Source organism: Rubellimicrobium sp. CFH 75288, assembly GCF_009904055.1.
Classification (GTDB): domain Bacteria; phylum Pseudomonadota; class Alphaproteobacteria; order Rhodobacterales; family Rhodobacteraceae; genus Rubellimicrobium.
Genome location: NZ_WYDP01000008.1, coordinates 55,633 through 168,025 on the forward strand (window position 1 = coordinate 55,633; position 112,393 = coordinate 168,025).

A 112,393-nucleotide genomic window follows, 5' to 3' on the forward strand; every position below is an offset into this window, starting at 1 on the left:
CGGCTCGGGCAAGGAGACGGCCGCGCGCTGGATCCATGCCCATTCCAACCGCGCCTCCGGCCCCTTCGTCGTCGTCAACTCCGCCTCGATCGAGCCCGAACGCTTCGAGGAGGTGCTGTTCGGCCGCGAAAGCGCCGGCCGCGGCATCGAGAAGGGCCTTCTGGAACAGGCCCATGGCGGCATCATCTATTTCGACGAGGTTGCCGACATGCCGCTCGGCACCCAGTCCAAGATCCTGCGCGTGCTGGTGGACCAGCAGTTCACGCGCGTCGGCGGGACCGAGAAGATCCACGTGGACATGCGCGTGATCTCCTCCACCAACCGCAACCTCAAGGAGGCGATCGCCGCCGGCACCTTCCGGCAGGAACTCTATCACCGCCTCAACGTCGTCCCCATCGCCGTGCCCTCGCTCGAGGACCGGCGCGAGGACATCCCGCTTCTGGCGGAACATTTCATCACGGTGCTCAACCGCATGCAGGGCCTGCCGCTGCGCCGCCTGGGCGAGGATGCCCGCGCCCTTCTCCAGACGATGTCCTGGCCCGGCAACGTCCGTCAGCTGCGCAACGTCATCGAGCGCGTCCTGATCCTGGGCGAGCCGGGCGGCGACATCGCGGCGCGCGAACTGCCCTCCATGGACGAGGTCCCGCACGAGGAGGGGCGCGTCGTGCTGTCCGGCGGGCTGGCCACGCTGCCGCTGCGCGAGGCCCGCGAACTCTTCGAGAAGGAATACCTGCTCACGCAGATCAACCGCTTCGGCGGCAACATCTCGCGCACGGCGGCCTTTGTGGGCATGGAGCGCTCGGCGCTCCACCGCAAGCTCAAGTCGCTGGGCGTCGTCACGGGCGTCAAGACGACGCCCCGCCTTGTCTATGCCGAGGGGGAATGATGGCGGCAGACAACGAACGGGCGCCCCGGCGCACCCTCGGCATCGCGAGGCCGCCCCAGGCGGCCCCGCAACCCCAACCGGCTGGCAAGCCCGCCACAGACGCTCCGGCGGCCGAAGCGGCAGGGCTGGAACTCCCTCCGCCGCGCCCGCATACTGACGCGGATGCGGACGGCCCCCCGCCCGCGCGCAAGAGCAAGAGTGGAACGGGAATGGCCGACAGCAGGCAGAACCTTCAGGACGCCTTCCTCAACCACGTCCGCAAGACCAAGGTGCCCGTGACGATCTTCCTGATCAACGGCGTCAAGCTGCAGGGCGTCATCACCTGGTTCGATTCCTTCTGCGTGCTGCTGCGCCGCGACGGTCAGAGCCAGCTCGTCTACAAGAGCGCGATCAGCACCATCATGCCTGCCCAGCCGGTCAATCTCTACGACGGGGACGACTGACACCTTGCCGTCCACAGCGGTCAAGAGGACGCCGGCCTGGCTTCTCCACCCCGACATCAAGGCCGACCGCGCCGCGCGGCCGGCCGAGCCCGCCCTGGAGGAGGCGGTCGCCCTGGCGGCCGCGCTCCCCGAACTCGATCTTCGGGGCGCCGAGATCGTCCGTCTGCCCAGGGTCCATCCCGGCATGCTCTTCGGTTCGGGCAAGATCGCCGAGCTGAAGGCCCGCTTTGCGGAAAGCGGAGTGGAGCTGGTGCTGGTGGACGGACCCGTCTCGCCGGTGCAGCAGCGCAACCTCGAGAAGGAATGGGGCGTCAAGCTTCTCGACCGCACGGGCCTCATCCTCGAGATCTTCGCCGACCGTGCCCGCACGCGCGAAGGGGTCCTTCAGGTGGAGATGGCCGCGCTGTCCTACCAGCGCACCCGCCTTGTGCGGTCCTGGACCCACCTGGAGCGCCAGCGCGGCGGCTTCGGCTTTGTCGGCGGGCCGGGCGAGACGCAGATCGAGGCCGACCGCCGCGCCATCGACGACCAGCTGGTCAGGCTGCGGCGACAGCTCGACCGGGTGGTTCAGACGCGGACGCTGCACCGCGCCGCGCGCGCCAAGGTGCCGTTTCCGGTCGTCGCCCTCGTCGGCTACACCAATGCCGGCAAGAGCACGCTGTTCAATCGCCTGACAGGCTCGGACGTGGTGGCCAGGGACATGCTGTTCGCCACGCTGGACCCCACGATGCGGCGCGTCCGCCTGCCGTCGGGGCTCGATGTCATCCTGTCCGATACGGTAGGCTTCATCTCGGACCTGCCGACCGAACTCGTGGCCGCCTTTCGCGCCACGCTCGAGGAGGTGCTGGACGCGGACCTGATCCTGCATGTCCGGGACATCGGCCATCCCCAGAGCGAGGCCCAGGCCCGCGACGTCGAGACGATCCTCCAGACGCTTGGCGTGGCGGAGACGACCCCGCTGATCGAGGTGTGGAACAAGATCGATCTCCTGCCGCCGGAGGATCGCCCCGCCGCGCCTGCCCGCCCGGACCGCGATCCGGCCGTGTTTCCCGTCTCGGCCCTCACCGGCGAGGGTCTCGAGGCGCTGCTGGCGGCGGTGACGCGGCTTCTGGACGAGCCGCGGACCGAGGACGAGCTGCTCCTGCCCCACGGGGACGGACGCCGCCGGGCATGGCTGCACGAGCACCGGCTGGTGCTGGCGGAGCGGACGGAGGAGGAGGGCACCCGTCTGCGCGTCTGCTGGACGGCGCGGCAGCGCGACCGCTTCGCCCTGCTCTGAGCCGGGGCGGCGCCGTCACCCCGCTTCGGCAGTCCGGGCGACGGGCAGCAGCCGCGTGATCCCCACGGCCGCCGCCCGCGCCAGTGCAGGATCAAGCGACATCGGGATGTACTCGCCCCGCCGCCACAACTCCCCCAGATCGTCGTAATGCGGCGACAGCGGATGCCCCGACTGGCCGGTGGCGATGATGAACACGGAGGAATCCGGATCGGCGAAGTCGTAGATCCCGCGATAGGCCGCGGCATGGACGTTCACGAACGGATTGGCGCCCGTCCCCCGCACCCGCCCCCGCATGAGCGTGTGATCGTCCCCGCTCGTGCTCTGGCGGATGTTGACGAACCAGGACAGCAGCCCGCTCGTGCCCAGGACCGGGTGCTCGTGCACGGCCTCGTGCGCATTGCCCCAGCGCAGGCTCTCGAGCTGCGTCCCCCAGCGTTCCCGGATCCACAGGATCGCGTCGTCCAGCGCGAGGCGCGCGATCTCCGCGCAGGTCTCGACCGCCGCCGACTGGCGGATGTCGCACCACGCCGAGGCGCCGCCCACATTGCGGAAGACCCGCTCGATGAACAGCGGCTCCACATGGGTGAAGGCATCCGCGAGGGGACCCAGATCGTCCCGGATCAGCCGATCCTGAAGCGCCCGCATCCAGGCCGCGTAGATGAGCGGCTCGGGCAGATGCTCGGACATCTGGCCGTTCCACTCGGCCAGAAGCGCGAGCGCGCGCTGCCGCAGCCGTTCGGGGCTGCCCTCGGGCGCCGCCTCGCCCGTGAACCACAGGTCGGCCCCCACCAGCGGCAGCAGCGTCCGAGCCGCGGGCGAGACGGTGTCGAGCTGCGCCTCGAGAAAGCTCTCGCGCGTGTGGATCTCGCGCGACTGCATCAGGAAGGCCCAGCGCTGGATGCGCTGGCTGTCGCCCCAGACAAAGGAGAGATGATCGGGAAAGGGCGCGTCGAGCGGCTTGTTGTTGGTGTTGCCGACGATCCCTCCGGGCGGGTTCATCCAGACAGGGTTGCTGTCGGTCGGCCGCACGCCCTGCCAGCGGTTCCGCTCGTCCCAGCCCAGCGTGGGCATCCGGCCCTGGCTGCGGTGCTCGGGATGGCGGACGGGGATGAGCCCCATCGTCGTCATCGCGATCCGGTTGCGATCGGCGACGACCAGGTTCTGGGACGGGGCCACGAACAGCCGCGACGCGGCCAGCGCCTGATCGACCGTCCGGGCGCGCATCAGCCGGATGGCCGCCGTCATCGTCGTGTCGCGGTCCGACAGCGCCGTCCAGGCCACCGCCATGACATGCCCCGGCGGACGGACGGTGCCCAGACCGAAATCGTCCGGCCCCAGCACCGGCCCGTTCGCCGTCCACTGAAGCTGGAGCGTCACCGCCGGCGCATCCTTGACCGCGATGATGCTGTCGCGCGTGCGGAAGGGGGCCCATCCGTCGGGGGTGCGGTATTCCTGCGCGTTGCGCGGGTTCACCTCCTCGGCATAGACGTCCAGATCGTCCAGGTAGCTCGAGGTGATCCCCCAGCCCAGATCGGCGCTCCGGCCCGACAGGATCGCGGGGATGCCGGGCACGCTGCCGCCGATGACGCCGCCCGTCGAAAGCTCCAGCCGCGCGAGGTAGAACAGACCGGGCGCGGTCAACCCCAGATGCGGGTCCGAGGCGAGCAGGGTCGAGCCGGTCGCCGTCCGCGACGGCCCCGCCGCCCAGGCATTGGAGGCCCCCGACAGCGCCAGTCCCCGATCGGGCGAGAGCGGATCGCGCGCCGCCCGGTCCCACTCCGCCAGCCGGGGCAGCGGCCCCGGCACCAGTTCGGCATAGCGGGGCAGGGCTGCCGTCCCTTCGCCCGGCGCGGCGGGCATCAGATCCTCCACCCGCTCGGGATCGAGCACCAGCGACAGCCGCGCGCGCAGGACCTCGGCCTCGGCCTGCCCGTTGAGCTGCAGCGCGAGCAGCTTGAGCAGCGCCAGGCTGTCCTCGGGCTGCCAGGGCGCGATCGCCTGCGGAAAGAGCCACATCTCCGGCGCACCCCGGCCTCGGGCCCCCTCGTTGACCTCCGCCAGCCAGGCGTTGACGCCGGCCGCATAGGCCGCCAGCGCCGCCTGCGTGTCCTCGTCCTGCGCCTCGAGCGACGCGCGCCCCAGCCCCGCCAGATCGAGCCGCCGCACCAGCTTGTCGATCGGGAGCGTGCGCTCGCCGAAGATCTCGCTCAGTCGGCCCTGCGCCGTTCGCCGCATCAGCAGCATCTGCCACAGCCGGTCCTGCGCGTGGACGTAGCCCAGGCCGAAGAACACGTCGGCATCGCTGCTGCCGAAGATGTGCGGCACGTTGGAATGGTCGCGGACGATCTCGACCGGCGCGGCGAGGCCCGCGACCTCCGCCGTGGCGTTGTAGTCGGGCAGCGACCGCGAGGCGAGCCACCAGACCCCGAGCAGGAGCACCAGGCCCGCGACGATCAGGGCCAGCGTGGCGCGCAACAGCCAGCGGAACAGGATGGCCAAGACGGACCTCGGACAGGGCAGGGTGGTGGTTGACGCCACCGGGGGGCGCGGCCATGGGTTTGGCAGGCTTGGGGCGAGGGAGCAAGCGCATGGCGGAACAGGACGCGGCGGCGGGCAGGGGGTTGCGACTGGCCTTTCTGGGACTCGGCGTGATGGGGGGACCCATGGCCGGTCATCTGGCAGCTGCCGGGCATGACGTGACCGTGTTCAACCGCACGGCGTCCAGGGCCGCGGACTGGGTGGCGCGTCACGGCCATCGCAGCGCGCCCACCCCGCGCGAGGCGGCCGCGGGAGCCGCCGTCGTCCTCGCCTGCGTGGGCAACGACGACGACCTGCGCTCCGTCTGCCTGGGCGAGACAGGGGCGTTCGCGGGCATGGCACCGGGCACGCTCTTTGTCGATCACACGACCGTCAGCGCGCGGGTGACGCGCGAACTCGCCGCCCTCGCCGCCGAACGCGGCATCGGCTATGTCGATGCGCCCGTCTCCGGCGGACAGGCCGGGGCCGAGAAGGGCCAGCTCTCGATCATGTGCGGCGGCTCGGAGGAGGATTTCGCCCGCGCCGCCCCGGTCCTTGCGGTCTATGCGCGCATCTGCCGCCGGCTGGGCGATGTGGGGGCCGGCCAGCTCGCCAAGATGGCCAACCAGATCGCCATTGCCGGCCTCGTCCAGGGCCTGTCGGAAGCGCTGGCCTTCGCCGAGAAGGTGGGGCTCGACGGCCGCGCGCTGGTGGAGGTGATCTCGCAGGGTGCGGCGGGGTCCTGGCAGATGGTCAACCGGCACGAGTCGATGCTCGACGGGCATTTCGAGCACGGATTCGCCGTGGACTGGATGCGCAAGGATCTGGGCATCTGCCTGGCCACCGCGCGCGAGGTCGGCGCGACGCTGCCCGTCACGGCGCTGGTGGACCAGTTCTATGCCGATGTGCAGGCGATGGGCGGCGGACGCTGGGACACGTCGAGCCTGATTCAGAGGCTCCGCCGCTAACGGTTTCTTAACCCTTCTGTGGCATGGTGCAGGGAGAGGGCGGCGAATCGGCCGCCCTCCACCGCCTACCGCTCCGGGATCAGCCCCCGGGGAGAGAACCGCAGCACCAGAAGGAGAAGCACCCCCATCGTCAGCAGACGCATATGCGCCTCGGCCCCCGCCAGGTGCCCGGCCAGCCACGACCCCTCCGGCAGCACGCCGATCAGATGGGCGAAGATCCAGCGGCCGAGCGGCTCGACCACCACCCACAGCCACCAGATCAGGAACCCGCCCAGGATCGCGCCCCAGTTGTTGCCCGATCCGCCGACGATCACCATGACCCAGATGAGAAAGGTATAGCGCAACGGCTGATACGACCCCGGCGTGAGCTGGCCGTCCAGCGTGACCATCATCGCGCCCGCAATGCCGATCACGGCCGAGCCCAGAACGAAGATCTGGAGGTGGCGGCGCGTCACGTCCTTGCCCATGGCCTCCGCGGCCACCTCGTTGTCACGGATCGCGCGCATCATCCGGCCCCAAGGGCTGTGCAGCGCGAGCTGCGCGAGAACCAGGACAACAAGAAGGACGGCCGCGAACAGCCCCATGTAGAGGATCTTGTTCCACAGCGTGGAGGCCGTCACCGGATCATAGCCCAGCTGGGCCGCCCGGGCCACGAAGTCCGGGTCGTTCTGAAGCTGGATCGCTTGCGGGACGGGGGAGGGGATGCCCACGACGTTCTTGACCCCGCGGGCCAGCCAGTCCTCGTTCTTCAGGACGGCCAGGATGATCTCCCCGATGCCCAGCGTGGCGATGGCGAGGTAGTCGGACCGCAGGCCGAGGGCGGTCTTGCCGATCACCCAGGCGGCCCCCGCCGCCAGCAGCCCTCCCGCCGGCCAGGCGAGGAGAACCGGCAGGCCGAGACCGCCCAGGTAGCCCGTGGAGGCCGGCGAGACCGCCTCCACCGCCGCGACGCCCGGATCGAAGACCCATCGCGTGACAAGGAGACCCGCGACGCCGAACACGATCATGCTCCAGGTCCGGGCGCGCCCGGGCGCCATCCGTTTCCAGATCTGCACGAGCCCCAGGATCGTGACGAACCCGAGGACGAGACCCGCCATGACCCGCAGGCCGCCCGCCTCCCACGCCTCGACGACGGGGGGCATGGCGACCAGAACGGTCGCCAGACCGCCCAAGGCCAGGAACCCGAGCACGCCGATGTTGAAGAGGCCCGCATAGCCCCACTGGAGGTTCACCCCCAGCGCCATGATGGCCGAGATGAGGCCCATGTTGACGATGGTGAGCGCATAGTTCGCTCCCATGATCCACCCCGTGACCACAAGGAGGACAGCCATGGCCAGATAGAGCAGCGGGATGCGCAGGTCGGCGCCGGCACGGGGCGCGGCTTGGCTGGTGGCGCGCGGAACGGAGGTCATACCGATTGCCCCTTGAAGAGGCCCGTGGGCCGGAACAGCAGGACGATGACGAGGATCGCGAAGGAGACCGCGAACTTGTACTCGGTGGACATCAGCTGCAGCAGCGATGTCGGCTCGAGCCCCTCGGGCAGCAGGTAGGCCACCACCTTGCGCCACGCATAGGTCACCATGACCTCCGAAAAGGCGATGATGAATCCCCCGGCGATGGCTCCCACCGGATTGCCGAGACCGCCGACGATCGCGGCCGCGAAGATCGGCAGGAGAAGCTGGAAGTAGGTGAAGGCCTTGAAGCTCTTGTCGAGGCCGTAAAGCACCCCCGCCGTGGTCGCCAGGGCCGCCACGATGATCCAGGTGATGGCCACCACCCGTTCGGGGCTGATGCCCGAGAGCAGGGCCAGATCCTCGTTGTCCGAGAAGGCGCGCATCGACTTGCCCGTGCGCGTGCGGTTGAGGAACCAGAACAGCAGCGCCACGGCGACCGCGGCCGTGACCAGGGTGATCACCTGCGTGGACCGCAGCGCCAGCCCCTCCGCCAGGCCTGTCGCCTCCCGGAAGCCGCGCGCGTCGATCACGAAACGGGCGCCGTCGGTGAACACGACGTCCTCGACGCCGATGATGAAGCGGACGATGCCGTTCATGACGAACATGACGCCCATCGACACGATCACCAGGATCACCGGAGCCGCCTTGCGCTCGCGGTAGAAGCGGTAGACGGACCGATCGGTGCCGAGTACGAGAAGGGCGGTTGCCGCGATGCCGACCGGCAGGGCGAGGAGGGCGGTGGGCAGCGGACCGAAGGTGACGCCCGCACCCTGCAGCGCGAAGGTGACAAGGATCGTGATCGCCGTGCCGAACGCCATCGTGTCGCCATGGGCGAAGTTCGAGAAGCGCAGGATGCCGTAGATCAGCGTCACCCCCAGCGCACCGAGGGCGAGCTGCGCCCCGTAAGCCGCGGCCGGGATGAAGACGAAGTTCAGAAAGACGACAAGGGCGTTGAGCGGCTCCAAGCGGTCAGCCTCCGATCGACGGGTTGGGCGGGGCAGGCGGCGTCATGGTGTTCAGCCTCCCAGGAAGCTCTTGCGGACCATCGGATCGGCCAGAAGCTCGCGCCCCGTCCCGGAATAGGCGTTGGCCCCCTGGACGAGGACATACCCCATGTCCGCGATCTCCAGCGCCTGCCGGGCATTCTGCTCCACCATCAGGATGGTGATCCCCTGCCGCGCCACCTCGATGATCCGGTCGAACAGCTCGTCCATGACAATGGGCGACACCCCGGCGGTCGGTTCGTCCAGCATCAGGACCTTGGGTTCGGTCATGAGGGCGCGCCCCACAGCGACCTGCTGGCGCTGTCCGCCGGACAGCTCTCCGGCGGGCTGGCGGCGCTTCTCCTTGAGGATGGGGAACAGAGTATAAACCTGCTCCATCGTTCGGGAAATGTCGTCGCGCCGCAGGAAGGCCCCCATCTCGAGATTTTCCTCGACGCTCAGCGAGGCGAAGATGTTGCGGGTCTGGGGCACGAAGGCCATGCCCCTGGCGACGCGCTCCTGCGGCTTGAGACGGGTGATGTCCTCGCCGTCGAGCGTCACGGTGCCCTGCCGCAACTCGAGCATGCCGAAGACCGCCTTCATCGCCGTGGACTTGCCGGCCCCGTTGGGCCCGACGATGACGGCGATCTGCCCCTTCTCGGCGGCGACGGTGCAGCCGTTCAGGATGTTGGCGCCCCGACCGTAGCCCCCGACCATCGCCTCCGCGGTCAGAAAGGCCCGGACCGCTCCGGGCGCCGGACGGGTCTCGCGGTTCTCCGCAGGCGTCAGGACAGGAGGGTTGCCGATCTTGGTGATCGAGATGTCCCGGTTGCCCCGGTCGTCGCGCAGGGGATCGTAAGCCTCTGTCATGCCGCGCCCTTGTTCCTGAGACCGCGCCCGAGATAGGCCTCGATCACCGCCTCGTTGCGCATGATCGACTCGGCCGGCCCTTCGGCAAGAACCTTGCCTTCGGCCATGACGATCACCGGGTCGCAGAGACGGCCGATGAAATCCATGTCGTGTTCGATGACGCAGAAGGTGTAGCCGCGCTCCCTGTTCAGGCGAACGATGGCGTCCCCGATCGTGTTGAGCAACGTCCGGTTCACCCCCGCCCCTACCTCGTCGAGGAAGACGATGCGCGCATCCACCATCATCGTCCGGCCCAGTTCGAGGAGCTTCTTCTGACCGCCGGACAGGTTGCCGGCCTTTTCGTCCGCCAGATGGCGGATCGTCAGGAACTCCAGCACCTCGTCCGCCTTGCGGGCCAGCCGGGCCTCCTCCTGGCGGATGCGGCCGCGGGCGAACCAGGCGTTCCAGATGGACTCGCCGGACTGGTTCGGGGGGACCATCATCAGGTTCTCGCGCACGGTCATGGAGGAAAATTCGTGCGCAATCTGAAAGGTGCGAAGCAAGCCCTTGTGAAACAACTCGTGCGGCGGCAGGCCGGTGATGTCCTCGCCCCCCATCGTGACGCGCCCCGATGTCGGGGGCAGACGCCCCGCTATCACGTTGAACAGGGTCGTCTTTCCGGCGCCGTTGGGGCCGATCAGCCCCGTGATCGTCCCGGGCCGGATGGAGAGGGAGGCGCCATCCACCGCCCGGAACCCTCCGAAATGCTTATGGAGATCGTGGACCTCGATCATCCCGGCCCCTTCATGCTGCGGGAGATGGCGCTCCGCCCTGCTCGGAAGCGCGACGGCCCGGGGCCTTACCCCGGGCCGCGCTTGGGCGTCAAGCTGCCGGTTCCGTCACCGGAAGCGAACCGTCACGATCTCGCCATCGCGGAATTCGACTTCGCGGTAGTTGCCTGCCGATTCGCCGGGCCCGATCAGTTCGACAGCGGTCGCACCCTCATAATCGATCTCCTCGCCCGCAGCGATCAGCTCGAGCGCGCGCGCCAGTTGCCCGGGAAAGATCTGCTCGCCCGGCGCATTCGCCAGATCCATGACGTGCTGCGTCCATTCGGCCGAGTTGGTCGAGCCCGCCTTCGCCATGGCGAGCATGATGAGAGCGGCGGCGTCGTAGCTCTCCGGCGCGAAGGCAGAGGTGCCGTCGAAGCCCTCGGCGGCGGCGATCTCCTGGAACATCTGCGCGCCTTCGCTGTCCGTGCCGGGCAGCTGGCCGAAGGACGTGGCCAGGCCGTCGCCCAGGTCGTCCACGATGTCCTGGCCGATCATCCCGTCGGGCAGCACGAACGTGTCGAAGGCGCCGGTGTCGAGCGCGTTGCGGATGATGCCGCGCCCTCCCTGGTCGGTATAGCCCGCGACGACCAGCACATCCGACCCCGTCGCCGCGAGCGCCGCAACCTCGGCCGAGTAGTCGGCCCGGCCATCCTCGTGCGCGGCCGACAGCGTGACCGTCCCGCCCATCTCGGTGAACGCCGCCTGGAAGCTGTCCGCCAGGCCCCGCCCGTAGTCGTTGTTGGTGAAGGTCACGGCCACCTCGGTGATGCCGCGGTCCATCAGGATCTCGCTCATCACGACGCCCTGGCGGGCATCCGACGGCGCCGTGCGGAAGAACAGGCCGTTATCCTCCACGGTGGAGAGGCCGGGCGACGTGGCCGAGGGCGAGATCATCCCGATCCCGTTGGGCACCGCCACATTGGTCAGGATGGCGTTGGTGACCCCCGAGCAGTCGGCGCCCATGATCCCGTTGACCCCCGCCGAGACGAGACCCTCCGCCGCAGCCGTGGCGGCGGCCGCGTCGATGCAGGTGCTGTCGGCCCGTTCGGATTCCACCTGCTGCCCCAGGATGCCGCCGGCGGCGTTCACTTCGGCGATGGCGATCTCCGCCGCCTGCGCCATGAAGGGCGTGATGGATTCGAGGGGACCCGTGAAGCCGAGGATGATGCCGATCTTCGGCGGCGCATCCTGCGCGGCGGCCATGCCGGCGAGCAGAGCGGTCGCTCCGGCGGCCAGAAGAAGTCTTCTCATTATTGTCTCCCTGAAAGGACGGAATCCGTGGGCGGCACGCTAGCCGCAGAGCGCTGCGCTTGTGAAGCCGCCTTGCACCGGCCCGACGACGATCAGATGGACAGACGGGGCCCGCCCCCCTGCGTGCCGCGTTCACGATAGGGGGTGGTGCCGTAATGGGCGCGATAACACTTGGAGAAGTGCGACGGCGAGGTAAACCCGCAGGCCAGCGCGACGTTGATCACGCTCATGTCGGTCTGCATCAGCAGGTTGCGTGCCTTCTGTAGCCTGAGTTCCATGTAGTAGCGCTTGGGCGAACGGTCGAGATAGCGCCGGAAGAGGCGCTCGAGCTGGCGAGTGGACAGCCCGGCGTCCTGCGCGAGGATCGAGGGCGAGATCGGCTCCTCGATGGTCTGCTCCATCATCTGGATGACGCGGCTGAGTTTGGGATGGCGCACACCGATCCGCGTCGGAATCGACAGGCGCTGCGTGTCCTGATCCGTCCGGATCGCCGAATAGATGAGCTGGTCGGCCACGGCGTTGGCCAGATCCTCGCCATGGTCGCTGGCGATGAGCTTGAGCATCAGGTCGATGGAAGCCGTGCCGCCGGCCGTCGTCATGCGGTTGCCGTCGATGACGAACACGGACTTGGTCAGCTTGACCTCCGTGAACTCCTCGGCAAAGGAATCCTGGTTTTCCCAGTGGATCGTGGCCTTTCTTCCGTCGAGGAGACCGGCCTTGGCCAACGTGTGCGCCGCCGTGCAGAGGCCGCCGATGCTGACTCCGCGGCGTGCCTCGCGCCGGAGCCAGTTCAGGATGCCCCGCGTTGTGGCGGCTTGGACGTCCATGCCGCCGCAGACCAGGACCGTATCCTCCCGCGACAGCTCCTCGAGGTCGCTGTCCAGCTTGAAGACCGTGCCGTTGGAGCAGGCGATCTCGCCGCCGCCCTCGCCCGCCAGGATCCAGGAATAAAGCGGGCGACCCGCCATCCGGTTGGCGATCCGCAGCGGCTCGACCGCACAGGCAAAGCTGAGCATGGTGAAGTCGCGAAGCAGAACAAAGACAAAGCGCCGCGTCCGGGGAGCGTTCCCGGACGGTTTTGCATCCTGCGGCCTGCTGGAGAACATGTTCATGGGGCACCTGCTGCGCGGGGAGATGCTCCGTCGCGCCGGCGCGCACTTTTTCAGGTTCGCGCTACGGCAGCAAGATGTCCTGCAAGCGGCACACGGTGTCGTCAGAGCGGCATGGCACCATCTGCCCCGAGCGGAAGAGGCTTGGAGCAGTCGTCGGCACCCGCTATAAGCCCGCGACGCGCAGCAGGTCCACGCGGCGCGGCCGAGGAGGATGCGACATGGCCGAGTGGCACAAGACAGACTGGCGGCGGAAGCCCAGGGTCCAGATGCCCGACTATCCAGACGCGGACCGTCTGAAGGCTGTCGAACAGCGCCTCGCCTCCTATCCGCCGCTGGTCTTTGCGGGGGAAGCCCGTCGTCTCAAGGGCTTGCTGGGCGAAGTTGCCAAGGGGAACGCGTTCCTGCTGCAGGGTGGGGATTGTGCGGAGAGCTTTGCCGAGTTTTCCGCCGACAATATCCGCGACACGTTCAAGGTCATCCTCCAGATGGCCATGGTCCTGACCTATGGTGCCAAGGTTCCCGTGGTGAAGGTCGGACGCATGGCCGGTCAGTTCGCGAAGCCGCGTTCGGCGGCGACCGAGCTGGTGGATGGTCGGGAGCTGCCGTCCTACAAGGGGGACATCATCAACGGCTTCGAAGCCGATGAAAAGGCGCGCATTCCTGATCCCGAGCGGATGCTGCAGGCCTATCTGCAATCGGCGGCGACGCTGAACCTGTTGCGCGCGTTCTCCACGGGGGGCTATGCGGACGTGCACAAGGTCCATGCCTGGACCCTGGGCTTCACGGCCGCTCCCGAGGCCGAGAAGTACCGCGAGATGGCCAACCGCATCTCCGATACGCTCGACTTCATGGAGGCCGCCGGCATCCGGTCCGAGGCCGCGCACACGCTCCAGACGGTGGAGTTCTTCACGTCGCATGAAGCCCTTCTGCTCGAATACGAGGAGGCGCTGACCCGCGTGGACTCGACAACGGGGCAATGGCTTGCCGGCTCGGGCCACATGATCTGGATCGGCGACCGGACCCGACAGCCGGACGGTGCCCATGTGGAATACTGCCGTGGCGTCCAGAACCCGATCGGTCTGAAATGCGGGCCCTCGCTCACGTCCGGCCATCTCAAGGCGCTGATCCAGAAGCTCAACCCGCGCAACGAGCCTGGCCGGCTCACCCTGATTGCGCGGTTCGGTGCGGGCAGCGTGGCCGAACACCTGCCGCGGCTCATCCGGGCCGTGCAGGAGGAGGGCGCGCAGGTCGCCTGGGTCTGCGACCCGATGCACGGCAACACGATCAAGTCGTCGTCGGGCTACAAGACCAGACCGTTCGACTCGGTTCTTCGCGAGGTACGGGAGTTCTTTGCCGTCCATAATGCCGAGGGCACGATCCCCGGCGGCGTGCATTTCGAGATGACTGGAAAGGATGTGACCGAATGCACGGGTGGGGTCCGGGCCGTCACAGACGAGGACCTGTCGGACCGTTATCATACCGCCTGCGACCCGCGCCTGAACGCATCCCAGGCACTGGAACTGGCCTTTCTCGTGGCCGAGGAACTCTCGGCGCGGCGGGCAGGAGTCAAGCAGGCCGAGGCCGTCTGAGGGGTCGATCAGCCGGGCGGGCGGACTGGATCCGGCAGGACCCGAAGGGAAGGGGCCTGCATCCGCCTCGGCAGGCCCGGCGGCCCGACCGGACCACGGAATGGCTCCAGGGCGACAGGCCGGGCGGTAGACAGGTTCAGGGGGGCGCACAGGTCTGCGTTCCCGTCCGGCAGCAGCGTGGCCACCAGGCGACCGGAACTGTCCTCGTGCCGTAGCGGCATCAGCGTGAGGACTGCGGATCCGGACGCCGGGGAGGTCCCCTTGGCGCCGGTGACGGGCAGCCGGATCAGGGCGGGGCAGGACTGCGCCAGCCGGATCCATCGGACCAGATCGGGTCGGCTGCCGCGGTCGAACAAGAGCATGAGGGACGTCCCGGCGGCCGGGTATCCCAGCGCGGAGTCGAAAGCGCTGCCGCGGAAGCGGATGCGCGGATCGCCGGCCGGGTCCGGGGCGAGCAACAGGGTCCACGGAAGGATTGCCCCCAATGTCGCCGGATCGATCCCGTACTGCCGGGGCAGGGCCCCCGATCCGAAGGAACGGCGCCAGAGGCGTGTCAGGACATCCCGGTCGCTTGGGGCAGCAGCGGAGCGGGGCGGAGAGGACATGGCAGCATTCCGGAAGGTTACCGGATCATGAATCTAGTGCAGGCGCACTCCGGCGGCGCACAAATCGCGCCCGTCGGTTAATGGCGGGCTCTGGACTCTCGCGCTCGGCCCCACGGAGGATGGAGCAGCGCAGGACAGGGGGATCTGCAATGATCCGTTCGATGACCGCCTTTGCGACGGCGTCAGGCTCACTCGAGGGGGTGAGATGGGACTGGGACCTGCGCAGCGTCAACGGCAAGTCGCTCGATCTTCGGCTTCGGCTGCCCGACGGGATCGAACCTATCGAGCCGAGCCTGAGGACGCTGGCTGCGCGGCATCTCGCCCGAGGTGCCGTATCGGGCACGCTGCGCCTCGAGACGGAGGGGCCGGCTGCGGCGCCGACCATCGACCCTGACGGGCTCCTGCGTGCGCTGGCAGCGGTGAAGCTGGTCCGCGAGCAGGCCGCGGCAGCGGGGGTGGACCTCGGCCTGCCCAGTCCGGTCGAGATCCTGGCCGTCCGCGGGGTGATGATGCAGTCGGGGACCACCGTTCCGACCGGGCTGGGCGAGGCGGTGACAGCGGGCTTCGAGGAGGCGCTGCTGCGGCTGCGCCGCATGCGCGAAGTCGAGGGGTCGGCCTTGCGGGCGATCCTCATACGCCATCTCGACACGATCGAGGCGCTGACCCGCCACGCCTCCGTCGAGGCGCAGATGCAGCGCGACGCCGCAGCCGTGGCGCTGCGCGAAGCCTTGGGGCGCATCTGCGCCAGTGTGCCGGAAGCCGATCCGGGCCGTCTCGAACAGGAGCTGGCGCTGATCGCCGTGCGCTCCGACACGGCGGAGGAAATTGATCGGCTGCAAGCCCATGTCGCGGCCGCCCGTGCGCTTCTGGACGAGCAAGCACCTGTCGGGCGTCGCCTCGACTTCCTGGCGCAGGAGTTTCACCGCGAGGCGAACACGCTCTGCAGCAAATCCAACTCGACGGGACTGATCCGCGTCGGCCTTGACCTGAAGTCGGTCATCGATCAGATGCGCGAGCAGATCCAGAACGTGGAGTAGGCCATGCGGCCCGCGAAGGCAGAGGCCCGGCGCGGCCTTCTCATCATCCTCTCCTCGCCATCCGGGGCCGGAAAGACGACGCTCGCGCGGCGTCTTCTGTCCAGCGACCCCGCCATCTCCTTTTCGGTCTCGGCCACCACGCGGCCGCCGCGCCCGGGCGAGGTGGACGGTCGCGAGTACCACTTCGTGTCGCCCGAACGCTTTCGGGAGATGGTGGCAGACGGATTGCTTCTCGAGCACGCCGAGGTTTTCGGGCACCTTTACGGCAGTCCGCGAGCGCCGGTGGAGGCGGCCATTGCCGAGGGTCGCGACATCCTGTTCGACGTGGACTGGCAGGGGGGCCAGCAGATCCGGCAGTCGCCTCTGGGACAGGACGCCGTCTCCATCTTCATCTTGCCGCCCTCGATGGCCGAACTGGATCGCCGTCTGCGCGCCCGCGGGCAGGACAGCGCCGAGGTGATTGCCGCCCGGATGGCGCGCGCCATGGCCGAGGCGAGTCATTGGGCCGAGTACGACTATGTGCTGGTCAACCGGGATCTCGACACCTCGATGGCCTCCATCAGGACCATCATCGCCGCTGAGCGGCTCCGGCGCAGGCGGCAACCCTGGCTTGCCGACTTCGTCAGAGACCTCGAACGGGAATTCGACGCGCGGGCCCTTTCATGATCTGGTCTCTCGACGGCGACGCTCCCCTCATCCACCCGACTGCCTGGATTGCGCCCTCCGCTCAGGTCATCGGTCGGGTTCGCCTCGGCGCGCGCGCTTCGGTGTGGTTCGGGGCGGTCCTGCGCGGCGACAACGAATGGATCGAGATCGGCGAGGAGACCAACGTGCAGGACAACGCCGTCCTGCACAGCGACTGGGGCTCTCCGCTCTCCATTGGGCCGCGCTGCACCATCGGCCATGGCGCCATTGTCCACGGCTGCACCTTGGGCGAAGGCGTGCTGGTCGGCATGGGGGCCACGCTTCTCAACGACGCGCAAGTCGGCGCGTGGAGCCTCATCGGCGCGGGATCGCTCGTGACCGAAGGTAAGGCATTCGAGGGCAGGGGCCTTGTCATGGGTTCGCCGGCGCGGCGCGTCCGCGATCTGGACGATGCCGCGTTGGAGCGGTTGCGCCTCTCGGCCGAACATTACGCGGCCAATGCAAGCCGTTTTGTCGGCGGACTCGAGCCCGGTCAATGAGACCGGAGCGGCAGAACAAGAACGTCGAAATCCAGGCCGGGCGCGACGGCCGCGACCTCCTCGCGGATGAGGCGCAGATCCGGGATGGAGGGCGCGACGGCGCGATAGATTCCCCTGAAGCGGAGCGCGGCCAATCGCTGGGCCACGTCGAGCGCGTCGAAGGTGGGTGCCACGAGCGGCGACAGGACAAGATCGGGATGGGGGTTGCCCGAGAGTTCGGCCTCCAGGCCATCAAGGCTGATGCAGCGGACGTCGAGCCGTTCCGGTAAGGACAGGCCGGACGGGGCCGGATCCGGCGCGTCGCTGATGATGAGGATGGTCACAACGGTGACGACGATCCTATCTGTGTGCCCCGAACCCTCAGCAATCCGTTCACTCATCCCGACAGGCTGCCACCACCGGGTGGCTTGGACCTGCAACAAGATCCCGGACAACCATAGCGGTCCAGGGTCGTGCCGCAACCACGTCATGCTACCTGAAGGCGAACGATGACTGACAGCCACACCCTGTCTGCCGATGCGCTGCGCCTCGTGACCGCTCTGCCGATCCCCGCGCTGCTGATCGATGCGACGGAACGCATCGAGGCGTCCAATGCGGCGGCCCATGCGCTGTTCGGTCATGACGGCACGGGGCGGCACTACATCACCGTCGTCCGTCAACCCGGAGCCCTGGACATCATCGAACGCGCGCTGCGGGAAGGGGAGGAGGGCGAAGGGCGCTTTCTGGGGCAGGAGGGTGGACGCGACACGACGTGGCGGACATGGGCGCGGCGGGTGAACCTGGGAAACGGCGCATATGTGCTGGTGGTGTTCGAGGATATCACCGATCTGGAGGAGGCAGGTCAGATCCGGCGGGACTTTGTCGCCAATGTCAGCCACGAACTCCGCACGCCGCTGACCGCCCTGATCGGCTTCGTGGAGACCCTGCGAGGGTCGGCCCGGGACGACCGAGCGGCCCAAGACCGGTTTCTCGGCATCATCGCGCGCGAGGCGACGCGCATGGCGCGCCTGGTGGACGATCTGTTGTCCCTGAGCCGCGTCGAGGCGGAGGAGCGCCGGCGGCCGACCGAGCGGGTGGATGTGACCGCCTTGACCGCCTCGGTTGTCGCAACGCTGGAACCCCTCGCCAGCCGAGAGGGGACAGCGATCCGGCTGGTGGCGCCGGAGGCGGCCGTTGTGGTGCCGGGCGATCCGAACCAGCTCCGTCAGCTCGTCACCAATCTGGTCGAGAACGCGATCAAGTATGGAGGGCGCGGCGGACCGATCACGGTCGAGATCGCCGGGAGCCAGGATCAGCCGATCCTGCGTCGCGCTGGGGTGCAGATTTGTGTCCGCGATCAGGGACCGGGCATCGCCGCCCACCACATCCCGCGTCTGACCGAGCGGTTCTATCGTGTGGACAGCCACCGCTCGCGCGAGATCGGCGGAACGGGGCTGGGCTTGGCGATCGTCAAGCATATCGTCAGCCGCCACCGCGGGCGCCTGAGGATCGAGAGCAAGGTCGGACAGGGGAGCCGCTTCACGGTCATCCTGCCCGCCGACTGAACGTAGACAAAAGTCGTATAAGATATATTATGTAAAGTACGGGTGACCGGAGACGAGAGGTGCCACCGCCTGGCTGCCGTGGCACCCCGGTCGATCGCCGCGAGGCGCGATCAGCCCTGCGCCGGTTCGCGCGGCGCGTTCATCTTGGCGACTTCCGAAGCAAAATCCTCGGTCTGCTTCTCGATCCCTTCACCCACGGCAAGCCGAACGAAGCCGGTGATCGTCACGCCGGCCGCCTCTGCCGCCTCGGCCACCGTCCGGTCGGGATCCACGACGAACGCCTGGCCGAGCAAGGTCGACTCGGCCACGAACTTCTTCATGCGCCCTTCGATCATCTTCTCGATCACCTGCGCAGGCTTGGGCTTGGCGGAGGCGCTGTTTTCCTCCTCGGCCTTCTGGACCTGCACGCTGCGCTCGCGTTCGAGCATCGCCTGATCAAGGCTGGCTTCGTCGAGCGCAGCCGGGTTCGCGGCGGCGACGTGCATGGCAATCTGGCGCCCGATCCCGTTGTCCTGCCCCCGCAGGGCCACCAGCACCCCGATCTTGCCCAATCCCTCGCCCGCCGCGTTGTGGACATAGGAGACGACCGTCTCGCCCTCCAGCCGCGCCATGCGCCGGATGGTCATGTTCTCTCCGATCTTCGCGATCGCATCCGTCACGGCCTGTTCCGCCGAGCGGCCACCCACGTCGGCCGCCTTGAGCGCCTCGAGATCCTCCGCATCCAGGGCCGCTCTGGCGACAGAGGACACAAGGCTCTGGAATTCGGCGTTCTTGGCGACGAAGTCGGTTTCGGAGTTCACCTCGACGACGACGCCGCGGCCGCCCTCGACAGCCACGCCCACGAGCCCTTCGGCCGCCGTGCGGCCGGACTTCTTGGCAGCCTTCGCAAAACCCTTGGTCCGCAGCCAGTCGATGGCCGCATCCATGTTCCCGTCGGTCTCGGTCAGGGCCTTCTTGACGTCCATCATGCCCGCGCCGGTCGCTTCGCGCAGCTCCTTGACCATGCCTGCGGTGATCGTGGCCATTGTGTCCTCCTGGAATGAAAAGCCGGGCGGGGTCTTGCACCCGCCCGGTAAACCTCGTGCGACAACGCCGCTCAGGCGTGGGCCGCCTGCTCTTCCAGCCGCATCTCGGCGGCTGCCTGCTCCTCGAGCGCCTGCTCCACCAGTTCGTCCATGGCGCCCATGTCCACACCGGCGGCGTTAAGCTGGGCGCTCATGCCATCGAGCGCGGCCCGCGCCACCAGATCGCAGTAGAGCGCGATGGCCCGGCTCGCATCGTCGTTGCCGGGGATGATGTAATCCACGCCCTTGGGCGAGCAGTTGGTGTCCACGACCGCGACGACCGGAATCCCCAACTTCTGAGCCTCCTGGATCGCCAGGTCCTCCTTGTTGACGTCGATGACGAACAGGAGGTCCGGGACGCCGCCCATGTCGCGGATCCCTCCGAGCGAAGCCTGAAGCTTGGCGCGTTCGCGCTCCATGCCGAGGCGTTCCTTCTTCGTCAGGCCTTCGAAGCCCCGTTCGGCGGCCTCGTCATAAGCCCGCAGGCGCCCGATAGACTGGGAGATCGTCTGCCAGTTGGTCAGCATCCCGCCCAGCCAGCGATGATTGATGTAGAACTGCGCGCTCCGCTCGGCCGCGTCGGCGATCGGCTTCTGCGCTTGCCGCTTGGTGCCGACCATCAGCACGCGACCGCCCTTGGCGACCGTATCCCGGATGACGCGGAGTGCCTGTTCCAGCATCGGAACGGTCTGCGTCAGGTCGATGATGTGGATGCCATTGCGCGCCCCGTAGATGTAGGGCGCCATGCGCGGGTTCCAGCGGGCCGTCTGGTGGCCGAAGTGCACGCCAGCTTCGAGGAGCTGACGCATGGTGAACTCGGGAAGAGCCATGCCCTGTTCCTTTCCGGTTTGAACCACAGCGGAGGATGAGGGATGACCCAACCGGTGGACATACGGGGGATGTCTCCCCCCGCCGCCCGCCTCCGCCTGCGAAGTGGGAGGGCCTTAGCGCCAGGAGCACGCAAAGGCAAGGGCCCGATCAACAAGCCCCCGATCGGCGTTGACCGGGACCTTCAACCCGGCCAAGAGGCGCCATGACCGCCGCCCCCGACATCATCTGCATCGGATCGGCCCTCTGGGACGTGATCGGCCGGACACCGTTGCAGTTGCCTCCCGGCTCGGACGTGCCCGGACGGATCGTCCGTATGCCTGGCGGGGTGGCGCTGAACATCGCGCTGGCACTCGCCCGGTTCGGCCTGCGGCCAGCGCTCCTCTCTGCGGTCGGCCTGGACAGCGACGGCGCCAGCCTCGTGGACCATGTCGAGCGCCGAGGCTGCATCACCGATTTCCTGTACCGGTCGGCGGACCTGCCCACGGACCGATATATGGCGATCGAGGGTGCAGACGGACTCCTGGCCGCGGTGGCGGACGCCCATTCCCTTGAGATGGCAGGCGAGCGCATCCTTCTGCCGCTTCAGGATGGCCGACTGGCCAGCGCAGAGCGGCCCTGGCCCGGTCCCGTCGCTCTTGATGGCAACCTGACCACGGACCTTCTGGATCACCTGGCCCACGGACCGCTTCTTCGCATGGCCGATCTCCGCGTCGCTCCGGCCAGTCCCGGCAAGGCGGATCGCCTGCTCGTGCTGCTCGGCCAACCCCGGGCCACCTTCTACGTCAACCGGGCCGAGGCCGAGCGCCTCTGCCAGCGGCCGTTCCGCAACGCCGCCGAAGCAGCGGAGGGTCTGCTGGCCCGGGGTGTTCGCCGCGCGCTCGTGACCGATGGCGGCGCCGGGGCCGCCGATGCCGATGCCGAGGGCTGTCTGCACAAACCGGCCCCCAGCGTCGCAATCGCCCGCGTCACGGGGGCGGGCGACACGTTCATGGCCGCCCACATCGCGGCCGAGTGCCAGGGTTGCCACCGCGAGGACGCCCTGTCCTTGGCCCTCGCTGCGGCCGCCCGCCACGTTTCCGGAGACACGGCATCATGATCCCTCTCGTCCTGTCCGATGAGGTCGCGGCGGCGCGGCAGGCGGCGCGGCCCATCGTTGCGCTCGAATCGACGATCATCACCCACGGCATGCCTTGGCCGCGCAACCTCGAGACTGCGCGGCAGGTCGAGTCGGTCATCCGTGCGGGAGGCGCGGTGCCCGCCACGATGGCGGTGATCGCGGGGCGGCTCCGCGTCGGCCTTCCGGACGCGGATCTCGAACACCTCGCCCGGGCCCAAGACGTCCGCAAGCTGTCGCGGGCCGATCTGGCGGTTTGTCTTGCCCAGGGAGGCACAGGAGCGACGACCGTCGCGGCAACGATGATCGCAGCCCGCCTCGCCGGGATCGAGGTCTTTGCAACGGGCGGCATCGGGGGCGTGCACCGCGGGGCCACGGAGACGTGGGACGTTTCTGCCGATCTGCACGAGCTGGCGCAGACGCCCGTCACCGTGGTCGCCGCAGGCGCCAAGGCGATCCTGGACCTTCCCAGGACCCTCGAAGTGCTCGAGACGCTCGGCGTGGCGGTGATCGCCGTGGGACAGGACGAATTTCCCGCCTTCTGGTCCCGGCGTTCCGGGCTGACGGCCCCGTTGCGCATCGACGACCCGGCCACCATCGCCGCCGCCCATCGGACGCGGGCCGCCCTCGGCATCCCCGGCGGCCAGCTCGTGGCGAACCCGATTCCGGCTGCCGACGAGATCCCGTCCGATGTCCTCGCCCCGATCATCGCCGAAGCGCAGGCCCGGGCCGAAGCGGCCGGCATCGCGGGCAAGCAGGTGACGCCCTTTCTCCTGTCGAGGATCTTCGAGAGCACCGCCGGGCGCAGCCTCGACGCGAATATTGCGCTGGTGGTGAACAACGCGCGTCTGGCGGCGCAGATCGCCTGTCACCTCGCCCCGGCGTGAGGGTCCGGCGGTTGCCGATGCGACCCTGCTTGCCCTAGGAATGCCGCGACCCAGCCGAGGCGTGCCGCCATGACCCCTCCGCCGCTGCACCGCCCGTCCCTTCCTGCCCGGATGCTGGCCGCCATCCGCAACAACTTCTTTGCGGGTGTGGTGGTGATCGCACCGATCGGCCTGACGGTGTGGCTGATCTGGACCGCCGTCGGTTGGGTGGACAGCGTGGTGATGCCGTTCGTCCCGCGCTACTGGCATCCCGATGCCACGATCAACCGGTGGCTCGGCAATGCGCCCGGCAGCCCCGAATGGATCGACGTCAACATCCGGGGCGTCGGTGTCGTCTTCTTCCTGCTGTTCACGGTCCTGATCGGATGGGTGGCCCGGGGGCTGGTCGGACGGTCGCTCCTGCGGACGAGCGAGCGCATGGTGGATCGGCTGCCGGTGGTGCGTTCGATCTACAACGCGGTCAAGCAGATCGCCGAGACGGTGTTCAACCAGGCTCAGGTCAAGTTCGACCGCGTCTGTCTTGTGGAGTTTCCGCGCAGCGGAGTCTGGTCGGTCGCCTTCATGATGGGGACCGCCAAGGGCGAGATCAGGGATCGCCTGTCGCGCATCGACGACTACGTGACCGTCTACCTGCCGACCACGCCCAATCCGACCAACGGCTTCCTGATGTATGTGCGGCGATCCGAGCTGATCCTGCTCGACATGTCCTTCGAGGATGCCGCCAAGGTCATCATCTCCGGCGGGCTGGTCAATCCCGACGAGGACCGCGAGAGGGCGGCCCCTGCACCTGCACCGGCTCCAGCACCGGCGCCGCAGACGGCCCCGCCACCTCCCCTGCTCGAACCACGGACCTGACGCGCTGCCGCGAGTCCCGGCTCTCTGCCGCGCCCCGACCGGGACCCTCGGCACCCGGGATGTCATCAAGGCCGAACGATCCGCCGACCTCGGCAAGCCGACATCCTCCCGATCGAGCAGCGTCCGAAGGCAGCCTACGCGGCGTCGTGCGCACCCTCACCCCTCAGACGGCATCGGAGCCGCAACAGGTTCGTCACAGCGCCGTCCATCCGCCATCGACGCTGATGGTCGTCCCCGTGATCTGCGCGGCTGCCTCGGAGCATAAGAATACGGCGACACCTCCGAGCTGTTCGACCGTCACGAACTGCCTCGAGGGCTGCCGCGCCAGCATGACCTCCCGGATCACGGTGTCCCGATCCATGTTGTGCTGGCGCATCTGGTCCGGGATCTGCGATTCCACCAGCGGGGTCAGGACATAACCGGGGCAGATAGCGTTGCAGGTGATGCCCTGCCCCGCCACCTCGAGCGCGACGGTCTTGGTCAGCCCGACGAGACCGTGCTTGGCCGCCACATAGGCCGCCTTGTAGGGCGACGCCGTCAGACCGTGAGCAGAGGCCACATTGATGATGCGCCCCCAGCCCGCTGCCTTCATGGCCGGCAGCGCGGCGGCGCAGGTATGGAAGGCGGAGGACAGGTTGATCGCCAGAATGGCGTTCCAGCGCTCGACGGGGAACTCCTCGATCGCCGCGACGTGCTGGACCCCGGCATTGTTCACGAGGATGTCGCATCCGCCGGCTCCTTCGATCAGGGCGCGCGCAGCCTGGCCATCGCTCATGTCGGCTGACCGATAGGTCACGTCCACACCGAACTCGTCGGCGAGGCCGCGGGCCAGTGCATGATCCTCATCCGTGTCCGTATGGGAGTTGAGCACGATGGCAGCGCCCGCCTCGGCGAGGGAACGGGCGATGCCAAGGCCGATCCCCGAGGTCGAACCGGTCACGATCGCTCGTCGCCCCTCCAGAACCCTCCGCGAGGTCATGGTCGCATCCTTCGTGATGTTGCACCGCAGCATGATAGACCGTCCTGCCGCGCCGTCCACCGGTCGGGACGGGAAGGTCCGAGGCGGTCGATCGGCAGGAAATCGCCCGCCCCGGGGGTCCCACAGCGGCTCAAGCGATTCTCACAAGACTTTGACCCTGTGGATAAAGACGCCCCCCCAGAGAGCGATTCGGCAATGGCATGGAGGACGCGCCGGTCTGCCGCAGCGGCCGAGGCTCAGGGGCCCCCGAGCCAAGTCCGCAGGAAAGTTCAGAAATCGCTTGAACTACGCTGCTGCAGAAGCGCGGCCAAGAAAAAACGCCCGGCCTGCGCCGGGCGTCGAGTTGTTGAGGCAGGTTTCATACAGGCAAGAAACCTATCGAGCAGTGAGTCCCTTATAGTGCGTTCCGCATCGTTCCGCCAGCCAAAAGTTTGATTTCGCGGCGCCAGAGGCGTAACCTTCGCGCAGGGCAGAACCTAGGCAGGGAGCCACCGGAGCCGCCATGACCACCCATCTCAAACGCACCCTCTGGCAGGGGGCGAGCGTTCTCGTCTTGACGCTCGGCGCGGCCGCCTGGGCCGAGCCCCGGCACGGCATCGCCATGTATGGCGAACCCGCCCTGCCCCCCGACTTCACGCACCTTCCCTACGTCAATCCGGATGCGCCGCGCGGGGGACGGGTCGTCTCGGCGGAGGTCGGAACCTTCGACAGCCTCAACCCCTACATCCTCAAGGGCACGGTCCCGTGGCAGCTCACGTTCCTTGTCACCGAGAGCATGATGGGCCGCACGCTCGACGAGCCGTTCACGCTCTACGGCCTTCTGGCGGAAAGCGTCGAGACGCCGCCCGATCGTTCATGGGTTGAATTTACTCTGCGGCCTGAGGCCCGGTTCTCCAACGGGGATCCCGTGACGATCGAGGACGTCATCTGGTCCTATGAGACGCTCGGGACCCAGGGACATCCCCGCTATCAGACCTTCTGGAGCAAGGTGGACTCCATCGAGGCGGTCGGGGACCGCACGGTCCGCATCACCTTCAACACGGAGGATCGGGAGCTCGCGATGCTGGCGGGCCTGCGGCCGATCCTCCAGAAGTCGCAGTGGGAAGGGGTGGACTTCGCCAACTCGGACGGTCTGTCCATCATCCCGGTCACCTCCGGGCCCTATGTGGTGGATCGCTTCGAGGCCGGCCGGTATGTCGTCCTGCGCCGCGATCCGGACTACTGGGGCGCCGACATCCCGTTCCGCCGCGGGACGATGAACCTCGACGAAGTGCGCTACGACTTCTTCGGCGACGAGACCGCGGCCTTCGAGGCGTTCAAGGTGGGCGAGACCAACATCGTCCGCGAAACCAACCCCGCTCGCTGGGAGACGGAGTACACCTTCCCCCGGGCCCAGAACGGCGAGATCGTCAAGTCCGAGATCCCCCACCAGCGCCCGTCGGGCATGACCGGTCTGGTGATGAATACCCGCAATCCGATCTTTGCCGACTGGCGGGTGCGCGACGCGATGATGCACGCCTTCAACTTCGAGTTCATCAACGAGGCCATGACCGGGGGGGACCAGCCCCGGATCACGTCCTTCTATTCGAACTCGCCGCTGGCCATGACCGAGGGACCGGCCGAGGGCCGCGTGCGCGAGCTGCTGCTGCAATGGGAGGACGACCTGCCGCCCGGTGCGCTCGAGGGCTACGCCCTGCCGGTGGGCGACGGCACCGAACGCAACCGCGCCAACATTCAGACCGCGCTGGCCCGGCTCGGCGAGGCGGGCTGGACCGTCGGACCGGACGGCGTGCTGCGCAACGAGGCAGGCGAGCCCTTCGCCTTCGAGATCCTGCTCGAGAACGGGTCCTCCGAGGTGGCGTCGATCACGGACATGTATGTGCAGGCGCTCCGCCGGCTGGGCATGCAGGTCACCGTCTCCTCCGTGGACAGCGCCCAGTACAAGGAGCGGACGGACGCCTACGACTTCGACATGACCTACTACCGCCGGGCGGTCTCGCTGTCGCCGGGCAACGAGCAGGTTCTCTACTGGGGCTCCGCCTCCGCCGACGAACCGGGCGGCCGCAACCTGATGGGCGTGCGCAGCGAGGCGATCGACGGGCTGATCGACGCCATGCTGACGGCCGAAAGCAACGACGACTTCGTGGCCGCGGTGCAGGCGATGGACCGGGTCCTGACGGCGGGCCGCTATGTCGTGCCGTTCTATCAGTGGAACGTCGCGCGCATCGCCCACGCCCGCGAGCTGCGCTATCCCGAGACGCTCCCGCTCATGGGCGACTGGCCGGGCTGGCAGCCGGACGTCTGGTGGTGGGAGGAGAACGCCGCCCAGTGAGGGTCGCGGCGCTGCCCGGCCTCCCCGAGCGCCGGGCAGCGCCTCTCAGCCGAGAGAGGTGACCCACAGGACGGTCGCGTCGTCCTGGCTCACGGACACGACGTTGTGCCCCATGGCGGCGTCATAGTACGCGCTGTCACCTCGCGCCATGTCCACAGGCTCGTAGAACTCGGTGTAGAGCCGCACCCGTCCGGTCAGGACGTACAGGAATTCCTCGCCCTCGTGCCGGACCCAGCCCTCGAACTCCTCGAGGCTCCGAGCCCGCACGCGGGCCCGGTAGGGCAGCATGCGCTTGCGGCTGAGGCTCTCGGCCAGCAGTTCGTGCTCGTAGGTGGCAGTCAGGTGGCGAGTCCCCTCCCCCGAACGCAGCAGGGCAAGCCGCCCGTTCACCTGCGGCGCCGGAGCCGGGGTGAAGAGCTGCGGGACGGAGATGCCGAGGCCCACGGCCAGCTTCTTGAGGGCGTCGTAGGTGGGAGACATCTGACCGTTCTCGATCTTCGAGAGGGTCGAGCGCGCCAGACCCGCCTGCCGCGCCGCCTGCTCGAGGGTCCAGTCTCGCGCGCGCCGCAGCTCCCTCACCCGCGATCCGAGATCGACCGGCGCGACATGATCCGTGCTCCCGTCTGCACGGGCCACGCGCATCAGCGATCGGGGATCGGCACCGGCCATGCTGCGGCCCCTACAGCAAAGGCCTCGGAGGCTCAACACGGTGCATTCCTTCAGCCATCGAAGCAAAAAGGATCGTGCGGCGAAGAAATTCCTGTCCCTACCGGCAGAGTTTGTTGGGTCTGCAAAATTATCTGCCGCCGGCTGCTTCCGGATGGGCGAGGACAAGCTCCAGGGTCCGGCGGACGCCGCGGACGGCTACGACCTCGGCCCGCATCCCCGCCTCGCCGAGGGCCGGGGCGGCCGAGCTTGCCTCTCCTTTCCGCAGGATCAGAACGGCCCCGGGTCCGATGGTGTCGAGGTCCTGCACCAGGACAGGATCAAGGCTCGGTGCCAGAAAGACGAGATTGCCGGCGACGAACGGATCATCCGTGAACACGGGCCGCACCTCCCCGCCCCCGAGGCGCCGCAGCTCGCCCGCGAGCGGCCGCCAGTCGAGGCCGCGCCACCCCGGATCGACAAGACTTGCATAGGGCAGCAGCGCGGCGGCAACGATCCACGGCGCGGCCAGACCGCCGATCAATCGCTCCCGGCCCCGTGCAGGAAGGGTTTGCCAGACGAGCATCACGGCGGCCGGCGCGACCGGCCAGAGCAGAGGCAGGAGCCACCGATCACGGACGTTCGAGGCGCTCGAGACGACGAGCGACAGCCAGACCAGGCCGATCGCGCAGAAACTCGCGGTCAGGAGAAACCGGACAACCGGAGTGATCGTCAGCCGGTCCCTCCGACACCACAGGAGCGGGCCCAGCACCAGAACGGCCAGAGCCAGAAACGAGAGACCGGCTGCCACGAGGTTCAGCGTGCCCCGGATGATCGCCTGCGCGTGTCCGGCCTCGGACAGGCCGAGCTTGTGAGCGCTGGCTCCGGCCGCTTCGGGATGGCTAACGATCCAGAGGAGATGGGGCGCGCAGACCCCCACGACGGCCAGCAGCGCAAGGCCCAGCCGCGTCGGCCGCAGGCGGGCCCTCCACTCCGGCAGGACGACCGCTGCCGTCAGGAGGGCTGCAGGCCAGAAGACGAAGTTGTACTTTGACAGCACGCCCAGTCCCATGCCCAGACCGAGGAGGAGATGGGACATCCAGTCGCCCCGCCGCAGCGCCCGCAGGGCCAGCGAGGTCGTGGCCACGGCGAGGAGAAGGACCAGAACCGAATGCGTCAGGGCCCGCTGGGCTTCCCAGAGTACCTGCGGCAGCAGCCCGAGGGAGAGGGCTGTCGCGGCTGCACCCACCGGGCCGAGCACGGGCCGAGCAAGGTGCAGCACGGCGAGCAGCGTGCCGCCGAGCAGCAACGCCTTGAGGACGGCCAGCGCCAGGAGACTTTCGCCGAAGATCTGGAACAGCACCCACTGGAGCCAGAAATAGAGCGGCGGCTGCGGACCATAGCCCCAGGCGAGCTGCCTTGCGTGGAAGAACGCCTCCGCCTCGTCCAGCTCCAGCGCCGGACCGATCAGCAGGCGCAGCAGCACCTGCACGGCGCAGTAGCCCCCGATGGCGAGCGGCCAGAGCCCGTCAGCCCGGCTCACGAGCCGTCTGCCGTGCGGACCGCAGGAACCAGATGTTGCGGACGTAGATCACCAGCCCGAACGCCTGCCCGAGGATGAACACGGGATCGTGCCGGTGGATCGCGTAGGCCAGCAGGAGGACGCCCCCGAAGCAGCTGAAGTACCAGAAGGCTTCCGGCACGATGGAGCGCCTCGCCCGCTCGGACGCCACCCACTGGACAAGGAAGCGGGCCGAGAACATCGCCTGCGCGAAGAAGCCGATGCCGAGCCAGATCATCTCGGCCCGCGTATGGGTCGCGAGGAACTCGGCCATCATGGTGACTCCTCGTGCACCGCCACCGGACGCGCGCGCCGGATGAGCCAGGCCACGCCGAGCAGGTCGGGCACACCCGCCAGCGCGCGCCGCAGGTTGGAATAATGCGACTCTCCGTGTCGCCGGGGTCTGTCGTCCACGGGCACGAAGGCGAGCATGCATCCCTGGGCCCGGAACAGCGCCGGCAGGAAACGATGCTGTCCGTGGAAGAAGGGCAGCGCGAGATGGCGCTCGCGCTCGAACACCTTCAACCCGCACCCCGAGTCGGGGCAATCGTCCCGCAGCAGGGTGCGACGGATCGTGTTGGCCAGGCTGGACGCGACCCGCTTGGACAGGCTCGCCCGCCGCTCGACGCGGTGCCCCCCCACCATGTGCGGACCGTCGGGCGACCAGGCCGCTGCCAGCTTCAGGATGTCCGCCGGCGGGTTCTGGCCGTCTCCGTCGATGGTCGCCACCAGCCGCTCGCGCGCCGCCGCCACGCCCGTCCTGATGGCCGCGCTCTGACCGGCACGCGCTCCGTGTCGGAGCAGACGCAGACGCGGGGCATAGCCGGGGATGAGGTCGCGAACCACCTCGGCCGTACGATCGGTCGAGCCATCGTCCACCACGATCACCTCACCCAGAAGCTGCGGGGGCAGGACCTCGAAGATCTCCCGCACGAGCGACCCGATTGCCCCGTCCTCGTTGTGGGCCGGCACGACAACCGAGAGAGGAAGGTAGATCATGCGCGGCGCCTATCATGCCGCGCAGGCGTGACGCAATCGCACCCTCAGCGCCGGATGCGCCTGTCGCCGCCGATCCCGGCATCGGCGGTCTCGGGCGCACGCGACGCCTGCAGCGCCTTCTCGGCCAGATCCCGGACGATGCCGAATGCGGCCCTGATCCGCTCGGCTTCGGTCTTCCAGTCGCCCAGAACGATCAGCTTGTTGTCCTTGATCCGCGCCCTGCCCTCCTGCGCCTGAAGATACTCGACCAGACCGGCCGGATTGGCAAAGCGATCCTGATGGAACTGCACCGTGGCGCCCTTGGGCCCTGCATCGAGCTTGGCCACACCGGCGCGCCGGCACGCGGCCTTGATCCGCACCACCAGCAGGAGCGTGTTCACCTCTCGCGGGAGGGGGCCGAAGCGGTCGATCAGTTCGGCCGCGAAACCCTCCAGCTCCACCTTGGTAGAGAGCGCACCCAGGCGACGATAGAGGCCCAGCCGCACGTCGAGGTCGGGCACATACTCCTCCGGGATCAGCACCGGCACCCCGAGGTTGATCTGCGGCGCCCACTGGTCGCCCGTCTCGACCATCTCGCCGCGGCCGGCGCGCAGGCGGTCGATCTCGTCCTCCAGCATCTGCTGGTAGAGCTCGAACCCCACCTCGCGGATCTGGCCCGACTGCTCTTCGCCCAGAAGGTTGCCCGCCCCCCGGATATCGAGGTCCTGCGAGGCGAGCTGGAACCCGGCCCCGAGCGAGTCGATCGAGCCCAACACCTTGAGCCGCCGCTCGGCCTGCGGCGTCAGGCGCTGGCGCGGGCGGGTGGTCAGATAGGCATAGGCGCGCGTCTTGGAGCGGCCCACCCTGCCCCGGATCTGGTAGAGCTGCGCCAGCCCGAACGCGTCCGCCCGCCAGACCACCAGCGTGTTGGCCGTCGGGATGTCGAGGCCCGATTCCACGATCGTCGTGGCCAGCAGCACGTCGAACTTTCCGTCGTAGAAGGCGTTCATCCGGTCGTCGAGTTCGCCTGCCGCCATCTGGCCGTGGGCCACGACGACGCTGACCTCCGGCACCTCGCGGCGCAGCCACTCCTCCATGTCGGGCAGGTCGGCGATGCGGGGGACCACGAAGAAGCTCTGGCCGCCGCGGTAATGCTCGCGCAGCAGGGCCTCGCGGATGGTGACGGTATCGAACTCAGAGACATAGGTGCGGATGGCCAGCCGGTCGATGGGCGGCGTCGCGATCACCGACAGGTCGCGCACGCCCGACAGCGACATCTGCAGCGTGCGCGGGATTGGCGTCGCCGTCAGCGTCAGCACGTGGATGTCCGAACGCATCTCCTTGAGCCGCTCCTTGTGGGCGACGCCGAAATGCTGCTCCTCGTCGATCACGAGAAGGCCGAGATTGGCGAAGCGCACCCCCTTGGCCAGCACCGCGTGGGTCCCCACCACGATGTCCACGGTTCCCTTGGCGAGACCCTCGCGCGTCTGCGCCGCCTCGCGCGCGGACACGAAGCGGGACAGGGCGCGCACCTCGATCGGAAAGCCGCGGAGCCGCTCGGCAAAGGTCTTGAAGTGCTGCCGCGCGAGAAGCGTCGTGGGTGCAACCACGGCGACCTGCACGCCGGACATGGCGGCGACAAAGGCCGCGCGGATCGCCACCTCGGTCTTGCCGAACCCCACGTCGCCGCAGACGAGCCGGTCCATCGGCTGGCCCGAGGCCATGTCGGTCAGGACGTCCTCGATGGCCTGAAGCTGGTCGTCCGTCTCGGCATAGGGGAAGCGCGCGAGGAACTGGTCCCACATTCCCTCGGGCGGGTCGAGCTCGGGCGCCTTGCGCAGCGCGCGCTCGGCCGCGGTGCGGATCAGCCGCTCGGCGGCGAGGCGGATGCGCTCCTTGAGGCGGGCCTTGCGCGCCTGCCAGGCCCCTGCCCCCAGCTTGTCGAGCAGGCCCTCCTCGTGGCCGAAGCGGCTGAGCAGCTCGATGTTCTCGACCGGAAGGCCGAGGCGCTGGTTGTCGGCATATTCGAGGATGAGGTACTCGTGCGGCGGCCCCTCGCCGCGCGCGCCGGGCTGGGCGATGCGCACCGTCTCGAGGCCCAAGAACCGCCCCACCCCGTGATCGACGTGCACGACGAGGTCGCCGGGGCTGAGGCTCTGAGCCTCGGTCAGGAAGTTCTCGGCCCGGCGGCGCTTGCGCGTCTGGCGGATCAGGCGGTCGCCGAGAACGTCCTGCTCGGCGATCACCGTCAGGCCCTCGGCCTCGAACCCCTGTTCGAGCGGCCAGACGGCGACGTGGATGCCGTGGCGGCCCACGCGGGAGAAGTCGGGAACCGGGATCGCCTCGCCCGCGCCCTCCTCCTCGAGGAGGTGGGTCAGCCTCTCGCGCGAGCCCTCGGAATAGGCTGCCAGCACGACCGGCCCGTGCTCCAGCCGCGCGCGGACATGGGCTGCGAGCGCCCCGAAGAGCGAGGCCCCCTCGGCCTGCCGCTCGGGCGCGAAGTTGCGGCCGATCCGCCCCCCTGCATCGATCACGCCCGGCCCCGAAGGCTGGGGCAAGGGATGGAAGCGCAGCACCCGCCGGTCGCCCAGCGCGGCGGTCCAGCCCGCCTCGTCGAGATAGAGCAGGCCGGGCGGCGCGGGCTTGTAGACCGAATCGAGCCGTCCGCGCTCGCGCAGGGCGGCGCGGCGCGCCTCGTAGGCGTCCTGGACGGCGGACCAGCGCGCCTCTCGCGCGGCGTCGGTCTGGTCGTCGAGCGTCACCGTGGCGCCGGGAAGGTAGTCGAACAGCGTCTCCAACCGGTCGTGGAAGAAGGGCAGCCAGTGCTCCATTCCCGCATGCTTGCGCCCCGAGCTGACCGCCTCGTAGAGGGGGTCGTCCGTACCGGCGGCGCCGAACTCGGCGCGATAGGCCTGGCGGAAGCGGGCGATGGCCTCGTCGTCGAGGATGACCTCGGAGACCGGGGCCAGCTCGACGGCCGAGAGCTTCTCGGTCGTGCGCTGGGTGGCGGGGTCGAAGCGGCGGGCGCCGTCCAGCGTGTCGCCGAAGAAGTCGAGCCGCACCGGCGCCTCGTGGCCGGGGGGCCAGACGTCGATCAGCCCGCCGCGCACGGCGTAGTCGCCGGGCTCGGTCACGGTAGGGCTCTGGCTGAAGCCCATGCGCGACAGGAAGGCGCGCAGGGCCCCCTCGTCCACCCGGTCTCCGACACGCGCGCTGAACGCGGCCTCGCGCAGCAGCCCGCGCGCGGGAACGCGCTGCGTGGCGGCGTTGAGCGTCGTCAGCACCACGAGCCGGTCTGGCACCCCGTGCGCCAGCGCCGCGAGCGTCGCCATCCGCGCGGCGGCGATCTCGGGGTTGGGAGAGGCGCGGTCATAGGGCAGCGTGTCCCAGGCGGGGAAGGCCAGCACCGGCACCGACGGGTCGAAGAAGGCCAGCGCCGCGCGCATCGCCGCCAGCCGGCGATCGTCGCGCGCGACATGGACCACCGGCCGACCCGACCGGGCCGCCTCCTGGAGCACGAGGCGCGCGTCGAACCCCTCGGGCGCGCCGCCGACGGTGATGAACCGGGGAGAAGCCATGCGGCTGCACCTACCGCGCCGCAGGGCGCTGTCAACGGCCCGGAGCGTCAGCGCCAGATCCCGTAGACCGCCACGAGGTTCTGATACATGCCGTACATGGCGGTCACGAAGATGGAGATCATGCCGATCACCTGCACCCAGAAGCGGTGACGCGACAGCCGCCGCATCATCGCCTCGCCCTGCGGGGCCTCGACGGCAATGCGGTGGGCGGCCGAAAGGCTCATCGCCCCGACCAGGGTGATGGGCAGCGCGATGAGCACCACCGCCTGCGCGAGTTCGATCCGGTACCAGAAGGCCAGGATCGCCAGCGACGTCAGCACGAAGGCCGCGAACCCGGCGAGGAGCAGTCCGGCCGTCCGCGCGATGTAGAGGATGCGGTCCACGTTGATGCGGACAAGCGTTTCCAGATCCGCCAGCGCCTCTCCCCCGTGGCGGCGGGCCCGCTGGATCATGTCGAAGGGCACCCCCAGCACCCAATGGCTCGCCGAGGACCAGATGACGGCCAGCATGATCCAGAACCAGAGGTTCGAGAACGACCGGAAATCGATGACCTCGAACACCGTTCGCGTGAAGCTCACCGCCGATCCGCCCTGCGCTGTCCCCGTTTCGTTCCGTCAACCTAGCCTCTCCCGCGGCGGTTGCCCAGCCTTGAGGCCGTCGCGTTTCCGTGCGACGGCACCGGTCTGTGGCCGGTGCGCGCCGGTCCTGCGGAGAGCGCCCATGACCCCTGCCCCCTTTCCCCTTTTCCGGGCCCGCCGTCTGCGTCGCAGCCCTGCCCTGCGCGCCCTGGTCCGCGAGTCGAGCCTGTCGCCGGCGGACCTGATCTGGCCGATCTTTCTCACCGCAGGCGAGGACGGCGAGCCCGTGGCCTCCATGCCGGGGGTGCATCGCCGGAGCATCGCCGGGGCGGTGGAGGCGGCGCGCGAGGCGCGCGGGCTCGGGATTCCCGCCCTCTGCCTCTTTCCCTATACCGCGATGGCAGAACGGACGGCCGATTGTGCAGCCGCCTGGTCGCCCGAGAACCTGCCCAACCGGGCCATCCGCGAGATCAAGGACGCCGTGCCGGAGATTGCCGTCATGACGGACATCGCGCTCGATCCCTACAACATCGACGGGCACGACGGCTTCCTGCGCGGGGGCAGCGTGGCCAATGACGAGACGGTGGAGGCGCTGGTCCGCATGGCGCTCGCGCAGGCCGAGGCGGGCGCCGACATCCTCGGGCCCTCCGACATGATGGACGGCCGCATCGGCGCCATCCGCCGCGCGCTCGAGGCCGAAGGCCACAGGGACGTGACGATCCTGAGCTATGCGGCGAAATACGCCTCGGCCTTCTACGGGCCGTTCCGCGACGCGGTGGGCGCTTCGGCCGCCCTGCGGGGGGACAAGGCCACCTACCAGATGGACCCCGCCAACGGCGACGAGGCGCTGCGCATGGTCGCCCGCGACCTGTCGGAGGGGGCGGACATGGTCATGGTCAAGCCGGGCATGCCCTATCTCGACATCTGCCGGCGCGTGAAGGAGGCGTTCGGCGTTCCCACCTTTGCCTACCAGGTGTCGGGGGAATACGCGATGCTGCGCGCGGCCGCGGCCCATGGCTGGCTGGACGGCGAACGCACGATGCTCGAGAGCCTGATCGCGTTCCGCCGGGCCGGCTGCGACGGGGTGCTCACCTATTTCGCCCCCGAGGCGGCGCGGCTGCTCTCCGGCTGAAGCACGCCGACCGTTCCACCGGAGGCGTGACAAGGGAGACGGTCCTGCCCTATGATCCGGCCAGAAGGGCCGGCAACAAGGCCTTGTCGTGATCGGGCGGTGACCATGACCAATCTCTCCAGACGCGCCATGCTGGGCGCCGCTGTCGGCGCGCTCGCGCTGGCCGGTTGCGCCAATCCCATCGGGTCCGGCGGTGCCGCGACCATCGACGCGCGGGTGGATGCGGCGCTGAACTTCCTCCACAGCAACTATCCCGGCACGCGCGACCTGAGCGACCGGGCGGCGGGCGTGCTGGTCATGCCGCTCATCACCGAGGCCGGGCTGGGCCTGGGGGGGGCATACGGAACCGGCGCACTGCGGGTCGGCGGAACGACCGTGGACTACTACGCCGCCACCGCGGCCTCGGCCGGCCTCCAGATCGGGGCGCAGCAATACAGTCACGCCCTCTACTTCATGACGCCCGAGGCGCTGATGGAATTCCGCACCTCGCCCGGCTGGGCAGCGGGCGCCAACCTGCAATACGCGATCAACGACCGGGGCGAGGTGCTGCGCGCGGACACGACCACCTCGCTCTCGCCCGTGATCGCCGTGGTCTTTGCCCAGTCGGGGCTGCGACTCGGGGCGACGCTCGAAGGCACCAAGTACACGCGCATCATTCCCTGACGCCGGAACCGACGCAACCTGTCGCTCCGTGGCAAGTCTCCCCTGCCCCGTCACCGGTAGAGGGGGCGGAAACAGGCGCAGGGGAATGCGATGAAGACCACCACCCGCGTGGCCGTGATCGGGGGCGGCGTCGTCGGCTGCTCGGTCCTCTACCATCTGACCAAGCTCGGCTGGTCGGACGTGATGCTTCTGGAGCGATCCGAGCTGACCTCGGGCTCGACCTGGCATGCGGCGGGGGGGTTCCACACGCTGAACGGCGACACCAACATGGCCGCGCTGCAGGGCTACACGATCCGCCTCTACCGCGAGCTGGAGGCGATGACGGGGCTGAGCTGCGGTCTGCACCATGTGGGGGGCCTCACGCTCGCCGACAGTCCCGAGCGGCTCGACATGCTGAAGGCCGAGCGGGCCAAGCATCGCTACATGGGCCTCGAGACCGAGATCCTGACGCCGGCGGAGGTGCGCGAGCGCACCGACGGCCTGGTCGAGACGGACGGGTTGCTGGGCGCGCTGTGGGACCCGCTGGACGGGCACCTGGACCCGTCGGGCACCACCCACGCCTATGCCCGGGCCGCGCGGATGGGTGGCGCGGAGATCGTGCTGCACAACCGCGTCACGGGCCTGAAGCCGCGCGCGGACGGCACCTGGACGGTGGAGACCGAGAAGGGCCCGATCCACGCCGAGCACGTGGTCAACGCCGCGGGCCTGTGGGCGCGCGAGGTCTTCGCCATGGCGGGCGTCTACGGGCCGCTTTTGCCCATGGCGCACCAGTACCTGGTCACCGACGACGTGCCGGAGATCGTGGCCCTTCTCGAATCGGGGCGCGAGTTTCCGCACGTGATGGACCCCGGCGGCGAGTCCTACCTGCGGCAGGAGGGGCGCGGGCTCTGCATCGGCTTCTACGAGCAGCCCTGCGAGCCCTGGGCCGTGGACGGCACGCCGTGGGAGTTCGGGCACGAGCTGCTCAACGAGCAGTGGGAGAAGATCGAGGATTCGGTGGCCTTTGCCTATCGCCGCTTTCCGGTGCTGGAGCGCGCCGGCGTCAAGCGCGTGATCCACGGGCCCTTCACCTTTGCCCCGGACGGCAACCCCCTGATCGGGCCGGTGCCGGGGATGCGCAACCTGTGGTCGGCCTGCGCCGTCATGGCGGGCTTCAGCCAGGGCGGCGGCATGGGCCTGGCGCTCGCGCAGTGGATGGTGGAGGGCGAGGTCGAGCGCGACCCGCGAGGCTTCGACATCGCGCGCTTCGGCAGCTGGACCACGCCGGGCTACACCGTGCCCAAGGTGATCGAGAACTACCGGATGCGGTTCTCCGTCGCCTACCCCAACGAGGAGCGCCCCGCGGCGCGGCCCTTCCGCACCTCGCCCATGTACGACCTGTTCGACGGGATGGGGGCCGTCTGGGGGCAGCAATACGGGCTGGAGGTGGTCAACTACTTTGCCCGGCCCGGCGAGAAGCGCGTCGAGACGCCGAGCTTCCGGCGCTCGGACGCCTGGGAGGCGGTGGCCGCGGAGGTGCGGGCCGTCCGCGAGGGCGTGGGCATCAACGAGCTGTCGAACTTCGGCAAGTACCGCGTGACCGGGCCGCGGGCGCGCGACTGGCTGGACCGGCTGCTGGCCGGGACGATCCCGCCCGAGGGGCGCGTCGCGCTCAACCCGATGCTGGCGCCCTCGGGGCGGATCTGGGGGGATTTCACCGTCTCGGGCCTGGGGCCGGAGTCGTTCATGCTGACGGCGAGCTACGGCGCGCAGGGCTGGCACATGCGCTGGTTCGAGGCCCGCGCCGAGGAGGGGGTGCGGGTCGAGAACGTCTCCGACACGCTGACGGGCTTCCAGATCGCGGGGCCGCGCGCGGCCGAGCTGCTGGCGCGGGTCGTCCGCGACCCCGTGCCGCTGCGTTTCATGGAGTGCCGGCGGATGGTGGTCGGCATGGCCGATTGCCTGGTCCAGCGATTGAGCTACACGGCCGATCTGGGCTTCGAGATCTTCTGCGACGCGATGAGCCAACGCCACCTGTGGCACGTCCTGCGGGAGGCGGGCGAGGAGTTCGGGCTGCGCCCCTTCGGGATGCGGGCGATGATGTCGCTGCGGCTGGACAAGTGGTTCGGCTCCTGGGGGCGCGAGTTCTCGCCCGACTACAGCCCGGGGGAGACGGGGCTGGACCGCTTCGTGCGGCTGGGCAAGGACGCGCGGTTCGTGGGCCGGGAGGCGGCGCTGGCCGAGCGCGAGCGGGGGCCGGCAAGGCGGCTGGCGTCCTTCGTGGTGGACGCGGCCGATGCCGATGTCGTGGGCTGGGAGCCGATCTGGCTGGAGGGGCGCGTCGTGGGGTTCTGCACCTCGGGCGGGTTCTCGCACTGGACGGGGCAGAGCGCGGCGATGGGGTTCCTGCCCGCCGACCGGGTGGAGGACGGCCTGCCCGTCGAGATCGAGATCCTGGGCGAGCGGCGGCCGGCGCGGGTGCATCTGGCGCCGCTCTGGGACGACGGGGGACGGATGCGCGCCTGACCGGGCGCGCGCGCCCCTCGCCCGGAGGGGCGAGGCGGCGGGGGCGATCTGGCGGTCGGGGGGCATGGGGACTCCTGCTTGCGGGCAGGGCCACCATGGGGCGGACAGGTTAACAGGCCGTTACAGCACCGCGCGGTGAGGGGCAGGTCTGCGCAACATCTTGACAGGGGGCGGGAGGTCCGAATCGGAGGGTGGCCCGCGCGCGCCCCCGGGCGCACGGGCCGGGGCGCCTCAGCGCACCAGAAGCTGCGCCTCGTGACGGCGGAGCGACCGGCGGGCGGCGGTGTAGCCTTCGATGCCTTCCGGGGTCTTGAGTTCGGGGAACAGCTCGAACAGTTCGCTGCGCTGCGCGTTGCCGATGCCCTTGAGGCTCCAGTCGCCGGGCTGGAAGCTCTCGGTCCAGGCGCCGTCGGAGAGCACCACCTCGTGCCGGTCGAACATGAAGTGGATATAGGTCACGGACATCGCGTCCACCGCATGGATGCCGGGGCTGCCCACGAGGTGCTTGGCCGCGGCGAGAACCTCGGACTCCTCGAAATAGAGCTGGGTCCGGTCGTTGGACACGAGAATCCGGTGGTTCGGCGACACCAGCATGTCCCGTTCGGGCAGACCGCGCCCCAGGGCGCCCGCGCGGATCAGGATGGGGCGCAGATGCGGCGCCGCCACGAGGCTGCGGCCCGGCATCTCCTTGCGGCCGACCCAGCGGATCTCCTGGATGCCGTTGTCGCGGGTGATGACCCGATCGCCCACGCGCAGCTCCTCCACGGGGCGCTCGCCGCGGGGGGTGGCGATCAGGGTGCCGGGGGTGAAGCAGGGGATGACCTTCTCGATCTCGTGGAAGGTCATCGTGCCGCCGTCCCGGAAATGCACGATGCCGCTCTCGGGGTCGTCGGGGTTGTACTCGATCCGCACCACGCCGCTGCCGCGCAGGTCCAGCGTGTCGAAGTCGTCGCCGTCCGATCCGCCGTCCACATGGCTGCCGGGGGTGCCGCCGACGAACAGGTCGCGATCGGCGCCGCCCGAAAGGATGTTGCGGCCCGAGCCGCCGAAGATCGTGTCGTTGCCGGTGCCGCCGAAGATCACGTCGTCGCCGTCGCCGCCGAACAGCGTGTCGTCCCCGGCCCCGCCGTCGATCACGTCGTCGCCGTCGCCGCCCTTGACCGTGTCGTTGCCAGCGCCGCCGAACAGCACGTCGTTGTCGGCGCCGCCGAAGATCGTGTCTTCGCCCTTGCCGCCATAGATGACGTCGTTGCCCGCCTCGCCGAACAGCGTGTCGTTCCCGGCCCCGCCGAAGATCGTGTCGTCGCTGTCGGCGCTGTCGCCGCCCGCCTCGGGCTGGCGCGGATCGGCGCCGCCATAGATCAGGTCGTCGCCGCGCCCGCCATAGAGCAGGTCCTGTCCGGTCCCGCCGAACAGCGTGTCGTTGCCGTCCTCGCCCAGGAGGGTGTCGTTGCCGGCCTCGCCCGAGAGGTCGTCATCCCCGGCGCCACCGTCCACGAGATCGTTGCCCCGCCCGGCGAGAACGCGGTCGTCGCCGCGGAAGGCCAGGATGATGTCGTCCTTGGGACCGGCGCCGGGCCGGGCAAACCCGTCGTCCACGCGGTCGCCCTCGGGATCACCGGCGTAGTCGAGATCGATCAGATCGTCGCCGTCCGTGCCCTCAACGGTCCCATCAAGCTTGCTCATCGTCGTGATCCCGCTCCCATCAGGACGCCGCGGGAGCCTCTCCGCGCAGCGCCGCCATTCCATGCTCGGACGGGAGGCGGCCGAACCGCCCCGCCACCGGACCCTTCGGGACGGCTGCCCGTCCCAGGCCGCCCCCGCGGCCGGTCGCCCCCCAGTCGGACTTGGCCCCAAGCAATAGGGGCAAAGCTGTGGCGCAGAAAGCGAAAAATGTCTGGATCGGGGCGGGATACGGGTGCGAATGAGGCCGAAATGGGGCCGCGATCGCGCCGAAGCAGGAGCGATTTCCACCTCATTGAGAAGGCGGACGAAACGGATTCATTCTCTGGTTGTAGGGTACGCGTGATTGTTGCTGCCGCGGAAATGACACCTGCCATTCGGGACAGGTCCCCTGCGCGCCCATCTCGCGCCTGCCGCCCGCCCCGCCGCGGAACCAATCCGCGCGTGCGCGCCGGCATTGGTTCCGATGCAACGCCGGCCGCCGAATCGCGGCCCGTTCGCGAAGCGGCTGGCCTGCGGCGCGCGGCGCCCGTAGCACTCGGGACGGCATGATGCAGTCCGATGAGACGGTGCGAGGGCCGCTCTGGCTCCACCCCGCCCGCGCGGTTCCGCTGGCCTTCGTGCTGGCGATCCTCGCAGGGACGGCCGTGCTGTCGCTTCCGGCGGCGACGGCCGAGGGGGTGCGTGCGCCGCTGGTGACGGCGCTGTTCACCGCCACCTCGGCCATCTGCGTGACGGGCCTCGTGGTGGTGGACACGGGCAGCTACTGGTCTCCGTTCGGACAGGCGGCCATCCTGCTGATGTTCCAGCTTGGCGGACTGGGGATCATGGCGGGGGCAACGCTGCTCGGCCTGCTGGTCAGCCGGCGGCTGCCGCTGTCGCGGCGGCTGCTGGTCAAGGAGGAGACCAAGAGCCTCCGGCTGTCGGACGTGCGGGCGGTGGTCCTGCTGGTCCTGGTGGTGACGCTGGCGGCGCAGACGATGGTGGCGGCGATCCTCGTGCCGCGGCTGCGCTTCGCCCATGGCGAAAGCTGGGGCGAGGCGCTGTGGAACGGCGTCTTCCATGCGGTGTCGGCCTTCAACAATGCCGGCTTCTCCACCTATTCCGACAGCCTGATGCGGTTTGCGCTCGATCCGGTCATCCTGGTTCCCGTGATGGCGGCCGTGATCCTGGGCGGGATCGGGTTTCCGGTCCTTCACGAGCTGCGCGAACGCTGGCGCGAGCCTGTGCGCTGGTCGGTCCATGCCAAGATCACGCTGCTGGGCTCGGCCCTGCTGCTGATCCTGGGCTTCGGCGCGATCCTGGCCACCGAATGGACCAATCCGTTCACGCTGGGCGATCTGCCCCCCGGTGCGCGCGCGCTCAACGCGATGGTCCATTCGGTGATGACACGCTCGGGCGGGTTCAACACGGTGGACACCTTCGCCCTGCGCGCCGAGAGCCTGCTCGTCAGCGACATGCTGATGTTCGTGGGCGCAGGCAGCGCCGGCACGGGCGGAGGCATCAAGATCACCACCTTCTTCCTGCTGGGCTTCGTCGTCTGGGCCGAGATCCGGGGAGAGCCCGAGACCTCGGCCTTCGGCCGCCGGATCGGGACGGGGGCGCAGCGGCAGGCGCTGGCAGTGGCCTTCATGGCCGTGCTGCTGGTCGGGTTCGGCACGCTCGCCCTTCTGGCGCTGACACCCTACTCGCTCGACCGGGTGCTGTTCGAGGTCATCTCGGCCGCCGCGACGGTGGGCCTGTCCACCGGCATCACCCCGCATCTGCCACCATCGGGGCAGGTGATCCTCGTCGTCCTGATGTATACGGGGCGGGTGGGAACGATCACCGTGGCCACCGCCCTGGCGCTCCGGGCCAGCGCGCTGCGCTACCGCTATCCGGAGGAGCGACCGATTGTTGGGTAGGTTCTACGGCCCCCGCGGGGACAGCGTCCTCGTCATCGGGCTGGGACGGTTCGGGGGCGCGGTCGCGGAATCGCTCGCCCGGCTCGGCCACGAGGTGCTGGCGGTGGACGAGAGCGCCTCGCTGGTGCAGGCCTGGAGCGACCGGCTGCCGCATGTCGTGCAGGCCGATTGCAGCACCACCGATACGCTGCGCCAGATCGGGGCGCAGGACTTCCCCCACGCGGTGGTGGGCATCGGCACGGATATCGAATCGAGCGTGCTGACGACTCTGGCGCTGAGCGAGCTGGGGGTCCCCGACATCTGGGCCAAGGCCATCAACCCCAATCACGGCCGCATCCTCGAGCGGACGGGTGCCCATCACGTCGTCTTTCCCGAAGCCGCCATGGGCGAGCGCGTCGCGCATCTGGTGACGGGCAAGATGATGGACTTCATCGAGTTCGATGACGGATTCGCCATCGTCAAGACGCGCGCTCCGCGCGAGGCGGTGGGCCGGAGCCTCGCCGAGTCGGCGCTGCGCACGCGGTTCGGCATCACCATCGTGGGCGTCAAGCGGCCCGGCGTCGATTTCGACTATGCCCGGCCCGAGACGGTGATCCGCGAGGGCGACCTGCTCATCGTGTCCGGGCCGACGCGGCAGGTCGAACGGTTCGCCGCGCTGAGCTGAGCGCCTAGTCCTGCGGCCGGGCGGGATAGCCCGCCTGCTCGAGCGCGCGCAGGATCGGCCCGGCCGCCGCCGCCCCGTCGATGCGCAGTTCGCGCCGGGGGGCATCGGCCTCCACCCGCGCGGCCGGATCGACGGCGGCGATGGCTGCCGTGATGCGGCGGATGCAGGCGGCGCAGGTCATGGCGGGGACGGTGAGGCGGATCATGGCGGACATTCCGGGGCGGCTGGCCTCCCGACGTGCATCCGTCCCGCTGCGGCGTCAAGGCCGGGCCCCTTGACCTTCCCACCGTGGGAAGCCCTACCTGAGGGGGGCCGATCGTCGCAAGGACCTGCCATGGCCACCCGTTCGCCCGAAACCACTCTGTCGATCCCCGTGGAGGGGATGTCCTGCGCCTCCTGCACGGGTCATGTGGAGGCCGCGCTGCGGGCCCTTCCCGGCGTGCGGGAGGCAAGCGCCAACCTCGCCACCGGGCGGGCCGAGATCCGTGCCGAGGGGCCGATCCCGGCCGAGGCGGTCGCGGCGGCGCTGGAGCGGGCCGGCTATGCGGTCCCGGCCGAGGCGGTGGAGATCGCCGTCGAGGGGATGTCCTGCGCCTCCTGCACGGGTCATGTGGAGGCCGCGCTGCGGGCCCTTCCCGGCGTGCGGGAGGCAAGCGCGAACCTCGTGACCGGGCGAGTGCGGGTCGTGCGGCTGCCCGGGACGGCGGACGCGCCGGCGCTGGAGCAGGCGATCCGCGCGGCGGGATACGAGCCGCGCGCGCTCGTCCCGGAAGGGGCAGCACCGACGGAGGGCGCCGAGGAGAGGGCGCTGCGGCGGGATGCGCTGGTCGCGGCCGTGCTGACCGCGCCCCTCTTCCTGCTGGAGATGGGCGGCCACCTGGTTCCGGCGCTCCACCACTGGGTCGAGGCGACGATCGGGATGCGGACCTCCTGGTGGGTCCAGATGGGCCTGGCGGGAGCGGTGATGGCCGGGCCGGGGCGACGCTTCTACCGGCGCGGCCTGCCCGCGCTGTGGCGGGGCGCGCCGGACATGAACGCGCTCGTGGCGCTGGGGACGTTGGCGGCCTGGGGCTATTCGGCCGTCGCCACGGTGGCGCCGGACCTGCTGCCCCCCGGTTCGCGGCACGTCTATTTCGAGGCGGCGGCGGTGATCGTGACGCTGGTTCTGGCTGGGCGCTGGCTCGAGGCGCGGGCGCGGGGGCGCACATCCGGGGCCATCCGGGCTCTTCTGGACCTCAGTCCGTCGATGGCCCGGCGGCGCCGGGCGGGCCGCGTGGAGGAAGTGCCGACCAGCGCGCTGCAGGTGGGCGACCTCATCGAGCTGCGCCCCGGCGAGCGCGTCGCCACCGACGGAGAGGTGGTCGAGGGGGCGTCCTTTGTGGACGAATCGATGCTGACCGGAGAGCCGATCCCCGTCGAGAAGCGACCCGGCGACCCCGTCACGGGCGGGACGGTCAACGGCACCGGCACGCTGGTGTTCCGCGCGACGGCGGTGGGGGCGGAGACGGCGCTGGCGCGGATCGTCGCCACCGTGGAGGCGGCGCAGGCGGCCAAGCTGCCTGTCCAGGCGCTGGTGGACCGGGTGACGCGGCGCTTCGTTCCGGCGGTGATGGCGGTCGCGGCGCTGACCTTCGCGGCCTGGCTGATCTGGGGGCCCCAGCCCGCGCTGACGCTCGCGCTCGTCAACGCGGTGGCGGTGCTCATCATCGCCTGCCCCTGTGCGATGGGTCTGGCCACGCCGGTCTCGGTCATGGTGGCCACGGGGCGGGCGGCGGAGGGGGGCATCCTGTTCCGCCGGGGGGACGCGCTGCAGGCGCTGCGCGATGTCGATGCCGTGCTGCTCGACAAGACGGGGACGCTGACGGAGGGGCGCCCCGTGCTGACCGACCTGATCCCCGCGGCCGGCCGGACGGCGGAGGAGCTGTTGCGCCTGGCTGCCGCAGCGGAGGCGCGCTCCGAGCATCCGGTCGCCGCGGCCATCCTGGCCGCCGCGCGGGAGCGGGGCCTCGAGATCCCCGAGGCGGAGGAGGCGGAGGCGGTGCCGGGCTTCGGCCTGGGGGCCCGGGTCGAGGGGCGCCGGGTGGAGATCGGCGCGGCGCGGCACATGGCGCGGCTGGGGGTGGACACGGAGCGCCTGTCGGCCGAGGCCGACCGCCTCGCCCGCGAGGGCCGCACGCCGCTGTTCCTGGCCGTGGACGGCGAGGCGGCGGCGCTTTTCGGCGTGGCGGACCCGGTGCGGGAGGGCAGCGCCGAGGCGGTGGCCGCGCTGCGGCGGATGGGGTTGCGCGTCGTCATGGTGACGGGCGACGCGCGCGGCACGGCCCATGCGGTCGCGCGCGCTGTCGGCCTCGACGAGGTGGTGGCGGAGGTCACGCCCGAGGGCAAGGTGCAGGCCGTGGCGCGCCTGCATGCGGAGGGGCTGCGCGTGGCCTTTGTCGGCGACGGGATCAACGACGCCCCCGCTCTGGCCGAGGCCGATGTGGGCGTGGCGATCGGGACGGGCACGGACGTGGCGGTGGAAGCGGCCGAGGTCGTGCTGATGGGCAGCGACCTGCGCGCCGTTCCCCGGGCCGTGGCGCTGTCGCGCGCGGCGCTGCGCAACATCCGGCAGAACCTGTTCTGGGCCTTCGCCTACAACACCGCGCTCATCCCGGTCGCGGCGGGCCTGCTCTGGCCGGTCTGGGGCGTGCTGCTGTCGCCGGCGCTCGCGGCAGGCGCCATGGCGCTCTCGAGCCTCTTCGTGCTCGGCAACGCGCTGCGCCTGCGGACGCTGCCCCTGCCGGAGGGGGTGCGGTGAGCCGGCCGCTGACCATCGGCGAGGCCGCCCGGGCGAGCGGCGTGAGCGCCAAGATGATCCGCCACTACGAGGCCCTGGGCCTGCTGCCCCCTGCCCCGCGCCGGCCGAGCGGCTATCGCGAATACGACGAGGCCGACCTGCACCGGCTGCGGTTCATCCGCCGCGCGCGCGATCTGGGCTTCACGCTGGACGGCATCGCGGATCTGCTCGCGCTCTGGGACGACCGGACGCGGGCGAGCGCGGATGTCAAGGCGCTGGCGCTGGCCCATGTGGCGGAGCTGCGCCGCCGGGCCGAGGCCATCGCAGGCATGATCGCCACCCTGGAGCGGCTGGCTGCGACCTGCCACGGCGACGACAGGCCCGACTGCCCCATCCTCGAGGACCTGGCCGCGGGGCGGCCGCCGCCGCGCTGAGATGGTGCCGGTGGAGAGATTCGAACTCTCATGCCCTTGCGGGCGACGGATTTTGAATCCGCTGCGTCTGCCGTTCCGCCACACCGGCCCGGCCCTCTCCCTAGCGGGGCGGGCCGGGGGCGTCAAACGCGGCCCTCAGAGGGTGCGGGCGCGGAACGTGTCGCAGGCGGCGATGTCGCCCGCCTCGTAGCCGCGCCAGAACCAGCGCTGGCGCTGCTCGCTGGTGCCGTGGGTGAAGGTTTCGGGCCGGACGACCCCGCCGCCCTGGCGCTGGAGCGCGTCGTCGCCGATGCGGGCGGCGGCGTTCATCGCCTCCTCGACGTCGCCGGGCTCGAGGATGCCCCAGCGGGCATCGGCGTGATGCGCCCAGATGCCGGCGAAGCAGTCGGCCTGCAGCTCGACCCGGACGGCGGCGCTGTCGGCGCCCTGCTGGCGGCCGCGGCGCGATTCGGCGAGGATGCCGAGCTCGTCCTGGACGTAGTGGCCGACCTCGTGGGCGACGACATAGGCGGCCGCAAAGTCCCCGCCCGCCCCCAGACGGCGCTCCATGACGGCGAAGAACTCGGTGTCGAGATACACGCGCCGGTCGGCGGGGCAGTAGAACGGACCCGTCTGGAGCGAGGCCGCCCCGCAGGCCGAGCGCGTGGCGCCGCGGAACAGCACAAGCGTCACGGGTTCGTATGGCAGGCCCAGATCCTGGCGGAAGATGTCGGCCCAGACCTCCTCGGTGTCGGCCAGCGTGACGGAGACCATCTGCGCGAGGCGCTCGTCCTCCGCGCTGATGGGGGCGGCAGGACCGGTGCGCCCGGCGCTGCCGTCGTCGAGGAGCGGCGTCAGGTCCACGCCGAGGAACATCCCCACAAGAACGATGGCGAGCAGGCCCAGCCCCCCGGCCCCGCCCACGGCAATGCCCCTCCCGCCGCCGATCCGGCCGCCGCCCCCGCCCATGCGGCGCCGGTCCTCGATGTTGCTGCTGCCGCGCCGTCCCTGCCACCGCATTGCCGTGCTCCCCTTCTTCCATCCGGCAGATGCGCGCTCAACGCCGTGAGTCGCCCGGGAGGTTCCCGTTCGGGGTCTTGTGCCGGCCGCGCGGCTCGGGTCTTGTCGGCCAGCCACTGGTGGCGAGCATAGGGGGAGAACCGGACCGTGCCGCGCGGGTTTCTGATCCTTCTGGCGGCAGGCGGTTCGCTGGGCCTGCTGGCCGGGGCCTGGTACTGGCAGGCCATGGGCTATCCGCCCTGCCCCATGTGCTGGTGGCAGCGCTATCCGCATGTCGTGGCCGTGGCCCTGGGGCTTGTCGCGGCGCTGACCTCGGGGCCGGTCGTGCCGCTGCTGGGTGCGCTGGCCGCGGCGACCAGCGCGGGGCTGGGCGTGCTGCATACCGGGGTGGAGCGCGGCTGGTGGACGGTGCAGACCGCCTGCACCGGCGGGGGTCTCGGCAATCTCAGCGGGGCGGACCTCCTGTCGCTCGAGGGCGACCGGGCCGTCCTGTGCGATCAGGTGACCTGGGAATGGCTGGGGCTGTCCATGGCCTCGTGGAACGCGATCCTGTCGCTGGGGCTGGTCCTCGTCTGGCTGGCCGCGGCACGGACCCCGCGCCGGAGCGGCTAGACCCCCCGGCGAAGCGGCCGGCGCGAGGACAGCAGAAGATGCGTCTCGCTGCGGGCCACACCCTCGATTCGGCGGATGGCGAACAGCGCCTCGTCGAATGCCTCAAGGCTTTCGGCGGAAACCTCCACGATCAGGTCCCACGGGCCGTTGGTGGTATGGAAGGCCCCCACCTCGGGGATGCCCCCGAGGCGCGCCATGACCCGGTCGGTCCAGCGGCCCTCGATGGCCAGCATCATCAGACCGCGCACGGGGGCCTGCGCCACGTCCGCCCGCGTCAGGACGGTAAAGCCCGCCACCTCGCCCCGCTCGATCAGCCGGCGCAGGCGCGCCCGGACGGTCGTCCGCGTCACCCCCAGCGCATGCGCCAGATCGGACAGGCTGGCCCGACCGTCCCGGCGCAGTTCTGCGATGAGACGGCTGTCCAGATCGTCCATGCTGCGTGCCCGATTCGGTCAATCCGGTCCCGTATCGCACATCAAGGCGTCTTTTGTCCTCCGCCCGGCGGCGGCAGATCGCGGGCATGGACCGTCACACCATCATCCTGCTCGGCGCCCCCGTGGACAGCGGCAAGCGCCGCCGCGGCTGCCTCATGGGACCGGACGCCTACCGGGTCGCCGGCCTGCGGGAGGCGTTCGAATCGCTCGGCCACCGCGTGGTGGACCGGGGCAACCTGCAACCCGACCCGGCCGAGGCCGGAGACCATCCGCGCCTGCATGGTCTCTCGGAGACGGTGGGCTGGACGGCCGCCCTGCTGCGCGAGGGGCAGCGGGCCGCCGCGGAGGGGATGCCCGTCTTTCTCGGCGGCGATCATGCGCTGTCCATGGGATCGGTCGGCGCCATGGCGGCCCATGCCGCCCGGCTGGGCCGGCCGCTGTTCCTGCTGTGGCTCGATGCCCATGCGGACTTCCACACGCCCGAGACGACGGAGACGGGTCACCTGCACGGGGTGTCGGTCGGCTATCTGGCCGGGCTGCCCGGCTTCGGGGCCTTTCCCCCCATGCCGGCGCCGATCCCGCCCCGGCGCATCGGCCTGATCGGGCTGCGATCCGTCGATCCGGCGGAGCGGACGGCCCTGGAGAGGACGGAGGCGCTGATCGCCGACATGCGCCATATCGACGAGCACGGAATCCGCGCGCCCCTCGCGGCCTTCCTCGCGCGGGTGGAGGAGGAGGGCGGGCTTCTCCACGTGAGCCTGGACGTCGATTTTCTCGACCCCGCCATCGCGCCGGGGGTGGTGACCACCTCGCCCGGCGGGGCGACGCTGCGCGAGGCGCATCTGTGCATGGAGATGCTGTGCGACTCGGGCCTTGTCACCTCGCTGGACCTCGTGGAGCTGAACCCCTTCCTCGACGAGCGCGGACGGACCGCGGGGGTGATGGTGGACCTCGCTGCCTCGCTGATGGGGCGGCGCATCTTCGACAGACCGACACGGAGCCTTGCATGAACGCCCTTCCCGACCCCGCGCTGCGCGTGCCCGCGCCGTCCGCCCGCGCGCTGGTGCCCTTTGTCAGCGTGGCCGACATGATGCGGCTGGTCCATCGCGTGGGGCTGGCGCCGATGCTGCGCGACCTCGCGGACCGGATCGAGGACAGCTTCCGCCGCTGGGAGAGCTTCGAGAAGCGCGAGCGCATCCCGGCCCATTCGGCCGAGGGCGTGATCGAACTGATGCCGACCACGGACGGCGAGGTGTACGGCTTCAAGTACGTCAACGGCCATCCGCGCAACATGCGCGCGGGGCTGCAGACGGTGACGGCGTTCGGGCTGCTTGCGGACATGCACACGGGCTATCCGGTGCTGCTGTCGGAGATGACGCTGCTGACGGCCCTGCGCACGGCGGCCATGTCGGCGCTGGCCGCGCGGCACCTCGCGCCCGAGGGCTCGCGCGTGATGGCGGTGATCGGCAACGGGGCGCAGTCCGAGTTCCAGGCCGTCGCCTTCCGCGAGATCGTGGGGATCGAGGAGGTGCGGCTGTGGGACATCGACCCCGCCGCGACGGAGAAATGCGCGCGCAACCTGCACGGCAGCGGGCTGCGCGTCGTGCCCTGCGCCACGGCCGAGGAGGCGATCCTGGGCGCGCAGGTCATCACCACGGCGACGGCCGACAAGCGGCTGGCCACGATCCTGTCGGACAACATGGTGGGGCCCGGCGTGCACCTGAACGCGGTGGGCGGCGACAGCCCCGGCAAGACCGAGCTGGCGCGCGAGATCCTGCTTCGCGCCGACATCTTCGTGGAATATCCGCCCCAGACGCGCATCGAGGGCGAGATCCAGCAACTGGACCCCGACCATCCCGTGACCGAGCTGTGGGAGGTGATCGCGGGGCGCAGGCCGGGCCGCCGGGGACGCGACGCGATCACGCTGTTCGATTCCGTGGGCTTTGCCATCGAGGACTTCGCCGCGCTGGTCTATGTGCGCGAGAAGGCACGCGAGACGGGGCTGTTCCAGGAGCTGGACCTGATCGCGGACCCGGACGATCCGCGCGACCTCTACGGGATGCTGATGCGCGCGGCGCCCTGAGAGCGGCGCGGCGGCTGGATCGGGGGCCGCCCCTCCGCTACCTCCGCCGGAGGCCGAGGGAGGTGCGCATGGAACGGATCGGGTTCGCGGGGCTGGGGCTGATGGGTCACGGGATGGCCCGCAACCTCCTGGCCAAGGGATTCGCCATGACGGTCCTGGCGCATCGCCGGCGCGAGGCGGTGGAGGACATGGTGGCGCGTGGAGCCGTCGAGGCGGCGGACCCCGCCGACCTCGCCCGGCGGTCGGATGTGGTGGTGCTGTGCCTGACCGGCAGCCCGCAGGTCGAGGCGGTCGTCGCCGCGATGGGGCCGGGCCTGCGCGAGGGGATGGCGGTGGTGGACTGCTCGACCGCCGATCCCGTCAGCACCGACCGGCTGCGCGAGGATCTGGGGCGCAGGGGGGTGGCGCTGGTGGACGCGCCGCTCTCGCGCACGCCGAAGGAGGCGTGGGAGGGGACGCTCGATGTCATGGTGGGCGCGGAGGAGGCGGATTTCGCCCGCCTGGAGCCTGTCCTGCGCGCCTTTGCCGCGCGCGTGATCCGCGTGGGGCCGCCCGGCGCGGGGCACCGGATGAAGCTGCTCAACAACTTCCTGAGCCTGGGCTACGGCGCCCTCTATGCCGAGGCGCTGGCGGTGGCGCGCAAGGCCGGGATCACGGTCGCGGCCTTCGATTCGGTGATCCGGGACGGGCGGATGGATTGCGGCTTCTACCGGACCTTCATGGGGTATGCGCTCGAGGGGGACCGGAACGCGCACCGCTTCACCTTGCGCAACGCCCACAAGGACCTGCGCTATCTCGAGGGGATGGCGAACGCCGCCGGGGTGGCGACGACGATGGCGAGCGCGGCCAAGAACAGCTACGCGCTGGCCGTGGGCCTGGGCGGCGGGGGGGAGGAGGATTATGTCCCCCACCTTGCCGACTGGATCGCGCGGGCCAACGGGGCCGGGGCCTAGGCGAGGGGCAGCACCTCGCGCCCGATCAGGTCCATGAGGTCGCCGAAATAGCCGCCGCTGCGGGCGGGCCGCGTCGGGTCGGACGTGATGGCGAGCGCGAGGCGCCCGCCGGGAATCGCCGCGATCACCTGGCCGCCATAGCCGCGCGCGATGGCCATGCGCCCGCGCGGCGTGGATTGCAGGAACCAGCCATAGCCGTAGGCCAGCCCCGAGAAGGGCGAGCCGGTCACCGGGCGCAGGCTGGCCGCGACCCAGTCGCGGGGCACGACCTGGCGCCCCTCCCACTCGCCCCTGCGGCGCATCATCTCGGCCACGCGCAGCATGGCACGCGGCGAGAGCGCCATCTCGTTGCCGCCGAGATAGCGGCCCTGCGGGTCGCGCGTCCAGGCGGGGATCTCGATGCCGAGCGGCCCGCCCAGCCAGTCCCGCGCGAGCGCGAGCAGCGAGCGGCCCGTCGCCTCGGAGAGCGCAGCCCCGAGGACGTGGGTGGTGCCGGTCGAATAGATCATGCGGCCTCCCGGCTCGGCCACGAAGGGGCGCGAGAGCGCGTCGCGCACCCAGTCGCCCGAGGCGATCCAGCCCGCATAGTTGCCCCCCGACGTGGGCTGGAGGCCCGCGCGCAGCGTCACCAGATCCTCGAGCGTGAGCGCGCCCACGCGGGGGTCCGCGCCCGGCGGGACGAGGGCGGGCGCCACCTCGGCCAGCGTGGCGCGGACGGACGGCACCGCGCCCCGGTCGATCGCCACCCCGAGGAGCAGCGCCACGAGCGACTTGGACACCGACTTGGTGTTGGCGGGCCGATCGAGGCCGGGGCCGCGGAAGGCGCGCTCGAGCACCGTCTCGCCGTCGAGCGCGACGAGGACGCTGTGGAGCTGCGCGAGCGAGCGGGCGGCCTCGGCGACCGCGCCCCAGGGCGAGGGCTGCGCGAGCGCGGGGGCTGCGAGGAGCGAGGCGGCGCCCGCAAGGGCGGCGCGGCGGGTCAGGCGGGGCATGGCTCTCTCCGGCGGCGTCCGCGGGTGATCGCAGGCGGGCGGCCGGAGGTCCAATCAAGCCGCGGGGAGCGGTCAGTGATACCGGAACTCGCCCACCACGTGGCGCCACTCTCCGGGGCGGATCATCTTGCGGTGGGTGAAGCGCACCGAATGGAGCGGCCCCTCGATCTCGCGCTGCCAGAACTCGATGAACTCGAACAGGCGGGGATGGTCCGGAGCGATGTCGTAATCCTGCCAGATGAAGCTGTTCAGCACGTTCCGGTAGTCGGGCATCCGGTAGAAGAATTCGGCCGTGGTCAGGCCATAGCCCTTGAGCATCAGTTCGGTTTCGGAGGTCGGTCTTGGCGCCATGCGGGTCTCCTCGGCTGGACCTGTGAGGTCAGTGCAGAAGATCGGGCACGGTTCCCCGTTCCGTCAATGTTTTCAGTTTGTTGGCGCTCGCACCCGGTGGCTGACAAGAGGGTCTGCTGCGGTTGCGCCCCAGCCTTCTGTGCCTATATAGGACGGGTCACCAAGATCTAGGGACAGGCCCCCCGCATGAGCGACACGCCCGACACACCCGCGCCGGACGCGGAGCGCCCGCTTTCCGGTCATCACCCGACCGTGTCGATCGAGCAGGAGATGAAGTCCTCCTATCTCGACTATGCGATGAGCGTCATCGTCAGCCGGGCGATCCCGGACCTGCGCGACGGCCTCAAGCCCGTGCACCGGCGCATCCTCTATGCCATGCACGAGACGGGCAACACGCACGACAAGCCTTATCGCAAGAGCGCGCGGCCCGTGGGCGACGTGATGGGGAAATACCACCCCCACGGCGACAGCGCGATCTACGAGGCGCTGGTGCGGATGGCGCAGGACTTCTCCATGTCGCTGCCGCTGCTCGACGGGCAGGGCAATTTCGGCTCGATGGACGGGGACGCGGCGGCGGCCATGCGCTATACCGAGGTGCGCATGGCCCGCCCGGCGGCCTTCCTGCTCGCCGACATCGACAAGGACACGGTCGACTTCCAGGACAATTACGACGGCAAGGACCGCGAGCCCACGGTCCTGCCCGCACGCTTTCCCAACATGCTGGTCAACGGCGCGGGGGGCATCGCTGTCGGCATGGCGACCAACATCCCGCCGCACAACCTCGGCGAGGTGGTGGAGGCCTGCCTGGCGCTGATCGAGCAGCCCGACCTGTCCTCGGAGGACCTGATCCAGTACGTGCCGGGCCCGGACTTTCCCACAGGCGGGGTGATGCTGGGCCGGTCGGGGGCGCGCAAGGCCTATCTGGAGGGGCGCGGGTCGGTGATCCTGCGCGCGCGGACCCACACGGAGGAGATCCGCGGCCGCACCGCCATCGTCGTGGACGAGATCCCCTATCAGGTCAACAAGGCCGCCATGATCGAGAAGATCGGCGAGGCCGTGCGCGACAAGCGCATCGAGGGGATCGCCCATGTCCAGGACGAGAGCGACCGCCACGGCGTGCGCGTGGTGATCGAGCTCAAGCGCGACGCCACGCCCGAGGTGGTGCTGAACCAGCTGTGGCGCTTCACGCCGATGCAGACCTCGTTCGGCTGCAACATGCTCGCGCTCAACGGCGGGCGGCCCGAGACGCTGACGCTGCGGGGGTTCCTGACCGCGTTCCTGAGCTTCCGCGAGGAGGTGGTGGCGCGGCGCACCGCGCACGAGCTGCGCAAGGCGCGCGAGCGCAGCCACATCCTGTGCGGACTGGCCGTCGCGGTGTCGAACGTGGACGAGGTGGTGCAGACGATCCGCTCCTCGGCCGACGCGGCCGAGGCGCGCGAGCGGCTGATGCAGCGCCGCTGGCCCGCGCACGAGATCGCGCCCTTCATCCGGCTGATCGACGACCCGCTGCACCCGCTCAACGAGGACGGGACCTACAACCTGTCGGACGCGCAGGCCCGCGCCATCCTGGACCTGCGGCTGCAGCGGCTGACGCAGCTGGGCGTGCAGGAGGTCACCGACGAGCTGGAGGCGCTGGCCGCGAAGATCAGCGACTTTCTCGCCATCCTCGCCTCGCGCGAGCGCATCCTGGGCATCATCGCGGACGAGCTGCGCGAGGTGCGCGACCTGTTCGCCGTCCCACGGCGGACGGAGATCGCTGACTGGGCGGGCGACCTCGAGGACGAGGACCTGATCGAGCGCGAGGACATGGTCGTGACCGTGACGCAGGGCGGCTGGATCAAGCGCACCCCGCTGTCCGAGTTCCGCTCGCAGCGGCGGGGCGGCAAGGGGCTCGCCTCGATGCAGACCAAGGAAGAGGACGTGGTGACGCGCCTGTTCGTGGCCGACACGCACACGCCGCTTCTGTTCTTCACCACCGACGGGATGGTCTACAAGCTCAAGTGCTGGCGGCTGCCGCTGGCGGGGCGCAACGCCAAGGGCAAGGCCATCGTCAACCTCTTGCCCATCGCCCAGGGCACCACGGTCGCGGCCATCGTCGCGGTGGACCGGCCCGAGGATCACTGGGACGAACTGCAGATCGTCTTTGCCACCTCGACCGGCGATGTCCGGCGCAACCGGCTCTCGGACTTCGTCAACGTCATGCGCAACGGCAAGATCGCCATGCGCCTGCCCGAGGGGGTGACCCTGGTCAACGCCTCCATCTGCTCGGAGGAGGATGACGTCCTGCTCGTCACCGACCACGGCCGGGCGATCCGCTTCCGCACCACCGACGTGCGGGTGTTCAAGGGCCGCGATTCGACCGGGGTGCGCGGCATCGCGCTCCGCGATGCATCCGACCATGTGGTGTCCATGGCCGTGATCCGTCACTTCGAGGCCACTCCCGAGGAGCGCGCCGCCTATCTCAAGATGCGACGCGCGGTCATGGGCGACACGGAGGAGGAGTCCGCCGGCGCCGGGCCCGACGAGGAGGAGGTCGAGGCCGCCTCCATCAGCCAGGAGCGCTATGCCGCCATGTCGGCCGCGGAGGACCTGATCCTGACGGTGACGGCGCGCGGGCTGGGCAAGCTGACCTCCTCGCACGACTATCCGGTGCGCGGCCGGGGCGGCCAGGGCGTCATCGCCATGGACCTGAGCGAGCGGCGCGGACGCGAGACCGGCGCCATTGTCGCGGCCTTTCCCGTGGATCTCTCGGACGAAGTGATGCTCGTCACCGACGGGGGCCAGTCCATCCGCGTGCCGGTGGAGGGGATCCCCTTCCGCTCCCGGCCGGCCGGCGGGGTCAGGGTGTTCGACACGGGCAGCGAAGCGGTGGTTTCGGTGGCAAAGGTCGCCGACCGGTCGAATGGTGACGCTTCCCTGTGAGAAAGCGGGGAACCGATCGGTCAACCAGCCGTTGTATCCCGATGTCCCTGCCCTGCGGGGCGGGACCGGACGGTAATGATGGGCGTCGACAACTGGGACGATCTGCGCTTCCTGCTGGCGGTGGCCAAGGCGGGCAGCATGACGGGGGCCCCGCGTCTGCTGGGCACCAACGTCGCGACGGTGTCGCGCCGTCTCGACAGGCTTGCCGGTTCGCTCGGGGTCGAAGCCTTCGCCCGCACCCCCGAAGGCTGGCGGCCGAGCGATGCCGCCCTGCGCCTGATCGATGCCGCCATGGCCTTCGAGGGCCGCCTGGCGGCCGAGGTCAACGCGCTCGAGGGCAAGCGGGGGCCGGAGCGTGCCCGGATCCGGCTGGGCGCCCTGTCCTCGGTGATCCACGGGGTGCTTCTGCCGGCCCTGTCGCCGGATGGTGGCCGGCTGTCGCGGGTCGATCTGACCGTGGCCTACCGCGCCCAAGGCGAAGGGCTGGGCGAGCATGACCTGGTGATCCGGCTCGGCCCGCCCGAAGGGGGGCGGCTGCGCACCCGCAAGGTCGGCAGCACCGTCGTGCGTCTCTACGGCACCACCGAACCCGAAGGGTCCGACTGGATCGGCCTGACCGACGGCTATGACGATCTGCCGCATCACCGGATGGGGCTGGAGCGGTTCGGCCGGCCGCCCGTCCTGCGGTTCCAGAGCTTCAACGCCGTGCGCGAGGCGATGCTGCGGACCGGCCTGCCCGCCCCCCTGCCAGAGACGCTCGCCCGGCAGAGCGCCCCGCTCCGCCCGCTCGTGTCCGATCGCCCCGAGACGGTCTGGGTTCAGGAATTCTGGGTCGCGTATCACGAGAGCCGCCGCAGCGATCCCGCGCTGCAGGCAGTGCTGGGCTGGATCGAGGACGCCTTCGCTGCGCAAGCCCGACGCTAGGGCGTCGCACCGGCGCCACGCCGTTTCCTGCAAGACCGCCCTTGCCGCGCAGGCCCGTTGCCCGCTGCGGCAGATCGTGGCCGCATCCCTGCAACCGAGAGGCGATCCGCACCAGGGAGGACCCGTTCGATCATGGCCGGCATGTCGCTGATGCTTCTGGTGTTCCGTCTGATCCTTGCCGGGTTGCTGGTGGTCCTGGCGGTGCCAGGCTTGCTCGGCGGGGCGGAGCGGGCTGATGTCGCCGGGCTGACGCCGCTCCTGCGCGGATTGCTGGCCACGGTGGCGGTGTGGCTCGTCTTCGGCATCCGCACGCGCGTGGCGGCGAGCGTGGGGGTCGTGCTGGCCTTCGCGCTCGTCTTTCTGGCGCTGCCGCTCGATCCGCACGGCCCGGCGCCCCTTGTCGCCATCCTGGTTCTCGGATTCGCCCTGCCCCCGGTCTGCTGCGGGGGTGGGGACTTCGCCCTGCATCGCGGAGGCTGGGCGCGTCTGTTCTGACTGCCGGCCTCCGTCCTGGCCGCTGGGCCGCCGGTCATCGACCGCGCGGCCCCTTTTTCCGGCGGCCAGCCGCCCAGCGCCCGAAACGGGGTTGCCATCGGGCCCGCCGGGGGGACAGGATAGGTCATCCACAAGACGCGGCCGACCAAGGCCGCCCGGGACATGAGGGCACGAGCATGACGATCCGGCACGCGGCCGCGGCGGCGGCAATCGGTTGGAGCCTGGCGACGGGCGCCGTGGCGCAGGACTTCCGGGGCGCCGAGATCTCGGCCGAATTTCTGGCCTTCACGGAGGACCGCAGCTTCGGCGAGACGCAGTATCGCGGCGCGGTGGAATTCGGGATCTGGGACGGGTTCGGGGCTGCGGCCGACTTCTCGTTCCACGGCTGGCGCGCCTTCGACACGGATGGCCGCAACCTCACGCTGCATGCCTTCGGCGACCTTATGGGATGGGCGACGGTCGGGGGCTTCTACGGCCGCGATTCCTTCGACGGCGACGGGGCCAACCTCTACGGGGTGGAAGCCGCGACCGACCTGGCGGGGGCGGAGGTGCAGGGCGCGCTGGGCTATGTCGATTCGGAGGACGGGACGGGGATGCTCCTTCTGGCCGAAGGACGCTACGGCCTGGGGGATTTCGGGGTGACCGGCTTTGCCGGCCATCTGAGCGGCGATCTGGACGCCACCCGCGTCGCCTTCGGCGGGGATTACGCGCTGGGCTTCGGTCCGACCGTCTATGGAGAACTCGGCCGCTTCTCGACGGAGGGCTTCGGCGAGACCTATGTGACCGTGGGCGCGCGAATCGCAATCGGGCCGCGGGGCGGGACCACCTTCGGCTCGCGCAGCGTGTTTTCGGTCATCCCCGGCTTCTGAACGGCGGCGCCGTTGCGTTTTCCGCCGGGCGCGCTAGACCCCGGCGCATGATCGAACCCGTCCACATCGTCGGCGGCGGCATGGCGGGGGTGGAGGCGGCCTGGGCCTGCGCCCGGGCCGGCGTTCGGGCCGTCATCCACGAGATGCGCCCCCGGACCGGCACCTTTGCCCACCGCACGGGCGACCTGGCCGAGATGGTGTGCTCCAACTCGTTCCGCTCGGACGACCACGAGCGCAACGCGGTGGGCCTGCTCCACTGGGAGATGCGGGCGGCGGGCTCGCTCCTGATGGAGATGGCCGACCGCCACCGCCTGCCGGCGGGCGGCGCCCTGGCGGTGGACCGCGACGGCTTCTCGGCCGCCGTGACCGAGGCCGTCCGCGCCCATCCCCTGATCGAGCTGCGCGAGGAGGAGATCACCGCCCTGCCCGAAGGGGGGCGCTGGATCATCGCCACGGGGCCTCTGACCTCGGGCGCGCTGGCCGAGTCGATTCGCGCCGCGACGGGGGCCGAGCACCTCGCCTTCTTCGACGCCATCGCCCCCATCGTCCATGCCGACAGCATCGACATGGACATCTGCTGGCGCCAGTCGCGCTACGACAAGGGCGAGACCGAGGACGAGCGGCGCGCCTACATCAACTGCCCCCTGACGCGCGAGGAGTACGAGGCCTTCGTGGACGCGCTGCTCGCCGCGCCCAAGACCGAGTTCCGCGAGGGCGAGACGGCGGGCTATTTCGACGGCTGCCTGCCCATCGAGGTGATGGCCGAGCGCGGGCGCGACACGCTGCGCCACGGGCCGATGAAGCCCGTGGGCCTGACCAACCCCCATCGCCCGCACGAGAAGCCCCATGCCGTGGTCCAGCTGCGCCAGGACAACGCGCTGGGCACGCTGTTCAACATGGTGGGCTTTCAGACCAAGATGCGCCACGGTGCGCAGGTGGAGGTGTTCCGCACCATCCCCGGCCTGGCCCATGCCTCGTTCGCGCGGCTGGGGGGCATCCATCGCAACACCTTCATCAACTCGCCCGCGCTGCTCGACGGGCGGATGCGGCTGCGGGCGCGGCCCCATCTCCGCTTTGCCGGCCAGATCACGGGCGTCGAGGGCTACGTCGAGAGCGGGGCGATGGGCCTGCTCGCCGGCCGGCTCGCTGCGGCCGAGGCGCGAGGCGAGGCGCCGGAGCCGCCCCCGCCCGAGACGGCGACAGGCGCGCTGCTCGCCCACATCACCGGGGGGGCGGATGCCCGGACCTTCCAGCCGATGAACGTCAATTTCGGCCTCTTTCCCCCGCTGGAGGAGGCACGCGGCGGCCGCCGGGGGCGGGCCGACCGCTACAAGGGCTATACCGATCGCGCCAAGGCCGCCTGGACCGCATGGCTGGCTGCGGGGCCGGGGGCGGCGCGGGCGGCGGAGTGAGCGCAGCGCCGGTCCGGACCCGCTTTGCCCCCTCGCCCACCGGGCCGCTGCATCTGGGGCACGCCTATGCCGCCATCGTGGCCCACGACGCCGCCCGCGCGGCCGGCGGCGCGTTCCTGCTGCGCTGGGAGGACATCGACCGCGCGCGCTCGCGCCCCGAATGGGAACGGGCGGCCGAGGCGGACCTGCTGTGGCTGGGCCTGCGCTGGGACGAGCCGCCGCTGCGCCAGTCCGCGCGCCTGCCCCTCTACCGCGCGGCCCTGTCCCGGCTGTGGGACCGGGGGCTGCTCTATCCCTGTACCTGCGCGCGGCGCGACATCCTGGCCGCGGCCTCGGCCCCGCAGGAAGGGGCGCCTCTCGTGGGGCCGGACGGCGTCGTGTATCCGGGCACCTGCCGGGGACGCCCGCGCACGGGCCCCCTGCCCGACGGCGTGGCGCTGCGCCTCGACATGGGCCGCGCGCTGGAGGAAGCCCCGCCGCTCCGCTGGGAGGAGGAGGGAGCGGGGACCCGGACGCTCGATCCCGCGGCGCTGCTGCGCGGGGCGGGGGACGTGGTCCTCGCACGGCGGGATTTCGGCACGTCCTATCACCTTGCGGTGGTGGTGGACGATGCGGCGAGCGGCGTCACGCTGGTGACGCGGGGCGAGGACCTGCGCGAGGCGACGCCGGTCCATGTCCTGCTCCAGCACCTGCTGGGCCTGCCGGTGCCGCGCTACCTCCACCACCGGCTGATCCGCGACGCGACGGGGCGCCGTCTCGCCAAGCGCGAGGATGCCGAGGCGATCGCCCGCTACCGCGAGGCGGGCGCGACCCCCGCCGACATCCGCCGGATGGTCGGCGCCTAGGGGCCGAGGGGGCGGAAGAAGCAGCTTCGGGCACCCGTGTGGCAGGCGGGCCCCGTCTGTTCGACCCGCAGCAGCAGCGCGTCGCCGTCGCAATCGGCCCGCGCCTCGACCAGCCGCTGGCGGTGGCCCGACGTCTCGCCCTTGACCCAGAACGCTTGGCGCGAGCGCGACCAGTAGGTGACGTCCCCCGTCTCGAGGGTGCGGCGCAGCGCCTCCTCGTTCATCCAGGCGAGCATCAGCACCTCGCCCGTCCGGTGGTCCTGCGCAATGGCCGGCACGAGGCCGTTCGCATCGAACCGGAGCGTGGACAGGTCGGGCATGCGATCTCCGTTGGCAGGGTCACGGCGGACGCCTATCTAGGGGAAGCCGGAGGCAGGCGCAAAGGCAGGACATGGCGGACCGCGACCTTCTTCTTCTGTATTCCGACCGGCTGCTGGCGCTGGCGGCGAACATCCCGCGTCTGGGACGCCTCGCCTCGCCGCACGGCACCGGCCGCCGGCGCTCGCCCACCTGCGGATCGACGGTGGTGGTGGACGTGCGGCTGGAAGGCGGGCGCATCGCCGATTTCGCGCAGGAGGTGCGCGCCTGCGCCCTGGGACAGGCCGCTGCGGCCGTGGTCGGCGCGGCGGCGCCCGGGCGGAGCGCGGACGACCTGCGCCAGGGGGTGGCGGCCCTGCGGGCCATGCTGCGCGAGGGGGGCCCGATCCCGCCCCCTCCCTGGCATGGATTCGAGGCGCTGCTGCCCGCGCGCGACCATCCCAACCGCCACGCATCGGTCCTTCTGGCGCTGGAAGCGACGCTGGACGCGGCCGAGGCCGCCTGCGCAGCCGTCCCAAGCGCCTGACTTCACCGGACAGGCAAAAAGACCGCTGCATCCGTCGGATGCAGCGGCCGAGGGCGCGCGCCTGAGGATCGGACAGACCGATGGGCGTCGCCGCGGGACAGACACGGCGGGATCGGCCCCGGAGGCACGCGGGCAAAGACTCAGATCAGGGCCGGCAGGAAGAGCGCCGCCACCAGAAGGACGACAAGCGCCAGCGCCCCAGGCAGTTCGGTCAGAAGAAGCGGAAGCGTCGGTTTCATCGTCTGACCCCTCTTGGCTGTGCTGTGCCCTGTTGCCCCTTTGTTCTCACAAGAGCACGAGGAGGTCAAGAACATTCCACGAACAGGCGCGTTAACCGGATCTTAAGGTCTGGGTGCCATGGTGTGATCCATGACCACCGCCCTACCCCACCTCCATCAGGCGAATCGCCCTGTCCTGCTCCATCCACCACAGGAGCAGCCGTGCCGCCTGACCCCGCGGGCTCTCCAGCCGCGGGTCCTCGGCGAGGAGCCGGCGCGCATCGCTCTGCGCGATCTGGAACAGGTCAGCCTGCCGTTCCAGGTCCGCGATGCGGAACCGCGGCAGGCCGGACTGGGCGGTGCCGATCAGGTCGCCCGCGCCGCGGATGGCCAGATCTTCCTCCGCAAGGCGAAAGCCGTCTTCCGTCTCTCGCAGAAGCGTCAGCCGCCGGCGCGCCGTCTCGCCCAGGGGCGGCTCGTAGAGGAGCAGGCAGGTGGATTCGCCCTCGCCGCGTCCCACGCGTCCGCGCAGCTGGTGCAGCTGGGCGAGGCCGAAGCTCTGCGCTCCCTCCACCACCATCACGGTCGCGGAGGGCACGTTGACACCCACCTCGATCACCGTCGTGGCGACCAGAAGCTGCGTCCGCCCCTCGACAAAGGCGGCCATCGCGGCATCCTTCTCGGCCGGGGGCAGCCGTCCGTGGACCAGCCCCACCCGGTCGCCGAGGATGCGGCGCAGGGCGCGGAACCGCTCCTCGGCGGCGCCGAGGTCGGACAGGTCCGATTCCTCGACCAGCGGACAGACCCAGTAGGCCTGCCGCCCCTCATCGAGCGCGCGGCGCAGGCGGTCGATCACCTCGTCCATCCGCTCGGTGGAGACCAGGGCCGTGCGCACCGGCTTGCGCCCCGGCGGCTTCTCGTCGAGCACCGACAGATCCATGTCCCCGTACTGGGCCAAGGCGAGGGAGCGCGGGATCGGCGTCGCCGTCATCACCAGCGTGTCCACCGCGCGTCCCTTGCGCCCCAGTTCCATCCGCTGCGCGACGCCGAAGCGGTGCTGTTCGTCCACGACGGCCAGCCGCAGGTCGGCAAAGGCCACGTCCTCCTGGAACAGGGCATGCGTTCCGACCAGGATCGCGGTCCGTCCCGCCGCCAGCGCCTCGAGCTTGGCTGCCCGCACCGCTCCCTTGTCGCGACCTGTCAGGATGTCGATTGCAACGCCCGCCTGCGCGGCGAGGGGTCGCAGCCCCTCGAGATGCTGCTGGGCCAGGATCGAGGTGGGGGCCATCAGCGCCCCCTGCCCCCCGGCCTCGGCCGCGATCAGCAGCGCCAGAAAGGCCACCAGCGTCTTGCCCGAGCCGACATCGCCCTGCAGCAGGCGGTTCATGCGCCGCGGCGCGGCCATATCGGCCTCGATCTCGGCCAGGGCGCGGAGCTGGGCGGCCGTGGGCGCATAGGGCAAGGCGGCAAGCACCCGGGCGCGCAGGCCTCCGTCCCCCCGGCTGGCCCGTCCGCGCGCCCGCCGCGCGCGTCCCCGTGCCAGCGCCAGGGTGATCTGATGGGCCAGCACCTCGTCATAGGCCAGACGGCGCCGCGCCGGATGATCCGGCCTCAGCGCCCGGTCGTCCGCGGGCCGGTGGGCCGCGGTGATCGCCTCGTGCCAGCGCGGCCATCCTTCCTGCGCGACGAGGGTCGGGTCCGCCCATTCCGGCAGCGGCTGGACCGCCTCGAGCGCGGCGGCCACCGCCCGCGCCATGACCTTCTGCGTGAGCCCGGCGGCGAGGGGATAGACCGGCTCGAAGTCGGGAATGCGATGCCGCTCCTCCTCGGGGAGGATATGATCGGGATGCACCATGCGGGCGACGCCGTCGTGCAGGTCGATGCGGCCGGACACCACACGCCGGGCGCCCAGCGGCAGCGCCCTCGCAGGCCAGTCCGCCGGCGCATGAAAGAACACGATCTGAAAGCCGCCCGCCCCGTCGCTGACCGTGACCACATGGGGGCGGCCCCGCCCGGAGGGGGGGCGGTGCCGCTCCACCGTCACCTGCAGCGTGGCCGTCGTCGGCAGGGTCAGACCGGCCAGGCCGGACCGCAGGCGGCGGTCCACGACCCCGGTGGGCAAGGTGAGCAGAAGGTCGCGAAGCCGCGGCAGCCCTGTCCGCTCGAGGATCCGGGCCGTCTTGGGACCCACGCCGCGCAGGCGCTCGACAGGAACGAACAGCGGCCAGAGGATCGGCGGGCGCCCCTCCGCAGCGTCCTGCGCCCCCCCGGTCATGCGCCCCCGAGCAGGTCGAGCCACTCCGCTTCGTCGATCACCCTGACCCCGAGCCGCTCTGCCTCGCGCACCTTGGAGCCCGCACCGGGGCCGGCAACCACCAGGTCCGTGCGCGCCGAGACCGATCCGGCCACACGCGCGCCGGCCGCCTCGGCCCGCGCCTTGGCCTCGGCCCGCGTCATGCGCTCGAGCGTGCCGGTGAAGACGATCGTCCGGCCCGCCAGCGTTCCGGTTCCCACCGGGCGGTTGGGCGGCAGGATCGTCAGGTGAGGGATCAGCCGGTCGATGACCGCGCGCTCGGCCTCCTGATGGAAGGCGTTGACCAGGGAGGCCGCCACGACCGGCCCTACGCCGTCGATGCCGGTCAGCGCCTCCCATTCCGGGCCCTCTCCGACGGTTGCAGCGGTCATGGCGGACTCGAACGCCTCCCAGCTGCCGTAATGCCGGGCCAGAAGCTGGGCCGTCGCCTCGCCCACATGCCGGATGCCGAGGGCGAAGATGAGCCGGGCCAGGGGGATGCGCCGGCGCGACGCGATGGCCCGGAACAGGTTGGCGGCCGATTGCTCGCCATAGCGGAAGCGGTCGCGCAGCCGCTCGGGGTTTCGGGCGTCGCGTTCTTCCATCGTGAAGATGTCGGCCGGCTCCCGCACGGGGAGCAGGGGATCGTCGAAGAACATCTCCACCTGCTTGGCGCCGAACCCTTCGATGTCGAAGGCCTTGCGCGACACGAAATGCTTGAGCTTCTCCATGGCCTGCGCGGGGCAGCCGAGCCCTCCCGTGCAGCGGCGAACCGCGTCGCCCGGCTCGCGCACCGCATCCGAGCCGCAACGGGGGCAGACGGTCGGGAAGACAAAGGGCACGGCCTCGGGGGGGCGGCGTGACAGGTCCACGTCCACGATCTGCGGGATCACGTCGCCGGCGCGGCGGACCTTGACCCAGTCGCCCACCCGCAGGTCGCGCCCCCCCCGGATCGGCTCGCCCGTCGCGGCCGATCGTCCGGCAATGTAGTCCTCGTTGTGCAGGGTCGCGTTCGACACGACCACGCCGCCCACCGTGATCGGCTCGAGCCGGGCCAGGGGCGCCAGCGTGCCGGTCCGCCCCACATTGATGTCGATCGCCAGGAGGCGGGTCCAGGCAGTCTCGGCCGGAAACTTGTGCGCGACGGCCCAGCGCGGCGTGGTGTGGCGGAAGCCCAGCCGCTGTTGCAGGCCGAGGTCGTTGACCTTGTACACCACACCATCGATGTCGTAGCCCAGATCCGCCCGGCCCGCCTCCAGTTCGGCATAGACGGCCAGAAGCTGGTCCACCCGTTCGCAGAGCCGCGCGAGGGGGGAGACGGGGAAGCCGAACCCGGCCAGACGGCGCAGCGCATCCCATTGCGTGTCGGCCAGCGGCTCGGAGACGTCGCCCCAGGAATAGGCGAAGAACCGCAGGGGGCGGGAGGCCGTGACCTGCGGATCGAGCTGCCGCAGCGAGCCGGCCGCCGCATTGCGCGGATTGGCGAAGACCTTGCTGCCCTCGGCAGCCGCGCGGGCGTTCAGGGCGGCGAAATCGGCATGGCTCATGTAGATCTCGCCGCGCACCTCCAGGATGTCGGGCGGGGTCCCGGACAGCGTGGCGGGGATCTCGGCCACGGTGCGGGCGTTGGCGGTCACGTCCTCGCCCGTGGTCCCGTCGCCCCGCGTGGCCGCCTGGACGAGGACGCCGCCCTCGTAGCGCAGGGACAGCGAAAGGCCGTCGATCTTGGGTTCGGCCACATAGGCGAGCGGCGCCTCGGGTCCGAGCCGCAGGAAACGGCGCAGCTGGTCGTCGAACTCGCGCACCCCGGCCTCGTCGAAGACGTTGGCGAGGCTCAGCATCGGCACGCGGTGGCGCACGGTGCCGAACCCCTCGGCCGGCGGCGCGCCGACCTGCCCCGAGGGCGAATCCGGCCGGCGCAGGTGCGGAAAGCGCGCCTCGATCTCCGCATTCCGGCGCTTGAGCGCGTCGTACTCCGCATCGCTCATCACGGGCGCATCGGCGCCGTGATAGGCGGCATCGGCCTCGGCCAGAAGGCGGGCCAGCCGCAACAGTTCCGCCGCGGCCGCCTCCTCGGTCAAGCTCTCCACCGGCTGCATCGCTGGTCCCCTGCCCTGCGTCCGGAGTGTTAGGGCGAGGGCCCGGCGCGGTCCAGCGGCGAGAGCGGCTCAGGCACCGATGGCCATGCGCGGCTGCTCGCGCGGGAGGGGTTCGGGGTCGCGCAGGACGTAGCCGCGGCCCCAGACCGTCTCGATCGGGCTCTCCCCCCCGGTCGCCTTGGCCAGCTTCTTGCGCAGCTTGCAGATGAACACGTCGATGATCTTCAGCTCGGGCTCGTCCAGGCCGCCGTAGAGGTGGTTGAGAAACATCTCCTTGGTCAGCGTCGTGCCCTTGCGCAGGGAAAGCAGCTCCAGGATCTGGTATTCCTTGCCCGTCAGATGAACGGGCTGGCCCCCGATCTCCACCGTCTTGGTGTCGAGGTTGACCGTCATCCGCCCCGTGCGGATCACCGACTGCGAATGGCCCTTGGAGCGCCGGATGATGGCATGGATCCGGGCGATCAGCTCCTCCCGGTGGAAGGGCTTGGTGAGGTAGTCGTCCGCTCCGAAGCCGAAGCCCTTGAGTTTGCTTTCGGTTCCGTCATCCCCGGACAAGATCAGGATCGGGGTCTCGATCCGGGCGACGCGAAGCTGACGCAGCACCTCGTGCCCGTTCATGTCCGGCAGGTTCACGTCCAGAAGGATCAGATCGTAATCGTAGAGCTTGGCAAGATCGATACCTTCTTCACCCAGATCAGTGGCATAGACATTGAAGTTCGCGTGGGTCAGCATGAGTTCGATGCTGCGCGATGTGGTGGGGTCGTCTTCGACCAGCAGGATCCGCATTCCCGTCCGCTCCCGTGATTCCCTTCTGGAGATCAGATTTGCAGAAAAAGGTTAACGACCCGTTACCGTTGTGGATGATCGAGTCGTCTCTCTTTCCGGTTGTCTGTAGCGTTGCAGCCACGTGGTTCTGAGCCCACCGGTGCCGTGCCGCGCGACCGCCTGTTCCCATTCGGAGAATTCCTCCTCCGACAGGCCGTACATCTCGAGCGCGGTCGCGCGGGAGATCAGGCCGGCAGCGACGGCGCGCAACACCGCCGCCTTGCGCGAGGCCACCCAGCGGCGCGTGTCCCTTGGCGGCAGATCGGCGCGCGTCATCACGGACCCGTCGGGCAGCGTCACCGCGCGCGGCCCCTCGACCCTGCGGAGATACATCCCTCGACCCCCTTATCCCGGCTCGGGGCAATCTGGGGCTGGAGGGGTTAAGGACGGGTGAACCGCGCGGTTGCGAAAAGCGCGCATTTTTCCTATCTAGGGCGCTCCGCCCTGTCCGTTACTGCCATGCCGCTCGACCCCGCGCCGAATTCCCTGGGCCTGCTCAAGCCCCCGTCCGAGACCCGCGTGGTGGTGGCCATGTCGGGGGGGGTCGATTCGTCCGTGGTGGCCGCGATGCTCAAGGACGAGGGCTATGATGTCGTGGGCGTCACGCTCCAGCTCTACGACCACGGGGCGGCGCTGGCGCGCAAGGGCGCGTGCTGCGCGGGCCGCGACATCCACGACGCGCGCCGCGTGGCCGAGCGGATGGGGTTTCCGCACTATGTGCTCGACTACGAATCCCTCTTCCGCGAGGCGGTGATCGAGGAATTCGCCGACAGCTACCTTGCCGGCGCGACCCCCGTGCCCTGCATCCGCTGCAACGAGCGCGTCAAGTTCCGCGACCTGCTCGCCGTGGCGCGCGACCTCGACGCGGATTGCATGGCCACCGGGCACTACATCCGGCGCATCATGGGCCCTCACGGGCCCGAGCTGCACCGCGCGGCCGATCCGGCGCGCGACCAGAGCTACTTCCTGTTCTCGACCACGCGCGAGCAGCTCGCCTTTCTGCGCTTCCCCCTCGGGGGCCTCGCCTCCAAGGCCGAGACGCGGGCGCTCGCGGCGCGCTACGGCCTGCCGGTGGCGGACAAGCCCGATTCGCAGGACATCTGCTTTGTCCCCGCGGGCAACTACGCCGCGGTGATCGAGAAGCTCCGCCCCGGCGCGGCCGAGCCGGGCGAGATCGTCCATCTGGACGGGCGCGTGCTGGGCCGGCACGAGGGTGTCCTGCGCTACACGGTGGGCCAGCGGCGGGGCCTCGGCCTCGGTGGGCTCGAGGAGCCGCTCTTCGTCGTACGCCTGGATGCCGAGCGGCGGCAGGTCGTGGTCGGCCCGCGCGAGGCGCTGCTGTCGCGCAAGGTCCGCCTGCGCGAGGTCAACTGGCTGGGCGACGGGCCGCTGGACGGCGAGCACGAGGTGCTGGCGCGCGTGCGCTCGACCCGCCAGCCGGTCCCGGCGCTGGTCCGGCCCGAGGGGGACGGGGCCGCCGTCACGCTGCTCGCGCCCGAGGAGGGGGTGGCGCCGGGCCAGGCCTGCGTGTTCTACGCGCCCGAGGGCAGCCGCGTGCTGGGCGGCGGCTGGATCGCCTCCGCCGCCTGACCCATCCGCCCCAAGAGCGCACGCGCGGCGCGCAGGCCCGGCGCCTCGCCCCCTCGGCCTAGCCGCTCCATGGCGAGGTCCATCGCCGCGCGCTGGGCCGCGGGGTCGTCCAGAACCGCCAGCAGCGCGCGGGCCAGCGCGGGCGAGCGGCAGGCGGGGCCCAGAAGCTCGGGCACGGCGCGCGTTTCGCTGACGATGTTGACGAGGGTGACGGTCTCGAGCCGCACCATCCGCCGCAGGACCTGCCACGTCGCCCAGGCCATGTCGTAGCCGATCACCATGGGCGTGCCCGCGGCCGCCAGCTCCAGCGACACCGTGCCCGAGGCGGCGAGCGCCGCGTCGGCCGCGCGGAAGGCCGCGCGCCGAGTCTCCTGCGCCAGCGGGCCCGCGCGCGGCGGCAGCAGGAGGGGGCGGAGGGGCCAGCGCTCGGCCTGCGCGGCAACGGCGCTCTCCATCCCGGGCGCCACGGGCAGCACCGCGCGCAGGCCCGGCCTCTCTGCCGCGGCCAGCGCCAGCGCCTCGCCGAAGCGTGGGGCGAGGCGGGCGACCTCTCCTCCCCGCGATCCGGGCAGGACCAGGACCAGCGGCGCGTCCCCGATCCCGAAGGCGCCGCGGAAGGCGCGCGCTTCGGCCTCGGTCGCCACGGGCTCGGCCGCGGCGGGGTGGCCCACGAAGTCGCAGGGGATGCCGTGCGCGGCCCAGAGCGGCGGCTCGAAGGGAAAGAGGGCCAGGAGGTGGTCCACCACCCCCCGCAGCCGGCGCGCCCGCCCCGGCCGCCAGGCCCAGATGGTCGGGGCGACATAGTGGACGCGCCGCACCCCGGGCAAGGCGCGCGCCACGCGCAGGCCGAAATCGGGGCTGTCCACCGTCACGAGCACGTCCGGCCGCGCCGCGCGCACCGCCGCCACCGTCTCGGCCAGCCGCCGGCGCAGCAGCGGATAGCGCGGCAGCACCTCGGCCAGGCCCATCACCGTCAGGTCCGACATGGGAAAGCGCGACTCGAGGCCCTGCGCCTCCATCAGGGTCCCCCCCACCCCGTCGAAGGCGATGTCGGGACGCAGGGCGCGCAGGCCCGCCATCAGCGCCGCCCCCAGCCGGTCGCCCGAGGGCTCTCCGGCGACGAGGAAGACCTTCACGGCGCGGGCTCTCGGACCCAGAGGACGATGCCCGCCTCGTCGGCGGCGGCGACGGTGATCTCGCGGTTGAGGACCATGACGCCCCCGGCCTCGATGGCGACGACGCCGATCCGCGCCTCGCGCGCGCGTTCGATCGTGGCGGGGCCGATCACGGGCAGGTCGGCGCGGCGGTCCTGCCCGCGCTTGGGCGCCTTGAGAAAGACCGCCCCCTCGGCCATCCCGGCCAGCGAGCGCAGCATCCAGTCCGTGCCCGGCGCGGCCTCGACGGCCAGCACCTGCCCGTCGCGCACGACGACCCCCTGCCCGATATCGGCGGGCGCGATCAGCCGGTGGACGCGCTCGGCCCGGCGCGCGTCCTCCTCCTGCCGGGCGGACGGACGGCAGCGTCCGAGCAGGCCCGGCGGAGGAAGCAGGAAGGGCGCCAGGTCCTGCGCGGCACGGATGCGGAATCCCGCCTCCTCGAAGAGCGCCAGCGCGACGCGCAGCGCGCCGTCGTCGCCCTTGCCCAGCGCCTCGGCCAAGCGCGGCACGAGCGGCAGGGTCGCGGCGTCCACCTGCCGGGGATCGAGCCGGGGCCGGACGATGGCCCCGACAAAGCAGACCTCCTCCACGCCCAGTTCGCCCAGACGCCGCAGCAGGCTGCCCAGATGCTCCAGTCGGAAGGCGATGCCCTCGGCATCCTCGCCGGGGTCGCGGGTCACCAGGCGGCAGATGACCGAACGGCGTCCCTGTGCGCGCAGCGCGCTCGCCACCGCGTAGGTCAGCGGATCGGGATGCCCGACGAGCGCGACCGGTGCGGCGGTCATCGCGGCGCCAGGAAGTGCCGGTCCGACCCGGCCAGCACGAAGTCCGCAACCTCGCGCACCAGCGGCGAATCGTCTCCGGCCAGCGCGCGTGCGCGGTCCAGGAAGGCCCCCTCACCCTCGCGCAGGCGCCCATAGGCCGTCCGCAGGGCCGCGATCTCCTCGCGGCCGTGGCCGCGGCGCTTCAGTCCGACGAGGTTGAGCCCTTCCAGCTCCCCCCTCGGCCCCTGCACGAGCCCGTGGGGGATCACGTCGTGCGTGACCATGCTGAGCGCGCCGATCATGGCACCGCGCCCCACCCGGACCCATTGATGGATCCCCGCGAGGCCGCCGATCACCACGTCGTCGCCGATCACGCAATGCCCGGCGATGGCCGCGTTGTTGGCCACGACGACCCGGTCGCCCACCTGCGCGTCGTGCGCGACATGGCAGCCCGCCATGAACAGACAGCCCTCGCCCACCCGCGTCTCGCCGCCGCCGGCCGTGCCGATGTTCATGGTGACATGTTCGCGGATGCGGTTGCGCGGTCCGATGCGCAGGCGCGTGCGCTCGCCGGCATATTTCAGGTCCTGCGGGATCTCGCCCAGGACGGCGAAGGGAAAGACCACCGTGCCGGCCCCGATCACCGTGTCCCCGGCGACGACGACATGCGACTTGAGCTCGACCCCGTCCTCGAGGACGGCATCCGGGCCCACGATGCAGAACGGACCAACCGAGACATGGCGGCCCAGCCGGGCCGCCGGGTCCACCTGAGCCGTGGGATGAACGATCATCCCGCGTCCTTGAGGTCCAGCATGGCCATGAACTCGGCCTCGGCGGCCAGTTCGCCGTCCACCCGCGCCTCGCCGCGGAAGCGCCAGACCTTGCCGCCGGGCTTGCCGCGCAGCGTCTCCACATCCATCACCAGCCGGTCGCCGGGCACGACCTTGCGCCGGAAGCGGGCGTTGTCGATGGCCATGAAGTAGATCAGCACCCCGCCGCCCAGCCCCAGCGACGCACCGATCATGACTCCGGCGGTCTGCGCCATGGCCTCGACGATGGTGACGCCCGGCATGATGGGCTGGCCGGGAAAGTGGCCCTGGAAATGCGGTTCGTTGGCGGTGACGTTCTTGATGCCGCGCGCCCGGCGGGTGCCCTCGATCCCCTCCACCCGGTCCACGAGGAGAAAGGGATAGCGGTGCGGCAGGATCGCCTGGATGGTCTGGATGTCGGCCACGGTCACGGCCGTCTCCGGCAACGTGCTGTCCTGTTCCGCCGCACCGACCCCGCCCTGATCCATCGCATCCGCCCCCCATCCCCGGCCGGGCCTGCCTAGCAAGCAGGTGCCGGCCCCGCAAGGCAGCCGGACGCCCGCCCCCGCCGCTCTCGCCTGGTCGGGCCCCGCGGGCAGGTCCGGGGTTTCACGGGGAAGGGACGCTGTCCTCTCCGACCGGCGGGCCGTCGGGGGTCGGGTTGTCCGGGGTCGGGGCGTCGGGAGCGGGGTCGTCTGGGGCGACCGCGGTCCCGTCGCCCAGCGCCGCATCGATCGCGGCGATGGCCTCGTCGGTGATGTCCACGACCCCGGCGCCGAGGAAGACCGACCGGCGCTCGAGGATCACGGCCGCGCCGCTCGCCACCATCAGACGGGCGAGGATGGGCATGGCCTCGTTGAGGAAGGTCTGGCGACCCTCGGCCGCGGCATCGCGCAGCGCGGCCTCCTTGGCGTCCTGCTCGGCGCGGATGCGCTGCACCTCCCGATCGAAGGCGTCGGCCTCGGCCCGGAACGCCTCCGGTTCCATGCTCGCGCGCCGCTCGGTCAGGCTGCGCTCGCGCGCGGTCAGCTCGGCGGCCAGCGCCTCGTTCTCGCGCTGGAGCGCCTCGCCGCGCTGGCGCAGGTCGGCCTCGATGCGGCGGCCGAACCGGGTCTCGGCGAACAGGCGCTCCACGTCCAGCGTGAGCACCGGGCTCTGGACCGCGACGCGCGGCGGCGGCTCGGCTTCCTGCGCGGGAAGCGGCGGAGACCAGGCCCCGAGAGCCGCCGCGAGGATGAGGACGCCGCGCATCAGAAGCGGGTGGACACCGTGATGTCGAAGTTCTGCGGCCGGTCCTGCTCCTCCACCATCAGCGGCCGCGTGAAGTTGAAGCGCAAGGGCCCGATGGGCGTGGTCCAGAACAGCGACACCCCCGCGATCGCCCGCGGCGTGAAGTCGTTGTAGAGCACGTCGTCGGGCTCGAGGCTGCGCAGGTCGCCCACGTCCCAGACCGAGCCGTAATCGACGAAGGCCCCGCCCGAGATGCCGTATTCCTGCGGCAGCCCGAGCGGAAACTCGGTCTCGAGCCGCAGGACGGCGAAGGCGTTGCCGCCCAGCGCGTCGTCGGTCTCCGCATCGCGCGGCCCGATCCCCTGCCGCCGGAAGCCGCGAAAGGTCCGGCTGCCGAGAAAGAAGCGGTCCGTCACCCGGCTCGCCCCGTCGATGTAGTGGAGATAGCCGCCCTCCAGGCTGGCCCGCAGGGTGATGTCCTCGCCGAACACCCGCGTCTCGGCCGAGGCGAGGCCGGTCGAACGGATGAAGGTCGAGTCCTCGCCCACGCCGAATTCCTGCCCCAGCCGGAAGGTGAAGTTGGTGGGCGTGTCGATGTTCGTGCGCCGGCTGTCCCAGGTATAGGTATAGCCCAGCGCGTTGGTCCACTCGCCCCCCTCGGCAGCCTCGTCGAAGATGAGCTGGCTCGCGCGGCCGCGGACCTCGCCCGTGTCGGGGTCGGTTGTGCCCTCGGCGACATTGGTGATGTCGGTGAACTCCAGCGCATAGAAGGTCTGGAGGCGTCCGTTCTCGCTGACCGGGAAGGTGAGGGAGGGCGAGAACCGGAACGTATCCGTGTCGTAGAGCGTCCCAGCGCGCTGGGTCGTCCGATAGCTGAAGTCGAGCGCGCCGACGAGATCGCGGTTGAGGAACTGCGGCTCCGCGAAGCGGAAGGTCAGAAGCTGGTTGTCCTGCCCCCATTGCAGGTTGAAGTTGAGCCGCTGCCCGCGGCCGAGGAAGTTCTCCTCGGCGAACTGCGCCACCAGCGACACGCCGGTATCGGTGGAATAGTTGGCCCCGAAGGACAGCGACCCCGTGGGCTGCTCGGTCACGTTGACATCGATCACCACCTGGTCGGGATTGCTCCCCTGCCGGGCCGTCACCTCCGCGTCGGAGAAGTAGCCCAGCGCGCGGATGCGCTCGGCGGATTCGCGGATCTCGCGCGGGTTGAACGGGTCGCCCTCGGCGGTGCGGAACTGCGACCGGATCACACGGTCGAGCGTGGTCGCGTTGCCCTCGATGTCGATGCGCTCGACGAAGATCCGCTCGCCGGGGACCAGCGCGTATTCGATGTTGAGCAGCAGGCCGCGGGGATCGCGCGTGATGCGGGGCTCCACCCGCAGGAACGGAATGCCCTGCCGCAGCGCCAGGGCCTCGATCCGCGCGATGTCCGCGTCGATCGTGGCGGGCGAGTAGATCTGCCCCGGCTGCACGCGGACGACCTGGCGGAACGTCTCGGGGTTGGCCTCCGGAATGGCGCTCGTCACCTGCACGTCACCGAACTGGAAGCGCTGGCCCTCCTCGACCGAGAAGGTGATGAGGTAGGCGTCGCGCTCACGCGTCAGGTTGACGTCCACATCCGTCACGCGCGCATCGGCGAACCCGCGCGAGCGGTAGAAGTCCACCAGCGCCTGCCGGTCGAACTCGATCCGCTCGGCCACAAAGGTGTCCGCCCGGATGATCGCCCGCAGGAGCCCCGCCTGACGGGTCTGGAGCACGCTGCGCAGCCGCCGGTCCGAGAAGGAGCGGTTGCCGACAAAGGAAATGCGCTCGACCTCGGTGATGCCGCCCTCGGCGATCTGGAACACGAGATCCACCCGGTTGTCGGGGCGGCGGATGATCGCCGGCACCACGACCGCGTTGACCCGCCCCGCCGCGGCATAGGCCTCGGCGATGGCGGCGGTGTCGCGCTCGGCCTGGGTGGGCGAATAGACCCGGCGCTCGATCGAGCCGACCACGGCGGCCAGCTGCTCGTCCCGGATGACGCTGTTGCCCTCGAAGGCGATGCGGTTGATCGTCGGCCATTCCCGGACGCGCACCACGAGGGTGGAGCCCTGCGGGATCACCTCGACCGTCTCGAACAGGCCCGAGGCGCGCAGCGCCTGCGCCGCGTCGTTGAGCCGGCCGGCCGTCACCGTCTCGCCCCGCCCGATCCCGAGGCGCGACAGGATGGTGCCCGTCTCGATGAGCTGGTTGCCTTCGACCCGGACGGTGCCGAAGCTGTAGGTCTGCGCCCCGAGCGGCGCCGCCGCGACCAGGATCGCCGCCGCCAGCACCGATCCGCGCAGAGCCCGGCGGGCTGCGCCCCCCTGCTGTCCCCTCATGTCCACCGCCCGCCCTTGTTCGCCAGGTCTTGCCGCTCAAGGCGTAGCCGGTGGCCCGTGGCTTGTCAAAAGCAACGCAGGCCCAGTGGCGGTCTGAGGCCGCCCCACACGCTCAGGACAGACCCAGCATCCCGATCCACGCCCCCGCACACAGGGCGCCGAGGACGGTGGCCAGATACAGGACCCGGTCGAAGTTCAGGCTCAGGATCAGCCGGAGTCCCCGGCCCTGCCGGATGATCGCGTTCATCGCGCCCCCCATGGTCGGCTTCCCCCGCCCTAGCGGCGGATTGCGGCCGGATTGGGGCGGAATGCCGTCACGGGCAGAGGAACAGGTCGTTGGCGACCGCAAAGACCATGAGCGTCAGGATCGCGGCCAGGCCGAACGTCATCAGCACCCGCAGCGCCTTGTCGCCCGGCGGCCGGCCCGTCACCGCCTCCCAGGCGTGGAAGACGAGATGGCCCCCGTCGAGGATCGGGATGGGAAACAGGTTCATCAGTCCCACGGCGGTGGACAGGACGGCGACAAAGAACACGAAACTCGTCAGACCCTGTTCGGCCATCGCGCCCGAGGTGGTGGCGATGCCCACCGGACCCGAGAGGTTGCAGGTCGAGATGGCGCCCGTGATCATGTGCGCGATGCCCGACAGCGAACGGGTGATGATGAACCACAGTTGCGCCACCGCGTCGCCCGCGGCCTCCAGCAGGCCGGGGGTCTCGGTCACCGGCTCGAAGAAGGTCCCGCCCGTGACGCCGATCAGCCAGCGCGTCTCGAAGCCCCCTTCGGGCAGCGGCAGGTCGGTCCGGCGTGGCAGCAGCGTGACCTCGCGCTCCTCGCCCGCGCGCCAGACGCGCAGTGTCAGCGCCGCCCCCTGCGAGGCGGTCACGGCCTCCACCAGCTGATCGAACGACCACACGGGCTGCCCGTTCATCGCGGTGATGACGTCGCCCGCGCGCAGCCCCGCCGCCCAGGCGGCGCTGTCGGGGCTTACCGCGCCGGCCAGGGTGGGAAAGGGATGGGGCCCCGGCACGACCATCTCGGCGCCGTCGCGGCGGATCGTGTAGTCCACCACCGGCCCGTCGGGCAGGGCGGCCCGGTCGGCCGCTAGTCCCTCGCCCGCGCGCACCGGCTGGCCGGCCACCGCCAGGATCTGGTCGCCCGGCTGCAGGCCCTGCTCGTAGATCGGCGGCAGGGGCGCCAGCGTGCGGACGGTCAGGGGATCGACCGGCCGGCCCTGCCCCAGGATCAGGACCAGGAACAGCAGCACCGAGAGCAGGAAATTGGCCGCCGGACCGGCCGCGACCGTGGCCGATCGCGCCCAGAGCGGCGCGCCCAGCATCGTGTGGCGCCGCTCGCCGCGCGGCACGCGCGACTCGTCGCCCCCGTAGGACGCGGCATTGGCATCGCCCAGGAACTTGACATAGCCGCCGAAGGGCAGCGCCGCGATCTGCCAGCGCGTCCCGTGCCGGTCGGTGCGCGAAAGCAGCACCGGCCCGAAGCCGATGGAGAACACCTCGGCCTTGATGCCGCTCCAGCGGCCGACGATGTAGTGGCCGTATTCGTGCACCGCGACGATGATCGACAGGGCGACGACGAAGGCCACCAGCGTGAAGGCCACGCCGCCGAACTGGGGGATCAGGCCGTCCACCGCTCAGGCCTCCGCCGCGGTCCGGCCCGGACGCGGACGGACCGCCCGCAGCAGGGCGATTCCGAAGGCCAGCCCGGCCAGGAGGACGAGCCAGCCGGCCATCCGCGCCGGCCGCGCGAGCGCGCCGGGTTCCAGTTCCACGATGGCGGGATCGGAGGCGGCAAAGCGCACCGGCACCTCTCCGCCGACCTGCAGACCCGCATGAAAGGCGGCCGAGACGGCGACCCGCGCGCGCACGCCCTCGCCCTCGGGGCCGGCGAACAGCACCTCCACCATGGGCGTGCCGCTGCCCGGCCCCGCCTGGAGCGACAGCACCGAGGCGTGGCCGGTCACGCCCTCCGCCTCCAGAAGCCGCACGGGCGCGGAGACGAGCGACCACAGGAGAAGGCTGACCACGAACAGCGCACCGGCCAGGCCGGCCCATCGCCGCCGCCCCGCCCCGTCGCCCCTGTTCCAGCCTGCCGTTCTCATGCGTCCTCTCCCATCGCCGCGACCAGCTCGCGAGCCGTCTCGCGGGCCAGCCGGTCGGCCTCCAGCACATCCTCCAGCCGGGGGATGTCCCCGCTGCGACATAAGGACGGCAGCGCGCCGGCGCCAGAGAGGCGGTCGAGCGCCTCCTCCACCACGCGGGCCATGTCCGTGAACCGGATCGTCCGTGCCAGGAAGGCGTCCAGCGCCGCCTCCTTGGCGGCGTTGAAGGCCGCGCCCATGAGCCCCCCCGCCTCCATCGCCGCCCGCGCGAGGCCGAGCGCCGGATAGCGCGCCGCATCGGGTTCGCGGAAGGTGAGCCGCCCCACCTGCGCGAGGTCCAGCCGCTCGACGGGCAGCGCCTCGCGCGCGGGGTGATAGAGCGCGAAGCCGATCGCGTGGCGCATGTCCGGCGCGCCCAGATGCGCGATCAGTCCCCCGTCGCGGAACCCCACCAGCGCGTGGACCAGCGATTCGGGGTGGATCAGCACCTCGATGCGGTCGGGCGGCAGGCCGAACAGCTCGTGCGCCTCGATCACCTCCAGCGCCTTGTTGAACATGGAGGCCGAATCGACCGTGATCCGCTGCCCCATGGCCCAGTTCGGATGCGTGCTCGCCTCCTCGACGGTGGCATGGACCAGCCGCTCGAGCGGCCAGTCCCGGAACGCCCCGCCCGAGGCGGTCAGGATCAGCCGCTCCACCTCCTCGGCGCGCTCGCCCCGCAGCGCCTGGAACAGGCCGGAATGCTCGCTGTCCACGGGCAGGATGGCGGCGCCGTGGCGGCGCGCCTCGGCCATCACCAGCCGCCCCGCCGCCACCAGCGTCTCCTTGTTGGCGAGCGCGAGCGTGCCGCCCCGCCGCACCACCTCGAGCGAGGGGACCAGCCCCGCCGCCCCCACGATGGCGCCCATGGTCCAGTCGGCGGGGCGCGCGGCGGCCTCGGCCACGGCCTCGGGTCCGGCCGCGGCCTCGATGCCGGTGCCGGCCAGCCGCTCGCGCAGCTCGGCATAGAGGTCGGGCCGCGCGGTCACGGCCAGCCGCGCGCGGTGCGCCACCGCCTGCTCGGCCAGCAGCGCGACGTTGCCCGCGCCCGTCAGCGCCTCGACCGCGAAGGCCCCCGGCGCGCGGCCGAGCAGGTCCAGCGTCGCGCAGCCGATGCTGCCGGTCGAGCCCAGGACCGTGACCGTTCTCACCGCGCCATCCCCGGCACCCCCAGCACGGCGCTGAAGGCCAGCATGAAGAGCGACGCCCCCAGCATCGCGTCGAACCGGTCCAGCATCCCCCCGTGGCCGGGGATCAGCTGCGAGGCGTCCTTGACCCCCACCCGCCGCTTGAGCGCCGATTCGGCGATGTCGCCCCATTGGGACGCGACGGAGAGCAGGATCGACAGCGGCACGATCTCGGGCCCGACCCGCGTCAGCGCATGGGCGATCAGCCCGACGAGGGCGGCGCCGATCCACCCCGCGGCCGTCCCGCTCCAGGTCTTCTTGGGGCTGACGCGCGGCCAGAACTTGGGTCCGCCGACCAGGCGGCCGACGAAATAGCCGGCCACGTCCGTCACGACCACGACCCCGATCAGCCACAGGATCCACAGGAATCCGTGCTCGGCCCGGAAGGCCACGAGGCCCCAGCCCGCCACCTGCACCCCCAGCGCGAAGGCGAACCACATTCCCCTCTCGCGCCGCAGCGCGACGAGCCCCGCGACGGGCGCCACGAGAAAGAGCAGCAGGCCCCAGGGCTCCTGCACGGTGAGCTGACCGCTCATCACGCTCGCGACCAGCGCCGCGAGCAGCATTCCCGGCGTCGGCCGCGTGGGCTCGATCATGGTCCAGATCTCCCAGACCATCACGGCGGTGACAAAGACGGCGGCCATCTGGAACCAGACGCCGCCCGCGATCACCGCTGCGCTGCCCGCAAGGATCATGCCCGCCGCCGACCAGGCCCGGGGCCGCAGGTCGGCCCAGCGGGGATCGACCGGTGGAGGGGCGGAGTCCACGCTCAGGCCCTGACGGCCCCGAACCGTCGCTCGCGCCGGCCGAAGGCGCCGACGATGCGCGCGAACTCGGCCGCCGTGAAGTCCGGCCACAGCGTGTCCACGAACTCATACTCGGCATAGGCCGACTGCCACAGCAGGAAGTTGGAGATCCGCGCCTCGCCCGAGGTGCGGATCACCAGGTCCGGGTCGGGCAGCACGTGGGTGTCGAGAAACCGCGCCAGCGTCTCGGCGTCCACGTCGCGGTGCGACAGCCGCCCCTGCTCGATCTCGTAGGCGAGCCGGCGCGCGGCCCGCGTCACCTCGTCCCGGCCGCCATAGTTCAGCGCCACCGTCAGGTGCAGCGCGTCGTTGCCCGCCGTCAGCAGTTCCAGCTCGTCCATCAGCGCGACGAGGCGCGGCTCGAGCTTGATGCGGTCGCCGATGAAGCGCACGCGGACGCCCGCCTGGAACAGCTCCTGCGCCTCCCGCTGGATGTAGCGGCGAAACAGCGACATCAGCCCGGCCACCTCCGCCTGCGTGCGCTTCCAGTTCTCCGTGGAGAAGGCGAAGATGGTCAGGTAGCGCACGCCCAGGGCCGGACAGGCCTCGACGATCTCGCGCACGCGGCGCGCCCCGGCATGGTGGCCCCAGAGCCGCGGGCGGCCGCGCATCTGCGCCCAGCGCCCGTTGCCGTCCATGATGATGGCGACGTGGCGCGGGCCGGGGGCCTCGGTGTCGGACATGGTCGGGTCTCCCCCGTCAGACCTGCATGATCTCGGCCTGCTTGGCTTCGAGCGCCTGGTCCACCTGCCGGATGAAGCGGTCGGTCAGCTCCTGGACCTCGTTCTCCCAGAACTTGGCATCGTCTTCCGAAAGACCCTTGGCCTTGGCCTTCTTGACGTCGTCCATCCCCTCGCGCCGCAGGTTGCGGATGGCCACCCGGGCGTGCTCGGCATAGCTGGCCGCGACCTTGGTCAGCTCGCGCCGGCGCTCCTCGTTCAGTTCGGGGATGGGCAGCATGATGATCGTGCCGTTGGTCTGGGGATTGATCCCCAGCCCGCTGTCGCGGATCGCCTTCTCGACCTTGGACACCATCCCGCGGTCCCAGACGTTGATCGTGACCATCCGCGGCTCGGGGACGTTGATCGTGCCCAGCTGGTTGATCGGCGTCATCTGGCCGTAGGCCTCGACCTGGATGGGCTCCAGCATCGCCCCCGAAGCCCGCCCCGTGCGCAGGCTCGCGAACTCGGTGCGCAGGTTCTGGATCGCTCCTTCCATCCGGCGCTGGAGATCGTCGGTGTCGAGTTCGAAGTCGTCGGCCATGGTCCTGCTCGTGGTCCCGTCACGGTCGCGGGCCTGTTTAGGCACAGAGGCGCGGGCTTGTATAGGTGCCCTGCCGGAACGGCGCCCCTTTCCGCAAGCGGCTGCCGGAGCGATGCCGCACCGGAACCGGCCGCCTCAGAACAGGGACAGCTGCCCGTCGGTTCCGCCCGCCGCCGGAGGCGAGGCGGCGGCCGCCCGGCCCGGCCGCGGCCGACCCCGGTCTCCGCCCCTCGCACGCGCCAGCGCCCGGTCCCTCTCCCGCGCCTCCGGTGCCTGAGGATCGCCGCTCAACCACTTGCCGTGCTTGACAACCTCGTTGACGCGACCCTGGTTGACGCCCAGCGCGAAGGCGATCTCCTGCTGGGTCATGGCGGTGGTGCGGTGCATCTCGAGAATGCGCCGGGCGAGCGCCGGCGTCATCCGCTGGCCGGCCACCCGGCGCGGCGCGGCCGCGGCCTCGCGCCGGAGGCGGTCGCGCTGCCTCAGCTTGTCCAGGATGCGCAGGGCGCCCTTCATCCCCTGCGCGCGCAGGGCCTCCTCGAACTCCCGCAGGGTCGCCACGGCCCCGGTCCTCCCGCCTGCGTCACCCGACCGTCAATGTGACGCATCCGCTTGGCCGATCAAGGCCCTTGCGGCCTCTCCCGCGCCGCTCCGCCCCGGGGCGCCGGGCAGGCGTCAGCCCTGCACGACGGTATAGGTGCCCTGCCCCTGGAGGACCCCCTTGAACCCGCCCGGCTCGTCCAGCGAGAAGACGATGATGGGCAGGTTGTTGTCGCGCGCCAGCGCGATGGCCGAGGCGTCCATCACGCCCAGGTTCTTGGCCAGCACCTCCGTGTAGCCGACCTGCTCGAAACGGCGGGCGTCGGGGTGCTGCTTGGGGTCCTTGTCATAGACCCCGTCCACCTTGGTGCCCTTGAAGATCGCCTCGCAACCCATTTCCGAGGCTCGCAACGTCGCCGCCGTGTCGGTGGTGAAATAGGGATTGCCCGTGCCGGCGGCGAAGATGCAGACGCGCTTCTTCTCGAGATGGCGCACCGCGCGGCGGCGGATATAGGGCTCGCAGACCTGGTCCATGGGGATCGCGCTGATGACGCGCGTGAAGACGCCCATCCCCTCCAGCGCGGACTGCATGGCGAGCGCGTTCATCACCGTGGCCAGCATCCCCATGTAGTCGGCCGTGGTCCGCTCCATCCCCTGCGCGCTGCCCTGCAGCCCGCGGAAGATGTTGCCGCCCCCGATCACCATGCAGACCTCCACGCCCATGTCGCGCACGGCCTTGACCTCGGCGGCGATGCGCTGGACCGTGGGCGGGTGCAGCCCGTAGCCCTGATCGCCCATCAGCGCCTCGCCGCTGATCTTGAGCATGACCCGGCGGAAGCGCGGCGCGCCGTCCGCCGCTCCGGGCACCGGCTGCCGCAAGGCAGCGGCCTCGCTCGATCCGCTTTCGGTCATGGTCCTGCCTCCGCCCGCTTCGGTCGCGCGGACCATTGTCCCAAGAGGACAGCCGACGCAACACGCTGACCCCATGGACCTGCGCGACGTTCCCCCCGACCGTCCGGTGCTGATCGCGGGGCCGACCGCCTCGGGCAAGTCGGCCCTGGCCCTGCATCTGGCCCGGACCGGCGGCGGGGTCGTGGTCAACGCGGACGCTCTGCAGGTCTATGCCGGCTGGCGCGTGCTGACCGCGCGGCCCTCGCCGGCCGAGGAGGCGGCGGTTCCCCACGCCCTCTTCGGCCATGTCGCCATGGACGAGAGCTATTCGGTCGGCCGCTGGCTGCGCGAGCTGGCCCCGCTGCTCGACGGGCCGCGCAGGCCGATCGTGGTGGGGGGCACCGGGCTCTACCTGTCCGCGCTGACGGAAGGCCTGGCCCCCGTGCCCCCCGTGCCCTCCGAAGTGCGGGCCGAGGCGGACCGGCTCGACCTGGCGTCGCTGCTCGACGGGCTCGACGCGCGCACCCGCGCCGGGCTCGACCCGAACAACCGGGCCCGCGTCCAGCGAGCCTGGGAGGTGCTGCGCGCCACGGGGCGCGGCCTGGCCGAGTGGCAGGCCGAGACCCCGCCCCCCCTCCTGCCGCCCGACCGCGCGACCCGGCTCGTCCTGCGGCCGCCGGTCGCCTGGCTCGACGCGCGCATCGCCGCGCGGTTCGACGCCATGCTGGAGGGCGGCGCGATCGAGGAGGTGCGCGCCAACCTGCCGCTCTGGCGCGAGCGGGCGCCGGCCTTCCGCGTCCTCGGCGCGGCCGAGCTGCGCGCGCATCTCCTCGGCCGCCTCACCCTGCCCGAGGCCCGCGCCGCCGCCATCCTGGCCACGCGCCGCTATGCCAAGCGCCAGCGGACCTGGTTCCGGGGCCGCATGGCCGACTGGATCGCCCTCGATCCCTCCGTCCCGGTGCCGTGAGCGGGCCGGGAGGAGTCGATTCCGGTCATTGACGCAGCGCGCTCCACCGTGCCCAATGACCGGGGAGATGCGGCCCCGGGCCGCCAAGGATCGAACCGTCCGGTTCGGGACAAGGGAGTTGAGAGGATGACCGAGACGACGACGTGTGCTGCGCCGCATCCGGCAGCGCTCATGTATGCGGACGAGGTTCGCGCCGGAACGCTCAGCCGGAGGGAGTTCCTGACCCGCGCCACCGCGCTCGGCGTGTCGATCCCTGCGGCCTACGGCCTCATCGGACTGCCGGCCCCGGCCGCCGCGCAGGAAGGGCCCACCCCGCAGCCGGGCGGCACGCTCAGGATGCAGATGGAACTGCGTCCGACCAAGGACCCCCGCACCTGGGACTGGTCGGAGCATGCGAACTTCTGCCGCGGCTGGCTCGACTACATGGTGGAATACCAGAAGGACGGCTCGCTCCGCGGGATGCTCCTCGAATCGTGGGAAGCCAACGAGGATGCAACCGTCTGGACGCTGAACCTGCGGCGCGGCGTCAAGTGGAACAACGGCGACGACTTCACCGCCGAGGACGTCGTCCACAACCTGCGCCGCTGGTGCGACGGCACGGCCGAGGGCAACTCGATGGCGGCGCGCTTCGACGTGTTGCGCGACGTGGAGGGCACGAACCAGATGCGCGAGGATGCGGTGGAGGTCGTGGACGACCATACCGTGCGCCTGCACGCCTCCGCGCCGGACATCGCGCTGGTCGTGAACATGGCCGACTATCCCGCTGCCGTCGTTCACAGATCCTACAACGGCGAGGACCCGGCGGCGAACCCGATCGGCACCGGCGCCTGGCTGCCCGAGGTCAACGAGGTCGGGGTCCGGCAGGTCCTCGTGCGCAACCCCGATCACGTCTGGTGGGGAACCGAGGTCTATGGCGGGCCTTGGCTCGACCGGATCGAGTACATCGACTACGGCACCGACCCGGCCGCCACCCTCGCCGCCGCCGAATCGGGCGAGATCGACGCCACCTACCAGACCACGGGCGACTTCATCGACATCTTCGACTCGATCGGCTGGGAGAAGTCCGAGGCGGTGACCGCGGCGACGCTCGCGGTGCGCTTCCACCAGGCGGCCGAACCCTACGACGACGTGCGCGTGCGCAACGCGATCCAGCTTGCCGTGGACAACAACGTGGTGCTGGAACTGGGCTACAACGGACTGGGGGAGGTGGCCGAGAACCACCATGTCTGCCCCATCCATCCCGAATACGCTCCCGGCATCAACGAGCCGCCGGACCCGGCCGCCGCGCGCGCGCTGATGGAGGAGGCGGGCCACGCCGACACCGAATTCGAGCTGATCTCGCTCGACGATTCGTGGCAGGCGGCCACCTGCGACGCGGTGGCGGCGCAGATGCGCGACGCGGGCTTCACCGTGCGCCGGACCGTGCTGCCGGGGTCCACCTTCTGGAACGACTGGACCAAGTATCCGTTCAGCGCGACCGAATGGAACATGCGACCGCTCGGGGTGCAGATTCTCAACCTCGCCTACAAGTCGGGCGTGGCATGGAACGAGACGGCCTTCTCCAATGCCGAGTTCGACGCCCTGCTGGCCGAGGCCAACGCCATCGCCGACGCGGATGCCCGGCGCGAGGTGATGGCGCGGCTCCAGCAGATCATGCTGGACGAGGGCGTGCTGATCCAGCCCTACTGGCGCTCGCTCTACCGGCATGTCCGTCCCGGCGTGCACGGCGCGGACAAGCACCCGACCTTCGAGCATCATCATTACAAGTGGTGGATGGAGTCCTGACGGCATTCTGCACCTGCGGGGGGCGGCGCCCGGCGCGCCGCCCCGACGTCCGGGCGACCCGCCCGACCCGGCTCTAGGGAGCCGCCATGGCGCGTTTCATCCTCGTGCGGATCGCGACGATGCTGGTGACGGCGCTCTGCCTCACCTTCATCGTGTTCTGGCTGACCAATATCGGCCCCAATCTCGAGAAGATCGCCCGGAGCGAGGCGGGCAGCCGCATCAGCGATGCCGAAGTGGCCTCCTGGCTCGAGCGCAACGGCTATGCCGAGCCGGTCCTGCTGCGTTACGCCCAGTGGCTCGGCGTCGCCCCCGGCTGGACCCGGCAGGAGGCCGACGGCACCTGGCGGGGCCGCTGCCTCGGGCCCGGAGAGACCCCCGAGGAAGCGCCGGCCTTCTGCGGCGTCCTCCAGGGCGACTGGGGCTTCTCGCGCGTGTTCCGCCGCGACGTGTCCGAGGTGATCCTGCGGGGCCTCGCGCTCACGGGCGCGCTCATGGGCTGGGTCATGCTCGTCATGGTGCCCGGCGCGCTGCTGGTGGGGATCGTGGCGGGCATGCGCGAGGGATCGCGCACGGACCGGGTGCTCTCCACCGGCGCGATCCTGACCACCGCGACGCCCGAATACGTCTCGGGCGTGGTGTTCATCGCGGTGTTCTCCTCCTCGGCCGTGGGGCTGCGCTGGTTCAACGGATCGGCGACCTCTGCGATGGACGCGATCACCTTCCAGAACTTCACCCTCCCCGTCATGACCATCGCCCTGTACGGCATGGGCTACATCGCCCGGATGACGCGGGCCTCCATGGCCGAGGTGATGACCTCGCAATACATCCGCACCGCGCGGCTCAAGGGCGTGAGCTTCGGGGCCGTGGTGCTGCGCCATGCGCTGCGCAACGCGCTGATCGCCCCCTTCACGGTCATCATGCTTCAGTTCCCCTGGCTTCTGACCGGCGTCGTCATCGTGGAAACCCTGTTCAACTACAAGGGCTTCGGCTGGACTCTCGTGGAGGCGGCCGGCAACAACGACATCGACCTGCTTCTGGCCGTCTCGGTCGTGTCGGTGATCGTCGTGCTGCTCACGCAGTTGATCTCGGACATCGGCTATGCCCTTCTCAATCCTCGCATCCGGCTTTCCTGAGGACCCGGCATGGAGCCTCTGACCTGGACCGGCCCTCTGGGCGACTGGCTCGACCCGCTGCTTCTCGCGGCGGCGGGGCTGTTCGGCCTCTCGCTCGTGCTGCGCCTCCTGGCCGGTCTGGTCCCGGCCCCTGCGCCCGAGGCGGTCGTCCATCCCGACGGCACGCTCGGCCTCCGGGGGGGGAGCCGCACGACCCCGCAGGCCTGGGCGCTGCTGGCCAGCCGGGCGACGGGCGCGCTGGTGCTCGCCACGCTCGCCGCCTATCTCGTCGGCGGCCTCCTGCTGCCCTATGGCGAGGCGGGCATCGTCGGGGCCATGATCCGGCGCTTCCTGCCCGTCTGGGTCGCGCTGGGGGCGACGCTCGCCCTGTCCTTCGCCTTCCGCCGCCGGCTGGGCCTCTATGGCCGCATCTTCGACTCGCCGGTCGGGACGACAGGCTTTGTCCTCGTCATGTTCTGGGTTTACACGGCGATCTTCGCAGGCGTGTTCGGCTGGATCGCCACCCACGATCCGCTCGCCGCCGTGTCCGGCATGAAGAACAGGCCCCCCGGAGAGCCGCTGCCCGCCGCCACCGACTGGATGGCCGGCGCGCATTACCTGCTGGGGGGCGACAACCTCGCCCGTGACGTGTTCTCGCGCATGGTCATGGGAAGCTGGACGGTGGTCCAGATCGCGCCGCTTGCCACGCTGTTCGCCTTCATGGTGGGCATCACGCTGGGCCTGCCCGCGGGCTATCGCGGCGGCTGGCTGGATACGGCCCTGTCGTTCCTGGCCAACCTCATCCTCGCCTTTCCGGTGATCCTGCTCTTCTACCTCCTCGTGACGCCGGAGGTGGTCCGCACCGGCCTGCCCACCTGGATGGCGGCAGCGATGTTCCTGGCCCCGATCCTGTTCGTCGCCGTGCTGCTGTGGTCGCGCTTCCGCACGGACCCCGCGCGCGCCGTGCCGCTCATCGCGGCGGTGGTCGCCGCCATGGGCTGGGTCTATCTCTCCTTCATCAGCCAGCCGGGGACGCCGCTCGACTTCATGGGGCGGCTCGACCTGTTCGACGTGCCGCCGGGCGTGCTCGTCGTGTTCGTGGCGGTGGTGTTCGTCAACGCCCCGACCGTGTTCCGCATCGTCCGCGGCCTGACCATGGACATCAAGTCGCGCGACTACGTCGCCGCCGCCCAGACCCGGGGCGAGGGTCCGTGGTACATCATGCTGTGGGAGATCCTGCCCAACGTCCGCGGGCCGCTCATCGTCGATTTCTGCCTGCGGATCGGCTACACGACGATCCTGCTGGGCGCGCTCGGCTTCTTCGGCCTCGGCCTGCCGCCCGACAGCCCGGACTGGGGCTCGACCATCAATGCCGGCCGGCAGCTCCTGTCGATCTTCCCGCACCCGGCCGTGGTCCCCGCGGTCGCGCTGCTGACCCTGGTGCTCGGCCTCAACCTCCTCGCCGACGGCCTGCGCGAGGAATCGCTGCGCGACTGATCCCGGAGCCCGCCCCGTGACCGAGCCCCTGCTCTCCATCGAGAAGCTGTCCATCTCCTTCTTCACGCGCCTGCGCGAGATTCCTGCGGTCATGGACTTCTCGGTGGATGTCATGCCGGGCGAGGCGGTGGGCCTCGTGGGCGAATCGGGCTGCGGCAAGAGCACGGTCGCACTCGGCATCATGCGCGATCTGGGGGCGACGGGGCGCATCACGGGCGGCGCGATCCGGTTCAAGGGCCGCGACCTCGTCACCCTGCCCGAGGCCGAGCTGCGCCGCATCCGGGGCCGGGAGATCGCGATGATCTACCAGGAACCGATGGCCTCGCTGAACCCCGCCATGCGGATCGAGCGTCAGCTCATGGAAGTGCCCATGATCCACGAGGGCGCCTCCGCCGCCGAGGCCCGCGCCCGCGCCCTCGAGGTCGTGCGCGACGTGCGCCTGCCCGATCCCGAGCGCATCCTGCGCGCCTATCCCCACCAGCTCTCGGGCGGCCAGCAGCAGCGCATCGTCATCGCCATGGCGCTGATGGCGCGCCCCTCGCTTCTCATCCTCGACGAGCCGACGACCGCGCTCGATGTCACCGTCGAGGCCGCCGTGGTGGAACTCGTCAAGGAGCTGGGGCGCAAGTACGGCACCTCGATGCTGTTCATCAGCCACAATCTCGGCCTCATCCTCGAGACCTGCGACCGGCTCTGCGTCATGTATTCGGGCGAGGCGGTCGAGCGCGGGCGCGTTGCCGACGTGTTCACCCGGATGCGCCACCCCTACACGCAGGCGCTGTTCCGCTCGATTCCGCTGCCCGGCGCCGACAAGACCGCCCGCCCGCTCCGGGCCATCCCCGGCAACTTCCCCCTGCCGCACGAACGGCCGCCGGGCTGCAATTTCGGACCGCGCTGCGACTATTTCGAGCAGGGACGCTGCGACGCCCGCCCGATCCCCATGGCCGCCATCCCCGGCCCCGAGCGGCACGAGACGCGCTGCCTGCGCTGGGCCGAGATCGACTGGGCCGCCCCGCCCCCGGACGAGGGCAGCCGCGACCCCCGCCCGCCGGGCGCGCCCGTCCTGCGGGTGGACGACCTGCGCAAGTATTACGAGGTCGCCTCGGGCCCCTTCGGCGGCCGCACCACCCGCGTCGTCAAGGCGAACGAGACGCTCTCCTTCGAGGCGCGCGAGGGCGAGACGCTCGCCATCGTGGGCGAATCGGGATGCGGCAAGTCCACGCTCGCCAAGGTGCTGCTCGGGCTCGAGACGGCGACCGGCGGCCGCGTGGTCCTTCTCAACGAGGAGATCCAGTCCACCCCCGTGGAGGCGCGCGACCCCTCGACGGTCGGGCATCTCCAGATGGTGTTCCAGAACCCGTTCGACACGCTCAACCCGTCCATGAGCGTGGGGCGCCAGATCATCCGCGCGCTCGAGGTGTTCGGCATCGGCACGCCGCGCGACCGGCGCGAGCGGATGCTGCGCCTGCTCGATCTGGTCAAGCTCCCCCGCGCCTTCGCCGACCGCAAGCCCCGCCAGCTCTCGGGCGGCCAGAAGCAGCGCGTGGGCATCGCCCGCGCCTTCGCCGGCGACGCCCGGGTCGTGGTCGCCGACGAGCCCGTCTCCGCCCTCGACGTGTCCGTGCAGGCGGCGGTGACGGACCTGCTCATGGACATCCAGCGCGAGAAGGGCACGACGCTCCTGTTCATCAGCCACGACCTGTCCATCGTGCGCTACCTCGCCGACCGGGTCCTCGTCATGTATCTCGGGCACGTGGTCGAGATCGGCTCGACCGACCAGGTCTTTGCGCCCCCCTATCACCCCTATACCGAGGCGCTGCTCTCCGCCGTCCCCATCGCCGATCCGCGCGTGGAAAAGACCCACATCGTCCTCGAGGGCGAGATCCCCTCGGCCATGAACCCGCCCCCCGGCTGCCCTTTCCAGACCCGCTGCCGCTGGAAGCACGCCACTCCCGGCATGCCGTGCGAGACCGAGGTGCCGCCCCTGCGCACGCTTGCGCCCGGCCACCAGGTCAAGTGCCACCTGCCCGACGACCTGCTCGCGCGGATGGAGCCGGTGATTCGCCTGCCGGAGGACACGGCCGCCTGATCCGCGGCGGGTGTTGCGGAAAATGCGGCGGTGCGCGCGGTGGGCTAACGGATCGTTAACCGTTTCGTGCGATCCCCGGACCAGACCGGCCCCGGGTGCCGTGCGGCCTGCGAGCGGCGCCCCCGGCCCCGAAAGGAGAACGCCCATGCCACGGCCCCCCGGGGCCGACCCGATCGCGATGCGCCAGACGCGGCATGCAACACGGCCCCGCCGAGACGGCCCGGAGACGGGTGAGCGCGGAGACGCCCCGGAGGAACCAAGCCCGCCCGATGGGGTGGACCGCCCTCTCCGGCCCCGCGCCACGGGCCTTGCGCGGGATCAGGGGGGAAGCGCGGTGGATGTCGCGGGGTTTTCGTGTTGGTGGCGGCTACTCGCCCCAGATCGCGCGTACATAGCCGCGCGTCTCGGCAAAGGGCGGGATGCCCCTGTGCTGGATCACCGCCCCCGGCCCCGCATTGTAGGCCGCCAGCGCCAGCGGCCAGGTGCCGAACGCATCGAACTGCCGCCGCAGATAGCGCGCTCCCCCCTCCAGGTTGGCCAGCGGATCGTGCGGGTCCACGCCCAGAAGCTGCGCCGTCCCCGGCATGAGCTGCGCAAGCCCGATCGCCCCCTTGTGCGAGACGGCCCGCGGGTTCCAGCCCGATTCCTGCTGCACGAGGCGCAGGAACAGGTCCTCCGGGATGCCGTGGCGGCGCGCGGCGGCACGCGCGGGCTCGAGATAGGACGAATCGGCCCGGCCGCGATAGGCGGGCACGGCGGCGGCGGCGGCCGCGTCGATCAACGGCGGCACCTCCGCGCGCGGCGGCTGAAGCCGGACCGAGTTGTTGTATTGCTGCGCCGCCCGCCCGTCGAGCAGGGCCGTCTGCGCCCGGAACAGCGCCATCCGGTCCGAGGTCGAGACCCGGTCCTGTGCCGCCCCCGGTCCGCCTGCGACCGCCCACGCCGCGGCTGCCGCCGCCAGAATCATCGCCCGAGTCATGACGCCCCCGCCTGAACCCCGTGGCCCCGGAGCCTAGCGGCAGCCGCTGTCCCCGATCCAGCATCAATCCCGGAACCGGCGGAGAGGCGCCGTCCGCTGCGGCCCGGCGGCCGCACCGTCCGCCTTGGCCTTTTCCCCGGTTCCGTGATCTAAGGGGCTCCACCCAGCGGCACGGAGGGGGTCCATGGCGGGTTCGGTGAACAAGGTGATCCTGGTCGGCAATCTCGGCCGCGACCCGGAGGTGCGCAGCTTCGGCAATGGCGGCAAGGTCGTGAACCTCCGCATCGCCACCAGCGAGACCTGGCGCGACAAGGCCACGGGCGAGCGCAAGGAGCGCACGGAGTGGCATTCCGTCGCCATCTTCAACGAGAATCTCGGCCGGGTTGCCGAGCAGTACCTGCGCAAGGGATCCAAGGTGTACATCGAGGGCCAGCTCGAGACCCGCAAGTGGCAGGACCAGTCGGGACAGGACCGCTACACGACCGAGGTCGTCCTGCGCCCCTATCGCGGGGAACTGACGCTGCTCGACGGCCGCGGAGAGGGAGGCGGTGCCGAATACGGCAGCGGCGACGATCCGGGCTTCGGCGGCGGCTACGGGGGCGGCAGCCGGTCCGGCGGGGGGGGCGGTGGCAGCTACGGGGGCGGCGGGCGGAGCGGCGGCACCGCCGGCGATCTCGACGACGACATCCCGTTCTGAACGGAACCGCTGCGGGGCGGCTCAGCCGTCCCGCAGCGTGGCCAGCACGGCCTCCTCCGGGACGTCGGCGGCCACGAAGGCCCGCCCGATCCCGCGCGCGAGCACGAAGCGCAACCGCCCGGCCACGGCCTTCTTGTCCTGCGCCATCAGACGCAACAGCTCCTCGGGGGGCGGCAGCGCGCCGGGGACGTCGCCCAGCCGCACGGGCAGGCCCATGGCGCCCAGATGCGCGCGCACACGCGACGGCTCCTCCTGACTGCACAGGCCCAGCCGCGCCGACAGGTCGAAGGCGAGGCCGAGCCCCACGGCCACCGCCTCGCCATGGAGCAGCCGGTCGCCATAGCCGGTCGCCGCCTCCAGCGCATGGGCGAAGGTGTGGCCCAGGTTCAGAAGCGCGCGCTCCCCCTCCTCGGTCTCGTCTCGCTCGACGATCCGCGCCTTCATCTCGCAGGACCGGACCACGGCCCCCGCGAGCGCCTCCGCGTCGTCGAACAGCGCGGGTCCGCGCGCCTCCAGCCCGGCAAAGAAGTCCGCATCCCCCAGCAGGCCGTACTTGGCCACCTCGGCATAGCCCGACAGCAGGTCGCGCCGCGCCAGCGTGCCCAGCAGCGCCGTGTCCGCCACGACCAGCACGGGCTGGTGGAAGGCGCCGACCAGGTTCTTGCCCTGCGGCGTGTTGATGCCCGTCTTGCCCCCGACCGAGGAATCGACCTGCGCGAGCAGCGTCGTGGGCACCTGCACGAAGCGGACCCCGCGCCGCAGGATCGCGGCGGCGAAGCCGGCTAGGTCGCCGATGACCCCGCCGCCCAGCGCCAGCACGAGGTCGCGCCGCTCCACCCGCTGCTCGAGCAGCCATTCGACTGCGCGCGACAGCCCCTCCCACGACTTGGTCCCCTCCCCCGCGGGCAGGGCCAGCATCTCCGCCGCGATCCCGCCGGCCGCCAGCGCCCCGTGCAGGGCGGAGCCGTGCAACGCCGCCACGCGCTCGTCGGTCAGCACGGCGACGCGCGGGCGCGCAAGATGCGGCCCCAGAAGGTCCGGCAGCCGTGCCATCAGGCCGGGCGCCACATGGATGGCGTAGGCCCGCCCCGGCAGGTCCACATGGATCGTCGTCATCGTTCCGCCTCCAGAAGGCCCGGCACGGCCGCCAGTGCGGCCAGCGCCGCTCCGGCCGTGTCCTCCACCGAGAAGCCCGGCTCGGACCGCACATGGACCGGGGCAAGCCGGTAGACGGGCACGCGCGCGGCAAAGAGCGCGGCCAGCGTCTCCCGCGGGTCGGCCGTGCGCAGCAGCGGGCGGGTGTCCTTGTGGCGCACGCGCTCCCACAGCGTGTCGAGGTCCACGTCGAGCCATACCGCCACCCCGTCGCGCGCGATGGCCTCGCGGTTGCGCTCGGCCATGAAGGCCCCGCCGCCGGTCGAGATCACGGCCGGCGGTCCGGCCAGCAGGCGGCGCAGGACTTCCGCCTCCCGGTCGCGGAAGAACGCCTCGCCGTCGCGGGCGAAGATCTCGGCGATGCTGGCCTGCGCCGCGTCCTCGATGGCGGCGTCGCTGTCGCGGAACGGCACGCCCAGCCGCTGCGCCAGCACCCGGCCTACCGCCGTCTTGCCTGCGCCCATCATCCCGACCAGCACCACCGGACGGCGCAGCCGCGGCCGCCGGCCGCCTCGTCCCCGTCCCGTTGCGATCCCCCTTGGCATGACCTCCCGCCGCTCCGTGCTTGCGCGACGGACCGGTAATGGGGTGAAGTCCGGCAAAAGGCCATATATGAACGGCGCGGCGCAGGCCGGGCGGCAGGGGCAGCAGGCGGGAGACGGACACGATGTGGCGGCTGATCAAGGTCTTGCTCGTTCTTGTCGTGCTCGCTGCCGTGGCGCTCATCGCCTATGCCTATCTCGGCCCGCTCCTGTTTCCCGCCGACTTCGCCCCCCCGCTGCGCGAGGTGGTCGAGCCGGTCGATCTGGACCTCGACTGACCATGCGGGTGCTCTCGCTGGCCGCCCTGCTGCTGCCCCTGCCGGCTCTCGCCCAGGAGGCCGAGGCGCCGCTTTCGGCCATCGACTGGCTGTCGCGCAGCGTGGCCCCCTCGCCTGCGCCGGTCCCCGCCCCGCCGCCCGCTCCGGCCCAGCCGCCGGTCTCGCGCGATGCCTCTCCCCTCGGGATCGAGGTCGGACCGCTCGAGCCTGCCCCCCAGGTCGCGGGACTTCTGCCGCCCGAGGTGACCGGCCTGCCCCCGGACCTCTGGTCGGGCAGCGAGACGGCCGCCCTGCTCGCGCTGATCCGCGAGGATCGTTCCGACTGGATTCCCGCGCTCCAGGATCTGCTGGTGACGCTGATGCTGGCCGAATCGCCGCCCCCCGCCGACGAGGCGGCCGAGGGGACGCTGTTTCTGGCCCGTGTGGACCGGCTTCTGGCACTGGGCGAGATCGAGGCGGCCCAGTCGCTGCTCGAGGCCGGCAATCTTCTGGACCGCGAGACGTTCCGCCGCTGGTTCGACGCCACCCTGCTGACCGGGACCGAGACAGACGCCTGCGAGATGCTGCGCACCCATCCCTCGCTCGCCCCGACGCTCGAGGCGCGGGTGTTCTGCCTCGCCCGCAACGGGGACTGGAACGCGGCCGCGCTGACGCTCTCGACGGCGCGCGCCCTGGGTGATGTGTCCGAGGCGGAGGACCTTCTCCTGTCGCGTTTCCTCGACGACGGCGGAGAGGACGAGGAGGCTCCCGCGGGACCGCCGCCGCGGCCCACCCCGCTGACCTACCGGATGCTCGAGGCCGTGGGCGAGACGATTCCGACGACCGGCCTGCCCCTCGCCTATGCCTTTCTCGACCTGCGCCCGACCGTGGCCTGGCGCGCGCAGATCGAGGCGGCCGAGCGCCTCGCCCGGCGCGCGGCGCTGAGCGAGAACGTGCTGCTCGCCGTCTATACCGCGCGGCCGCCCGCGGCCTCGGGGGGGGTGTGGGACCGCGCCGGTCTGGTCCAGCGCCTCGATGCCGCCCTGACGGCGGGCGACGCGGCGACCGTGACGGCGCTGCTACCCGAGGCGTGGACGGCGATGGCGGAATCGGGCCTCGCCGTTCCCTTCTCGCGCCTCTTTGCCGAGCGTGTGGCCGGGCTGGACCTCGCGGGCGAGGCGGACGCGGTCGCCCGCCGGATGATCCTGCTTTCTCCCTCCTACGGCGAGGCGACACTGGCGGCCGATCCGGCCTCCCCGCGCGAGGCGGCCTGGCTCGCCGTCGCCACCGGCGCGCCCTTCGAGGGCCTGGCGCCCGACGCGCCGACCTCGGCGATCCTCTCGGCCTTTGCGGCCGAGATCCCGCCCGAGCGCGCCGCGCTGGCCGCGCAGGGTCGCGCCGGCGAGGCGCTGCTCGAAGCCATCCACGGCTTTCACGCGGCGCTGGCCGGCGATCACGCCGCGGCAGCGGACGCGCTCCTGACGCTCCGGGCGCTCGGGCTCGAGGACGGCGCGCGGCGCGCGGCCCTCCAGTTCCTGATCCTCGAGGCGCGGGCATGAGCCAACCTCGCTGGGCCGAGGCCTTTCTCGACTCGCTCGCGGGCGAGCGGGACGCGGCCGCCAACACCCGGCTAGCCTATGGCCGCGACCTGCGGGATTTCGGCGACTGGCTGGACGCGCGCGGGCTGGACGCGGCGACCGCCGGCCGGTCCGAGATCGAGGCCTATCTCCAGCATTGCGAGGCGCGCGGCCTGTCGCGGGCCACCCGGGCACGGCGGCTCTCCACCCTGCGGCAGTTCTTCCGCTTTGCCCACGAGGAGGGCTGGCGTCCCGACAACCCTGCCCTGCGGCTGGAGGGGCCGGGGCGCGAGGCCCGCCTGCCCGCCGTGCTCCGGCGCGAGGAGATCGACGCGCTGATCGCCGCCGCGCAGCAGTCGGGCGAGGATGCCGTCCGCCGGACCTGCCTTCTGGAGCTGCTCTATGCGACCGGGCTGCGCGTGAGCGAGCTGGTCGCCCTGCCGGCGGCGGCCCTGCGGGGCGATCCCCGGACGATCCTCGTGCGCGGCAAGGGCGGGCGCGAGCGCCTCGTGCCGCTGTCGGGGCCAGCCCGTCGGGCCGCGGCCGCCTGGCTCCTCCAGCGCGACGCCGAGCAGGCGCGCAGGCCCGCCGGGCATCGCCCCTCGCCCTACCTGTTCCCCTCCAGGGGCGCGGCCGGTCACCTGACACGGCAGGGCTTCTTTGCGATGCTCAAGACCCTCGCGATGCAGGCCGGGCTCGATCCCGATCGCGTCGCGCCGCATCGGGTCCGCCACGCCTTCGCCACGCATCTTCTCGCCGGCGGAGCCGACCTGCGCTCGATCCAGGCCATGCTGGGCCATGCCGATCTCTCGACGACCGAGATCTACACACATGTGCTCGACGAACATCTGCGCGAACTCGTCCTGACGCGGCACCCGCTGGCCGTCCAGCCACGGCCCGACGACGGCACGGCCGCTCCGCCGGAGGAAAGCCGAGGCGCGTAAATCCTTTCTTCACCTCTGCCTGCTAGAGCAGGAGCATCCGCGGGACGATCCTCCCTCCCGCGGATGTCTCCCTGCCAGACTGCCGCGCCTTCGGGCGCGGCCCTTTCCCCCCGAGGGCCGTTGACGCCTCGGAAGCCATAGCCTACGGTCGGGCAGATAGCTGGGGAAGTCCGGCAGGGAGACGGGAAAGGGGGGTGCCGCGGCGCTCCCCTTTCTTTCTCGGGCGGGGGGTTCCGCCGGTCTGGCGGAACCTTGATCGCGTCACGGGTTGCGGGACCTGACAGGTCCGATCCCGCGTGCTAAGCGCCGGGGGACCAACCCCGAGGGACGACCGATGCCCAACCGCCTGCTCACCTTCTCCCTGCTGGCCCTTCTGGCCGCGGCCCCGCTGGCCGCGCAGGAGGCCCCGGCCGACGACCCTGCCGAGCCCGCCACCGATGCACCGGCCGACGGGGCGCCGGACACCTCCCCCACGCCCGCATCCGACCCCGCCGCAGAGCCCGACGCCTCGGCCGCGGACCCCTCGGCAGGGCTCGACATGGGACAGCCCGTGGAGGCGGCCCCGCAGGAGCCGCAGCCCGGCCAGGCCTATCTGCGCGAGGAATTCGGCGACTGGTCGCTGCGCTGCCTGCGCGTGCCGGAGGGCGACGATCCCTGCCAGCTCTACCAGCTTCTCTACGACGAGGAGGGCAACACGGTGGCGGAGATCAACCTGTTCCCCCTCCCCCCCGGCGGACAGGCGGCAGCCGGGGCGAACATCGTCGCTCCGCTCGAGACGCTTCTGACCGAGGGGCTGCGGCTGTCGGTCGATGGCGCCAACGAACGCCGCTACCCCTTCACCTTCTGCAACCGTGCCGGCTGCGTGGCCCGCGTGGGCTTCACCAATGCCGAAGTGGAGCAGTTCAAGCGCGGCCGGGCCGCACGGCTGGTCATCGTGCCCGCCGCCGCGCCCGATCAGGAGGTGGCGCTGACCGTCAGCCTGACAGGCTTCACGGCCGGCTTCAACGCCAACACCGCTTCGCCCCCGCCGATGGAGTGATCCGGCCCAAGGGCTCAGGCGGCCCTCAGCGCCAGAACGGCGTTGAGGCCGCCGAAGGCGAAGGCGTTCGACAGACAGGCTCGCACGCGCGCGCGGCGCGCTGCGTCCGGCACCACGTCGAGGTCGCAATCCGGGTCCGGCACCACCGGCCCGAGCGTGGGGGGGATCACCCCCTCCCGCAGCGCCAGCAGACAGGCGAGAAGCTCCACCGCGCCTGTGGCGCCGATCAGATGGCCGTGCATCGACTTGGTGGAGGACACGGCCAGGCGCTCGGCCTGCGGGCCGAAGGCGGCGCGGATGGCGGCGCATTCCGTCCGGTCGTTGGCCGCCGTTCCCGTCCCGTGGGCGTTGACATAGTCCACATCGGCCGGGTCCAGACCGGCATCGGCCAGGGCTGCACGCATGGTGCGCTCGGCCCCCTCGGCCGAGGGCAGCACGATGTCGCCCGCATCCGCCGCCATGGCAAACCCGGCCAGTTCCGCCAGGATGTCGGCGCCGCGCGCCCGGGCGTGCTCCCATTCCTCCAGCACGAGAACCGCCGCCCCCTCCCCCTGCACCATCCCGTCCCGGTCCGCCGAAAACGGGCGGCAGCCGGTCTGCGACATCACGCGCAGACCCTCCCAGGCCTTGAGGCCGCCGAAGCACAGCATCGCCTCGGCCCCGCCGCACAGCATCGCCGTGGCGGCTCCCGACCGCACCATCCCGAAGGCGAGGCCAATCGCATGGTTCGAGGACGCGCAGGCCGATGTGACTGCGAAGGTGGGACCGCGAAGCCCATGCGCCATGCTCAGGTGGCTCGCCGCAGCATTGGCCATCAGGCGCGGCACGGTAAAAGGATGAACGCGGTTCTTTCCTTCGGCATAGACCAGGCGGTAATTCTCGTCGATCGTGCCCAGCCCGCCCCCGCTCGTCCCGATCACGGCGCCCGTGCGCAACCCCAGCTCGCCGTCGAAGCGCAGCCCCGCCTGCGCCACGGCCTCGGCCGCGGCCGCCAGGGCGAACTGCGCGAAGCGGTCGAGCAGCGCGATCTCGCCGCGCGAGAAGCGCGCCGTCTCGTCCCAGTCCCGCACCTGCGCGCCGATCCGCACCCCGAGGCGCTCGGCATCGCGCAGCGCGAGGGGGCCGATGGCACAGCGGCCCTCGCGCATGGCGGCCCAGGTCTCGGGCACGTCGCGGCCCAGCGGGTTGACCGTGCCGGCGCCCGTGATGGCGACGCGGCGCATCACCGCTGCTCGGCGACCAGCCGCTCCACGGCCCGGACGATCGCTCCGACCGACGAGATGTCGAAATCGCTGGAAGAGGGGTCATTGGCGTTGAAGGGCACGGCGATGTCGAACGCCTCCTCGATGGCGAAGATGCTCTCCACCACGCCCAGCGAGTCGATCCCCAGATCGGCCAGCGTCATGTCCTCGTGCACGTCGCCCGGATCGAGCAGCGCCTGCTCGGCGATGATGGCGATGACGCGCTGTCTCGTGTCCATCGACAGCCCCCCTCTCTGGTCCGGGTGGTCTAGCGGCGGTGCGTGGCCTTTGGAACCCCCGAGCCGAGGTCGCGCAGCACGCGCGGCAGGCGCCTCAAGGCCTTGTAGCTCTCCAGGAACTGGTCGATCCGGGTCGCGGGATAGCCCATCATCACGCGGCCGGCGGGCACGTTGGCCAGGATGCCGGTATTGGCGGTGATCACCGCATCGTCGCCGATGGTCAGGTTGTCGGCCACCCCGGCGCGGCCGCCCAGCACCACACGGTCCCCGATCACGCTCGACCCGGCCACCGCGGCCTGTCCGCAGAGCAGGCAATGCCGCCCGATCACGACGTTGTGCGCCACCTGCACCAGGTTGTCGATCTTGGTGCCCGAGCCGATGCGCGTGGCCCGGATCGTTCCGGCATCGACCGTCGAGCAGGCGCCGATCTCCACGTCGTCCCCGATCTCCACCCCGCCCAGCGAGTGGATGCGGTGCCAGGTCGGGTCCTCCGGCACCGGAACGGCCCCGCGGCCCAGCGTTTCCCGCGCCACCTCCACATGGGCGGGCGTGGCGGTCACGAACGAGAAGCCGTCCGATCCCACCACGGCATTGGGATGCAGGATGACCCGGTCGCCCATACGGACGTTGCGCTCGACGCGCGCCCCCGCATGGATCAGGCTGTCGCGCCCCAGAACGGCACCGGCCGCGATGCTGGCATGGGCCTCGATGCGCGTCCCGGCCCCGATCCGGGCCCCGGGGCCGATCACGGCCAGCGCCCCGACCGAGACATCCGCGCCCAGCACCGCCTCGGGATGGACGACGGCCGAAGGGTGGATTCCCGCCTCCGCCTCGCGCCGGTCCAGTGTCTGCGTGAGACGGGCCAGGGCCAGACGGCCGCGCGGTGCGAAGATCGCCGCGGCCAGTCCCAGGCCCTGCCAGTCGGCGTCCGGCCACAGCAGGGCGGCGCGCGCCCGGCCCCGCGCGATGTCCTCTCCCCAGCTCGGGGCGAGCGCCACGGCGAGGTCGTCCGGGCTTGCCGCAGCCGGTTCGGCCGCGCCGCGGACGGACAGCGACAGGTCGCCCTCCGCCCGGGTCCCGAGAGCCTCCGCGATCCGCGCGATGGTCAGCATGATCCGTCCTCCCTCCGGGGGAGGATTAGCCTTCCGCGGCGCCGGCCTCCACCCCTCGCTCCTCCAGCGCCTGCCACAGCCGCCCGTCGCGGCCATAGACGTCGCGCCGGAACTGCAATCCGCCCCGCACGTCGGTGAACGCCGTCCGGTACTCCAGGTGGACGGGAACCGGCTCCTCGAGGTTGACGCGCGTCTCCGCGCCGCTGCGCAGTCGCGTGGCGAAGAACTCCTCCGGGTTGTCGGTCTGCCGCGCAAGCAGGGCATGGGCGAAGCCGGCAGGGTCCTGAAGCCGGATGCAGCCGTTGCTGTAGGCCCGCTGCTCCCGGGCGAACAGGTCCTTGGCGGGCGTGTCGTGCAGATAGATGTTCCAAACGTTCGGGAACATGAACTTCACGGTTCCCAGCGCGTTGCTCGGACCCGGCGGCTGATGCATCGCATAGGGAAAGCTCGACGCCGAGTAGTTGGAGAAGTTGACCCGGGAGCGGTCGATCAGACGCCCCGAGGCATCCGTGATGCGCAGGTGGCTGACCGCGTTGCGGTTGCGCCGGAGCTGCGGAAGATAGTCGCGCACGATGATCGAGCGGGGGACGTACCAGCTCGGGTTGATCACCATGTATTCCATCATGTCCGAGAATTCCGGCGTCTGCATCGCCGGATCGAGCGCGCCGATCACCGCGCGGGTGCGGAACGTCACCGCGTCGTCATCGACGATCTCGGCGTGGAGGTCGGGCAGGTTGACCCAGATGTGCCGGCTGCCGCGGGGCGCGGCGTTCCACCGCTCGCGCTCCATCGCCACGAGGACCGCGCGCAGGCGTTCCTGCGGCGTGACCCCCATCTCGCGCAGCGTCCCCTCGCCCGCCACCCCGTCGGGGTTGAGCCCGTGGGCCTCCTGGAACCGGGCCACGGCATCCGCCAGAGTGGCGTCGTAGCGCGCACTGACGGTCGGCTCGAGCCGGCCCATGGCAATCAGACGGTCGCGCAGGCGCACGACCGGCTCGCCGGTCTGGCCCGGCTCGAGACGGCCGCTCCCGGGCGCCTCGCCCCAGCCGCCAGCGCGGATCGCCGCCTCCAGATCCAGCTTCGCCCGCATCAGCCGGGCGTACTCGGCCGAGGCCGGGGCGAGCGAGCGCAGAAAGCCCACCGGCTCCTCGAGCGGAAACACGGTGAGCAGCGTCAGGGGATCGGCCGCGAGCGGCTGGCGCTTGACATGCGGCTCCGCCTGGGAGGGCACAAGGACCCCGGAGCCGAGATCGCGGACGAGCCGCAGGAACGCTCGGCTCAGGTCCACCTCGGCCAGCCCCTGTTCGTAGGGGGTGCGGGCGGCGCGCAGGACGCGCAGAAGCGCCTCGGGATCGTGCCGCCGCCGCGGGAGACCGTGCGCCGGCGCATCCGTCATCGCGGCCAGCAGGGCGTTGCGCCGCGCGCGTTCGGCCTCGCCGGAACCGGCCCAGAGGCCGGCGAAGTCGCGCTCTCGGTAGAAGGCCGCCAGGACCTCGTCGCGCGACGCACCTTCCGCCACCCCCTGCCGGAACCCCGTGACCACGGACAGGGCAGAGGCAGAGGCAGCCGGAAGGGTGCTCGCCGCCGCGGCGGCGGACAGGACAGCCAGAAGCGAGCGGCGGGAAAACGTCGTCATCGGAACCTCGTCGCCATCGGAGCCCGCGCCACGATAGGCCCCCCTGTCCGCCACGACCACCGGGCAAGAGCCCGGCCCGCCGGCAGTGGCCGCAAAGCCACAGCCGCCAGCTCGACGAATCCGGCGAAAACCTGCGCGGAATCCGGCCGAGCTTAACCGTTTCTTGGGAACTCGCGGCGATACTCGACTTGGATGGTGGGGCGAGACATGCCATAGTCGGGTCACAATCGGGACAGAAACAACAAGAACTCCCCCGAAAATCAGGGGCTTGAACAAGAAGCGACGGGACAGGCGCAAGACATGACCAACGGTAATGACCCTCGGGGCATCTCTCGGCGCGCGCTCTTGGGCGTGTTTGCGGCAACGGCAGTGACGGCGGCTCCGACCTATTCCGCCGCGGCCGGGTTTCTTCGGGGCGCAGGGGACATCCGGCGGATCCGCATGTATTCCGGGCGCACGGGCGAACGCATCGACACGATCTACTGGATCGACGGGGAATACGTGGGCGAGGCGATCCGCGAGATCAGCCTGTTCATGCGCGACTGGCGCAACGGGCAGGCGGTCTCGATCGACACACGGGCCATCGACATCATGGCCGCGACGTACAACCTGCTCGAGGTGCGGGAGCCCTACATGCTCCTGTCGGGCTATCGCTCGCCCCAGACCAACGCCATGCTGCGGTCGCAATCGTCGGGGGTGGCGCGCAACTCGCTTCACATGCGGGGGCAGGCGGCCGACCTGCGGCTCGATTCCCGCTCCGTGAACCAGATCGCCCGCGCGGCTCTGGCCTGCCATGCCGGCGGCGTCGGCCGCTACAGCCGGTCGGGCTTCGTTCACATGGATTGCGGCGACGTCCGCGCCTGGGGCAGCTGACGCGAACGGCGACTCCGCCGGAGCCGCCGTTGCGCAAAAGGGAAAGGGCGCCGCAACGCGGCGCCCCGTGGTGCCGGATCAGGGCGTGGCCGGAGCCGCAGTGCCGTCAGCCGGCGCGGCCGTGCCATCGGCGGGAGCGGCAGTACCGTCGGCGGGTGCGACCGTGCCATCGGCGGGAGCCGCAGTGCCATCCGCGGGAGCCGCGGCGCCATCCGTGCCGGTGCCCGGCGCGGGAACGGCCTCGTCGGTGGCAGGCGCCTCGGCCCCGCCCGGCGCAGGCGCAGCGGCATCGACGCCGGTGCCGGTGGCCGGAGCGGCCGCGTCATCCGTGCCCATGCCTTCCTGCATGGTGATGATCGGCTCGCCGGTCTGGGTGAAGCGGATCTCGGGCTCGCCCGTCTGCTCGAAGCGGACCTGCGGCTCGGCCTGCTCCAGCGTGATGATCGGGTCCTGACGCGTCAGGTTGACCTGCGCATCCGTGCCTTCGCGCTGCACGGTGACCTGGGCCTCCTGGGGCTGAAGCTGCATCTCCTGCTGGGCAACCCCCTGGGCCTCGTCCACGTTGACGACCACCTGCGGTTCGGGCTGCTCGACGCGGATCGTGGGGGGCGCCTGGCGGACCTCGACGATCGGATCGGGGCTGGTGACGGACACCTGCGGATCGGGCATGCGCACGATGATCTCGGGCTGCGGCATCTCGATCGTCACGATCGGCTGGGGCACCTGAACCGTCACGATCGGCTGCGGTTGGCGCACCAGGATCTCGGGCTGACCCTGATTGACCGTCACCTCAGGGGTGGGCTGGATCACCGTCACCTCGGGCGGAGGCGCGGACACGCTGATGTTGGGCTGGGGCGTGACCACGGCGATCTCGGCCCCCACCTGTGCCTCGGCCGTCGCGGTGCCGGTCGCGGTCGTGTCGGCGACCGTCGCCGTCGCGGTGTCGGTCGTGGTGGCATCGGCCGGCGCGGCGGTGCCGACATCGGCCGTCTCGGGCGCGGGAGTGGTCGCATCGACCGTCCCGACCTCGGCCGTCGCGGCATCGGCCGGGGCAGCTGTGACGTCGTCGGCGACATCGGGCGTGTCGTCGGCGGTGTCCACCGTACCGACCTGCGCTGTCGTCGTGTCCGCGGTCGCGGGCGCGGCGTCGGTCGTCGCCGCATCCTGCGTCAGCGGCTGGGCTTCCGGCACCGGAACGGCGCCCGTGGCCTGCAGCTCGGCCAGCTCGGTCAGGGCCTGACCGTAGAGCTGGGCACAGGCCGTCTCGTCGCCCGCCTGGATCGTCTGGTTGGCCACCTCGATCCACTCGTCGCGCAGCAGTTCGGCCTGCTCCTGCTGGAAGGCCTGAAGGGCCTGGCAGGACTGGCCCTCGGCAGCGAGCGTCTCCGCCGTCTGCGCCAGGGCGGCAGGCACGAGGGCCACCGTCCCGAGCAGCCCCGCGATCAGGGGCGTCATCCGCTTGATGGTCATCTAGGCTTCCTTTCGATGCTGACAGGACTTGGCGGCCGTTGCGAGGCGCCGCCCGGCGCGTGTCGCCGCCGTTCCGAACCCGAAGCGGACAGAACCATGAAACCGGGCCGCCGGACCGACAGGATCGGCCCGGCACCGCTGCAGCCACCCGCGCCGAGTCCCCATGCGCCCGGCCGGATGGTGTGGGCGGCATGAAGCTCCATCGCAAGCTCCTCCAGCGGCTCGACGCGGAGCCCACCCTCTCGCGCGTCACCCCCCATGCGGGAGATGCCGCCCGTTCCGGGGGCAAGGCTGCCGTTCGGACACCGTGCCAACGGAGCACTGCCGCTTTTGTTCCGTCAGGCTGCACGCCTTCCGGCAGGGGGGTCGTCAGTAGCGGCGGGGCACGTAGAGTTCGGGCGGAAGGACCGCGCGCTCGTAGTCCGGGTTGTAGACCCGCTCGGGCAGCTCGATGGGCTCGTGCGGCACGTCCTCGTAGGGGATGAGCGACAGGAGATGCGCGATGCAGTTCAGACGGGCCCGCTTCTTGTCGTTGCCCTCGACGATGTACCAGGGCGCCTCGGGGATGTTGGTGCGGGCGAACATGTCCTCCTTGGCCTTCGTGTAATCCTCCCAGCGCACGCGGCTCTGCAGGTCCATGGGGCTCAGCTTCCACTGCTTGAGCGGGTCGTGGATGCGCATCAGGAAGCGGAACTGCTGCTCCTCGTCGGTGATGGAGAACCAGTACTTGACCAGGATGATGCCCGACCGCACCAGCATCCGCTCGAACTCGGGCACGTCGCGGAAGAACTCCTCGACCTGCGCCTCCGTGGCAAAGCCCATGACCCGCTCGACGCCGGCGCGGTTGTACCACGAGCGGTCGAACAGCACGATCTCGCCGCCCGCCGGCAGGTGGGGCACGTAGCGCTGGAAGTACCATTGCGTCCGCTCCCGGTCGGACGGGGCGGGAAGCGCGACGGTGCGCACCACCCTAGGATTGAGGCGCTGGGTGATGCGCTTGATGACACCGCCCTTGCCGGCGGCATCGCGTCCCTCGAACAGGATGACGACGCGGCGCTTGTGATACACGACCCAGTCCTGGAGACGGATCAGTTCGGCCTGCAGGCGCAGCAGCTCGCGCAGATACACCGCCCGCGGCAGCGGCTCGGGCCGCGGGCCGCGCCGCAGCCGCGCGATGCGCTGGCGCAGGGTCTCGTCGCCCAGCTCGAGCTCGATCTCCTCGCCCGCATCGTCGGAGAGTTCCTCGGCGAGCCACTCGCTCGCCGCCTCAAGGTCGTCTTCTTGCGTCATCTGGCCCTCCGCCTGACGGCCCGTGGCAAGCCATGCGAAGGTAACAGCGGCGTATCAGCTCCGCTCGTCCCGCGAAGGCGGAGCGACGCGGAGGACGAACCGCCGGCCGAGGCCATTGTCGAGGCTGAAGACCCCTCCGCGTCCCGGCGCCGCGTCGATCACCAGATGCGGCCGCCCCCATGCCTCGAACTGCGCGGCGGCCATGTAGAGGGGCACGTCGCCCAGCCACCCCACCAGGATGTCCCGGTCGCCGAGGACGAGTTCGCCCGCAGGATAGCACATCGGCGCCGAGCCGTCGCAGCAGCCGCCGGAGACATGAAGGACGACGCGTCCATGGGCGCCGGCGATCTCGGCCAGCAGCGACAGCGCCGCAGGCGTCGCGCTGACCTGTCCGGCCGGTCGATTGTCCATGCGGCACTCCTTCCGGCAGGGACGCGCAGAGCCCGCTCCGCGCGCCCCCGGGATCTCCCGTCTCAGAAGAAGCCGAGCTTCTTGGGGCTGTAGCTGACCAGCATGTTCTTGGTCTGCTGGTAGTGATCGAGCATCATCTTGTGCGTCTCGCGCCCGACGCCGGACTGCTTGTAGCCGCCGAAGGCCGCATGGGCGGGATAGGCGTGGTAGCAGTTGACCCAGACCCGGCCGGCCTCGATCCCGCGGCCGAAGCGGTAGCAGGTGTTGGCGTCGCGGCTCCAGACCCCGGCGCCCAGCCCGTAGAGCGTGTCGTTGGCGATGGAGAGCGCCTCGTCCTCGTCCCTGAACGTGGTGACGGAGACGACCGGGCCGAAGATCTCCTCCTGGAAGATGCGCATCTTGTTGTGCCCCCGGAAGATCGTGGGCTTGACGTAGAACCCGCCTTCCAGCTCCCCGCCCAGATGCGCCCGTTCGCCGCCCGTCAGCACCTCGGCGCCCTCCTGGCGGCCGATCTCCAGGTAGTTCAGGATCTTCTCCAGCTGTTCGGAGGAGGCCTGGGCGCCGATCATGGTGGCCGGGTCGAGGGGGTCGCCCTGCACGATGGCCTGCGTGCGGGCGATGGCCCGTTCCATGAACCGGTCGTAGATCGATTCGTGGATCAGCGCGCGCGACGGACAGGTGCAGACCTCGCCCTGGTTCAGGGCGAACATGACGAAGCCCTCGATGGCCTTGTCGAAGAAGTCGTCATCCTCCCGCGCCACGTCCGCGAAGAAGATGTTGGGAGACTTGCCACCCAGTTCGAGCGTGACCGGGATCAGGTTCTGGCTGGCATACTGCATGATGAGCCGGCCGGTGGTCGTCTCGCCCGTGAAGGCGATCTTGGCGATCCGGTTGGAAGAGGCGAGCGGCTTGCCGGCCTCGAGACCGAAGCCGTTGACGATGTTGACCACGCCGGGGGGCAGCAGGTCGCCGACCAGTTCGGCCCAGAGCATGATCGTAGCCGGCGTCTGCTCGGCCGGCTTGAGGACCACGCAATTGCCCGCCGCAAGCGCCGGGGCGAGCTTCCAGCAGGCCATCAGCAGCGGGAAGTTCCACGGGATGATCTGGCCCACCACGCCGAGCGGCTCGTGGAAGTGGTAGGCGATCGTCTCGTGGTCGATCTCGGAGATGGAGCCTTCCTGCGCGCGGATGCACCCGGCAAAGTAGCGGAAATGGTCGATGGCCAGAGGCAGGTCGGCGGCCTTCGTCTCGCGGATCGGCTTGCCGTTGTCCCAGGTCTCGGCCGTGGCGAGAAGCTCGAGGTTTTCCTCCATCACGTCGGCGATGCGGTTGAGGATGCGGGCGCGCTCGGCCGGCGGCGTCCGCCCCCAGGCGGCCTTGGCCGCATGGGCCGCGTCGAGAGCGGCCTCGATGTCGGCGCTGTCGGACCGGGCCACCTCGCACAGGACCTGCCCCGTCACGGGAGAGGTGTTCTCGAAGGTGCGCCCCGAGCGCGCCGGCACGAACTGGCCGCCGATGTAGTTGTCGTAGCGCGTCTTGAAGGGCGAGGACGCGATCCGGAAATGTTCCACCTTGTTCATGCTTTCCTCCCTGGCTCCCGCCGCGGGCGGGCCACGGGCCGCACGGTGCCACCGCGCCGGGCTCCGGTCAGCCGCGACATAGGTCGTAGGCCGGTGCGGGGGACGGGCTCCCGCGCCGAGCGGGGACAGCCGATCACGCGGCCGTTGTGGACCCTGCCGCACGTGCGGTGCTAGACTGGGACATGGTTGTGCGCCGCGTCCGGCTCATGGCCCCCGACGCCGCGGCAGGGCGGCTCCGTCCGATGAAAGATCGCGCCATGGAGAGTGTTGCCCTGATCGACCGGACCAGACGCCCGGCGGCCGGGCCGATGGGACCCGGGGGGAGTTCGCGGGGCGCCACGCGTCGCCGGGCGCCGGGGTGACGCCATGGACGCGGTACCGCCGGGGCTTCGCATCGCGGACGTCACCTTCCGCTACGGGGACCGTCTCGCGCTGGACGCCGTGTCCTTCGAGGTGGTGCAGGGGCGGTTCTGCGCCCTGCTCGGCCCGAACGGAGCGGGCAAGTCCACGCTGTTCGCGCTCCTGACGGGCCTTCTGGCCACGCGCGCAGGACGCATCTCGGTCCTCGGCCACGATGTCGCGCGCCAGCGCGCCCGCGCGCTGGGCCGGCTCGGTGTGGTGTTCCAGACGCCGACGCTGGACCTCGACATCAGCGTGGCCGCCAATCTGCGCTATGCCGCCGCGCTGCACGGCCTTTCGGGGCGACGGCGCGAGGACCGCATCGCCGCCATGCTCGACCGTCTGGGGCTGGCCGACCGCGCGGGCGACAAGGTGCGCGCCCTGAACGGCGGCCATCGCCGCCGGGCCGAGATCGCGCGGGCCCTGCTCCACGAACCGGCCGTCCTCCTGCTCGACGAACCCACGGTGGGTCTCGACCCGGCCACGCGCGCGGGGATCACGGACCATGTCCACGCGCTCGCCGCGCAGGAGGGCCTCACCGTCCTATGGGCCACGCACCTGACCGACGAGGTCCGCCCCGACGACGATCTCGTGATCCTCCATCGCGGCCGCGTCCTGCGGCATGCCTCGGCCGGAGCGGTCGCGCGCGGCGCCCCGCTCGAGCGGGTGTTCCTCGACCTGACGGCCGAAGCCGCATGAGCGTCGCTCCCGCCCTGCTGGCGCTGCGCGCTATCGTCTCGCGCGAGGCGATGCGCTTCATCGGGCAGAAGGGGCGCTTCGTCTCCGCCCTGGTGCGGCCGCTGGTCTGGCTTCTGGTATTCGCCGCGGGCTTTCGCGCCGCGCTGGGGCTGTCGATCACGCCGCCCTACCAGACCTACATCACCTACGAGACCTACATCGTCCCCGGCCTGTGCGGGATGATCCTGCTGTTCAACGGCATGCAATCCTCCCTCTCGCTCGTCTGGGACCGCGAGACGGGGTCGATGCGGCTCCTGCTGACGGCTCCGCTGCCGCGCTGGTGGCTGCTGCTGTCCAAGCTGCTCGCCGCCACGGCCGTCGGCATCATCCAGGTCTATGCCTTCCTGCTCATCGCCTGGCTGTGGGGTGTGCGGATGCCGCCCTGGGGCTATGTCGCGGCCCTCCCGGCGCTCGCCCTGGCCGGGCTGATGCTCGGGGCGCTGGGTCTCGCCCTCTCCTCGTTCATCCGGCAGCTCGAGAACTTCGCCGGGGTGATGAACTTCGTCATCTTCCCGATGTTCTTTCTTTCCTCGGCCCTCTATCCCCTCTGGCGGATGCGCGAGGCCGGGCCGCTCCTTCACGACATCTGCGCGGTCAACCCCTTCACCCATGCGGTCGAGCTGATCCGCTTCGCGCTCTACCTCCAGCCCAACCCGTCCGCCCTGCTGTGGACCGCGCTGGCGCTGGCCGCCTTCCTGGCCCTCGCACTCTGGGGCTACGATCCGGCGCGCACGCTGATGCGCCGCCGCATGGCCTGACCGCGCGGGGCCTGTCGCGTCTGCGACCTTGGTGGAGGATGACGGGATCGCACAGGCCTGTATCCTGCTCCCGCACCCTGCCGGAACGACGCCCGGAACGATGCCATGCCGCCCGACCCGCTGCCTGCCGCTCCGCCCTTTCCCATCGACGTGGCGCTCGTCGTGGACGACCATCCGCTGTTCTGCGACGCGCTCTCCATCACCCTGCGGGCCGCGGCGCGCATCCCCCGCGTGGAGACGGCAGACAGCCTCGCCGCGGCGCTCGAGCGGCTCGGACAGGGCGGGATCGGCCTCGTGGTGCTCGACCTCAACCTCCCGGATGTCAGCGGCCTCGACGGGCTGATCCGGCTTCGCCGGGTCGCCGGCGACGTTCCGGTGCTCGTGGTCTCCTCGCTCGCCGACGGACGGGTGGTGGCCGGTGCGATGCAGGCCGGAGCGGCGGGGTTCGTGCCCAAGCACAGCCAGCGCGACATGTTCCGTCGCGCGATCGAGGCCGTCGCTGAGGGGCGGACCTTCCTTCCCGAGGACATCGTCCTGCCCTCCGCCTCCACCCCCTGCGCGCCGGGGCGCGAGGATGCGATCCGGCGACTGCGCCAACTCACCCGACAGCAGGCGCGGATTCTCGAACTCATCTGCGAGGGCAGGCTCAACAAGCAGATCGCCTGGGAGCTGTCGATCGCCGATGCCACCGTCAAGGCCCATGTGACCGCGATCATGCGCAAGCTGGGGGTGCAGACGCGGACCCAGGCCGTCCTCATGGCGCGCGAGGTGAGCTTCGCCAGCCTCTTGCGGGAGGGCGGCGACGGCCACTAGGCTCGTGCGCGGCGCAGACCCGCAAGCCGGTCGCGCCGGAGGGAGGAGAGGATGGAGGCAGGGGGCGGCGCGTCCGCCGGGCGCTCCTCCGCGGGCATCCGCCGCGCCGAGGTGCGATGCGACGATCCCCGTGCCTTGGACCGTCTGGCCGAGGCGCTGGGCTCCGACCTCGCCCTGACCGCCCTCTTTGCCAGCCCCGAGGCGGACCTGCCCGCCGTCATGCAGCAGGCCGAGCACCGCTTCGCACCGGCGGTGGTGGTCGGCTGCACCACGGCGGGCGAGATCGGCACCGCCGGCTATGTCGACGGGATGATCGTGGCGGTCGGCCTGCCGCGCAGCCGGTTCGTCGCCCATGCCTTCGCCGTGCCGGATCTCGACCGTCTGGACGGAGAGACGCTGGTGGGCGACATGATCCGGGCCCGCACCGCCCTGATGGCCGAGGAGCCGCGCTGGCGCGGCGAATTCGCCTTCCTGATGGTGGACGGCCTGTCGGTGCGCGAGGACGAACTGGTGTCCGCCCTCGGCGCGGGACTGGGCCCGGTGCCCCTCTTCGGCGGGTCGGCCGGCGACGGCGTGCGCTTCGAGCGCACGCGCGTCGCGCTGGGCGCGCGGGTGATGGAGCATGCTGCGGTCCTCTGCCTGATCCGCACCGCCTGCGAGGTGCGGGTCTTCAGCCTCGACCACCTGCGGCCATCCGAGACGCGGATGGTCGTCACCGATGCCGACCCGTCCCGCCGCATCGTGCGCCGCATCAACGCCGAGCCGGCCGCGCAGGAATATGCCCGCGTGCTGGGCAAGGACCCCGCCCAGCTGTCGCCCTTCACCTTCGCCGCCCATCCGGTCGTCGTGCGGTTCGGAGGCACGCACCATGTGCGCGCCATCCAGCGCGTCCTGCCGGACGGCGACCTCGTGTTCTTCTCGGCCATCGACGAGGGGCTGGTCCTCACCCTGGCCGAACCCGAGAACATGGTCGCGCATCTGGCGCGCGAACTGGATCGCATCACCGGCGGGCGCGTCCCGGACGCGATCTGGGCCTGCGACTGCATCCTGCGCCGGATCGAGGCAGAAGAGCGCCAGCAACTCCGGGCCCTGTCGGACATCCTCGCCCGCCACCGCGTCGTGGGCTTCTCCACCTATGGCGAGCAGTTCAACAACATGCACGTGAACCAGACGATGACCGGCGTGGTGCTGTTCGCGCCCCCGGACGAGGACCTGCCATGATGCCCGTTGCCGCCCTTGTGGACCCGCGGGACCCGCCCGAACGGCAGATCGAGAAGCTGCGCCAGATCTGCGCCGCCCTGATGCGGCGGGTCGAGCGGGCCGATTCCGACCAGCGCGGCGCGGCCTACAGCCAGTTCCAGCGCGCCGTCCTGCTCGAGGACCAGGTGCGCGAGCGCACGCGCGACCTCGAGCGGGCGCTGGACCTTCTCAACGAATCGAACGCCCGCCTCGCCGCCGCCAACCGCGAGACGGAGCGCGCCCGGTCCGATCTCGCCGGCGCCATCGAGACGATCCAGGAGGGATTCGCCCTCTTCGACGCGGACGACCACCTCGTCCTGTGCAACTCGCGCTTCGCGATGAACCTGCCGGACCTGAAGGATGCGCTCCGTCCCGGTCTGGCATTCCGCGACTACGTCGCCCTGGTCAGCCGCAGCGCGCATCTGGACCTGCCGCCCGGCACCTCGCCCGAGGACTGGGCCCGCAGCCGGCTGGCCCGCCACGGCGAGCCGCACGTGATGCTCAACGTCCGCCTGCTCGGGGACCGCTGGATCCAGGTGAGCGAGCACCGGATGCCCACCGGGCAGACCGTGATCATGCAGACCGACGTGACGGACGTGATCCGGGCCGAGCGCGAGGAGCATGGCCGCCTTCTGGACGATCAGGCCCGGCTGATCCGTGCGACGCTGGAGCATATCGACCAGGGTGTGGGGATCGTCGGCCCGACCGGCCAGCTCGTGGGCTTCAACCGGCGTCTCGGGACCATGCTGGGCCTGCCGCTCAACCGCCTGCGTCCCGGTCTCGACTGCGAAGCCGTCTTCCGGCCCCTTCTGCGGGATGCCGCCTTCGACGGTCGCACCACCCCGGACGATCTTCTGGCCTGGGTCCGCGGCGGCAGCGGCCGACCGCCGCTGCGGTTTGCGCTGCGGCGCGGCGAGAACCAGTGGTTCGAGGTCTTTGCCGAGGAGATGCCCGATGGCGGCTTCGTCATCAGCCTGTCGGACGTCACGCGCGAGCGCGTCGCCGCCCGTGCGCTGGCCGAGGCCAACGAACTGCTCGAGGCCCGCGTCGCCTCGCGGACGCTGGAGCTGGAGGACGCCCTTGCCGCGGCGGAGCGCGCCAACGCCTCGCGCACCCGCTTCGTGGCGGCCGCCAGCCACGACCTCCTCCAGCCCCTTTCGGCCGCCAAGCTCTACCTGTCCTCGGTGGCCGAGGACCTCCCCGACCCCCTCCACCGCGAGATCGTGGGCAAGGCGCAGAACGCTCTGGCGAGCGTCCAGGCGATCATCGAGGCGCTGCTCGACATCTCCAAGCTCGAGTCGGGCCGCGCCGCCGCCGATATCGGGCCGGTCGAACTGGGGGACCTGCTCGCGCAGCTTCGCGACGAATTCGCACCCGCCGCCGCGCTCAAGGGTCTGCGGCTGACGGTGGTGCCCTCCTCGCTGCGCGTGCGCAGCGATCCGGGCTATCTGCGGCGCATCCTCCAGAACCTGATCGGCAACGCGGTGCGCTACACCGATCGGGGCCGCATCCTCGTCGGCGTGCGCCGCGGCGGCGCAACGGCACGGCTGGTGGTCAGCGATACCGGCCCCGGCATTCCCGAATCCGAACAGGACAACGTGTTCCGCGAGTTCCACCGCCTCGGGCGGCGGGCCTCCGCGTCCGAGGGGCTGGGCCTCGGCCTCGCGATCGTGGACCGGGCCTGCGCCATGCTCGGCCATCCGCTCGCCCTCGCCTCCGCACCCGGCCGTGGCACGACCTTCACCGTCACCGTCCCGCTCGACGGGGGGCTGCCGGATCTGCCTGCCAGCCTGGGGCGCGCACGAAGCGCCTCTCCGGCCGCCTGGCGGCACGACGGGCTCACCGCGCTGGTGGTCGAGGACGACATGGACATGCGCCGCGCCCTGACGCTGCTTCTGCGCAGCTGGGGCGTGCGCGTCATCGACGCGGCCTCCGCGGCCGAGGCGCTGCGCCTTCTGGATGCGGGGGCGCCGCCGCCGGACGTGCTGCTCATCGACTATCAGCTCGAGGATGGCCGCACGGGGCTCGAGGCGATCCGCGCGCTGCGCGACCGGCTGGGTCCCGTGCCGGCCCGTCTTGTCACCGCCGATCGCAGCCCGGCCCTGCGGCCGACGGCAGAGACGATGGACGTGGGCATCCTCGAGAAGCCGCTGGACCCCCTCCTGCTCCACGCCTTTCTGGGCACGGCGGGGCTGGGCGCCTGGAGGGCGGCTCCCCGGTGCTGACCGCGCGGCCCGTCAGTCGTGGTAGAGGGCCGACCGGCCGCCGTCGATCACGATCGTCTCGGCATTGATGAAGGGCGCCTCGTCCGAGGCCAGAAACACCGCCGTCATGGCGACTTCCTCGGGTCGGCCGATCCGCCCCGGCGGATGCAGCGCGCAGGCCCGCGCCCGCTCCGCCTCCGGGTCCGGGAAGCCTGCCCAGTAGTCGCGCGCGATCTGCGTCTCGATGTAGCCGGGCGCGATGGCATTCACCCGGATGCCCTCGGCTGCATATTCGATCCCCAGCGCGCGGGTCAGGCCGAGGAGGCCGTGCTTGGCCACCGGATAGGGGAAGGTGTGGGGGATGATCCGGAACGCATGGGTGCTCGCGATGTTGATGATCGCGCCCGCGCGCCGCGCGCGCATCGCGGGCAGCACGGCCTCTGCCATGGCCCAGGCGGATTCGAGATCGAGCGCCAGGCAGCGCCGCCATTCTTCCCGGGGCATCTCGTGCGGCCGGAAGAAGACGTTGGCGCCGGCATTGTTCACCAGGATGTCGATGCGTCCGAAGGACTCGAGCGTCCGCGCCGCCACGCGCTCCACATCGGCCTGCACGGTCACGTCCGTCCGCACGAACAACCCGCCCACCGACCCGGCCACGGCCGGCCCCGTCGCCTCGTTGCGCTCGGCCACGACAACCCGCGCGCCCTCGGCGGCGAAGGCCCTCGCGATCGCCTCGCCGATCCCCTGCCCGGCGCCCGTGACGATCGCCACCTTGTCGCGCAGCCGCCCCGCCACGGGCCCCGCGCCTCAGCGGCCGCCTTTGGATGCCCCTGTCGGGGCACCGCAGAACAGGTCGTAGAGAAGCCGGACGATCCGCTCCACCCGATCGTCGGCCAGGCGGTAGAGCACGACCCGTCCCTCGCGGCGCGCCTCGACCAGCCCCTCGTGGCGCAGCCGTGCGAGCTGCTGGGACACCGCCGGTTGCCGGGCGCCCAGCGCATCCTCGAGGTCGCTCACCGACCGCTCCCCGTCGGCGAGGCGGCAGAGGATCATCAGCCGCCCCTCGTGGGCCAGGCTCTTGAGGAAGGCCGCCGCCTCGGCCGCGTTGGCCGCCATGGCGTCCGGAC

The 112,393-nt window shown here is 70.9% G+C and carries 105 protein-coding genes and 1 tRNA gene (2 of these 106 running past the window's edge); 48 read left to right on the plus strand and 58 right to left on the minus strand.

The features are described from left to right. The 3 genes from GT358_RS08715 to hflX all read left to right on the plus strand — a co-directional run. Window positions 1-886: the 3' portion of a sigma-54 dependent transcriptional regulator gene (locus tag GT358_RS08715; RefSeq protein ID WP_166582224.1), read on the plus strand. It extends 512 nt beyond the left edge of the window; the window shows 886 of its 1,398 coding nt (coding positions 513-1,398); the start codon falls outside the window, past its left edge; its stop codon occupies window positions 884-886. Window positions 887-1,095: 209 nt separating this feature from the next. Beyond that, window positions 1,096-1,329 carry an RNA chaperone Hfq gene (gene hfq, locus GT358_RS08720; protein ID WP_166582225.1) on the plus strand — a complete coding sequence of 78 codons (234 nt, stop codon included), beginning with the start codon at window positions 1,096-1,098 and terminating at the stop codon, window positions 1,327-1,329. Window positions 1,330-1,333: 4 nt separating this feature from the next. After that, the gene (hflX, locus tag GT358_RS08725; protein ID WP_166582226.1) at window positions 1,334-2,608 is read left to right on the plus strand and encodes a GTPase HflX; all 1,275 of its coding nucleotides are present in this window, start codon (window positions 1,334-1,336) and stop codon (window positions 2,606-2,608) included. Between the two features lie 15 nt (window positions 2,609-2,623). Here hflX and GT358_RS08730 read toward each other — a convergent pair whose 3' ends face one another. Continuing rightward, the gene (locus GT358_RS08730) at window positions 2,624-5,107 is read right to left on the minus strand and encodes a penicillin acylase family protein (protein ID WP_166582227.1); all 2,484 of its coding nucleotides are present in this window, start codon (window positions 5,105-5,107) and stop codon (window positions 2,624-2,626) included. An 89-nt stretch (window positions 5,108-5,196) separates the two neighbouring features. Here GT358_RS08730 and GT358_RS08735 point away from each other — a divergent pair, with 89 nt between their 5' ends. Then, on the plus strand, window positions 5,197-6,093 hold the full coding sequence (locus GT358_RS08735) for an NAD(P)-dependent oxidoreductase (protein WP_166582228.1): 897 nt from the start codon (window positions 5,197-5,199) through the stop codon (window positions 6,091-6,093). Between the two features lie 65 nt (window positions 6,094-6,158). On the opposite strand, the gene GT358_RS08740 is transcribed toward GT358_RS08735, so the two are convergent. The 6 genes from GT358_RS08740 to GT358_RS08765 form a co-directional block, all read right to left on the minus strand. Next, entirely contained in the window at window positions 6,159-7,505 is a 1,347-nt protein-coding gene (locus GT358_RS08740; protein WP_166582229.1) for a branched-chain amino acid ABC transporter permease, read from the minus strand. Next, complete coding sequence (locus GT358_RS08745) at window positions 7,502-8,512, minus strand: branched-chain amino acid ABC transporter permease (RefSeq protein ID WP_166582230.1); 1,011 nt, start codon at window positions 8,510-8,512, stop codon at window positions 7,502-7,504. Before GT358_RS08745 ends, GT358_RS08740 begins: the two co-directional genes overlap by 4 nt. A 51-nt stretch (window positions 8,513-8,563) precedes the next feature. Next, the gene (locus GT358_RS08750; protein WP_166582231.1) at window positions 8,564-9,400 is read right to left on the minus strand and encodes an ABC transporter ATP-binding protein; all 837 of its coding nucleotides are present in this window, start codon (window positions 9,398-9,400) and stop codon (window positions 8,564-8,566) included. Then, a complete protein-coding gene (locus tag GT358_RS08755; protein WP_166582232.1) occupies window positions 9,397-10,173 on the minus strand; it encodes an ABC transporter ATP-binding protein in 777 nt (258 codons plus the stop codon). Before GT358_RS08755 ends, GT358_RS08750 begins: the two co-directional genes overlap by 4 nt. Window positions 10,174-10,278: 105 nt before the next feature. Next, window positions 10,279-11,463 (minus strand): ABC transporter substrate-binding protein, encoded by a 1,185-nt coding sequence (locus GT358_RS08760; protein ID WP_166582233.1) that lies wholly within the window; start codon window positions 11,461-11,463, stop codon window positions 10,279-10,281. Window positions 11,464-11,555: 92 nt separating this feature from the next. Then, on the minus strand, window positions 11,556-12,569 hold the full coding sequence (locus GT358_RS08765) for a GlxA family transcriptional regulator (protein WP_208103443.1): 1,014 nt from the start codon (window positions 12,567-12,569) through the stop codon (window positions 11,556-11,558). A 224-nt stretch (window positions 12,570-12,793) separates the two neighbouring features. Here GT358_RS08765 and GT358_RS08770 point away from each other — a divergent pair, with 224 nt between their 5' ends. After that, the gene (locus GT358_RS08770; RefSeq protein WP_166582235.1) at window positions 12,794-14,164 is read left to right on the plus strand and encodes a class II 3-deoxy-7-phosphoheptulonate synthase; all 1,371 of its coding nucleotides are present in this window, start codon (window positions 12,794-12,796) and stop codon (window positions 14,162-14,164) included. 8 nt (window positions 14,165-14,172) lie between these two features. Here GT358_RS08770 and GT358_RS16905 read toward each other — a convergent pair whose 3' ends face one another. Then, complete coding sequence (locus tag GT358_RS16905; protein WP_166582236.1) at window positions 14,173-14,769, minus strand: PAS domain-containing protein; 597 nt, start codon at window positions 14,767-14,769, stop codon at window positions 14,173-14,175. Window positions 14,770-14,918: 149 nt separating this feature from the next. Between GT358_RS16905 and GT358_RS08780 the strand changes: the two genes are divergently transcribed. Genes GT358_RS08780 through GT358_RS08790 form a run of 3 tightly spaced genes read left to right on the plus strand, consistent with a single transcriptional unit; the run spans window position 14,919 to window position 16,990 of the window. Further along, the gene (locus tag GT358_RS08780; RefSeq protein ID WP_166582237.1) at window positions 14,919-15,806 is read left to right on the plus strand and encodes a YicC/YloC family endoribonuclease; all 888 of its coding nucleotides are present in this window, start codon (window positions 14,919-14,921) and stop codon (window positions 15,804-15,806) included. 3 nt (window positions 15,807-15,809) lie between these two features. Beyond that, window positions 15,810-16,472, plus strand: coding sequence for a guanylate kinase (gene gmk / locus GT358_RS08785; RefSeq protein WP_166582238.1), 663 nt, complete (start codon window positions 15,810-15,812; stop codon window positions 16,470-16,472). Then, window positions 16,469-16,990 (plus strand): gamma carbonic anhydrase family protein, encoded by a 522-nt coding sequence (locus GT358_RS08790; RefSeq protein WP_166582239.1) that lies wholly within the window; start codon window positions 16,469-16,471, stop codon window positions 16,988-16,990. Before gmk ends, GT358_RS08790 begins: the two co-directional genes overlap by 4 nt. On the opposite strand, the gene GT358_RS08795 is transcribed toward GT358_RS08790, so the two are convergent. Next, entirely contained in the window at window positions 16,984-17,313 is a 330-nt protein-coding gene (locus GT358_RS08795; protein ID WP_166582240.1) for a hypothetical protein, read from the minus strand. The genes GT358_RS08790 and GT358_RS08795 overlap by 7 nt on opposite strands. 165 nt (window positions 17,314-17,478) lie before the next feature. Here GT358_RS08795 and GT358_RS08800 point away from each other — a divergent pair, with 165 nt between their 5' ends. Continuing rightward, a complete protein-coding gene (locus tag GT358_RS08800) occupies window positions 17,479-18,534 on the plus strand; it encodes an ATP-binding protein (protein ID WP_166582241.1) in 1,056 nt (351 codons plus the stop codon). Between the two features lie 110 nt (window positions 18,535-18,644). On the opposite strand, the gene tsf is transcribed toward GT358_RS08800, so the two are convergent. Both tsf and rpsB read right to left on the minus strand, forming a co-directional pair. Then, window positions 18,645-19,559, minus strand: coding sequence for a translation elongation factor Ts (tsf, locus tag GT358_RS08805; protein WP_166582242.1), 915 nt, complete (start codon window positions 19,557-19,559; stop codon window positions 18,645-18,647). Between the two features lie 71 nt (window positions 19,560-19,630). Then, entirely contained in the window at window positions 19,631-20,428 is a 798-nt protein-coding gene (gene rpsB, locus GT358_RS08810) for a 30S ribosomal protein S2 (protein ID WP_166582243.1), read from the minus strand. Between the two features lie 203 nt (window positions 20,429-20,631). Here rpsB and GT358_RS08815 point away from each other — a divergent pair, with 203 nt between their 5' ends. From GT358_RS08815 to GT358_RS08825, 3 genes are all read left to right on the plus strand, one after another. After that, the gene (locus tag GT358_RS08815; protein WP_166582244.1) at window positions 20,632-21,525 is read left to right on the plus strand and encodes a PfkB family carbohydrate kinase; all 894 of its coding nucleotides are present in this window, start codon (window positions 20,632-20,634) and stop codon (window positions 21,523-21,525) included. Continuing rightward, window positions 21,522-22,430 (plus strand): pseudouridine-5'-phosphate glycosidase, encoded by a 909-nt coding sequence (locus tag GT358_RS08820; protein ID WP_166582245.1) that lies wholly within the window; start codon window positions 21,522-21,524, stop codon window positions 22,428-22,430. The genes GT358_RS08815 and GT358_RS08820 overlap by 4 nt, the downstream gene beginning before the upstream one ends. Before the next feature lie 69 nt (window positions 22,431-22,499). Further along, entirely contained in the window at window positions 22,500-23,285 is a 786-nt protein-coding gene (locus GT358_RS08825) for a DUF502 domain-containing protein (RefSeq protein WP_243730797.1), read from the plus strand. 193 nt (window positions 23,286-23,478) lie between these two features. Here the strand turns inward: GT358_RS08825 and GT358_RS08830 are convergent, their stop codons facing one another. After that, window positions 23,479-24,264, minus strand: a complete 786-nt coding sequence (locus GT358_RS08830; RefSeq protein WP_166582246.1) for a 3-hydroxybutyrate dehydrogenase — start codon at window positions 24,262-24,264, stop codon at window positions 23,479-23,481. Between the two features lie 502 nt (window positions 24,265-24,766). Between GT358_RS08830 and GT358_RS08835 the strand changes: the two genes are divergently transcribed. Then, window positions 24,767-26,596, plus strand: coding sequence for an extracellular solute-binding protein (locus GT358_RS08835; protein WP_166582247.1), 1,830 nt, complete (start codon window positions 24,767-24,769; stop codon window positions 26,594-26,596). 45 nt (window positions 26,597-26,641) lie between these two features. Here the strand turns inward: GT358_RS08835 and GT358_RS08840 are convergent, their stop codons facing one another. From GT358_RS08840 to GT358_RS08865, 6 genes are all read right to left on the minus strand, one after another. Then, a complete protein-coding gene (locus tag GT358_RS08840) occupies window positions 26,642-27,265 on the minus strand; it encodes a helix-turn-helix domain-containing protein (RefSeq protein ID WP_166582248.1) in 624 nt (207 codons plus the stop codon). A 127-nt stretch (window positions 27,266-27,392) separates the two neighbouring features. Next, on the minus strand, window positions 27,393-28,784 hold the full coding sequence (locus tag GT358_RS08845; RefSeq protein WP_166582249.1) for a glycosyltransferase family 39 protein: 1,392 nt from the start codon (window positions 28,782-28,784) through the stop codon (window positions 27,393-27,395). Next, a complete protein-coding gene (locus GT358_RS08850) occupies window positions 28,771-29,079 on the minus strand; it encodes a lipid-A-disaccharide synthase N-terminal domain-containing protein (RefSeq protein WP_166582250.1) in 309 nt (102 codons plus the stop codon). The genes GT358_RS08845 and GT358_RS08850 overlap by 14 nt, the downstream gene beginning before the upstream one ends. After that, window positions 29,076-29,801 (minus strand): glycosyltransferase family 2 protein, encoded by a 726-nt coding sequence (locus GT358_RS08855; RefSeq protein ID WP_166582251.1) that lies wholly within the window; start codon window positions 29,799-29,801, stop codon window positions 29,076-29,078. The genes GT358_RS08850 and GT358_RS08855 overlap by 4 nt, the downstream gene beginning before the upstream one ends. Before the next feature lie 44 nt (window positions 29,802-29,845). Further along, window positions 29,846-33,358, minus strand: a complete 3,513-nt coding sequence (mfd, locus tag GT358_RS08860; RefSeq protein WP_166582252.1) for a transcription-repair coupling factor — start codon at window positions 33,356-33,358, stop codon at window positions 29,846-29,848. Between the two features lie 47 nt (window positions 33,359-33,405). Further along, window positions 33,406-33,936, minus strand: coding sequence for a component of SufBCD complex (locus tag GT358_RS08865; protein WP_166582253.1), 531 nt, complete (start codon window positions 33,934-33,936; stop codon window positions 33,406-33,408). Between the two features lie 142 nt (window positions 33,937-34,078). On the opposite strand from GT358_RS08865, the gene hemB reads away from it, so the two are divergent. The 3 genes from hemB to GT358_RS08880 all read left to right on the plus strand — a co-directional run bounded on the left by hemB (window position 34,079) and on the right by GT358_RS08880 (window position 38,236). Then, entirely contained in the window at window positions 34,079-35,068 is a 990-nt protein-coding gene (gene hemB, locus GT358_RS08870) for a porphobilinogen synthase (RefSeq protein WP_166582254.1), read from the plus strand. Between the two features lie 105 nt (window positions 35,069-35,173). Then, window positions 35,174-35,731, plus strand: coding sequence for a YSC84-related protein (locus GT358_RS08875; RefSeq protein WP_166582255.1), 558 nt, complete (start codon window positions 35,174-35,176; stop codon window positions 35,729-35,731). Window positions 35,732-35,821: 90 nt separating this feature from the next. After that, window positions 35,822-38,236, plus strand: a complete 2,415-nt coding sequence (locus GT358_RS08880) for an FAD-dependent oxidoreductase (RefSeq protein WP_166582256.1) — start codon at window positions 35,822-35,824, stop codon at window positions 38,234-38,236. Between the two features lie 231 nt (window positions 38,237-38,467). Here GT358_RS08880 and GT358_RS08885 read toward each other — a convergent pair whose 3' ends face one another. Beyond that, window positions 38,468-39,922, minus strand: a complete 1,455-nt coding sequence (locus GT358_RS08885; protein WP_243730798.1) for a Hint domain-containing protein — start codon at window positions 39,920-39,922, stop codon at window positions 38,468-38,470. 545 nt (window positions 39,923-40,467) lie between these two features. Here GT358_RS08885 and GT358_RS08890 point away from each other — a divergent pair. Beyond that, window positions 40,468-41,823, plus strand: coding sequence for a TrkH family potassium uptake protein (locus GT358_RS08890; RefSeq protein WP_208103430.1), 1,356 nt, complete (start codon window positions 40,468-40,470; stop codon window positions 41,821-41,823). Beyond that, window positions 41,816-42,487, plus strand: coding sequence for a TrkA family potassium uptake protein (locus tag GT358_RS08895; protein WP_208103431.1), 672 nt, complete (start codon window positions 41,816-41,818; stop codon window positions 42,485-42,487). Before GT358_RS08890 ends, GT358_RS08895 begins: the two co-directional genes overlap by 8 nt. A gap of 4 nt (window positions 42,488-42,491) precedes the next feature. Here the strand turns inward: GT358_RS08895 and GT358_RS08900 are convergent, their stop codons facing one another. Continuing rightward, entirely contained in the window at window positions 42,492-42,692 is a 201-nt protein-coding gene (locus GT358_RS08900) for a heavy-metal-associated domain-containing protein (protein WP_166582259.1), read from the minus strand. 129 nt (window positions 42,693-42,821) lie between these two features. On the opposite strand from GT358_RS08900, the gene GT358_RS08905 reads away from it, so the two are divergent. Both GT358_RS08905 and cueR read left to right on the plus strand, forming a co-directional pair. Beyond that, complete coding sequence (locus GT358_RS08905) at window positions 42,822-45,284, plus strand: heavy metal translocating P-type ATPase (RefSeq protein WP_166582260.1); 2,463 nt, start codon at window positions 42,822-42,824, stop codon at window positions 45,282-45,284. Between the two features lie 8 nt (window positions 45,285-45,292). Continuing rightward, window positions 45,293-45,697 carry a Cu(I)-responsive transcriptional regulator gene (cueR, locus tag GT358_RS08910; protein WP_208103446.1) on the plus strand — a complete coding sequence of 135 codons (405 nt, stop codon included), beginning with the start codon at window positions 45,293-45,295 and terminating at the stop codon, window positions 45,695-45,697. 2 nt (window positions 45,698-45,699) lie between these two features. On the opposite strand, the gene GT358_RS08915 is transcribed toward cueR, so the two are convergent. Together GT358_RS08915 and GT358_RS08920 are read right to left on the minus strand one after the other, a co-directional pair. After that, window positions 45,700-45,785: transfer RNA gene (locus tag GT358_RS08915), tRNA-Leu, on the minus strand. 47 nt (window positions 45,786-45,832) lie between these two features. Next, a complete protein-coding gene (locus GT358_RS08920; RefSeq protein ID WP_166582262.1) occupies window positions 45,833-46,696 on the minus strand; it encodes a neutral zinc metallopeptidase in 864 nt (287 codons plus the stop codon). A 147-nt stretch (window positions 46,697-46,843) separates the two neighbouring features. On the opposite strand from GT358_RS08920, the gene GT358_RS08925 reads away from it, so the two are divergent. Then, window positions 46,844-47,308, plus strand: coding sequence for a disulfide bond formation protein B (locus GT358_RS08925; protein WP_166582263.1), 465 nt, complete (start codon window positions 46,844-46,846; stop codon window positions 47,306-47,308). Here the strand turns inward: GT358_RS08925 and GT358_RS08930 are convergent. After that, on the minus strand, window positions 47,305-47,742 hold the full coding sequence (locus GT358_RS08930; RefSeq protein WP_166582264.1) for an Lrp/AsnC family transcriptional regulator: 438 nt from the start codon (window positions 47,740-47,742) through the stop codon (window positions 47,305-47,307). The two genes, GT358_RS08925 and GT358_RS08930, sit on opposite strands and share 4 nt — an antisense overlap. An 86-nt stretch (window positions 47,743-47,828) precedes the next feature. Here GT358_RS08930 and rocF point away from each other — a divergent pair, with 86 nt between their 5' ends. From rocF to GT358_RS08945, 3 genes are read left to right on the plus strand one after another with little or no spacing between them, the layout of a single operon-like run. Then, the gene (gene rocF, locus GT358_RS08935) at window positions 47,829-48,752 is read left to right on the plus strand and encodes an arginase (protein WP_166582265.1); all 924 of its coding nucleotides are present in this window, start codon (window positions 47,829-47,831) and stop codon (window positions 48,750-48,752) included. Next, window positions 48,749-49,825, plus strand: a complete 1,077-nt coding sequence (locus tag GT358_RS08940) for an ornithine cyclodeaminase (RefSeq protein WP_166582266.1) — start codon at window positions 48,749-48,751, stop codon at window positions 49,823-49,825. The genes rocF and GT358_RS08940 overlap by 4 nt, the downstream gene beginning before the upstream one ends. A 14-nt stretch (window positions 49,826-49,839) precedes the next feature. Continuing rightward, window positions 49,840-50,778, plus strand: coding sequence for an NAD(P)-dependent oxidoreductase (locus GT358_RS08945; protein ID WP_256371816.1), 939 nt, complete (start codon window positions 49,840-49,842; stop codon window positions 50,776-50,778). Here the strand turns inward: GT358_RS08945 and GT358_RS08950 are convergent. Next, entirely contained in the window at window positions 50,775-51,770 is a 996-nt protein-coding gene (locus GT358_RS08950; protein WP_166582268.1) for a serine hydrolase, read from the minus strand. The two genes, GT358_RS08945 and GT358_RS08950, sit on opposite strands and share 4 nt — an antisense overlap. Before the next feature lie 72 nt (window positions 51,771-51,842). Further along, on the minus strand, window positions 51,843-52,121 hold the full coding sequence (locus GT358_RS08955; RefSeq protein ID WP_166582269.1) for an usg protein: 279 nt from the start codon (window positions 52,119-52,121) through the stop codon (window positions 51,843-51,845). A gap of 186 nt (window positions 52,122-52,307) precedes the next feature. Between GT358_RS08955 and gyrA the strand changes: the two genes are divergently transcribed. The 6 genes from gyrA (at window position 52,308) to gluQRS (ending at window position 59,588) form a co-directional block, all read left to right on the plus strand. Continuing rightward, the gene (gene gyrA, locus GT358_RS08960) at window positions 52,308-55,043 is read left to right on the plus strand and encodes a DNA gyrase subunit A (RefSeq protein ID WP_166582270.1); all 2,736 of its coding nucleotides are present in this window, start codon (window positions 52,308-52,310) and stop codon (window positions 55,041-55,043) included. A 75-nt stretch (window positions 55,044-55,118) separates the two neighbouring features. Beyond that, window positions 55,119-55,967, plus strand: a complete 849-nt coding sequence (locus GT358_RS08965) for a LysR family transcriptional regulator (RefSeq protein WP_166582271.1) — start codon at window positions 55,119-55,121, stop codon at window positions 55,965-55,967. A 132-nt stretch (window positions 55,968-56,099) separates the two neighbouring features. Continuing rightward, entirely contained in the window at window positions 56,100-56,462 is a 363-nt protein-coding gene (locus tag GT358_RS08970) for a hypothetical protein (RefSeq protein ID WP_166582272.1), read from the plus strand. 176 nt (window positions 56,463-56,638) lie between these two features. Next, complete coding sequence (locus GT358_RS08975) at window positions 56,639-57,331, plus strand: hypothetical protein (RefSeq protein ID WP_166582273.1); 693 nt, start codon at window positions 56,639-56,641, stop codon at window positions 57,329-57,331. Window positions 57,332-57,378: 47 nt separating this feature from the next. Beyond that, window positions 57,379-58,743, plus strand: a complete 1,365-nt coding sequence (gene trmFO, locus GT358_RS08980; RefSeq protein WP_166582274.1) for a methylenetetrahydrofolate--tRNA-(uracil(54)-C(5))-methyltransferase (FADH(2)-oxidizing) TrmFO — start codon at window positions 57,379-57,381, stop codon at window positions 58,741-58,743. After that, window positions 58,701-59,588: a tRNA glutamyl-Q(34) synthetase GluQRS gene (gene gluQRS / locus GT358_RS08985; protein ID WP_166582275.1), complete on the plus strand. Its 888-nt coding sequence runs from the start codon at window positions 58,701-58,703 to the stop codon at window positions 59,586-59,588. The genes trmFO and gluQRS overlap by 43 nt, the downstream gene beginning before the upstream one ends. Here the strand turns inward: gluQRS and hisI are convergent. Next, window positions 59,585-59,908, minus strand: coding sequence for a phosphoribosyl-AMP cyclohydrolase (gene hisI / locus GT358_RS08990; RefSeq protein WP_166582276.1), 324 nt, complete (start codon window positions 59,906-59,908; stop codon window positions 59,585-59,587). The two genes, gluQRS and hisI, sit on opposite strands and share 4 nt — an antisense overlap. 71 nt (window positions 59,909-59,979) lie before the next feature. On the opposite strand from hisI, the gene GT358_RS08995 reads away from it, so the two are divergent. Continuing rightward, window positions 59,980-60,432: an iron-sulfur cluster assembly scaffold protein gene (locus tag GT358_RS08995; RefSeq protein WP_166582277.1), complete on the plus strand. Its 453-nt coding sequence runs from the start codon at window positions 59,980-59,982 to the stop codon at window positions 60,430-60,432. A 381-nt stretch (window positions 60,433-60,813) separates the two neighbouring features. Here GT358_RS08995 and recG read toward each other — a convergent pair whose 3' ends face one another. The 4 genes from recG to GT358_RS09015 form a co-directional block, all read right to left on the minus strand. Continuing rightward, window positions 60,814-62,925, minus strand: coding sequence for an ATP-dependent DNA helicase RecG (recG, locus tag GT358_RS09000; protein WP_166582278.1), 2,112 nt, complete (start codon window positions 62,923-62,925; stop codon window positions 60,814-60,816). Beyond that, window positions 62,922-65,042 (minus strand): NAD-dependent DNA ligase LigA, encoded by a 2,121-nt coding sequence (ligA, locus tag GT358_RS09005; RefSeq protein ID WP_166582279.1) that lies wholly within the window; start codon window positions 65,040-65,042, stop codon window positions 62,922-62,924. The genes recG and ligA overlap by 4 nt, the downstream gene beginning before the upstream one ends. A 69-nt stretch (window positions 65,043-65,111) precedes the next feature. Beyond that, entirely contained in the window at window positions 65,112-65,828 is a 717-nt protein-coding gene (ctrA, locus tag GT358_RS09010; RefSeq protein ID WP_166582280.1) for a response regulator transcription factor CtrA, read from the minus strand. Window positions 65,829-65,879: 51 nt separating this feature from the next. Further along, window positions 65,880-66,200, minus strand: a complete 321-nt coding sequence (locus GT358_RS09015; protein WP_166582281.1) for a DUF1153 domain-containing protein — start codon at window positions 66,198-66,200, stop codon at window positions 65,880-65,882. Window positions 66,201-66,326: 126 nt separating this feature from the next. Here GT358_RS09015 and mnmA point away from each other — a divergent pair, with 126 nt between their 5' ends. Further along, the gene (mnmA, locus tag GT358_RS09020) at window positions 66,327-67,457 is read left to right on the plus strand and encodes a tRNA 2-thiouridine(34) synthase MnmA (RefSeq protein WP_166582282.1); all 1,131 of its coding nucleotides are present in this window, start codon (window positions 66,327-66,329) and stop codon (window positions 67,455-67,457) included. Here the strand turns inward: mnmA and lpxB are convergent. From lpxB to pyrH, 15 genes are all read right to left on the minus strand, one after another. Next, a complete protein-coding gene (gene lpxB, locus GT358_RS09025) occupies window positions 67,400-68,593 on the minus strand; it encodes a lipid-A-disaccharide synthase (RefSeq protein ID WP_166582283.1) in 1,194 nt (397 codons plus the stop codon). The genes mnmA and lpxB overlap by 58 nt on opposite strands. Further along, complete coding sequence (locus GT358_RS09030; RefSeq protein ID WP_166582284.1) at window positions 68,590-69,399, minus strand: LpxI family protein; 810 nt, start codon at window positions 69,397-69,399, stop codon at window positions 68,590-68,592. The genes lpxB and GT358_RS09030 overlap by 4 nt, the downstream gene beginning before the upstream one ends. After that, a complete protein-coding gene (gene lpxA, locus GT358_RS09035) occupies window positions 69,396-70,169 on the minus strand; it encodes an acyl-ACP--UDP-N-acetylglucosamine O-acyltransferase (RefSeq protein WP_166582285.1) in 774 nt (257 codons plus the stop codon). Before lpxA ends, GT358_RS09030 begins: the two co-directional genes overlap by 4 nt. Continuing rightward, window positions 70,166-70,675 (minus strand): 3-hydroxyacyl-ACP dehydratase FabZ, encoded by a 510-nt coding sequence (fabZ, locus tag GT358_RS09040; RefSeq protein WP_166582286.1) that lies wholly within the window; start codon window positions 70,673-70,675, stop codon window positions 70,166-70,168. Before fabZ ends, lpxA begins: the two co-directional genes overlap by 4 nt. Window positions 70,676-70,796: 121 nt before the next feature. Further along, the gene (locus GT358_RS09045) at window positions 70,797-71,438 is read right to left on the minus strand and encodes an OmpH family outer membrane protein (RefSeq protein ID WP_166582287.1); all 642 of its coding nucleotides are present in this window, start codon (window positions 71,436-71,438) and stop codon (window positions 70,797-70,799) included. Beyond that, window positions 71,438-73,780 carry an outer membrane protein assembly factor BamA gene (gene bamA / locus GT358_RS09050; RefSeq protein ID WP_166582288.1) on the minus strand — a complete coding sequence of 781 codons (2,343 nt, stop codon included), beginning with the start codon at window positions 73,778-73,780 and terminating at the stop codon, window positions 71,438-71,440. Before bamA ends, GT358_RS09045 begins: the two co-directional genes overlap by 1 nt. Before the next feature lie 112 nt (window positions 73,781-73,892). Next, window positions 73,893-74,027 carry a hypothetical protein gene (locus GT358_RS16835; RefSeq protein WP_256371812.1) on the minus strand — a complete coding sequence of 45 codons (135 nt, stop codon included), beginning with the start codon at window positions 74,025-74,027 and terminating at the stop codon, window positions 73,893-73,895. Window positions 74,028-74,094: 67 nt separating this feature from the next. Next, window positions 74,095-75,426, minus strand: coding sequence for an RIP metalloprotease RseP (rseP, locus tag GT358_RS09055; protein ID WP_166582289.1), 1,332 nt, complete (start codon window positions 75,424-75,426; stop codon window positions 74,095-74,097). A gap of 3 nt (window positions 75,427-75,429) precedes the next feature. After that, complete coding sequence (locus tag GT358_RS09060; protein ID WP_166582290.1) at window positions 75,430-75,897, minus strand: DUF3592 domain-containing protein; 468 nt, start codon at window positions 75,895-75,897, stop codon at window positions 75,430-75,432. Next, on the minus strand, window positions 75,894-77,087 hold the full coding sequence (gene dxr, locus GT358_RS09065; RefSeq protein ID WP_166582291.1) for a 1-deoxy-D-xylulose-5-phosphate reductoisomerase: 1,194 nt from the start codon (window positions 77,085-77,087) through the stop codon (window positions 75,894-75,896). Before dxr ends, GT358_RS09060 begins: the two co-directional genes overlap by 4 nt. Continuing rightward, window positions 77,084-77,890 (minus strand): phosphatidate cytidylyltransferase, encoded by an 807-nt coding sequence (locus GT358_RS09070; RefSeq protein ID WP_166582292.1) that lies wholly within the window; start codon window positions 77,888-77,890, stop codon window positions 77,084-77,086. The genes dxr and GT358_RS09070 overlap by 4 nt, the downstream gene beginning before the upstream one ends. A gap of 2 nt (window positions 77,891-77,892) precedes the next feature. After that, window positions 77,893-78,612, minus strand: coding sequence for a polyprenyl diphosphate synthase (gene uppS / locus GT358_RS09075; protein WP_166582293.1), 720 nt, complete (start codon window positions 78,610-78,612; stop codon window positions 77,893-77,895). Between the two features lie 16 nt (window positions 78,613-78,628). After that, on the minus strand, window positions 78,629-79,192 hold the full coding sequence (gene frr / locus GT358_RS09080; protein ID WP_166582294.1) for a ribosome recycling factor: 564 nt from the start codon (window positions 79,190-79,192) through the stop codon (window positions 78,629-78,631). Between the two features lie 135 nt (window positions 79,193-79,327). Next, on the minus strand, window positions 79,328-79,753 hold the full coding sequence (locus tag GT358_RS09085) for an RNA polymerase subunit sigma-70 (RefSeq protein WP_166582295.1): 426 nt from the start codon (window positions 79,751-79,753) through the stop codon (window positions 79,328-79,330). 114 nt (window positions 79,754-79,867) lie between these two features. Further along, window positions 79,868-80,557: a UMP kinase gene (pyrH, locus tag GT358_RS09090; protein WP_243730814.1), complete on the minus strand. Its 690-nt coding sequence runs from the start codon at window positions 80,555-80,557 to the stop codon at window positions 79,868-79,870. Window positions 80,558-80,717: 160 nt separating this feature from the next. On the opposite strand from pyrH, the gene miaA reads away from it, so the two are divergent. From miaA to GT358_RS09115, 5 genes are all read left to right on the plus strand, one after another. Continuing rightward, on the plus strand, window positions 80,718-81,590 hold the full coding sequence (gene miaA, locus GT358_RS09095; protein WP_166582297.1) for a tRNA (adenosine(37)-N6)-dimethylallyltransferase MiaA: 873 nt from the start codon (window positions 80,718-80,720) through the stop codon (window positions 81,588-81,590). 126 nt (window positions 81,591-81,716) lie between these two features. Further along, on the plus strand, window positions 81,717-83,375 hold the full coding sequence (locus GT358_RS09100; protein WP_166582298.1) for an ABC transporter substrate-binding protein: 1,659 nt from the start codon (window positions 81,717-81,719) through the stop codon (window positions 83,373-83,375). 86 nt (window positions 83,376-83,461) lie between these two features. Further along, on the plus strand, window positions 83,462-84,508 hold the full coding sequence (locus GT358_RS09105; protein ID WP_166582299.1) for an ABC transporter permease: 1,047 nt from the start codon (window positions 83,462-83,464) through the stop codon (window positions 84,506-84,508). A 9-nt stretch (window positions 84,509-84,517) separates the two neighbouring features. Beyond that, a complete protein-coding gene (locus tag GT358_RS09110) occupies window positions 84,518-85,984 on the plus strand; it encodes an ABC transporter permease (protein WP_166582300.1) in 1,467 nt (488 codons plus the stop codon). Window positions 85,985-86,000: 16 nt separating this feature from the next. Beyond that, on the plus strand, window positions 86,001-88,073 hold the full coding sequence (locus GT358_RS09115) for a dipeptide ABC transporter ATP-binding protein (protein WP_371416253.1): 2,073 nt from the start codon (window positions 86,001-86,003) through the stop codon (window positions 88,071-88,073). A gap of 367 nt (window positions 88,074-88,440) precedes the next feature. Here GT358_RS09115 and GT358_RS09120 read toward each other — a convergent pair whose 3' ends face one another. After that, window positions 88,441-89,052, minus strand: a complete 612-nt coding sequence (locus tag GT358_RS09120; protein WP_243730799.1) for a lytic transglycosylase domain-containing protein — start codon at window positions 89,050-89,052, stop codon at window positions 88,441-88,443. 184 nt (window positions 89,053-89,236) lie between these two features. On the opposite strand from GT358_RS09120, the gene ssb reads away from it, so the two are divergent. Continuing rightward, the gene (ssb, locus tag GT358_RS09125) at window positions 89,237-89,749 is read left to right on the plus strand and encodes a single-stranded DNA-binding protein (RefSeq protein ID WP_166582301.1); all 513 of its coding nucleotides are present in this window, start codon (window positions 89,237-89,239) and stop codon (window positions 89,747-89,749) included. A gap of 21 nt (window positions 89,750-89,770) precedes the next feature. Here the strand turns inward: ssb and aroB are convergent, their stop codons facing one another. Then, entirely contained in the window at window positions 89,771-90,865 is a 1,095-nt protein-coding gene (gene aroB / locus GT358_RS09130; RefSeq protein WP_166582302.1) for a 3-dehydroquinate synthase, read from the minus strand. Next, window positions 90,862-91,449, minus strand: a complete 588-nt coding sequence (locus tag GT358_RS09135) for a shikimate kinase (RefSeq protein ID WP_166582303.1) — start codon at window positions 91,447-91,449, stop codon at window positions 90,862-90,864. The genes aroB and GT358_RS09135 overlap by 4 nt, the downstream gene beginning before the upstream one ends. A gap of 122 nt (window positions 91,450-91,571) precedes the next feature. Between GT358_RS09135 and GT358_RS09140 the strand changes: the two genes are divergently transcribed. From GT358_RS09140 to GT358_RS09155, 4 genes are all read left to right on the plus strand, one after another. Then, window positions 91,572-91,724, plus strand: coding sequence for a hypothetical protein (locus GT358_RS09140; protein WP_166582304.1), 153 nt, complete (start codon window positions 91,572-91,574; stop codon window positions 91,722-91,724). Window positions 91,725-91,726: 2 nt separating this feature from the next. Then, complete coding sequence (locus tag GT358_RS09145) at window positions 91,727-93,262, plus strand: hypothetical protein (protein ID WP_166582305.1); 1,536 nt, start codon at window positions 91,727-91,729, stop codon at window positions 93,260-93,262. Beyond that, a complete protein-coding gene (locus GT358_RS09150; protein ID WP_166582306.1) occupies window positions 93,259-94,224 on the plus strand; it encodes a tyrosine recombinase in 966 nt (321 codons plus the stop codon). Before GT358_RS09145 ends, GT358_RS09150 begins: the two co-directional genes overlap by 4 nt. 334 nt (window positions 94,225-94,558) lie before the next feature. Continuing rightward, window positions 94,559-95,263, plus strand: a complete 705-nt coding sequence (locus GT358_RS09155) for an invasion associated locus B family protein (RefSeq protein WP_166582307.1) — start codon at window positions 94,559-94,561, stop codon at window positions 95,261-95,263. Between the two features lie 14 nt (window positions 95,264-95,277). Here GT358_RS09155 and GT358_RS09160 read toward each other — a convergent pair whose 3' ends face one another. Genes GT358_RS09160 through GT358_RS09175 form a run of 4 tightly spaced genes read right to left on the minus strand, consistent with a single transcriptional unit; the run spans window position 95,278 to window position 99,491 of the window. Then, the gene (locus tag GT358_RS09160; protein ID WP_166582308.1) at window positions 95,278-96,486 is read right to left on the minus strand and encodes a beta-ketoacyl synthase; all 1,209 of its coding nucleotides are present in this window, start codon (window positions 96,484-96,486) and stop codon (window positions 95,278-95,280) included. Continuing rightward, window positions 96,486-96,743, minus strand: a complete 258-nt coding sequence (locus tag GT358_RS09165) for an acyl carrier protein (protein WP_208103432.1) — start codon at window positions 96,741-96,743, stop codon at window positions 96,486-96,488. The genes GT358_RS09160 and GT358_RS09165 overlap by 1 nt, the downstream gene beginning before the upstream one ends. 29 nt (window positions 96,744-96,772) lie before the next feature. Beyond that, window positions 96,773-97,858 carry a UDP-3-O-(3-hydroxymyristoyl)glucosamine N-acyltransferase gene (locus GT358_RS09170; RefSeq protein WP_371416263.1) on the minus strand — a complete coding sequence of 362 codons (1,086 nt, stop codon included), beginning with the start codon at window positions 97,856-97,858 and terminating at the stop codon, window positions 96,773-96,775. Window positions 97,859-97,880: 22 nt separating this feature from the next. Further along, window positions 97,881-99,491, minus strand: coding sequence for a murein L,D-transpeptidase (locus GT358_RS09175; RefSeq protein WP_166582310.1), 1,611 nt, complete (start codon window positions 99,489-99,491; stop codon window positions 97,881-97,883). 300 nt (window positions 99,492-99,791) lie between these two features. On the opposite strand from GT358_RS09175, the gene GT358_RS09180 reads away from it, so the two are divergent. Further along, window positions 99,792-100,364: a DUF882 domain-containing protein gene (locus GT358_RS09180; RefSeq protein ID WP_166582311.1), complete on the plus strand. Its 573-nt coding sequence runs from the start codon at window positions 99,792-99,794 to the stop codon at window positions 100,362-100,364. Window positions 100,365-100,442: 78 nt separating this feature from the next. Here GT358_RS09180 and GT358_RS09185 read toward each other — a convergent pair whose 3' ends face one another. From GT358_RS09185 to adh, 4 genes are all read right to left on the minus strand, one after another. After that, complete coding sequence (locus GT358_RS09185) at window positions 100,443-101,834, minus strand: hypothetical protein (protein WP_166582312.1); 1,392 nt, start codon at window positions 101,832-101,834, stop codon at window positions 100,443-100,445. Window positions 101,835-102,203: 369 nt separating this feature from the next. Beyond that, window positions 102,204-103,124 carry a polyphosphate kinase 2 gene (gene ppk2, locus GT358_RS09190; RefSeq protein WP_166582313.1) on the minus strand — a complete coding sequence of 307 codons (921 nt, stop codon included), beginning with the start codon at window positions 103,122-103,124 and terminating at the stop codon, window positions 102,204-102,206. A 54-nt stretch (window positions 103,125-103,178) separates the two neighbouring features. Then, window positions 103,179-103,535: a DUF779 domain-containing protein gene (locus GT358_RS09195; RefSeq protein ID WP_166582314.1), complete on the minus strand. Its 357-nt coding sequence runs from the start codon at window positions 103,533-103,535 to the stop codon at window positions 103,179-103,181. Window positions 103,536-103,597: 62 nt separating this feature from the next. After that, window positions 103,598-105,115 carry an aldehyde dehydrogenase gene (gene adh, locus GT358_RS09200; protein WP_166582315.1) on the minus strand — a complete coding sequence of 506 codons (1,518 nt, stop codon included), beginning with the start codon at window positions 105,113-105,115 and terminating at the stop codon, window positions 103,598-103,600. 366 nt (window positions 105,116-105,481) lie between these two features. On the opposite strand from adh, the gene GT358_RS09205 reads away from it, so the two are divergent. The 5 genes from GT358_RS09205 to GT358_RS09225 all read left to right on the plus strand — a co-directional run bounded on the left by GT358_RS09205 (window position 105,482) and on the right by GT358_RS09225 (window position 111,287). Continuing rightward, entirely contained in the window at window positions 105,482-106,213 is a 732-nt protein-coding gene (locus tag GT358_RS09205; RefSeq protein WP_166582316.1) for an ABC transporter ATP-binding protein, read from the plus strand. Further along, on the plus strand, window positions 106,210-107,010 hold the full coding sequence (locus tag GT358_RS09210; RefSeq protein ID WP_166582317.1) for an ABC transporter permease: 801 nt from the start codon (window positions 106,210-106,212) through the stop codon (window positions 107,008-107,010). The genes GT358_RS09205 and GT358_RS09210 overlap by 4 nt, the downstream gene beginning before the upstream one ends. 105 nt (window positions 107,011-107,115) lie before the next feature. Beyond that, complete coding sequence (locus GT358_RS09215) at window positions 107,116-107,823, plus strand: response regulator transcription factor (protein ID WP_166582318.1); 708 nt, start codon at window positions 107,116-107,118, stop codon at window positions 107,821-107,823. A 51-nt stretch (window positions 107,824-107,874) separates the two neighbouring features. Then, window positions 107,875-109,044, plus strand: a complete 1,170-nt coding sequence (locus tag GT358_RS09220) for an FIST N-terminal domain-containing protein (RefSeq protein WP_166582319.1) — start codon at window positions 107,875-107,877, stop codon at window positions 109,042-109,044. Further along, window positions 109,044-111,287, plus strand: coding sequence for a PAS-domain containing protein (locus tag GT358_RS09225; protein ID WP_166582503.1), 2,244 nt, complete (start codon window positions 109,044-109,046; stop codon window positions 111,285-111,287). Before GT358_RS09220 ends, GT358_RS09225 begins: the two co-directional genes overlap by 1 nt. Window positions 111,288-111,299: 12 nt before the next feature. Here GT358_RS09225 and GT358_RS09230 read toward each other — a convergent pair whose 3' ends face one another. Then, window positions 111,300-112,061: an SDR family oxidoreductase gene (locus GT358_RS09230; RefSeq protein ID WP_166582320.1), complete on the minus strand. Its 762-nt coding sequence runs from the start codon at window positions 112,059-112,061 to the stop codon at window positions 111,300-111,302. 12 nt (window positions 112,062-112,073) lie between these two features. Beyond that, window positions 112,074-112,393, minus strand: partial view of a metalloregulator ArsR/SmtB family transcription factor gene (locus GT358_RS09235; RefSeq protein WP_166582321.1) — the 3' portion only. The gene runs 58 nt beyond the window's last position; the window shows 320 of its 378 coding nt (coding positions 59-378); the start codon falls outside the window, past its right edge; the stop codon is at window positions 112,074-112,076.

Excerpts from the sequence above, each read along its gene's own strand:
- hfq (WP_166582225.1), top strand. The coding sequence starts at position 1,096 with ATGGCCGACAGCAGGCAGAACCTTCAGGACGCCTTCCTCAACCACGTC.
- GT358_RS08735 (WP_166582228.1), top strand. The coding sequence starts at position 5,197 with ATGGCGGAACAGGACGCGGCGGCGGGCAGGGGGTTGCGACTGGCCTTT.
- GT358_RS08740 (WP_166582229.1), bottom strand. The coding sequence starts at position 7,505 with ATGACCTCCGTTCCGCGCGCCACCAGCCAAGCCGCGCCCCGTGCCGGC.
- GT358_RS08750 (WP_166582231.1), bottom strand. The coding sequence starts at position 9,400 with ATGACAGAGGCTTACGATCCCCTGCGCGACGACCGGGGCAACCGGGAC.
- GT358_RS08755 (WP_166582232.1), bottom strand. The coding sequence starts at position 10,173 with ATGATCGAGGTCCACGATCTCCATAAGCATTTCGGAGGGTTCCGGGCG.
- GT358_RS08760 (WP_166582233.1), bottom strand. The coding sequence starts at position 11,463 with ATGAGAAGACTTCTTCTGGCCGCCGGAGCGACCGCTCTGCTCGCCGGC.
- GT358_RS08765 (WP_208103443.1), bottom strand. The coding sequence starts at position 12,569 with ATGTTCTCCAGCAGGCCGCAGGATGCAAAACCGTCCGGGAACGCTCCC.
- GT358_RS08770 (WP_166582235.1), top strand. The coding sequence starts at position 12,794 with ATGGCCGAGTGGCACAAGACAGACTGGCGGCGGAAGCCCAGGGTCCAG.
- GT358_RS16905 (WP_166582236.1), bottom strand. The coding sequence starts at position 14,769 with ATGTCCTCTCCGCCCCGCTCCGCTGCTGCCCCAAGCGACCGGGATGTC.
- GT358_RS08780 (WP_166582237.1), top strand. The coding sequence starts at position 14,919 with ATGATCCGTTCGATGACCGCCTTTGCGACGGCGTCAGGCTCACTCGAG.
- gmk (WP_166582238.1), top strand. The coding sequence starts at position 15,810 with ATGCGGCCCGCGAAGGCAGAGGCCCGGCGCGGCCTTCTCATCATCCTC.
- GT358_RS08790 (WP_166582239.1), top strand. The coding sequence starts at position 16,469 with ATGATCTGGTCTCTCGACGGCGACGCTCCCCTCATCCACCCGACTGCC.
- GT358_RS08800 (WP_166582241.1), top strand. The coding sequence starts at position 17,479 with ATGACTGACAGCCACACCCTGTCTGCCGATGCGCTGCGCCTCGTGACC.
- tsf (WP_166582242.1), bottom strand. The coding sequence starts at position 19,559 with ATGGCCACGATCACCGCAGGCATGGTCAAGGAGCTGCGCGAAGCGACC.
- rpsB (WP_166582243.1), bottom strand. The coding sequence starts at position 20,428 with ATGGCTCTTCCCGAGTTCACCATGCGTCAGCTCCTCGAAGCTGGCGTG.
- GT358_RS08815 (WP_166582244.1), top strand. The coding sequence starts at position 20,632 with ATGACCGCCGCCCCCGACATCATCTGCATCGGATCGGCCCTCTGGGAC.
- GT358_RS08820 (WP_166582245.1), top strand. The coding sequence starts at position 21,522 with ATGATCCCTCTCGTCCTGTCCGATGAGGTCGCGGCGGCGCGGCAGGCG.
- GT358_RS08825 (WP_243730797.1), top strand. The coding sequence starts at position 22,500 with ATGACCCCTCCGCCGCTGCACCGCCCGTCCCTTCCTGCCCGGATGCTG.
- GT358_RS08830 (WP_166582246.1), bottom strand. The coding sequence starts at position 24,264 with ATGACCTCGCGGAGGGTTCTGGAGGGGCGACGAGCGATCGTGACCGGT.
- GT358_RS08835 (WP_166582247.1), top strand. The coding sequence starts at position 24,767 with ATGACCACCCATCTCAAACGCACCCTCTGGCAGGGGGCGAGCGTTCTC.
- GT358_RS08840 (WP_166582248.1), bottom strand. The coding sequence starts at position 27,265 with ATGGCCGGTGCCGATCCCCGATCGCTGATGCGCGTGGCCCGTGCAGAC.
- GT358_RS08850 (WP_166582250.1), bottom strand. The coding sequence starts at position 29,079 with ATGATGGCCGAGTTCCTCGCGACCCATACGCGGGCCGAGATGATCTGG.
- GT358_RS08855 (WP_166582251.1), bottom strand. The coding sequence starts at position 29,801 with ATGATCTACCTTCCTCTCTCGGTTGTCGTGCCGGCCCACAACGAGGAC.
- mfd (WP_166582252.1), bottom strand. The coding sequence starts at position 33,358 with ATGGCTTCTCCCCGGTTCATCACCGTCGGCGGCGCGCCCGAGGGGTTC.
- hemB (WP_166582254.1), top strand. The coding sequence starts at position 34,079 with ATGACCCCTGCCCCCTTTCCCCTTTTCCGGGCCCGCCGTCTGCGTCGC.
- GT358_RS08875 (WP_166582255.1), top strand. The coding sequence starts at position 35,174 with ATGACCAATCTCTCCAGACGCGCCATGCTGGGCGCCGCTGTCGGCGCG.
- GT358_RS08880 (WP_166582256.1), top strand. The coding sequence starts at position 35,822 with ATGAAGACCACCACCCGCGTGGCCGTGATCGGGGGCGGCGTCGTCGGC.
- GT358_RS08885 (WP_243730798.1), bottom strand. The coding sequence starts at position 39,922 with ATGAGCAAGCTTGATGGGACCGTTGAGGGCACGGACGGCGACGATCTG.
- GT358_RS08890 (WP_208103430.1), top strand. The coding sequence starts at position 40,468 with ATGATGCAGTCCGATGAGACGGTGCGAGGGCCGCTCTGGCTCCACCCC.
- GT358_RS08900 (WP_166582259.1), bottom strand. The coding sequence starts at position 42,692 with ATGATCCGCCTCACCGTCCCCGCCATGACCTGCGCCGCCTGCATCCGC.
- GT358_RS08905 (WP_166582260.1), top strand. The coding sequence starts at position 42,822 with ATGGCCACCCGTTCGCCCGAAACCACTCTGTCGATCCCCGTGGAGGGG.
- GT358_RS08920 (WP_166582262.1), bottom strand. The coding sequence starts at position 46,696 with ATGCGGTGGCAGGGACGGCGCGGCAGCAGCAACATCGAGGACCGGCGC.
- GT358_RS08930 (WP_166582264.1), bottom strand. The coding sequence starts at position 47,742 with ATGGACGATCTGGACAGCCGTCTCATCGCAGAACTGCGCCGGGACGGT.
- rocF (WP_166582265.1), top strand. The coding sequence starts at position 47,829 with ATGGACCGTCACACCATCATCCTGCTCGGCGCCCCCGTGGACAGCGGC.
- GT358_RS08940 (WP_166582266.1), top strand. The coding sequence starts at position 48,749 with ATGAACGCCCTTCCCGACCCCGCGCTGCGCGTGCCCGCGCCGTCCGCC.
- GT358_RS08950 (WP_166582268.1), bottom strand. The coding sequence starts at position 51,770 with ATGCCCCGCCTGACCCGCCGCGCCGCCCTTGCGGGCGCCGCCTCGCTC.
- GT358_RS08955 (WP_166582269.1), bottom strand. The coding sequence starts at position 52,121 with ATGGCGCCAAGACCGACCTCCGAAACCGAACTGATGCTCAAGGGCTAT.
- gyrA (WP_166582270.1), top strand. The coding sequence starts at position 52,308 with ATGAGCGACACGCCCGACACACCCGCGCCGGACGCGGAGCGCCCGCTT.
- GT358_RS08965 (WP_166582271.1), top strand. The coding sequence starts at position 55,119 with ATGATGGGCGTCGACAACTGGGACGATCTGCGCTTCCTGCTGGCGGTG.
- GT358_RS08970 (WP_166582272.1), top strand. The coding sequence starts at position 56,100 with ATGGCCGGCATGTCGCTGATGCTTCTGGTGTTCCGTCTGATCCTTGCC.
- GT358_RS08975 (WP_166582273.1), top strand. The coding sequence starts at position 56,639 with ATGACGATCCGGCACGCGGCCGCGGCGGCGGCAATCGGTTGGAGCCTG.
- trmFO (WP_166582274.1), top strand. The coding sequence starts at position 57,379 with ATGATCGAACCCGTCCACATCGTCGGCGGCGGCATGGCGGGGGTGGAG.
- gluQRS (WP_166582275.1), top strand. The coding sequence starts at position 58,701 with ATGGCTGGCTGCGGGGCCGGGGGCGGCGCGGGCGGCGGAGTGAGCGCA.
- hisI (WP_166582276.1), bottom strand. The coding sequence starts at position 59,908 with ATGCCCGACCTGTCCACGCTCCGGTTCGATGCGAACGGCCTCGTGCCG.
- GT358_RS08995 (WP_166582277.1), top strand. The coding sequence starts at position 59,980 with ATGGCGGACCGCGACCTTCTTCTTCTGTATTCCGACCGGCTGCTGGCG.
- recG (WP_166582278.1), bottom strand. The coding sequence starts at position 62,925 with ATGACCGGGGGGGCGCAGGACGCTGCGGAGGGGCGCCCGCCGATCCTC.
- ligA (WP_166582279.1), bottom strand. The coding sequence starts at position 65,042 with ATGCAGCCGGTGGAGAGCTTGACCGAGGAGGCGGCCGCGGCGGAACTG.
- ctrA (WP_166582280.1), bottom strand. The coding sequence starts at position 65,828 with ATGCGGATCCTGCTGGTCGAAGACGACCCCACCACATCGCGCAGCATC.
- GT358_RS09015 (WP_166582281.1), bottom strand. The coding sequence starts at position 66,200 with ATGTATCTCCGCAGGGTCGAGGGGCCGCGCGCGGTGACGCTGCCCGAC.
- mnmA (WP_166582282.1), top strand. The coding sequence starts at position 66,327 with ATGCCGCTCGACCCCGCGCCGAATTCCCTGGGCCTGCTCAAGCCCCCG.
- GT358_RS09030 (WP_166582284.1), bottom strand. The coding sequence starts at position 69,399 with ATGACCGCCGCACCGGTCGCGCTCGTCGGGCATCCCGATCCGCTGACC.
- lpxA (WP_166582285.1), bottom strand. The coding sequence starts at position 70,169 with ATGATCGTTCATCCCACGGCTCAGGTGGACCCGGCGGCCCGGCTGGGC.
- fabZ (WP_166582286.1), bottom strand. The coding sequence starts at position 70,675 with ATGGATCAGGGCGGGGTCGGTGCGGCGGAACAGGACAGCACGTTGCCG.
- GT358_RS09045 (WP_166582287.1), bottom strand. The coding sequence starts at position 71,438 with ATGCGCGGCGTCCTCATCCTCGCGGCGGCTCTCGGGGCCTGGTCTCCG.
- bamA (WP_166582288.1), bottom strand. The coding sequence starts at position 73,780 with ATGAGGGGACAGCAGGGGGGCGCAGCCCGCCGGGCTCTGCGCGGATCG.
- GT358_RS16835 (WP_256371812.1), bottom strand. The coding sequence starts at position 74,027 with ATGAACGCGATCATCCGGCAGGGCCGGGGACTCCGGCTGATCCTGAGC.
- GT358_RS09060 (WP_166582290.1), bottom strand. The coding sequence starts at position 75,897 with ATGAGAACGGCAGGCTGGAACAGGGGCGACGGGGCGGGGCGGCGGCGA.
- uppS (WP_166582293.1), bottom strand. The coding sequence starts at position 78,612 with ATGTCCGACACCGAGGCCCCCGGCCCGCGCCACGTCGCCATCATCATG.
- frr (WP_166582294.1), bottom strand. The coding sequence starts at position 79,192 with ATGGCCGACGACTTCGAACTCGACACCGACGATCTCCAGCGCCGGATG.
- pyrH (WP_243730814.1), bottom strand. The coding sequence starts at position 80,557 with ATGCTCAAGATCAGCGGCGAGGCGCTGATGGGCGATCAGGGCTACGGG.
- miaA (WP_166582297.1), top strand. The coding sequence starts at position 80,718 with ATGGACCTGCGCGACGTTCCCCCCGACCGTCCGGTGCTGATCGCGGGG.
- GT358_RS09100 (WP_166582298.1), top strand. The coding sequence starts at position 81,717 with ATGACCGAGACGACGACGTGTGCTGCGCCGCATCCGGCAGCGCTCATG.
- GT358_RS09105 (WP_166582299.1), top strand. The coding sequence starts at position 83,462 with ATGGCGCGTTTCATCCTCGTGCGGATCGCGACGATGCTGGTGACGGCG.
- GT358_RS09110 (WP_166582300.1), top strand. The coding sequence starts at position 84,518 with ATGGAGCCTCTGACCTGGACCGGCCCTCTGGGCGACTGGCTCGACCCG.
- GT358_RS09120 (WP_243730799.1), bottom strand. The coding sequence starts at position 89,052 with ATGACTCGGGCGATGATTCTGGCGGCGGCAGCCGCGGCGTGGGCGGTC.
- ssb (WP_166582301.1), top strand. The coding sequence starts at position 89,237 with ATGGCGGGTTCGGTGAACAAGGTGATCCTGGTCGGCAATCTCGGCCGC.
- aroB (WP_166582302.1), bottom strand. The coding sequence starts at position 90,865 with ATGACGACGATCCATGTGGACCTGCCGGGGCGGGCCTACGCCATCCAT.
- GT358_RS09135 (WP_166582303.1), bottom strand. The coding sequence starts at position 91,449 with ATGCCAAGGGGGATCGCAACGGGACGGGGACGAGGCGGCCGGCGGCCG.
- GT358_RS09140 (WP_166582304.1), top strand. The coding sequence starts at position 91,572 with ATGTGGCGGCTGATCAAGGTCTTGCTCGTTCTTGTCGTGCTCGCTGCC.
- GT358_RS09145 (WP_166582305.1), top strand. The coding sequence starts at position 91,727 with ATGCGGGTGCTCTCGCTGGCCGCCCTGCTGCTGCCCCTGCCGGCTCTC.
- GT358_RS09150 (WP_166582306.1), top strand. The coding sequence starts at position 93,259 with ATGAGCCAACCTCGCTGGGCCGAGGCCTTTCTCGACTCGCTCGCGGGC.
- GT358_RS09155 (WP_166582307.1), top strand. The coding sequence starts at position 94,559 with ATGCCCAACCGCCTGCTCACCTTCTCCCTGCTGGCCCTTCTGGCCGCG.
- GT358_RS09160 (WP_166582308.1), bottom strand. The coding sequence starts at position 96,486 with ATGCGCCGCGTCGCCATCACGGGCGCCGGCACGGTCAACCCGCTGGGC.
- GT358_RS09165 (WP_208103432.1), bottom strand. The coding sequence starts at position 96,743 with ATGGACACGAGACAGCGCGTCATCGCCATCATCGCCGAGCAGGCGCTG.
- GT358_RS09175 (WP_166582310.1), bottom strand. The coding sequence starts at position 99,491 with ATGACGACGTTTTCCCGCCGCTCGCTTCTGGCTGTCCTGTCCGCCGCC.
- GT358_RS09180 (WP_166582311.1), top strand. The coding sequence starts at position 99,792 with ATGACCAACGGTAATGACCCTCGGGGCATCTCTCGGCGCGCGCTCTTG.
- GT358_RS09185 (WP_166582312.1), bottom strand. The coding sequence starts at position 101,834 with ATGACCATCAAGCGGATGACGCCCCTGATCGCGGGGCTGCTCGGGACG.
- ppk2 (WP_166582313.1), bottom strand. The coding sequence starts at position 103,124 with ATGACGCAAGAAGACGACCTTGAGGCGGCGAGCGAGTGGCTCGCCGAG.
- GT358_RS09195 (WP_166582314.1), bottom strand. The coding sequence starts at position 103,535 with ATGGACAATCGACCGGCCGGACAGGTCAGCGCGACGCCTGCGGCGCTG.
- adh (WP_166582315.1), bottom strand. The coding sequence starts at position 105,115 with ATGAACAAGGTGGAACATTTCCGGATCGCGTCCTCGCCCTTCAAGACG.
- GT358_RS09205 (WP_166582316.1), top strand. The coding sequence starts at position 105,482 with ATGGACGCGGTACCGCCGGGGCTTCGCATCGCGGACGTCACCTTCCGC.
- GT358_RS09210 (WP_166582317.1), top strand. The coding sequence starts at position 106,210 with ATGAGCGTCGCTCCCGCCCTGCTGGCGCTGCGCGCTATCGTCTCGCGC.
- GT358_RS09215 (WP_166582318.1), top strand. The coding sequence starts at position 107,116 with ATGCCGCCCGACCCGCTGCCTGCCGCTCCGCCCTTTCCCATCGACGTG.
- GT358_RS09220 (WP_166582319.1), top strand. The coding sequence starts at position 107,875 with ATGGAGGCAGGGGGCGGCGCGTCCGCCGGGCGCTCCTCCGCGGGCATC.
- GT358_RS09225 (WP_166582503.1), top strand. The coding sequence starts at position 109,044 with ATGCCCGTTGCCGCCCTTGTGGACCCGCGGGACCCGCCCGAACGGCAG.